A 114010-nucleotide genomic window follows, 5' to 3' on the forward strand; every position below is an offset into this window, starting at 1 on the left:
GGTGGAGCGGGTGATCAGGCGGGCAGCCGGACGACGGCGTCGACCAGTGCCCGGGTGGCGGGCGCGCGCGGGTCGGTGACCAGCGCGGCGGTGGGCCTGTCCTCGACGACCCGGCCCTCGTCCAGGACGACCGTGCGGGTGCACAGCCGGGAGACCACGGACAGGTCGTGGGAGACCAGCAGCAGGGCCAGTCCCGAGGTGGCGGAGAGCTCGGCGAGCAGGGCCACCACTTGCTCGCGCACGGCCAGGTCCAGACCGCTGACCGGCTCGTCGGCCAGCAGGACGTCGGGGGAGGGCGCGAGCGCGCGGGCCAGGGCCACCCGCTGCGCCTGCCCCCCGGACAGCTCACCGGGGCGACGCGCCAGGAGCGTGCGGCTGAGGCGGACGCGGTCGAGCGCGGTGGCCACGGCGTCCCGGTGGTCCCCCGGCACGGCGAGGTGGCGCAACGGCTCGGCGACGAGGGCGCCGACCGTCATCCGTGGGTCCAGGGTGCTGCCGGGGTCCTGCGGGACGTACTGCACCTGGCGGCGGTACCACCGCAGCGTGCGGACCGGGCCCGGCCGCACCGGCCGGCCGGCGCAGGTCACCGTCCCGGTGTCGGGCGCGTCCAGGGCCAGCAGGCAGCGCAGCAGGGTCGACTTGCCCGACCCCGAGCTGCCGACCAGCCCCAGCCGCTCACCGGGTTGCAGCGCCAGGTGCACGCCGCGCAGCGCCTCGGTCCGGGTCCTCCGCCGCCGGGTGCCGGGGTAGCTGCGCCAGAGGTCGTCGGCGCTCAGCACCGGCGAGGCCGTCGTCATGCGGCCGCCCGGGCGGCGCACACCAGTTCGCGCAGGTGGTCCGAGCTCGGCGCCGAGACCAGCTCGGTCGTCGGCCCCTGCTCGACGACGCGGCCGTGCTCCAGGACCACGACGCGGTCGCACAGCGCGGCGGCCACGGCGACGTCGTGGGTGATGAACAGCAGTGCCGTGGACCGGGTGTGCCGGCGCAGGACGTCGACCACCTGCGCCTGGGTGACCAGGTCGAGGGCGGTGGTGGGTTCGTCGGCCACCAGGAGGGATGCCTCCGACGCGAGCGCGATGGCGGTGCACACGCGCTGTCGTTGACCTCCGGAGAGCTCGCCGGCCACGCTGCCCAGCACCCGGTCGGGATCGTCCAGGCCCACGGACAGGAGCAGCTCCCGCGCCCGCGCCCGGGCAGCTGACCCGCGGAGCCCGGCCCGCCGGCGCAGCGGCATGGTCAGCTGCGTCCCGATGGGCACGAGCGGGTTGAGCGCCGACAGCGGGTCCTGGGCGACGGCGGCGACCCGGCCGGCGGCTCGGCGGCGCGCCGCCGGCACCCCGAGCACCTCCGTGCCGGCCACCCGCACCGACCCGGTGGCCGTGGCGGTCAGCGGGAGGCGGCCCACGACGGCGCCCGCGGTCATCGACTTGCCCGAGCCCGAGGCGCCGACCAGAGCGGTCCGGGACTCGGGCGGCACCGAGAAGGTGATCCCGTCGAGGAGGCGTGCGCCACCGACGTCGACCACCAGGTCGTGCACGTCGAGGGCGGCCGGGGACGGCCCGCCACTGGGATCGAGAACCGTTGCCAACAGCATAGGGTGAGACGGCCCTCACGCCGCAGGCGGACGGAGTGCATCAACTTTGAGAATCGTTCTCATCTAAAGGCACCATCGGCCGGTGCCTCGTCGTCATGCGCCTGTCCTCCGCCTCCTCCCTGCTTCCCTCGTCCTCGGGCTCGCCGCGGGTCTGGTCGGCTGCGGGTCCGACGCATCGAACCCTGGCACCGACGGGGTGCAGGTGGTGGCCTCCTTCTACCCCCTGCAGTGGATCAGCGAGCGGGTCGTCGGTGACCTCGGGTCGGTCTCCTCCCTGACCCCGGCCGGTGCCGAGCCGCACGACTACGAGCTGACCCCGCGCGACGTCGCGACCGTCGCCGACGCCGATGCCGTCGTGTACCTCTCCGACCTGCAGTCCTCGGTGGACGACGCGGTCGCCCAGCGCAGCGCCGAGGGGGTCTTCGACGCGGCCGGCTCCGCCGACCTCGACCTGCGCTACGAAGGGCACGAGCACGGCGAGGAGGAGCACGGCGAGGAGGAGCACGGCGAGGGCGTCGTCGACCCGCACTTCTGGCTGGACCCCCAGCGGGTGGCCGACGTCGCCGATGCGCTGGCCGCGTCGCTGGCCGAGGTCGACCCGGCCGGTGCCGACACCTTCGCCGCCAACGCGGCCTCGGTGCGCGACGACCTCGAGCAGCTGGACCAGGAGTTCCGGGACGGACTCGCCGAGTGCGCCAGTCGCGACCTGGTCACCGGGCACAGCGCGTTCGGCTACCTGGCCCGCGCCTACGACCTGACGCAGGTGGCCATCAACGGCCTGGCACCCGACGAGGAGCCCGGGCCGGGGGCGTTGACGAGCACCGCGGACTTCGTCCGCGACCACGGGGTGCGCACCATCTACTACGAGACCCTGGTCAGCCCGGCCGTGGCCGAGACCGTGGCCCGCGAGACGGGCGCGCAGACCCAGCTGCTGGACCCCGTCGAGGGTCTCACCGACGAGTCGGCCGGCGACGACTACTTGTCGGTCATGCGGGCCAACCTGGCGAGCCTGCGCTCCGGGCAGGGGTGCTCGTGAGCCGTCCGGACGCACCGCTGCTGGCCGTGCGCGGTGCCGCGGTCGGCCACGACGGGCGCGCCGTGCTCGGCGGGCTGGACCTCGAGGTGGGCCCCGGGGACGTGGTCGCCGTCCGCGGCGCGAACGGCACCGGGAAGTCCACGCTGGTGCGCACGGTCCTCGGGCTCGGCGGGCTCGTCCGGGGCCGGGTCGAGCTGTTCGGCACCCCGCTGGACCGGTTCCGCGACTGGCGCAGGGTCGGCTACGTGCCGCAGCGGACCGCGGTGACCGCCGGGATGCCCGTCACGGTGCGCGAGCTGGTCGCGACCGGCCGGCTCCCCCGGCTCCGACCGTGGCAGCGGTTCACCGAGGCCGACCGGTGCGGGGTGGACTGCGCGCTGGAGGGCGCCGGCCTGGCCGGGGACGGCCACCGCCAGCTCGCCGAGCTGTCGGGCGGCCAGCACCGCCGGGCGCTCGTGGCCCGGGCGCTGGCCGGTGACCCGGAGCTGCTGGTGCTCGACGAACCGACCGCCGGTGTCGACGCAGCGGCCCAGCAGGTCCTCGCCGCCACGCTCGCCGGGCTCTCGGCCACCGGCGTCGGGATCGTCGTCGTCCTCCACGAGGTCGGCCCGCTGGCCCCGGTGTTGACCCGCACGGTCTCCCTGGGGCACCCCACCCCGGTGCCGCTGAGCGGTGCGGTGGGCTGACCGTGCTGGGCTACGGGTTCATGCAGACCGCGCTGGTCGCGGCCGTCCTCGTGGGTCTGACCGCCCCCACCGTCGGCGTCCACCTGGTGCAGCGCCGGTTGTCGCTGATCGGGGACGGCGTCGGTCACGTCGCCCTGCTGGGGGTCGCCCTGGGTCTGGCGACCCGGACCGCGCCCGTGGCCGCGGCCCTCGTCACCGCCGTGACCGGGGCCGTGCTGCTGGAGGTGCTGCGGCACCGTCGCTCGGCCGCCGCCGACGTCGCGCTGTCGGTGCTGTTCTACGGCGGCATCGCCGGTGCGGTGGTCGTGGTCGCCAGGGCCCCGGCCGGCTCGGCGGTCAATCTCGACAGCTACCTGTTCGGTGCCCTCACCACCACGACCCGTGCCGACCTGGTCGCCTTCACCGTGCTCGCGGCCGTCGTGCTCACCGTGACCGTCGGGCTCGGGCGCCAGCTGTTCATGGCCGCGCTGGACGAGGACTTCGCCGTCGTCGCCGGGTTGCCGGTCCTGCGGCTGAACCTGCTGCTGGCGACGGTCACCGCCGGCACGGTCGTGCTGTCCATGCGGATCCTGGGCCTGCTGCTCATCAGCGGCCTGATGGTGCTGCCCGCGGCCTGTGCCCAGCAGCTGGCCCGCGGCTACCGCTCCAGCATGCTCACCGCGGTCGCCGTGGGCGTCGGCGTGGCGACCTCGGGGACGGTGGTGTCCTTCTACGCCGACACCCCGTCGGGCGGCACCATCGTGCTGCTCGCCGTCGCCGTCTTCGTCCTGGCCCGGCTGGCGCGCACCGTACGACGCGGCACCGCGCGGCTTGCCGACGCCGGGGCTCACGAGGACGCTGGGGCGCCGGCGGGTCCGCGCTCGGCGGGGCCGATCGGTCCTGCGATCAGTCGGTGGCGGGGTCCGGCGCGACCGTCGGCGGGATGACCTGGGGGCCGGCCTCGTCGGGGCGGGGACGGTCCTGCCGGTGCAGGCGGATCGCGACGAGGGCGACGTCGTCGTCGTGGTCGGTGTCCACCAGGCGCGCGACCAGGCCGTCGCACAGCTCGTCCAGCGGGAGGCCGGCCAGCTCGGTGACCGCCGCGCGCAGCTCGGCGAGGCCGCTGTCCAGGTCGCGGTCGCGCCGCTCGACCAGGCCGTCGGTGTAGAGCAGGACGGTGGTGCCGCGGTCGAGGGTGATCACCGACTCGGTGCGGGGCGTGTCGTGCTGCACGCCCAGCATCAGCTCGCCGTGCCACCCGCCGACGTCGGTGATGCTGCCGTCGGGGTGGATCACCAGCGGGGGCGGGTGCCCGGCGTTCGCCCAGCGCATGCGGGTGACCCCCCGGTCGAGCTCGTCGGGTGTCTGCTCGAACCGGGCGAGGGCGACGGTGGCGTAGGTGTGCAGCTGCAGCTGGGCCAGCGCGTGGTCCAACCGGGTGAGCAGGGTGGCCGGGCCGGTGTCGTCGATGGTGGCGATGCCGCGCAGCATGCTGCGCAGCTGCCCCATGGTCGCCGCCGCGGTGGTGTCGTGGCCGACGACGTCCCCGACGACCAGCGTCGTCGCCCCGCCGGGCTGCATGAAGGCGTCGTACCAGTCACCGCCCACCCGTGCCGCCTCGCTGGCGGGCAGGTAGCGGACCACGACCTGGGCGTGGTCGGGCTCGGGCGGGGGCGAGAGCATGCTGCGCTGCAGCTCCTCGGCCAGCCGGCGCTGCTGCTCGAACATGCGGGCGTTGTCCAGGGCCAGCCCGGCGCGGGCGGCGACCTCGGTGATGGTGACGCGGTCGGCGGGTGCGGCGGTGCGGTGGGCGTCCAGGGCCAGCACGAGGACGCCCAGCACCCGGTCCCGGCCCAGCAGCGGGACGGCGGTCAGCTCACCGGGGGCCAGCGACTCCAGCAGCGAGCGCGCGTCGCCCGAGCTGACGCCGTCCAGTGCCGCACCGCGCAGCTCGGGACCGCCGAGGGTGACCGGTTCGCCGGTGACCAGGGCGCGGGTGAGGGGGGAGGACGCGGGGGTCGACTGCAGGGTGGCCGCCAGCCACTGCTGCACCACGGGGGCCCGGCCGGCCTGCACGTGCTGCCCGCCGGCTGCCGTGGGCACACCGTCGGCGCCGACCAGCACCAGGGCGGCCCAGCTGGCCAGCCCGGGCACCACCAGCCGCGGCAGCTGCGCCACGGCGGCACGGGCGTCCACCATCCCGGCCAGCGCGTCCCCGACCTGGGCGAGCAGCGCGAGGCGTTCCTGCACCTGGCGGCGGGTGGTGACCTCGGTGAAGTACAGCCACAGGCCGTGCTCGGTGGGCACGGCGTTGACCTCGAACCAGGCGTTGAGCGGCTCGGGGTAGAAGGCCTCGACCACGGCCGCTTCCCCGGTGGCCACGGCCCGCCGGTAGGTGCGGCCGAACTCGTTGTCCAGGTTGGCGGGGAAGGCCTCCCAGTAGTCGCGCCCGACCAGCTCGTCGGCCGTGTAGCCGACCGCGCGGGCGCCGGCGGGGTTGAGGTAGCGCACGGTCCAGTCGGTGTCGAGCTCGATGAGGCCGACCGGCATGGACTCCAGCGTCGGCGAACCGGTGGTCGATCCGGACGGGTCGTCCCACCACCGAGGCACGCGCACCTGCTCCCTGCCGGGCCGGTCGCTCGGGCGAGGACCTGACGAGGCCACCATCCTCCGTCATGCCGAACCCGATGTCACGCAACCGCAGCCCGGGCCGGTGCACGGTGGGTCTGGTGGGCCTGTCCGCCTACTGGGCGGGGTGCTCGGGCTCCGGGACCCCCGGGGGCACGTGGGCCGGGCCCGCCTCGGCCGGCCGGGGACGGTCCTGCCGGTGCAGCCGGACGGCGACCAGCGCCACGTCGTCCTCGGGGTGGCCGGCGACCAGCCGCTCGACGATGCCGTCGCACAGTGCGTCGAGCGTGCTGCCGGTCAGGGCGGTCAGGGCGTCGGTGAGCCGGGCGAGGCCGTCGTCGAGGTCGGCCCGGCGGCGTTCGATGAGCCCGTCGGTGAACAGCAGCACGGTGGCGCCGCGCTCGAGCAGGGTCACCTGGTCGTGCCGGGCGGTGCTGGGGTCGACCCCCAGCAGCAGCTCACCCCGCCAGGGGGCGAGGACCTGGAAGCTGCCGTCGGCGTGCAGCACGACCGGGGGCGGGTGGCCGGCGTTCGCCCAGACCATCCGGGTGACGCCGCGCTCGACCTCGTCGGGGGTCTGCTCGAAGCGGGCGACGGCGGCGGTGGCCAGCGTGTCGACCTCGAGCACCTGCATGGAGTTGTCCAGGCCGCGGAGAACCTCGGCCGGGCCGGCGTCGGAGTAGGTGGCGATGCCGCGCAGCAGGCCGCGCAGCGCGCCCATGGCCGCGGCCGCCTCCGTGTCGTGGCCGACCACGTCGCCGATGACGATCATGGTGCAGCCGTTGGGCTGCAGGAAGGCGTCGTACCAGTCACCGCCGACCCGGGCCGCCTCGCCGGCGGGCAGGTAGCGGACGACGACCTCGGCGTGGTCGGGTTCGGGCGGTGCGGTGAGCAGGCTGCGCTGCAGGGCCTCGGCGAGCTGGGACCGGGCGCGCGTCAGCCGGTCGGTCTCGATCGCCGCGGCGACCCGGTCGGCCATGTCCTCGGTCACCGACTCCAGCTCGGCGTCCCGGGGCCGGTCCGCCGCGCTGAGCAGGGTCAACGCGCCCAGCACCCGCCCCTGGGCCCGCAACGGCAGGATGGTCGCGCGTACCGGGCCGAGGGCGTCGAGGTGCGCCCGAGCGTCGGGGTGCATCACCACGGCGGCGGTCTGCTCGGCGGTCAGGTGGCGCACCTGGCCGTCGCTGATGGTGCGGCCGAACGGGGTGGAGCCCGGCAGCTCGACCAGCCGGGTGGTGGCGTAGCCGGCCAGGTGCGCGCGGGCAGCCGGGTCGCCGTGCCAGTAGGAGTGGTCGCGGGCGCGCCCGTCGGGACCCAGCACGGTGACCACGCAGGCGTCGGCCACGGCGGGTGCCAGCAGCTGGGGCAGGGCGGTGAGCACGTCGGCGAGGTCGGCGTCTCCCGTGAGCAGGTCGGCGACGCGGGCCTGCACGGCCAGCCGCTCGGCCGCGGCCCGTGCCTGGTGGTCGCTGCGCGCGCGGTCGGTCACGTCGGTGAAGAACAGGCTGAGCCCCTCGGGCGTCGGCCAGCACAGCACGTCGTACCAGGCGTCCAGCGGGGCCGGGTAGTAGGCGTGGATCGTCTGCGGCTGCTGGGTGCGCACCGCCGCGCGGTAGGCCTGCTCGAACTCGTTGCCGACCGTGTCGGGGAATGCCTCCCAGATGGTGCGGCCGGCCAGCTGGTCGATCGACTGGCCCAGCAGCTTCTCGGCGGCGGGGTTGACGACGGTGAACCGCCACTGCTCGTCCAGGGACAGGAAGCCCGAGGGCATCGCCGACAGCAGCCGTCCGACGCGGGCCTCGCCGTCGTGCACGTCGGTGGTGTCGTAGGCGGCCCCGATGAACCGGGTGGCCCGACCCGAGGGGGCACCGACCACTCGGCCGCGGCCCTGCACCCAGCGGGTGGCACCGCCGGGCAGCACGATGCGGTACTCGGCGGCGAACTCGCCGCGCGTGTCGATGGCCGTGGTGATGGCCTGCGTGACCCGCTCGGCGTCGTCGGGGTGCAGCCGCCGGTAGAACGACGCCGTGGTGGGGGTGAAGTCCTCGGGGGTGTAGCCGAACATCGCCACCAGCGGCGGGTCCCAGAGCATGCCGTCGCCGGAGAGGTCCCAGTCGAAGGTGCCCACGGCGCTGGCGCTGATGGCCAGCTCCAGACGGGACCGGTGGGTGTCGGACGCCGATCGCTCCAGCCGCAGCTGCAGGTCGGTGCTGCACGCCGCCGCCAGCCCGGCCAGCAGGTCGAGGTCGCGCTCGCTCCACCGCCGCGGGGTGCGGTCGATCGCGCACAGCGACCCGAGCACCGCGCCGTGCCCGTCGACGAGGGGGTACCCGGCACAGGCCACCACGTCGAGGTCCGCGGCGGCGGCCGCCGCGACGAGCGCCGGGTGGTCGCGGACGTCGTCGAGCACCAGGGGGTCCCCCGACTCGACGACGTGCCGGCAGACCGAGTGCGTCAACGGGGTGCGGCGCGCGGTCTGCCAGGGTTCGGGGAGGCCGACCGCGCCGGGGAGCACCTGCCCGGTCGACGTCGGCATCGCGACGAGGGCGGCGGGCACGTCGAGGGCGACGCTCACCAACCGGGCGAAGCGGTCGAGGGACTCGTCCGGGACGCCGGGCACCACCACCGGGTCAGGCGGCGGCCCGCCCGCCGGACCTGCTGCCACCGGTATGCCCCCCTCGTCGAAGCGGATCCCGTCCCGGTTGCCCGCTGCACGACATGATCGCAAACGACACGTCCCGCGTCGACGACCCACCCGGGCCCGGCGTCCCGTCGCGCAGGAACCACGGGCCCGGGTGCGCGGCCGTCGCCGCGGCGCCGTCGCCAACGCCGCCGGCGACAGCTACCTCTACCTGCCCGACGGGCCGGCGGACCTGCGCTGGGACGACTTCGAGGCGCTCCCGGTCCGCCTGCCCCTGCACGAGGTCACCCGCTCGGCCGCCGAGCAGACCGGGATGCCCGCCGACGCACTGCGCGTCACCTCACCCCGCCCGCTCACGGACCGGCACGCCCGCACGTGGCTACGTGCCGCCCACCTCCTCCGCGACCAGCTCGGTGACCCAGGGCCTTCTCACCTCGGACCCCTGGTGCACCGCGAACTGGTCAACCTCACGGCAGCCACCATGCTCACGGTGTTCCCCAACACCGCCATGATTCGCGGGTACGTCGCCGGGCCCGGCGACACCCGCCCGGCCGCGGTCCGACGAGCCGTCGCCTACATCGACGACCACGTGTCCCTCCCGATCACCGTCACCGACATCGCCGACGCCGCTGGCACGACACCGCGCGCCCTGCGCGCGGCATTCCACCGGCACCTGGACACCACCCCCACCGCCCACCTGCGACGCGCCCGCCTGCACGCGGCCCGTCGAGACCTCGAAGCAGCCGGTGGCCCCGTCCGGCTCACCGTTGCCGAGGTCGCCGCCCGCTGGGGGTACCGCAACCCGGCCCGCTTCACCACCGACTACGCCGCCACCCACGGCGCCCCACCCGCGGACCGGTCGTGACTGCTGCTGAGCTGGTCGACGAGTCAGCGGCACCCGGTGTCACCGAGGAGGACGAGGTGGTCCGGCTCGGAAGCGGTGGGGTCGATGCCCAACAGGGCCAGGTGCGCCCCGTCGCGGTCCAGGTCCACGACGGGCGCGAGGTCCCGGGCAGCCGCTCGAGCCTCGGTGCGCCGGTTGCGAGCCGTCAACGCGGCCACCACCGTCGCCCGGGTCACCGTACGTCGCGGCACGACGGACCCCCTGCCGGGCGCTTGGTTGCGGGGCCCTGACCAGGGCACTCGGACGGTCCCCGGCGGCGCGGGTGCCGGCAGTCACCCCCGCGGTGGTCGAGCCGGTCCCGATCGAGCCCCATGAGCTGGTCGGTCACCGGTCAGCACGACCGGGTTCGGGAGGAATCGTGTCGGGGTCGATGGCGCGCCAGGCGTCGCGCACGGTGCGACCGCGCACGGCCAGGGTGGCCGTGGCCGCCACCGGCACGGCCATCAGCGCCAGGGGGACGTTGCCGGTGAGGCTGCCGAGCAGCACCAGCGTGCCGGAGACGATGGCGGTGCCGGCCGCCCACCGCCAGCGGTTGCGTGGGTGAGGGACCCCGCCGAGCCGGTGCGCGAAGGCGGGGTCGTCGGCGCTGAGCCGGGCGGCGAGCTCGGCGAGCTGGTCGTCGTCGGAGGCGGTCATCGGTGGGTCTCCTCGGGCTTGCCGGTGGACCGCCGGAGGGCCAGGCGACCGCCCTCCGCGCGGGAATCCACATCGACCCCCAGGGCCTCGAGCTGATCGCGGTCGCGGACGGTGTCGACCTGCCGGGGGAGCGTGTGCTCGGCGACGCGGGCCTGGTCGTGCCGGTCACCGCGGTGCAGTGCGGCGACGACGACGTCCCGGTTGAGGTTCATCGGTCGGGCTCCGGCTGGTGGCTCCGTTGGCGGGTGGAGGACGGCACGGGCACTCCTTCGGCACCACCCGGCGGGCCCGGATGGGCCCGCCGGGTGGGGTGGTCAGGCGGTGAGCATCCCGGCGTCGACCGGGAGCTGGATGCCGGTGATGAACCGGCCGGAGTCGGCGACGAGGTAGAGGACGGCCTCGCTGACGTCGGCCGGCTGCACCCAGGGGGTGGGCAGGACGTTGAGGCCGGCGAAGGCCTCGGTGACGTCGTCCTTGCCGGGGGAGTCCAGGTCGGGGCGGAAGTTCGCGTAGGTGGCCGGGTTCTGGATCATGTCGGTGTCGACGTTGGTGGGGTGCACGGAGTTGACCCGGATCCGGTCGGGGGCCAGCTCGAGGGCGAGCACCTTGACCAGGCCGACGAGGCCGTGCTTGGCCGCGGTGTAGTGCGCCAGGTTCGGCACCGCCTTGAGCCCGGCCGTGGAGCTGGTGACCACGATCGCGCCGCCGTCCTCGTTGGCCTGCAGGTGCGGGATGGTCGGTCGGATGGCCTTGAACTGGCCGGTGAGGTTGGTGTCGACCATGTCGTCCCACTGCTGGTCGGTCATGTCGGCGGCGAGGGAGAAGCTGAGGATGCCGGCGTTGGCGACCACGACGTCCAACCGGCCCAGCTGGGCGACGCCGTCGTCCACGGCCTGCGTCATGGCCGCGCCGTCGCGGATGTCGGCCTGGGTGGCGACGATGCGCCGGTCCAGGGCCTCGACCTGCCGGACGGTCTCGGCGAGGTCGTCGGGGGTGGCCAGGTCGTAGGGGACGGTGTCCACCGGGGCGCACTGGTCCACGGCGATGATGTCGGCGCCCTCCTGCGCCAGGCGCAGGGCGTGGCTGCGGCCCTGGCCGCGGGCGGCGCCGGTGATGAAGGCGGTCTTTCCGTCGAGCTTGCCCATGGTGGGTTCCTCTCGGTGGGGGACGGGTGGGGTCAGAGCAGCGCGCCGGCGTCGACCGGCAGCTGGGTGCCCGTGACGTGGCGGGCGGTGCCGCCGGCCAGCCAGAGGACGGCGGCGGTGACGTCGGCCGGGTCGATCCAGGCCACCGGCAACGCGTTGAGGCCGGTGAAGGGGGCGACGACGTCGGCGCGGGTGGGCTGGTCGGGGTCCAGGTCGGGTCGGAACAGGGCGTAGGTGGCCCGGTTGTGGATCATTGCGGTGTCGGTGGAGGTGGGGTGCACGGTGTTCACCCGGATGCCGTCGGCGGCGAGTTCCAGGGCGAGGGTCCTGGCCAGGCCGACCAGGCCGTGCTTGGCGGCGGTGTAGTGAGCCATGTGCTGCACGGCCTGCAGGCCCTCGGTGGAGCTGGTGATCACCACCGACCCGCCGCGGACCCGCAGGTGCGGGACCGCGGCGCGCACGGTGCGGAACGTGCCGGTCAGCACCGTGCCGACGACGGCGTCCCACTGCTGGTCGGTGAGGTCCTGCGCGCGGGCGTACCCGGTGACCCCGGCGTTGGCCACGACCACGTCGAGCCGGCCGAGCCGGGCCACGCCGTCGGCGACCGCAGCGGTCGTGGCCGGTCCGTCGCGCACGTCGACCTGGTGGGCAACGGCTCGCCGGCCGCGGGCCTCCACCTGCCGGACGGTCTCGACCAGGTCGGCGGGGCTGGCCAGGTCGTAGGGCACGCCGGCGAGCGGGGCGCACCGGTCGAGGAGGACGACGTCGGCGCCCTCCCGGGCCAGGGCCACCGCGTGGCTGCGGCCTTGGCCGCGAGCGGCCCCGGTCACCAGCGCGACTGTGCCCTCGAAGCCGCCTCCCGAGCCGCCTCCCGAGCCGCCCACCGGGTCAGCCCTCGGGGGAGGCCTGGGCCGGCGCCTGCCGGGTGGCCGGGTCGGCGGCCATGGCCAGCGCGGCCGGGGCGGGGTCCCCCGACCCGCGGGTGAAGCCGGCCGGGACGATGACGTCGTCGGGGACGAGGTCGTGGACCGAGGCGCGGCCCAGGCCGAGCAGGGCCTCGTCGATGCCGGCGCGCAGCACCTGCAGGACGTTGCGCACACCCTGCTCCCCGCCGGCGGCCATCCCCCAGAGATAGGCGCGGCCGACCATCACCGCCCGGGCGCCCAGCGCCACGGCCTTGACCGCGTCGGCGCCGCGCCGGATGCCGCCGTCGAACAGCACCTCGACCTGGTCGCCCACGGCCTCCACGACGGCGGGCAGGGAGCGGATGGACCCCGGTGTGCCGTCGAGGTTGTTGCCGCCGTGGTTGGACACCGAGATCGCCGCGGCCCCGACGTCGACGGCGCGGCGGGCGTCGTCCGGGCGGCTGATGCCCTTGATGACCACCGGCAGGTCGAGCTGGTCGACCAGCCAGGCCAGGTCCTCCCAGCTGGGTGGGGGCGTCTGCATCCACTCCCCGTAGGCGTCGAAGAACCCCGGTGCGGGCTGGCCGGGCTCGCCGATGTTGGGGACGCCGAGCTCGGGCAGCGTCCGGTGCCGCAGGTAGGTCGCCAGGTAGCGGGGCTTGCGGATGACCTCGGGGGCGAAGGACGCCATGGTCTTCAGGTCCAGCTGCTGCGGGATGGGTGGGCTGCCCCAATCCCGCCGGGAGGCGAAGGACCAGTCCAGGGTGAGGATGAACGCCTTCGCCCCGGCGGCCTTGCCGCGTTCGGCGCGGGCCAGGATGTCCTCGCGGGACCCCACCCAGTAGGTCTGCAGGAACGTCAGCGGGTTGGCCGCGGCCACCTCCTCCACCGGCTTGCTGCCGAAGGAGGACAGGCCCATGGCCGTCCCCTCGGCGGCCGCAGCCCGGGCCACGGCGACCTCGCCCTCGGGGTGGACCGCCTGCACCCCCACGGGGGAGATGAGCAGGGGCATGGAGATCTCGTGCCCCAGCACGGTGGTGGTCAGGTCGCGCTCGGCCGGCAGGTCGGCCACCCGGGGCCGCCACCCCAGCTCGTCGAAGGCGGCCACGTTGTCCGACAGGGTCAGCCCTCGCTCGGTGGCGGCCAGCAGGGCCAGGTAGACCGACCGGGGCAGGCGCTTCTTGGCCCGCCACTGCGCCTCGTTGATCGTCTCGAACCAGTTCGTGCTGCTCGCCATGACACTCCAGACGGCGTCGCGCTGGGCCACTGGTTGGACCCGCACCCCTTGCCTGCCCGCAGGCTCCCCGGGCCGACACGTGGTCCCAGGTCACGATCAGGTCACCGGCGCAGCACCCCGTGGCCGCCGGGGACGACCCCTGCCCGGCTCAGGGCAGCCAAAGCACGTGCACCACCCGGCCCTCGCGCTTGTCCACCTGCTTGGTCACCAGGCCGGCCTCGTGCAGCTCGGCCACGGCCCGGTGCAGGTCGTGCTCGCGTTCGCGCCACCGCAGGACATCGGGCTCGGTGGTGGTGGCCGGGCGGGGGTTGCACCGGGCCACCAGCTCGCTCACCGTCGTCGGGCGGCCGATGTCGACCACGGTGCGCAGGAGTCCGTGGGCGGTCGAGCTGACGACGGGCGGCGGGGCGGCGGGCTGCGTCGAGGGGGTCACGCCGACCCACCCTGGTGCCCCGGGACGCGTCATCGGAACCCTCGGTCACCGGAAGCTACCGGATCGTCACCAGGTCGTATCCGAACCGAGGCCTGCTGCAGCTTGACTTGCCGCGGCACCACCCGGACGACCACCACCCGCCGGTGGGCCCGGTATGGGTAGGCTAACCTTCGCGCCGTGACCACAGGTTCCCTGCGTCGCGGTGCGGCCGCCTCCGTCGGCCTCGCCGCCGCCCTCGCCCTCGTCTCCTGCTCCGCCGAGTCCTCCGGGACCGCCGACGACGCCGCCGGCGGGTCGTCGGCGGGCTGGACCTTCACCGACGACGTCGGCGAGACCATCACCCTCGACGAGGCGCCGGAGCGGGTGGCCAGCTACGCCGACTACGCCCTGGGGCTGCACAGCCTCGACGTCGACCCGGTGGCCGTCTTCGGTCGCGTGCCGGTCGCCGACGACGTGCGGTTCGCCGACTACGACCTCTCCGACGTCGCGGTGGTGGGCAACGGCTACGGCGAGGTCGACATCGAGGCGATGGCCGCCGCCGACCCCGACGTCATCGTCGTCGGCATCTACCCCTCCGACCGGGAGGGCACCGTCGACCTGGATGGTCCCCGGTACGGCCTGCAGGACACCGCCCAGCAGCAGCAGCTGGAGGCCATCGCCCCGCTGATCACCATCGAGGTGGGCGGCACGGGCCAGGGGGTCATCGACAGCCTCAACCGGCTCGCCGTGGCCCTCGGTGCCGACGAGTCCACCGTCGAGGAGGCGAAGGCGGAGTTCGACGCCGCCGCGGCCGAGCTGCAGGACGCCGCGGAGAGCTCCGGGGTCGAGGTCACCCAGATGTACGCCGACGCCAGCTCCGGCATCTACGTCGCCAAGCCCGACGACGAGCCCGAGATGGAGCTGTACCGGGGGTACGGCGTCGACTTCACCGACCTCAACCCCGACGACGGCAACTACTACTGGGACATCTACAGCTGGGAGAACGCTTCCCAGATGTCCACCGGGGACGTCCTGCTGCTCAACGTCGAGGGCTTCCAGGCCGCCGACCTCGCCGAGCAGCCCACCTTCGCCACCCACCCGGCCCTGGTCGCCGGCCAGGCCTACGAGTGGAACGGCGCGGCGATGGATTACCGGTCGCAGGCCGCGCACATGTCCGAGCTGGCCGAGATCCTGCGCAGTGCCCAGGACGTGAACCCGGCCTGAGGCCCGTGCCCGGGGTCGACGAGCAGGTGGTCGACCCCGGCACCCCGTCCTCGACCCCGGCCCCGTTGCCCGCGCCGACGGGGCTGCGCGCCCCCACGATGGAGCAGGTGGACGACCGTGGGCGCCGACCGGGCTGGCGCGGCAAGGTGGCGCGGACCTGGGCGCGGCACCCGCGCTGGGGGCTGACGGTGAAGGCGGCGCTGGCGGCGTCGCTGGCCTGGGGCGTGGCGCAGCTGGTCCCCGGGCCGGCGGGGGAGTACCCGTACTACGCGCCGCTGGGTGCGGTGATCGCGACCTCGACCACCCTGGCCGGGTCGGCCCGCGAGGGGCTGCAGACGGTGGGCGCGATCTCGCTGGGCGCAGTGGTCGCGCTCGCGGTCGACGCGGTGGGCTACCCGAACGCCGTCACGGTCGCCGTGGTGGTCGGCCTCGGGGTGCTGCTGGCTGGGTGGCACTGGTTGGGGACGGCGGCCACCTGGGTGCCGACCGCCGCCCTGTTCACCCTCATCATCGGCAACGCCGACCCGGTCGGCTACGTCGCCGGGTACGCCGGGCTGACCCTGCTCGGCGCCTGCATCGGGTTGGCGGTCACCGCGGTGTTCCCGCCGCTGCCGCTGGCGCCCGCGCAGGCCGAGCTGGACCGGTTGCGGGCCACCCTGGCCGACCAGCTCGGCGACCTGGTCGACGGCCTGCGCCAGGAGTCGCTGCCCGACGAGGGCGGCTGGCGCGCCCGCATGCGGGCCATCGACCCCGAGCTGGGTCGCATGCGGGACGCCGTGCGGCTGGCCGAGCAGGCCCGCCGCGGCAACCGCCGGGCCCGCCAGTACGCCCCCGACGTCGACCGGCAGTACGCCGAGGCCCGGGCCCTGGAGAGCGTCGCGTTCCTGGTGCAGGACGCCACCGAGCTGCTGCGCGAGCACGAGCGGGCCGACGCCGGCTGGGCCGACGTCGCCCTGGGCCCGGGCCTGCGCCCGGCCACGACCGCGGCGCTGGCCGCGGTCGCCGAGGTGGTGCGCACCCGGTCCGGGGAGGAGTCGGTGCGGCCGGCGGTCGACCGGATCGAGGAGCTGGCCGCCGGGATCCGGGCCGAACGGGCCCGCAGCGACCACGACCTGTTCGTGGCCGGCAGCCTGCTCACCACCCTGCGCCGGTCGCTGCGGGCGCTGACCGGGCGCGAGGTGCCCGCCGCGGAGGGGTGATCCCCGCGGCGGGTGCGCCCGAACCGGTCAGCGGGTGGCGTCGACCAGCTCGCGGTCCTCCTCGCGCGGGGCGTCCCGCTGCAGCGCGGCGCCCTCGACGTCGAGCACGGGGAGCCAGCCCAGCCAGCGGGGCAGCCACCAGGCGCGCTCGCCGAGCAGCGCCAGCGCTGCCGGCACCAGCACCATCCGGACGACGAAGGCGTCGAACAGCACGCCGATGGCCAGGGCGAAGCCGATCGACTTGATCGTCGCGTCGCCGGCGGGCACGAAGCCGGCGAACACGCTGAACATGATGAGCGCGGCGGCGAACACGACGGGGGCGGCCGAGCGGAACCCGCTGCGGATCGCGGCGACCGGTACCCGTCCGTGGGCGTGCGCCTCGTGCATCCGCGAGACCAGGAAGACCTGGTAGTCCATGGCCAGCCCGAAGAGGATGCCGATGACCAGGATCGGGGTGAGGCTGATGAGCGGGCCGGTGCTCTCCAGGTTGACCAGGTCGCCCAGCCACCCCCACTGGAACACCGCCACGGTGGCCCCGAGCGAGGCGCCGATGGTGAGCAGGAACCCCAGCACGCCGACCAGCGGCACGAGCAGCGAGCGGAACACCAGCACCAGCAGCACGAGCGCCAGCCCGACGACCAGCGCCAGGTAGACCGGCAGGGCGCTGTTCAACGACGCGGCGACGTCCACGCTCACCGCGGTCTGGCCGGTGACCGAGGCGGTGACCCCGCCCGAGTCGGCGAGCTGACCGCGCAGGTCCTCGACCAGCTGCTCGGTGGCCGCGCTGGTCGGGCCGGAGCCCGGGACCACGGTGAGCAGCGCGGCGTCCCCGTCGGCACTCGGGATCGGCGGGGTGACGGTGACGACGTCGTCCAGGCCCTCGATGCCGGCGGTGGCGGTGGCCGCCGCAGACGCGGCGTCGGCGCCCTCGAACAGCACGGTGATCGGGCCGTTGATGCCGGCGCCGAAGCCGTCGGCCAGCAGCTGCTGGGCCCGCTCCTGCGTGCTCATCGCCGGCGGGGCCTGGATCAGCGTGGTGCGCATCGAGGCGACCGGCACCGCGACGACCCCCAGGGCGACGACGGCGGCGAGCAGGGCGACCACGCGGTTCTTCGTGACCCCGGCGGCCCAGCGGCCGAAGAAGCCGGTGGAGGGTGCGGCGTCGTCGAGGTCGGCGACCGGCGGGAGGTCCCGCTGCTTCCTCGGCAGCGCCCGGCGCCCGAGGAACGACAGCACCGCCGGCACCAGCGTCAGCGCCACGAGGACGGCCACGACGATGGTCGCACCGGCCGCGACGCCCATCTGGGTCAGGAACGGGATGCCGGCGACGAAGAGGCCGACCAGCGCGATGACCACGGTGAGCCCGGCGGTCACCACCGCGGAGCCCGCCGTCCCCACTGCGGTGGCGATGGCGGTCGGCACGTCGGCGCCGCGTCGCAGCTCCTGCCGGTGCCGGTTGATGATGAACAACGCGTAGTCGATGCCCACGGCCAGACCCAGCATCGCGGCCAGGATCGACGTGGTCGACGAGAGCTCCAGGAAACCGGTCGCGATGGTGATGCCCAGGACGCCGATGCCCACGCCCACCGCGGCGGTCAGCAGGTTCATCCCGGCCACGACCAGCGACCCGTACGTGAGGGCGAGGACCAGGACGGCGACCACGACGCCGGCGACCTCGCCGATGCCGCCGACCTCGGGCGCGCTCTCCAGTGCCTGGCCGGCGACCTCGACGGTGAGCCCGGAGTCGCGGGCGTCGGCGACGGCGTCGCGCAGGGCGTCCTGCTCGGCCGGGGTCACCTCGCCGGGTGCGACGTCGTAGGTGACGGTGCTGTAGCCGGTGGTGAGGTCGGGGTTGACGGTGGGGGAGGACGCGTCGAGCGGGTTGCTGGCCGAGGCCACGCCGGGCAGGGCGCCCAGGTCGGTGACCAGCTGCTGCAGGGCCGCCGCCTGGGTCGGGTCGGTCAGGGTCGTGCCGTCGGGGGCGCGGACGACGACCTGCGCGCTCGCCCCGGAGTCGGTGGCGCCGAACTCCTCGGAGATGCGGTCGAGGGCGACGGTGGACTCCTGGCCCGGGATGGAGAACGACGTGGTCGTCTCCCCGGCCAGGGTCGCCGCGCCGACCCCGCCGACGACCAGGACGGCCAGCCAGGCGAGGACGACGGCCAGCCGTCGGCGGTGGGCGAGCGCGCCCAGCCGGGAGAGCAGGGTTGCCATGGGGTCAGGCCTCCATCTGGGGGGAGCGGGTGGGCTGCGCACCGGGGCGGCCCTGGCCCAGCGCGTCGAGGCAGGTGGCGACCACCAGGGGCCGCCAGGTCGTGGTGGTGCCGTGCTCGGTGGCGGTGAGCGAGAGGACGGCGAGCGCGCCGAGGGCACCGAGCACCCGGACGACGCGGGTCGGGTCGGCGGGCAGCTCGCCGGGGACGATGCCGAAGGCGCGCAGCGCGGCGTCCCCGGCGGTGGAGGTGCACTGGGGTGCCGGCTCCTCGGCGGCGGGCGAGAGCAGCAGGGTTACCAGGCCGGGGTGGGCGAAGGCGATGTCGACCAGGACCTCGACGGTGGCCCGGTCCCGCTCAGGGCCCTCGGGGGCGCGCAGGGCGACGGAGAGCACCTGCTCGGCGAGCCCGTCGGCCTGCACCGTGACCGCGGTGTGCAGCGCGTCCTTGCTCGGGAAGTGGTGGAGCAGGCCCGTCTTGGACAGGCCGACGGCGTCGGCGATCTCCTGCACCGACGTCTTGGCGAAGCCGCGGCGGGCGAAGAGGGCGGCGGCGCGGTCGAGGATGTCGGCGTCCGCGTGCTGGCGCACGGCTCGGGTCACGGGGACGACGGTATCCGGTCCACCGACCAATCTGGTCGGTGGACCGACCAGATTGGTCGGTGAGGTCGGTCACGCCACCATCGGTGGCCCGAGGTGGGGAGCCTGGCGGGTGGGCGCGCCACCGGTGGCAGGGTTCTGTGACCGCGGGCACAATCGGGTCGTGGACAGCTACGCCGTCGGCTATGCCCGACCAGACCGGTGGTCGCGTTCGCGGCCCGAGGACACCGTCTCCTCCTCCTGGCACGCCGTGGAGGCCCACCGGCCCCCGGCCGAGCTCGACGGGGAGGTGGAGCTGGCCGCGTGCGGCGCCATCGTGCAGGTCTGGGGCGGTCACCGCTGGGACCGCGTCGGCGCGCGGGACACCGCGTGCGCCGAGTGCAAGCAGCTGACCCGCCAGCAGCTCACCCGCGCCGGCTAGGAGAAGGCCCCCCTCGCCCCCCCGCGACGCCCGCCGGGGGTCCCTGCGAGGGGGCCCTCCCGGTCAGTCCTTGCGGGGCCGGCGGCCGGTGATGGCGCTCAGTCCGGTGACCTCGCGGCCGACGATGAGCGCCTGCACGTGGTCGGTGCCCTCGAAGGTGTAGATCGCCTCGATGTCGGCGTGGTGGCGGGCGATGTGGTGCTCCAGCAGGATGCCGTCGCCGCCGAACAGGTCACGGGCGTCGGCGATGATCGTGCGCGCCTTCTTGCAGCAGTTCATCTTCGCCAGCGACGCCATGGCGGCGGTCATCCGGCCCTGGTCGGCCAACGTCGAGAGCCGCCAGCACATCAGCTGCATGGTGGTGATCTCGGCGAGCATGCGGGCGAGCTTCTCCTGCACGAGCTGGTAGCCGGCGATGGGCTGCCCGAACTGCTCGCGCTGCAGCGTGTGCGCCAGCGCCAGCTCGTAGGCCGACTGCGCGACGCCCAGCGCCCGCCAGGCGACGGTGTACCGGGTGCGGTCGAGCACCTGGGAGACGTCCTTGAAGTTCCGGCACTCGGCCAGCTTGTTCTCCGCGGGCACCCGGCAGTTCTCCAGGGTGATCTCGGCCTGCCACACCGCGCGCAGCGCCGTCTTCCCGGTCATCACGGTGGCGGTGAAGCCCGGCGTCCCCTTCTCGACGACGTACCCGCCGACGTTGCCCTCCTCGTCGCGGGCCCAGATGAGCACCAGGTCGGCGATGGAGCCGTTGCCGATCCACTTCTTGGCCCCGTTGAGCACGAAGCCGTCGCCGTCGCGGGTGGCCGTCGTCCCCAGGGCGACGGCGTCCGAGCCGTGGTCGGGCTCGGTGAGCCCGAACGCGCCGACCTTCTCCATGCGCGCCATGGCCGGCAGCCAGCGCTCCTTCTGCTCCTCGCTGCCCAGCAGGTCGATCGACTGCATGGCCAGGAAGGAGTGGACGCCGTGGAAGGTGCCCATCGAGCCGTCGGCCCGGGCCCACTCGGCGGCCACCAGCCCTGCGGCCACGGCGCTCATGCCCGCCGCGCCGTGCCCCTTCACCGTGCCGCCGGCGATGCCCAGGTCGGCGAGCTTGGGCACCAGGTGCGCGGGGAACTCGGCCCGCTCCCAGTAGTCGTTGATGACCGGGGTGACCTCGGCGGCGCAGAAGGCGCGCACGCGGTCGCGGATCTCCAGGTCGGCCGGGTCGATGAGGTCGTCGACGGCGTAGAAGTCGGTGGCCGGGGCGAGGGTGTCGGCGTCGTTGCTCACGCCGTCGGACGGTAGGCCGGTGCACGGCCCTCTGCTCGCCGAGCTCAGCCGACGGGCTGGCGCAGGATCGTGCGCTGCTTCTCCGGTGCGGTGCGGCGGGGGTCGGACAGGTACACCTCGTGGTGCCGGCCGGTGGGGGAGAGCCCGGCGCCGGGCAGCACCTCGTGGTGCAGCTGCTGCAGCACCGGGCCCTCGCCGTCGAACGGTCCGACGTGCAGGATCTGCACGCACAGCCCCTCGGTGAGGGTCTCGAGCCGGACGTCGTCCAGCCGCTCGGGGGCCTTCGGCCGGGTGCGCTCGACGGCCGCCGCGACGTCGTCGGCGCCCAGCCAGTCCGGGACGAGCAGCAGCAGCGTCCAGTCCCACACGGCCTTGTCGCGGCGGCGGGTGAAGGCGTCCATGTCCTGCGCCCACCACAACCCTTCCAGCGGCGGGACGACGTAGTCGCGCCCGGCGGCCTTCGAGGCGAACGTGAGCGCGTAGGCCACCGGGTACAGCGCCTGGACGGCGACCGCGAACGCCTCGGTGTTCGGGTCGCCGTGGCCGTCGACGGCCAGGTAGCTGCGCCGGGGGACCGTGAGCGTGCGGAACTCCCCGCGGTGGGCGCGGTAGGCGTCGTCGTCCTTCAGGTCGACCTTGGCTGCGCTCACGCTCCCAGCAGACCACGGGCGTAGGCCGCCTGTCCCGCGTGCTGCAGGTCGTCGGTGACGACGCTGACCAGCCGGGTGCCGAGGGTGACCGGCGGGTCCCAGTTCGTGTCGACGACGCGGTCGAGGTCGGCGTCGGACAGCGTGGCCAGGTACTCCTTCGTGCGCGCGTGGACGGCGTGGTGGTAGCCGGTGAGCAGGTCTCGGTCGGCGCGCACTTTCGCGGCGTCCTCGGGCGCCATGCCGTAGCCGTGCTCGGCGTCGTCGAAGGGCAGGTCGAACCAGCGGGCCCAGCCGCCGGCGGTCCAGACCTGCTCGGAGCCGGCGACGTCGGCGACGTGGTCGTCCTGGATGCGGGTGAGGTGCCAGACCAGCCACGCGATCGAGTTGGCCCTGGGCGCGGGGGGCTCGGAGAGCTGGTAGGCGTCCAGGCCGTCGACGGCGGCGTCGACCACTCCGGCGATGTTGTCGAACGCGGCTGCGAGCAGTTCGTCGGTACGCATGCACCCCGCCCTACCCGAGCCGCGCCGGCGGTTACTCCTGCTCGGGGTCGCTCTGCTCCTCCAGGTCGGCGACCTGCTCGTCGGTGGCCTGCTCGAGGGCGATGTCGCGGGGCTGGGGCTCGTCGGGCTGCGGTGTCGTCATGTCGACACGGTGCCCTGCGTGCGCCGGTCGCGCCGTGCGAGGGTGCGCCATGCCCTTGTTCTCCTTCGAAGGCCGGTCGCCGCGGGTGCACCCCGACGCCTGGATCGCCCCCACCGCCACGCTCGTCGGCGACGTGGTCGTGGAGGCGCACGCCTCGGTCTGGTACGGCGCGGTGCTGCGGGCCGACTTCGGCTCGATCGTGGTGCGGGAGGGGGCGAACGTGCAGGACGGCTCGGTGCTGCACGGCGGCGACGACCCGGCCACCGAGGTGGGCCCGGGCGCGACCATCGGGCACCTCTGCGTCGTGCACGGGTGCGTGGTCGGTGCCGAGGCGCTCATCGGCAACGGCTCGACCGTGCTGGACGGCGCCCGGGTCGGCGCCCGGGCGCTGATCGGCGCGGGGTCGCTGGTCCCGCCCGGGATGGTCGTGCCCGACGAGGTGCTGGCGCTGGGCGCACCGGCGAAGGTGCGCGGGCCCCTGTCGGAGGGCGCGGCGCAGTGGGTGGACGGCAACCCGTCGATCTACCAGCAACTCGCTCGCCGGCACGCCGCCGGCGTCGAGCAGGTCGGCTGAGGCGTTTCCGCGGACACGCCGCACGGGTCTCGGCATGCTGGCTGCGCCTCCTCGGAGCGGACTGCGCAGCCAGCACGCCGGGATCAGCCGAGCCGGGCGGCGAGCGTGCCGGCCTCCTTCTTCAGGACCACGACGGCGAGCTCGTCCACCGCGCCCTCGGCCTTGCGGCCCACGAACGGGGCATCGACGTGCGAGCGGCCGCTGCTGGTGATGGTGGCGCCCCCGGTGATGCGCCGTTCGCCCTCGAGCCGCACGTCGCGGCCGAACAGGGTGGTGGTGACCAGCACGGTGCCGGTCGCGCCGTCGCCGTCCACGGTCCAGGTGCGGACGTCGGTGACCTCCACCCGGTCGCCGACGAACTTCGCGAACGCCTGCGGGATGCCCTGGGTCGCGACGCTGTAGCGCGCCCGGGTCGTCGTCCCGTCGACGACCACCTCGCGGACGTCGGCGCCGAGGTCGTGCAGGGCGGCGCGGACGAACGACTCGTCGGTCAGCGTGGCGACGACGGTCGCGGGGGAGGCGGGCACGGTGGTCTCGTGGCTGAACGGCACGACCTCATCGTCACCCGGCGGCGCGCATCCCGTCGGGCGGCCGGTGCCGGGTGGTGGGGCGGGTGGGGCTCGAACCCACGACCCAGGGATTATGAGTCCCATGCTCTGACCGGCTGAGCTACCGCCCCGCGGGGACGCGCCCCGTGCCCGCACAGCCTGCCATGGGCCGCGGCGGCGGGCCGGGACGGTCAGACGTCGTCGGTGGTGGGCGCGGTGCCCTTGGCGGGCACGTCCTCGGCCGGCACGTCGGCGTCCTCGGGGGCCTGGCCGCGGGTCTTGAGCAGACTCGCCACGGTCACCACGAGCAGGACACCGAGGATGACGACCAGCGACAGCCAGGTCGGGATCTCGGGGACGGCGGTGATGGGCTCGCCGTCGTTGAGGAAGGGCAGCGAGTTGTCGTGGACGGCCTCGAGGATGAGTTTGACGCCGATGAACCCGAGGATGACGGCCAGCCCGTAGGACAGGTACACCAGCCGCTTGAGCAGGCCGCCGAGCAGGAAGTACAGCTGCCGCAGCCCCATGAGGGCGAAGACGTTGGCGGTGAAGACGATGAACGCCTCCCGGGTCAGCCCGAAGATGGCCGGGATGGAGTCCAGCGCGAACAGCAGGTCCGTCGTCCCGAGGGCGAGGATGACCACGATCATCGGGGTGAAGAACTTCTTGCCGCCCTGCTGCACCCGCAGCTTGCTGCCGTGGAACTCCGAGGTCAGCGGGAGCACCTTGCGCAGCCGGCGGATGAGGGCGTTCTCCTCGTAGTCGTCGTCGTCCTCGCCGCGCACCAGGTTGATCGCGGTGTACACGAGGAAGGCGCCGAACAGGTAGAAGACCCAGGTGAAGCGCTCGATGAGCTCGGCGCCGGCGAGGATGAACACGCCGCGCAGCACCAGCGCGATGATGATGCCGATCATCAGGACTTCCTGCTGCAGCTTCCGCGGCACCTGGAAGCGGGCCATGATGATCACGAAGACGAACAGGTTGTCCACCGACAGCGAGTACTCGGTCAGCCACCCGGCGTAGAACTGCGTGGCGTAGTCGCCGTTGGTGACGGCCAGCAGCACCAGGCCGAAGAGCAGGGCCAGCGAGACGTAGAAGGTCACCCAGATGCTGGCCTCCCGCACCGAGGGCTCGTGCGGACGGCGCGCCACGATGGCCAGGTCGGCCAGCAACAGCACCGTCAGACCCACGAACGTGCTGATCTCGAACCAGACCGGGAGCTCCACGAGCGCGCACACTACGACCGTTGCGTGGTGCACCCCCGAGGCGCCCTGGCGTCGGCGCGCCGCGGTGCCGGAACTGGTCAGACCGTCGACCGGGCACCTACGCTCCGCCCGTGCCGGGCACTGAGCTGACCAAGGGCGCCAACACCCCGCTGCCCCCCGGGGCGACGAGCGTGCGCTGCACCGTCTCGTGGGGCCGGGCCGAGGTGGAGGTCGACGCCTCTGCGCTGCTGCTGGGGGAGGACGGCCGGGTCCGCAGCGACGCGGACATGGTCTTCTACAACCAGCCCACCTCCGTCGACGGCGCCGTCCGCCACCTGGGGGGCACGCGCACTGACGACGGCGGGCAGGAGGCCGTCGTGCTCGACCTGGAGTCGCTGCCCGACGACGTCACCACGGTCGCCGTCGCCGGCAGCGTGGCGGCCGGCACGTTCGGCGACGTCGAGGACCTCGTGCTCGTCGTGCTCGACCAGGACGGCGCTGCACTCGCCTCCTACCGGGTGGCCGGCGCCGAGGGCGAGACCGCCCTGGTGCTGGGGGAGGTCTACCGCCGTGCCGGGGCCTGGCGGGTGCGCGCGGTCGGGCAGGGCTGGTCCAGCGGGCTGGCCGGGCTGGCCACCGACCTCGGCGTCACCATCAGCGACGACGACACCGACGACCACATCGACGCCGATGCCGACACCGACGCCGACGACCCTGCCCCGGGCGTCGACCAGGACCCGGGCGTCCCCGACGCCCCGGAGGGTGCGGACGGCGGCGACCCCGACGACGAGGTCGCCGTGGTCGAGCTGGCCCCCGCCGAACCCGGTCCGGACGCCGTCGTCGTGGCTGAGCCTGCGCCCCGGACCGTGCCCGCCCCGGTGTCCCCGGGGGCCGCCGCCGGAGCCGCGGCCCCGACCCGTCGTCCGGCCGCGGGGCTGCGCACCCGAAAGCAGCCGGTGACCAGGTCCGCCCCGCCCGCCCTGAAGCTGGCCGGGGGAGAAGGGTGGACGGCGGCGCGGCTGTTCTCCATCTCCGGCGTGGGCAACGCCGCGGAGCAGGAGAAGCGGGCCACCTCCGCGTTGCTGGCCACGATGATGGCGGTCAAGCCGTTCGGCCGTGGGCTCACCGCCCGCTTCGGGGCCCCGGCCGGGTTGCTGGAGACCTACCTCGAGGTGCCCTTCCACCGGGGGGAGGCGGTGGTGGTGCCCGACGGCGTCCTGCGCGTGCAGCGCGGCGCCAAGCTGTGGACCGCCCTGCTGGAGACCAAGACCGGCACCGGCCAGCTGCGCACCGACCAGGTGGAGAACTACCTCGACGTCGCCAAGCGGGAGGGGTACGACGCCGTCGTCACCCTCTCCAACGAGATCGCCCCGGCGGTCGGTGAGCACCCCGTCGCGGTCGACAAGCGCAAGCTGGCCAAGGTCGCCCTGTTCCACCTCTCCTGGGCCGAGGTGGTGCACGAGGCGCAGATGGTGCTCACCCACCGCGGGGTGGCCGATGCCGGGCAGGCGTGGCTGCTGCACGAGTTCCTGCGCTACGTCCAGCACCCGCGGTCGGGGGCTGCCGGGTTCGACGACATGGGCGCCTCGTGGGTGCCGGTGCGCGAGGCGGTCGCGGCCGGGACCCTGCGACCGGGTGACCGCAAGGTGCCCGCCGCCGTCGACGCCTGGGTCCGGCTGGTCCGGCAGCTGTGCCTGCGGCTGACCGCCGAGCTCGGGGTGGAGGTCGCCCACGTGCTGCCCCGCCGGCTGGCCACCGACCCGGCCGCACGCACCCGCGCCGGGGTCGACACCCTGGCCGCCTCCGGCCGGCTGGAGGCCACGTTGCGGGTGCCCGGCGCGGTCGGCCCGCTCGAGGTGGTGGCCGACCTGCGCACCGGCCAGGTGCGCACGTCGACCCGGGTGCCCGCCCCGCAGGAGGGCACCAACCACCGCCGGGTCGGCTGGCTGGTGAAGCAGCTCGCCGCCGCGCCCGGTGACCTCCTCGTCGAGGCCGACTTCGGCGGCGAGGCCCCGCCGACCTGCGAGCAGCTGCAGCTCGTGCGCACCGACCCGGCGTGCCTGGCGCCGGCCGGGCGCGTGCCGCTCGGGTCCTTCCACCTCGCCCGCAGCGTGCCGATGGGCACGAAGCGCTCCGGGGTCCGGGGTGCCTTCATCCCCAGCGTGGTCGCGGCCGTGGAGGGTTTCTACGGCGACGTCGTCCAGCCCGTGCGGCCCTGGGTCGCCCGTGCCCCGCGGCTGCCCGACGACCCCGCGGACGCGACCGACGTCGACCAGGAACCTCCGGTGGCGGCCGCTCGTCCATGACAGCGGCGGCAGGGATGCCCCCCCAATCGAGTCTGCATAGGATCGATCACGACATCCCGATCGCCGACACCGGGCACGCACGGGCCCACCAGGCGCCCCACCCGGGGCCGAGGAACGGAGAACCCACGTGGCAGTGAGCCTGACCAAGGGCGGCAACGTCTCGCTGACGAAGGAGGCCCCCGGCCTGCGCGCCGTCACCGTCGGGCTGGGCTGGGACGCCCGCACGACCGACGGCAAGCCCTTCGACCTGGACGCCTCGGCCATCGGGTGCCGCCCCGACGGCAAGGTCGCCTCCGACGAGCACTTCGTGTTCTTCAACAACCTGCGCAGCCCCGACGGCGCCATCGAGCACACCGGCGACAACGTGACCGGTGAGGGCGCCGGGGACGACGAGCAGATCAAGGTCGACCTGGCCGGCGCACCCGCCGACCTCGACCGCGTCGTGTTCCCGGTCTCCATCTACGAGGCCGACACCCGGGGCCAGAGCTTCGGCCAGGTGCGCAACGCCTACATCCGGGTGGTCAACCAGGCCGACAACGCCGAGATCGCCCGCTACGACCTCTCCGAGGACGCCAGCACCGAGACCGCCATGGTCTTCGGCGAGCTGTACCGCAACGGGTCGGACTGGAAGTTCCGCGCCGTGGGCCAGGGCTACTCGACGGGGCTGGGCGGCATCGCCGCCGACTTCGGCGTCAACGTCTGACCGACCGAGCACCCGACCGACCAGCACCGATCAACCAGCAGCGACGAGGGGAACACGCGTGGGCGTCAGCTTGAGCAAGGGTGGGAACGTCTCCCTGACGAAGGAGGCGCCGGGGCTGACCGCGGCCCTGGTCGGGTTGGGGTGGGACGCCCGCACCACGTCGGGCAAGGGCTTCGACCTCGACGCCTCGGCGCTGCTGGTGGGGGCCGAGGGGCGGGTGCTGTCCGACGCGCACTTCGTGTTCTTCAACAACCTGACCTCACCCGACGGGTCGGTGACCCACACCGGCGACAACCTGACCGGCGAGGGCGACGGCGACGACGAGGCCCTCACCGTCGACCTCCCGGCGGTGCCCGCCGAGGCCACCAAGATCGTGTTCGCGGTGTCCATCTACGAGGCCGAGGAGCGGGCGCAGTCCTTCGGCCAGGTGCGCAACGCCTACATCCGGGTGGTCAACCAGGCCGACGGCGCGGAGATCGCCCGCTACGACCTCTCCGAGGACGCCAGCACCGAGACCGCGATGATCTTCGGCGAGATCTACCGGCACGGCGGCGACTGGAAGTTCCGGGCCGTGGGCCAGGGCTACACCTCGGGCCTGGGCGGCATCGCCCGCGACTTCGGCGTCGACGTCGGCTGACCGACGTGCCCATCGACTACACCAAGCGCCCCGCCGGCCCGCCCGCCGGTCCGCCGTCCGGCACCCCCTCCGGGGGCCAGCCCGGCCCCACCGGCAAGGTCGTGCTGACCAAGTCCGCCCCCACGGTCTCGCTCACCAAGAAGGCGTCGGCCGGCGGCGTGCTGCGGGTCAACCTCAACTGGACGGCGCGGCCGCCCGGTGAGCAGGGCGGGGGGTTCTTCCGGCGCCGCGAGCCCGACATCGACCTCGACCTGGGCTGCCTGTACGAGTTCACCGACGGCAGCCGCGGCGTCGTCCAGGCCCTGGGCAACGCCTTCCGCACCGGGCTGCCCGGTGCCCCGTCCCCGGCCATCTGGCTCGACGGCGACGACCGCTCGGGCGCGGTCGCCGGCGGGGAGAACCTGTACGTCGACCTGCAGTACGCCGCCCACATCCGGCGGGTGCTGGTCTTCGCCTACATCTACGACGGCGTCCCGAACTGGGCGGCCGCCCGGGCGCTGGTCACCCTGACCCCGCCCGACGGCCCGCAGATCGAGGTCCCCCTCGACGAGCCGCGGCCCGGCGCCCAGACCTGCGCCGTCGCCCTGCTGGCCCCCTCGGACGGGGACCTCTCGGTGCACCGCGAGGTCCGCTACGTCGACGGGGCCCAGCCCCAGCTCGACGCCGCCTACGGCTGGGGCATCCGCTGGAGCGCGGGCCGCAAGTAGCCGCGCCCCACCCCGACCACCACGAACGACTCGAGGAGCCCCACATGAGCGTGAACCTGAGCAAGGGCCAGAAGGTCTCGTTGGCCAAGCGCGACGGCGGTCAGCTGACCCGGGTCCGCATGGGCCTGGGCTGGGACGCCGTCAAGAAGAAGGGCTTCTTCGGCAGCCGCGAGCAGTCCATCGACCTCGACGCCTCGGTGCTGATGTTCGACGCGTCGGGCGCCCTGGTCGACCAGGTGTGGTTCCAGCAGCTGCGCAGCAAGGACGGCTCGGTGCAGCACACCGGCGACAACCGCACCGGCGCCGGCGACGGCGACGACGAGTCCGTCCGCATCGACCTCACCGCCCTCCCGGCGAACGTCGCCACGCTGGTCTGCACGGTCAACTCGTTCACCGGCCAGGACTTCTCGCAGATCGCCAACGCCTTCTGCCGGCTGATCGACGAGACCACCGAAACCGAGATCGCCCGGTACGAGCTCAGCGGCTCAGGGCGGCACAACGCCCAGATCATGGCCAAGGTGTCCCGCGACGGCGCAGGCTGGTCGATGACCGCACTGGGCGTGCCGGCCACCGGCCGCACCTTCCGCGACCTGCTCCCGGCCATCGCCGGCAGCCTGTAGCCCACCCCACCGACCCCGGAGGCCGTCCCCATGTCCGAGCTGGACCTCGGTTCCTCGTCCACGCCCACCGCGGGTGCCCAGCCCGCCCCGGCACAGGGTGCGCTGGTGCTGACGCCGCCGGCGCCGGTGGTCGTCGTCGCCCCCGAGCAGGCCGCCGGGGCCGTGACGCTGGAGGACGCCAAGCAGGTCGAGCTGCGCAGCAAGGCCACCGCGTTCGTCACCGACCTGGTCTCGCTGGACACCAAGTCGCCGGCGTTCGCGCAGAAGGTCGGCTCGATCACGAACATGGGCGACAAGGAGATGCGCGCCTCGGCGGCGGTCTCCAACCGCATGCTCGAGCGCCCGGCCGCGGCCATGGGCGCCAAGGGCAAGGAGGGCGACGCCCAGACCCGGGTCTCCAACACCCTCATCGACCTGCGGCACACCGTCACCGAGCTCGACCCCAAGCGCTCGGACCTCACCGGGGTCAAGAAGGTGCTGAAGTGGCTGCCCGGCGGGGACAAGATCGACCGCTACTTCGACAAGTACAAGTCGGCCCAGTCGCACCTGAACGCCATCATCAAGGCCCTCGAGTCCGGTCAGGACGAGCTGCGCAAGGACAACGCGGCGATCGAGACCGAGAAGGCCAACATGTGGACGACGATGGCCAAGCTGCGTGAGTACAACGAGCTGGCCACGGCCCTGGACGAGGCGCTCGAGGGCAAGGTGGCCGAGCTCGAGGCCGCCGGCCGCTCCGACGACGCGAACACGGTGCGCGCCGACGCGCTCTTCCCGGTGCGCCAGCGCCGGCAGGACATCATGACCCAGCTGGCCGTCGCGGTGCAGGGCTACATGGCCCTGGACCTCATCCGGCGCAACAACCTCGAGCTGATCCGGGGTGTCGACCGCGCGCAGACCACCACGGTCGCCGCCCTGCGCACCGCCGTCATCGTCTCCCAGGCGCTGAGCCGGCAGAAGCTGGTGCTCGACCAGATCAACGCGCTCAACACCGTCACCTCCGACCTCATCGAGTCGACCTCGGCGCAGCTGCGCATCCAGGGCGCCGAGATCAACCAGCAGGCCGCGTCGTCGACCATCGACGTCGCCAAGCTGCAGGCCGCGTTCGACAACGTGTTCGCCACCATGGACGCCGTCGACACGTTCCGGGCGCAGGCGGTGAGCTCGATGGCCGACACCGTGCAGGCCCTGGAGGGTCAGATCCAGCGGGCCCAGCCCTACCTGGCCCGGGTGCGCGCCAACGAGGTCACCGGCGGGTGACCGCCCCGGCGCGGCCGGCGGTGACCAGGGAGGGACGGCGTGGCCTGGTTCCGGCGTAGCGAGCCGGCCCCGGCCGACCGCGCACCGGTCGGCACCGCACCGGTCGAGCAGGAGGACACCCCGGCGGCCCTGGACGCCGACATCGCCCGGGCGGTGGCGCTGGTCAACGCCAGTGGCGGTGACCTCCCCGTCGCCGCGGTCGTCGCCGCCCGGCGGGTCACCGACCTGCTGTCGGAGATCGTGCGCACCGCCGAGCTGCGGCCCCTCGACGTGTACGCGGCCATCTCGGTGCGGGCGACGGCGACGGACTACCTGCCCACCACGGTGCGCACCTTCGCCTCGCTGGACCCCGAGCTGGTCGACGTCCCGCAGGCCTCGGGGCTCACCCCGACCCGCTCGCTGCTCGAGCAGCTCGAGTCGCTGGAGGGCGCGGCAGAGCAGGTCCTGGAGGCCACCCGCCGCCAGGACGTCGACGCCCTGATGACCCAGGGCAGCTTCCTGCGCACCAAGTTCTCCGGCTCCGACCTCGACCTGTGAACGGCACCGACCCCGACCCGGCTGGGAGGCCCGCACCGTGGCACGCATGACCCGCGGGGCCAACGTGGCCCTGACCCGGGAGATCCCCGGCCTGACCCGCCTGGTCGTGGGGGTGGCCTGGGACGCCGGCAGCGAGCGCGTCCTCGACGACAACCTCGTGCTGGCGCTGCTGCTGTGCGGCCCCGACCGCACCGTGCTCTCGGGTGAGCACGTGGTGTTCTTCAACCAGCTCACCTCGCCCGAGGAGTCGGTGGTCGCCCGCGACGACGCGCTGGGCGGCGACCAGGAGCAGGTGGAGGTCGACCTGGCCCGGGTGCCGCCCGAGGTGGCCCGGTTGGTCGCCGTCCTCTACGTCAACGAGGGCACCACGCAGCGCCGCACGCTCGGCCAGCTGCGCTCGGTGTCGGTGGTGGTGCGCGACGGGGTCGACCACCGCGAGCTGGTCCGCTCCGAGGACCTCGCACCGGTGCTGCAGGCCGAGACGGCCCTGGTGCTCGGCGAGGTGTACCGGCACGGCGGGGACTGGAAGTTCAAGGTGGTCGGCGAGGGCTACGCCACCGGTGTCTCGGGCGTCGCGGCCGACTTCGGTGTGCCGCTGTGAGGTCCGCACCGCTGGACGCGCCGCCCCGGCCCGACCTGGACTGGCTGCTGCACCGCACCCGGCGGACGCCGGCGAGCGCCGCCCCGACCCCGAGGGGCGGCGCAGCGGGGTCGTCCGCGCCGCTGGCCGACTTCCTCGCCGGCCGCACCACGCGCCGCCGCCCGGACGCCGCCCCGGCCGCGCCGACCCCGCCCCCGGCCCCGGCCGCGGCCCCCTCCCCGGCGGCGGTCGACGACCTGGACCTCTCCGGCGACGACCTCGACCTGTCCGCGCCGGCGGCCCCGCCGTCCTCGGGCGACCTCGACCTGTCCGCACCGACCTCGAGGCCGACCCCGCCGGCCGGCCCGCCGCCGTCGGGCGACCTCGACCTGTTCCCGGAACCGGCCGCCGCACCGGGCCCCGCGCAGCCGCAGCCGTCCGCCGGGTCCGACCTCGACCTGTTCCCGGAACCGGCCGCCGCACCGGGCCCCGCGCAGCCGCAGCCGCCGACCCCGGCCCAGCCACCGCGGCCGGCACCGGTCGTGCGCACCGTGCCCCGGGTCGCGCCGGGCGGGCGGGTGATCCTGACCCCGCGCGAGCCCGTCGTGGTCCTCGACCGGCTGCAGTCCGGCATCGGGGCGCTCACCGTGACCGCGGTGTGCTCACCCGCCGTCGGCGACCTCGTGCTGGGGGTCGTCTACCAGCTCGCTGACGGGTTCTCCGGCGTCGTCAGCCGCCCGCTCGGCATCCCCACCGCGCCGCCGCGGACCCGGCGCCCCGTGCTGGAAGCCGCCCGCGGGGAGTTCGAGCAGGTCGGCGTCGACCTGCGCCAGGTCCGGTCGCTGCGCCGGTTCGTCGTCTGGGCGACGTCGGCGTCGGAGAGCGAGCTCGCGTGGGGCGGCACCCTGCGGGTGGCCACCCACGGCGGGTCCCGGGTCGAGATCCCGCTCGACGTCGGTCGGCACGCCGGCCCGCTGGTCATCGCCTCGGTGCACGTGCTCGAGGGCGAGCTCGTCGTGCGCGCCGAGCTCGACCCGGTGCGCGGCGTGGCCCGCGACGTCGCCCGCGCCCACGGCTACGGCGCCATCACCTGGGCCGACGCCCGCACCCCGGTCCTGTGACGGCCCCGGCCGTCCGGCCCACCGCGCTGCGGCACTTCGCGCACGTGGCCGACGACGAGGTGCAGCGGCTGTTCCAGCACCCCCCGCAACCGGTCACGCGCGAGGACGACACCGACGTGGTCGCCCTCGCGCTCGGGGCCACCCTCTACCTGCCGGCGCACCGTCCGGCCCTGGCCGGCGACGTCGTGCGCCAGCGGGCGGCCGGCGTGGCCAGCGTGGTGCTGTGCCTGGAGGACGCCGTCCCCGACGACCAGCTGGCCGCGGCCGAGGCCAACCTGGTGCACCACCTGCGCACCCTCGCCGCCGGCACGCCGGACCTGCCGCTGGTCTTCGTGCGCGTCCGCCACCCCGACCAGGTCGGCCAGCTCGTGGAGGCGCTGGGGGAGGCCGCCGACGTCCTCACCGGGTTCGTGCTGCCCAAGTTCACCGGTCGCACCGGGCCGGCGTTCCTGGACGCCGTGCGGCGGTCCTCGGCCCGCCTGGGCCGCGTGCTGCGGGTCATGCCGGTCGTCGAGTCACCCGAGGTGGCCCACACCGAGACCCGGACCGCGGCGCTCACCGGGATCGCCGACCTGGTGGCGGCGCACCGGGACGAGGTGCTCGCCGTCCGCATCGGGGCCACCGACCTGTCGGCCGCCTTCGGGCTGCGCCGCCGCCGCGAGGTGACGGTCTACGACGTGCGGGTCGTCGCCGACGTCATCGCCGACGTGGTCAACGTGCTCGGCCGGGCCGACGGCACGGGATCGGTCATCACCGGGCCGGTGTGGGAGTACTTCCGCGGCAACCCCGACCGGGTGTTCAAGCCGCAGCTGCGGGAGACGCCGTTCCGGGTGCACGACGAGCGGCCGCTGCGGTCGGAGCTGATCGCGCACGACCTCGACGGGTTGATCCGGGAGGTGGTGCTCGACCAGGCCAACGGGCTGGCCGGCAAGACCGTCATCCACCCGTCCCACGTCCCCGCCGTGCACGCCCTGTCGGTGGTCACCCACGAGGAGCACGCCGACGCCCTCGACGTCCTCGGGGCCGGTGCCGGCGGCGGCGCCAGCGCCTCCTCCTACCGCAACAAGATGAACGAGTCCAAGCCGCACCGGGCCTGGGCGCAGCGCCTCCTGCAGCGCGCGCACGTGTTCGGCGTCGCCCGACCCACCACGTCGTTCGTCGACCTCCTCGGTGCGGTGACCCCCCGGTGACGACCCCGGTGACGCCCCCCGTGACGCCCCCGGTGAGCACGGCGCGGTGGACCGGTGACTGGGTGGCCGGCCGGCTCGACGTCCACCTGCGGACGACGGCGGCCGCCGGCGGACTGCTGGTGCGCGACCTGGTGGGGCTGGCCGTGCGGGTCAACCCGCGGCGGGTGCACCTGCTGGTGAGCACGGTCCTCGGCAAGCACGTGCCGGTCGACCCCGACGTCGTGCGCGCGGCCGGCGCGCTGCTGGGCCGGCTGGTGGCCGACCGGTTGACCGGGGTCGACTCCGGCGTCGCGGAGCCCGGCGGGGACCTGCTGGCCCGGGCGCTGCGGGACGGCGACGCCGGTGCGGCCGACCGCCTCGTCGAGCTGGCCGGCACCGCGCCGGCCCCGGTGCCGGACGTGCTCGTGCTCGGGTACGCCGAGACGGCCACCGGGCTGGGCCACCTGGTCGGCGACGCGCTGGGTGCCGACGTGCTGCACTCGACCCGCCGGCCGGTGGGCATCGCACCGGCCGGCGGGTTCGAGGAGTCGCACTCCCACGCCACCGGTCACCTGCTGCTGCCCGACGACCCGGCCCTGCTGGCGGGCGACCGACCGGTCGTGCTGGTCGACGACGAGCTGTCCACCGGTGCCACCGTCATGGACACCATCCGGGGTCTGCAGGAGGTCGCGCCCCGGCGCCGGTGGCTGGTGGCCGGCCTGGTCGACCTCCGCACCGACGACGCCCGGGCCGACCTGGCCCGCTTCGCCGCCGAGCAGGGCATCGAGGTCGACGTCGTGGTGCTGGCCACCGGCCGGGTCGAGCTGCCGCCCGACGTCCTGGCCCGCGGCGCCGCGCTGCTGGCCGCCCACCCGCATCCGGGGCCACCCGAACCGGGTCCGGCCACCGGCCCGGTCCGCGAGGTGGCCGCCGAGACCACCCCGGGCTTCCGCGACGGCGGCCGGCACGGGTTCACCGCTGCGCACCGGTCGGCCATGGATGCGGCGCTGCCGCGGCTGGCCGAGCAGGTGCACGACGCACTCGGGCCCGCACCGGGCCGGGTGGTGCTGCTGGGCACCGAGGAGCTGATGCACCTGCCGGTCCGGCTGGCCGCCGAGCTGAGCGGGCGCGGCGTCGACGTGCTGGTCTCCAGCACCACCCGCTCGCCCGTGCTGCCGGTCGAGGACCCCGGGTACGCGGTGCGCACCGCTCTGCGGTTCGCCAGCCACGACCGACCGGCCGACGGCCCGGGGCCGCGGTACGCCTACAACGTCGCCGCGCCGCCGGGCGGCCGCCCGTTCGACGCCGCGGTCCTCGTCGTCGACGACGCCAGCCGGGCCTGGGACGACGGCCCCACCGCGCTGCCCCGGGTGCTGGCCGGGGCGGTCGCCGGCCCGGTGGTGGTGCTCACGGTCCCCAGCCACCGGCCCACCCCCGACCCGCTGCGCGGTCCCGCGTTCGGCTCCTACGCCCCCGACGAGGTCGGCTGGCTGCTCACCGACCTCAGCGACGTGCCGCTGGAGGCACCGGTGGAGCACCGCGAGGCGGCGATCCAGTCGGGTCGGGCGCACTACAGCGAGTCGCTGCCGGTGGAGTACCAGCCGGGAGCGGCGTACCTGGAGCTGTTCGAGCAGGGCCTGGCCGCCTCGGCCCGGCGGCTGGCCGTCGCCGTCGGCGTCCTCACCGAGCTGGTGCTGGCCCGCCGGCCGGACCCGCCGGTGCTGGTGTCCCTGGCCCGGGCGGGTACCCCGATCGGCGTGCTCGTGCGGCGGTGGGCGGGCCGGCACGGGCTGGACCTCCCGCACCTGGCGGTGTCCATCGTGCGCGGGCGCGGCCTGGACCCCCGGGCCCTGGACCACCTGGCCGCCCACCACGACCCGGCCGACGTCGTGTTCGTCGACGGCTGGACCGGCAAGGGCGCCATCACCCGCGAGCTGCAGGCGGCGGTGCGGGCGGCGGAGGCGGCCCAGCCGCGCGGCTTCGTCCCCGACCTCGCCGTCGTCGCCGACCCCGGCGGCTGCACCGACCTCTTCGGCACGCGCGAGGACTTCCTGATCCCGTCGGCCTGCCTGAACTCGACGGTCTCCGGTCTCGTGTCGCGCACGGTGCTGCGGGCCGACCTGGTGCCGATCGGCGGCTACCACGGGGCGAAGTTCTACCGCGAGCTCGCCGACCAGGACGTCTCCGGCCGCTTCCTCGACACCGTCTCGGCCTGCTTCGACGACGTCGCCGACGAGGTGGCCGACGAGGTCGCGCGGCAGTCGGCCGCCCCGGTCGACCGGGCACCCACCTGGGCCGGGTGGCGGGCAGTCGAGGAGATCGGTCGGGAGGCAGGCATCGCCGACCTGAACCTGGTCAAGCCCGGCGTCGGCGAGACCACGCGGGTGCTGCTGCGCCGGGTCCCCTGGAAGGTGCTGGTGCGGCCCGACCGCGTCGCCGACCTGGGTCACGTGCTGCACCTGGCCGCGGACCGGGGCGTCCCGGTCGAGGAGCGGCCGGGCATGCCGTTCTCCTGCACCGGGCTCATCCGGCCGGGCCGGGGCGACGCGTGAGCGGCGTCCTGGTCGCCACCGACCTGGACCGCACGCTCATCTACTCCCTGGCCGCGGCGGGTGCGCCGCGGCCGGGGGAACGGCCCTGGGTGGTGGTCGAGCGGCTCGAGGGCCGGGCGGTCTCCCACGTCACCGAGCTGGCCGCCGCGCGGTACGCGGCGCTGGCCCGACGGCACTGCGTCGTCCCGGTCACCACCCGCACCCCGGCCCAGCTGGCCCGGGTGCAGCTGCCCGGACCGCCCGCGCGCTGGGCCGTGGCCGCCAACGGCGGAGTGGTGCTGGTCGACGGCGGACCCGACCCGAGCTGGACGGCGCGGGTGCGCGAGGCGCTGGGCGGGGTGGCCGGCCTCGAGGAGGCCGCAGCCGAGCTGGCCCGGGCCTGCACCGACGCCCCCGACGCCCGCCGCCACGAGGTGCCGGGCCTGTTCTGCTACGCCGTGGTGGACCGGCCGGCCCTCCCGGAGCACCGGCTCGCGCAGCTGCGGGCCTGGGCGTCCGGGGCCGGCTGGGGGGTGTCGCTGCAGGGCCGCAAGCTCTACGTGGTGCCCTCGTTGCTGACGAAGTCCGCGGCGGTCGCCGAGGTGGCCGGCCGGGCCGGCGCGGAGGTGGTGCTCGCCGCGGGGGACTCGCTGCTGGACACCGACCTGCTCGAGCGCGCCACCCTGGCGGTGCGCCCCGGGCACGGCGAGCTGGCCGACGCGGGCTGGACGCGGCCGCACGTCACCGCGCTCACCACCCGGGGCATCGCCGCGGGGGAGGAGATCCTGGCCTGGTTCGCCGACCGGGCCGCGGCCGGCGTCGCGGGTGCGCCCGGCACGGGGGTCGCGCCCGGGGCAGGATGACGGTCATGGACGCTGCCGCCCTGCGCGAGATGCAGGCCCCCATCAAGCAGAAGTACAAGGACGACCCGTCGGCGGCGCTGGCCCGGCTGCACGCCGAGGGCGACTTCCGCGACGAGGGCATCACCGCCACGGTCGAGACCTGGTCGGGCCCCCAGCGCGCCGGGTTCCACGAGACCACCGGCGGCGACGGCTCCGACGCCTGCTCCGGGGACATGCTGCTGCAGGCGCTGCTCGGCTGCTCCGGGGTGACGCTGCGCAGCGTGGCCACCGCGATGTCGCTCGACATCCGCAGCGCGAGGCTCACCGCCCGCGGCGACATGGACGCCCGCGGCACGCTCGGGGTCTCCCGCGACGTGCCGGTGGGGATGACCGGCATCGAGGTGGTCGCCGAGCTCGACACCGACGCCGACGACGCGCAGCTGGCGACGCTGGCCAAGCTGACCGAGCGGTACTGCGTGGTGGCCCAGACGCTCAAGGAGCCCCCGACCTTCACCGTCCGGCGCGCCTGACCCGCGGACGACGAACGCCCCGCACCTCGAGCCGAGGGCGGGGCGTTCGTCGTGGTGGGGCTAGTCGAGCGCGAGCTCGGCGCAGACCACGCACGCCGGCGTGCGGCGCTCGTCGGGCCAGACGGCCGCGCCCTCGACGCGGGCGACCTCGCGCCCGCACAGCGAGAAGACGACCTCGGTGGCGCCGGGTTCGCATGCGTGCCACGGACCGCTGGAGTCAACGATCGGCGTCCCGCTGACGCCGTTCCACAGCACCTGCACGGCTGCCTGGCCGCAGACGAAGGTCTCCTCGCTGAGGACGGAGTGCCGACCGCGGCGCTGTGTCGAAGTCACGCTCGGACCATGTCAGCTCGACACAGCGTCACCGAGCCGACAGACCGGACGCTGGGTAACGACACAATCACGGTGAGCTGTTCTGGCCCAGGGTCCCCTCCCGCCCCACCGACTGGACGAAGCGGCCGCGATCGTCCAGCGACATCTGCCTGTGGTGGTCGGGTCCGCCGATGAGGACATGGCGAGACCTGCCTCGGGCTGGTGCGGCTGTGGGGAACACGCTGCTCGTCCCACGAACCCCATCCGTCACTTCTGGCACACCTGCACCCGCGATTCGGACCCGCAGTAGCGCTGGGGCGTGGTAATCGGGCAGACTGTCCCGAGCACCCCGCACCACCCGTTCGAGCTACCGCACTGCCATCGCGAGTCAGGTCCGTTGGGGAAGACGAGACCCGTCTTGATCCGATGGAGGTGCACTGTGCAACGACGGTCTACGCAGGGTGTTGTCTTCGTGCACGCGTGCCCGAAGGCGCTCTGCCAGCACGTCGACTGGGCCCTCGAGCGGGTCATCGGCGCGCCGGTGAGCTTGTCCTGGGCTGAACAGCCCGCGCAGCACGGGGCCTACCGTGCCGAGGTCGCCTGGACCGGTGCCACCGGGACCGGTGCGAAGCTCGTCGCCGCACTCAAGGCGTGGCCGATGCTGCGCTTCGAGGTCACCGAGGAGCCCAGCCAGGGCAACGACGGCGAACGCATGGCGTACGTGCCCGGCCAGGGGGTCTTCCGCGCCCCCATGTCGGCCAACGGCGACCTCATGGTCACCGAGCAGCAGCTGCGCCACCTGGCGGCCACCGCGGGCTCGGGCGAGGCCTTCCGGCACGGGCTGGACGAGCTGCTCGGCGCCGCCTGGGACGACGACCTCGAGGTCTACCGCCACGCCGGCGACGGCGCTCCCATCAGCTGGCTGCACCAGGTCGTCTGACGACCTGAGCTGCAGCGCGTCTGCGACCACGCCGGCCCCCTGACCCCGGACCGACGCCACCGCAGGCCGAACGCATCGCGGCCCGGCACCCACGGATGGGTGCCGGGCCGCTGTGCTGCCCGCCGTCGCCGCCCGCCCGCCCGGCGCCGCCCCGCCCGGCACCGCCCCGCCCCGTCCAGGCAAGGGATCCCTTCCCGACCGATTGGGGTGGATTCGTGCAGGACGGGTTCCCTTGCCTGCGACGGGGTGGAGGTGGGGTAGCGGGGTTCAGAGGGGGATGTTGCCGTGGGCGCCGCGTCCGGCCGGGGCCGCCGCCAACGCCGCCACCAGGCGCTTCCTGGTCTGGCTGGGCTCCACGACGTCGTCGACCACGCCGATCTCGCGGGCCCGGCCGACGCCACCGGCGATCTTCTCGTGCTCCTCGGCGAGCTGGGCGTGCAGGGCCTCGCGCTCGCCCGGCTGCGCCGCGGCCAGCTTCTTGCGGTGCAGGATGCCGACGGCGGCCTTGGCGCCCATGACGGCGACCTCGGCGCCGGGCCAGGCGTACACCGCCGTGGCGCCGAGGGAGCGGGCGTTCATGGCGATGTAGGCACCGCCGTAGCTCTTGCGGGTCACCAGCGTCACCCGGGGCACGACGGCCTCGGCGAAGGCGTGCAGCAGCTTGGCGCCGCGGCGCACCACGCCGTCCCACTCCTGGCCGACGCCGGGCAGGTAGCCCGGGACGTCGACCAGCACCACCAGCGGGACGCCGAACGCGTCGCACATCCGCACGAAGCGCGCGGCCTTCTCCGCCGACGGCGAGTCCAGGCACCCACCCAGGCGCAGCGGGTTGTTCGCGACGACCCCCACGGTCCGCCCGGCGAGGCGGCCCAGGGCGGTGATCACGTTGGGGGCGTAGCGGCTCTGCAGCTCCAGCGGCGGACCGTCGAGCAGGCCGGTGATCATCGGCTTGACGTCGTAGGCGCGCTGCTTGGCCTCGGGCAGCAGGGCGGCGAGGTCGGTCTCGGCCTCGCCGTCGGTGCTGGCGAAGCTGCCCTGGGCGGCCAGCAGGTCGACCGCGGTGCGCGCGGTGTCCAGGGCGTCCTGCTCGGTCGCGGTCACCACGTGGACGACGCCCGAGCGGCGGCCGTGGGTGTCGGGGCCGCCGAGGGCCTCCATGTCGACCTGCTCGCCGGTGACCGACCGGACGACGTCGGGACCGGTGACGAACACCCGACCCAGCGGGCCCATGACCACCAGGTCGGTCAGGGCCGGCCCGTAGGCCGCACCGCCGGCGGCCGGGCCGAGGACGACGGAGATCTGCGGGACGCGGCCCGATGCACGGATCATCCCGGCGAACACCTCGCCCACCGCGTGCAGGGCGGTGACGCCCTCGGCCAGTCGGGCGCCGCCGGAGTGCCAGATGCCGATGACCGGCACGTGCTCGCGCAGGGCGACGTCGATGGCGTCGACGATGTGCCGGCAGCCGTCGACGCCCATGGCGCCGCCCATGATCGTGGCGTCGGTGCAGTAGGCGATGGCCGGCGACCCGTTGACCTGGCCGCGTGCCGCCATGGCGCCGGAGGTGTCCCGGGCGGCGAGGGGCTGCATGGTGCCGGGGTCGAAGAACCGGGCGAGGCGGTCCTCGGGGTCGCGCGGGTCGGGCTCGGCGAGGGTGGCGGCGGGGCTGACGGTGGTCATGCGGGGTCTCCTCGGCGGATCAGGCTGTGGTGAAGACCAGGGCCATGTTGTGCCCGCCGAAGCCGAACGAGTCGTTCAGCGCGGCGGAGAAGGTGGCCTTGCGCGGGGCCCCGCGCACGATGTCGAGCTTCTGCACGGCGGGGGAGTCGTCGAGCTGCTCGATGTTCTGCGTGCCCGGGACGACCTGGTCGCGCAGGGCGAGCAGGCAGAACACCGACTCCAGCGCGCCGGCGGCACCGAGCAGGTGCCCGGTCTGGCTCTTGGTGGCGGTCACTGCGGCGTGGTCGCCGACCGCGTCGAGCAGCGCCGCGGCCTCGGCGATGTCGCCGACCGGGGTGGAGGTGGCGTGCGCGTTGACGTGGCCGATGTCGCCGGGGGTGATGCCGGCGTCGCGCAGGGCGGCGCCGATGGCGCGCTGGGCGCCCTCGCCCTCGGGGTGCGGGGCGACCAGGTCGTAGCCGTCGGAGGTGCCGCCGGCGCCGGCGAGCTTGCCGTAGACCTTGGCGCCGCGGGCCTTGGCGGCGTCCTCGCGCTCGAGCACCAGGCAGGCGGCGCCCTCGGCGAGCACGAAGCCGTCGCGGCCGGCGTCGAAGGGGCGGGAGGCGTGCTCGGGGTCGTCGTTGCGGGTGCTCATGGCGCGCATCGAGGCGAAGCCGGCCATGGGCAGCGGGTGCACGCAGGCCTCGGCGCCGCCGACGAGCACGACGTCGGCGCGGTCCAGGCGCAGCATGTCCAGGCCCCAGCGGATGGCCTCGGCGCCGGAGGCGCAGGCGCTGACCGGGGCGTGCACGCCGCCGCGGGCGCCGATCGCCAGGCCCACCGCGGCGGCGGGGCCGTTGGGCATGAGCATGGGGATGGTGAAGGGGGAGACCCGCTTGGGCCCCTTCGCCTCCAGGACGTCGTCCTGGCCGAGGAGGGTCATGGCGCCGCCGATGCCGGTGCCGACGACCACCGCGATGCGCAGCGAGTCGTACCCGGCGTCACCGGCGCCGGAGTCGCGCCAGGCCTCCTCGGCGGCCACGACGGCCACCTGTTGGCTGCGGTCCAGCCGCCGGGCCCGCACGCGGTCGATCTGCTCGGCGGGGTCGGTGGTCAGCCGGGCCACCAGCTGGGCCGGGAACGGCTCGATCCACTCGTCGGTGATCCGGGTGACCCCGGACGTCCCGGCGAGCAGGGCGTCCCAGGTGGAGGCGACGTCGGACCCCAGCGGGGTGGTCGCGCCGAGCCCGGTGACGACGACGTCGGTGCTGTTGGTCTTCACGTCTTTCCTCCTGGAACTGGTGACTTGCTGGAACGGCCTCGTCGCAGGGCCCCGGGGAATGGGCGGAGCACATTCCCCGGGGGGCGACGAGGTCCTTCTGTTACTGGTTCTTCTCGATGAAGGAGATGGCGTCGCCGACGGTCTTGATGCCGCCCAGCTCGTCGTCGGGGATGGCGACGCCGAACTTGTCCTCGACGGCCGTGGCGATCTCGACCATCGAGAGCGAGTCGACGTCGAGGTCCTCGGTGAAGGACTTCTCGGGGGTGGCGTCGGCGGGGGCGACCCCGGCGACCTCCTCCAGGATCTCGGCGAGGCCGGACTGGATCTCGGCGGTGCTGGCCACGTGGGCCTCCTCTTCGTCGTGCGGGTCAGGGGGGTCGTGCAGGTCGTGCAGGGCCGGACGGCGGGGCCGCCCGGGGTTCAGGGGAGCCGGACGACCTGTCCGGCGAAGGTGAGCCCGGCGCCGTAGCCGAGCAGCAGGGCGAGGTCGCCGCTCTTGGCCTCGCCGCTCTCGAGCAGGGCCGACAGGGCCAGCGGGACCGAGGCCGAGGAGGTGTTGCCGGCCCGGGCGACGTCGCGGGCGATGACGGTGGACGACGGCAGCGCGAGCTTCTTGGCCATCAGCTCGATGATGCGGAGGTTGGCCTGGTGCGGGGCGAAGACGTCGACGTCGGCGGCGGTGACGCCGGCGCGGTCGATGGCCTCCTGCAGCGTGGCGGTGAGCTTGGTGGTGGCCCACCGGTACACGGCCTGCCCGGCCATGGTCAGGTTGCCGGCGTCGGGCTGGCCCTCGGCCGGGATGGCGATGGCGTCGCGCTGGTCGCCGTCCGAACCCCAGACCACGGGGCCGATGCCGGGCTCGTCGCTGGCGCCGATGACCATCGCGCCGGCACCGTCGGCGAAGATCACCGCGGTGGAGCGGTCGGTCATGTCGACGACGTCGGTGAGCTTCTCGACGCCGACGACCAGGGCGTTGCGGGCCGACCCGGCGCGGATGGCGTCGGAGGCGGCCGACAGGGCGTAGCAGAACCCGGCGCAGCCGGCGTTGACGTCGAAGCCGCCGGGGCGGGGGATGCCGAGGCGGTGGGCGACCTCGGGCCCGGCGCCGGGGATCTGGGTGGGCAGGCTGCAGCTGGCGACGACCACCAGGTCGACGTCCTCGGGCGAGAGCCCGCTGGCGGCCAGGGCCTTGCCGCCGGCGGCCACGGACATCTCGACGACGGTCTCGTCGGTGTCGGCCCAGCGGCGCTCGGCGATGCCGACGCGGGTGCGGATCCACTCGTCGTTGGTGTCCATGGTCTGCGCGAGCTCGTCGTTGGTGACCCGGCGGCGGGGCCGGTACTCGCCGATGCCGAGGATGCGCGCGCCGGGGGAGCCGGTGGGGAGCTGGATGGTGCTCATGCGTCAGACCTCCGGGTAGAGACGGGCGATCGGGTCACCGGCGTCGACGAGGTCGCCCTCGGCGACCAGCCACTCGGCGAGCAGCCCGGCGTAGCCGGCGGCGACCTCGACGGTCTCGCGGCGGCCGGCGACGGTGGCCAGCGTGGCGCCGGCCGGCAGCGAGGTGCCCTCGGCCACCGCGGCGGGGGAGATGGTGCCGCGCGCGGGGGAGACGACGACCCGCCAGTCGGGGGCGTGCTCGGCCTCGGCCCGGCCGCGTTCGGCGGCGATGAGCTCGGCGGCGCGGTCGAGGTCGGTCGGGCCGGTGATGGCCAGGACCTCGACGTCGTGCCGGCCCTTCCAGTCGCGCTTGGCCAGACCCGCCAACGCGCCGGCCGGGGGCAGCTCGATGACCGCGGTGACGCCGAGCTCGCGCAGGGTGTCCAGGCAGGCGTCGAAGCGCACCGGGTTGGTGACCTGGCTGACCAGCCGGTCGAGCACCGCGGCGCCGGTCTCCACGGCCGAGCCGTCCTTGTTGGACAGCAGCAGGCGGGAGGGCTGCGCGGGACGGATGCCGCCGACCAGGCCCTCGAGCTCGGTGCGGGCCGAGGCCATGAAGTCGGTGTGGAAGGCGCCGGCCACCGACAGCGGCATGACCCGGGCCTTCGCCGGCGGGGCGGCCTTCAGCGCGGCGAGGCCGTCGAGGGAACCGGCGGCCACGACCTGGCCGGCGCCGTTGACGTTGGCCGGGGTCAGGCCGTGGGACTCGATGGCGGCCAGCACCTCGGCGGGGTCGCCACCGAGGACGGCGGACATGCCGGTGGGGGTCTGGGCGCAGGCCCGGGCCATGGCCCGCCCCCGGACGGCGGTCAGCGCGATGGCCGCCTCGACCGACAGCACACCGGCCAGCGCCGCGGCGGTCAGCTCACCGACGCTGTGCCCGGCGATGACGACGTCGCGACCGGTCTGCGGGGTGTGCGCCACCGGCCCGGGCAGCCCGCCCAGCTCGCGGGCGACGAACAGGGACATGGCCACGACCAGCGGCTGGGTGACCGCGGTGTCCTTGATCGCCTCGGCGTCGCCGGTGGTGCCCAGGGTCAGCAGGTCGGCGTCGGCGACCGCGCCGGCCCAGCGGAAGAAGGACTCGGCGCCGGGGAGGGCCAGCCAGTCGGTGAGCATCCCGGGCTTCTGGGCCCCCTGGCCGGGGGCGAGGACGGCGAGCACGGGACAACCGTGCCAGTGATGGCCGGCCGGCGGGCGGTCGGCGGCCCACGAAGAACACCGGTGGTCTTGTGGAGGGTTCCTACAAACGTGGGGCAGGTGGTGCGCTGGACCACAGCTCACGCCCAGAGCGACCGCCCACCGTCGAGGGCGGACAACGCCAGGGCCACCCGCAGCGTCCACGCCCCGCGGGGGTCGGTGGCCGACAGCCCGGTCAGCTCGGTGGCGCGCTTCAACCGGTACCGGACGGTGTTGGGGTGCACGAACAACGCCCGGGCACTGGCCTCCAGGTTGCCGCCGCTGGCCAGCACCGCGTGCACGGTGTCCAGCACCCCACCGCCGGTGGCGTGCAGGGGGCCGGCGACCCGTTCGGCCAGGGCGGCACGGGCCAGCGGGTCGCCGTCCAGCGCGCGTTCGGCCAGCAGCTCGTCGGCCGGCACCGGGCGGGGGGCGCCGGGCCAGGCGACCGCGGCGCGCAGGCCGGCGAGCGCACCGGCGGCCGAGTCGGCGGCCAGGGCGAGGGAGTCGACGGCGGGGCCGCTGACCACCGGGCCGGGGCCGAACTCGCGGCTGACCCGCTCGGCGACCGGTCCCAGGTCGGCCACCCCGCCGAGCACCACCACGAGCTGGTCGGCGTGCACCCCGACCAGCACCTCGGCGCGCATCGAGCGCGCCGCCCGGCGCACCGCGGTGTGCAGGTCGTCGACGTCGGGGGCGGTGTGGCCGACCAGCACGAGCACCGGCGCGGTCGTCGCCCAGCCCAGCGCCGCGGCCCGGCCGGGCAGCTCGTCGGAGCGCTCACCGCGCACCAGGGCGTCGACGACGAGGGCCTCGAGGCGGGCGTCCCAGGCGCCCCGGTTCTCGGCGTAGCTGGCGTAGACGTGCGCGGTGGCGAAGGCCACCTCGCGGCTGTACTGCAGCACGGCCACGCGCAGGGCCTCGGCGTCGCCGGGCTCGGCGACATGGGTGACCCGGTCCTCCATGACCTCGACGGTCACCTTCACCAGGTCGACGGTCTGCTTGAGCGGGACGGCGCGCACCAGCTCGCGCGGGGCCGCCCCGAACACCTCGCCGCCGAGCCGGGGCGGCCGACCGGGGTGCCGGCACCACTCGACGAGCGAGGCGATGCCGGCCTGCGCCACCAGCATCACCCACGACCGCTGGTCGGCCGGCATCGAGCGGAACCAGGGGAGGGTGTCGTCCATGCGGGCGACCGCCTGGGTGGCCAGCGCCCCCGACGCCCGCTCCAGCCGGCGCAGGGTCGCCTCCGACGGTCGCGCTGCGCTCACCGCTGCAGGGTGTCATGGGGCAGGCTGTGCCAGGTGAGGACGGCGCAGCGGACCCACCCCGTGGGGGGCCGTCTCGCCGCCGCCGGGGTGTGCGCACTGGTCGTCGCCGTCCTGGGTGCGGGCGTGGTCGCCGGCTGGACGCCGCAGCTGCGCCTGGACGAGGCGGTCGCCCGCGCGCTGTACGCCGGCGACGACCGCTCGGCGGCGGTGTCGGTGCTGCTCGAGGTGCTGACCGCGCCGGGCTACACGCTGGCCCGGGTGGTGGTGTTCGCCCCGGTGGTGGTCTGGCTGGTGCGGGGTGGCCGGCGCGTCGACGCGGTCTGGGTGACCGTCGCGGTGGTCGGCGTGGGCCTGCTCACCTCGGGCCTCAAGGAGCTGGTGGGCCGGGTGCGGCCGGGCTTCACCGGCGGCGGCGCGGCCTACGACTCCCTGTCGTTCCCCAGCGGGCACGCCTCGGGCGTGGCCTGCCTCGTCACCACCGCGCTGGTGCTCGCATGGCCCGCGCTGGCGACGGCGGGCCGGCGGTGGTGGGCAGCCGCGGGGATCGCGCTGGTCGTCCTCGTCGGTTGCACGCGGCTGTGGTTGGGGGTGCACTACCTGTCCGACGTCGTGGCGGGGTGGGCGTTCGGGGTGGGGTGGACGCTGGTGCTGGCGGCGGTCGGGCAGGGGGTGCGGTGGACGAGGGCCTGATGTCGCGGCACCTGGTCGAGCCCGACGACGGGTCGGCCGGCCCGCTGCTGCGCATCGCCGAGGACCGGCTGCTCCCGGGCGCCGGCTACGGGTCCCACCACCACGCCGACGTCGACGTCGTCGCCGTCGTCCTCTCGGGCTCGCTGGTCCACGGGTGGGGGAGCCGGCCGACGCTGCGGGCCGGTGACGTGGGCGTGCTGCGCGCCGGCACGGGGATGGTGCACGACGAGGTGGCCGGCGCCGACGGCGCGCACGTGCTGCAGACCTACCTGCGGACGGCGACCCCGGCCCAGCAACCGGGCCACCGCGTGGTGCGCTGGACCGCGGGTGCCCGGCGCGGCTGGGTCGACCTGGGCCGCACCGACGCCCGGTTGTGGCTGGCCCGGGTGCCGACCGACGAGACCGTCGCCGTGCCCCCGGGGCTGCGGGTGGTGTCCAGCGGCGGGCGGGTGTGGGCCGGACCCGTGCCCGCGGTCGGGGAGGGGCGGGTCACCGGACCGGCGACGGTGTGCGTCTGGCAGCTGGACCGCACCCGACCGCTGTGGGCGGTGGAGTAGCTCGGCTGCTCGGTTGCTCGACTGCTCGGTGCGGACGGCGGGCCTCTGCTGGCGCCGGTCGTGAGCCCTGCTGAACACTGCGCCCATGGACCTGCTCGCTGCTGCCCGTGCCGACGCCGACCGGGTGGTGGACCTGCGCCGCCGGCTGCATCGCCGTCCCGAGGTGGGCCTGCACCTGCCCGAGACCCAGGCGACGGTGCTCGAGGCGCTCGCCGACCTGCCCGTCGAGGTGACCACGGGTCGGTCGACGTCCTCGGTGGTGGGTGTGCTGCGCGGCGCGCGGCCGGGGCCGACCTACCTGCTGCGCGGGGACATGGACGCCCTCCCGCTGCAGGAGGACACCGGCCTGCCCTTCGCCTCCGAGATCCCGGGTGCGATGCACGCCTGCGGGCACGACACCCACGTCGCGATGCTGCTCGGGGCGGCCCGGCTGCTGGCCGAGCGGCGCGAGCAGCTCGCCGGGCAGGTCGTGCTCATGCTGCAGCCGGGGGAGGAGGGCTTCCACGGGGCGCGGTCGATGCTGGAGGAGGGCCTGCTCGACGCCGTTCCCGGGGCGCCGGTGAGCGGGGCGTTCGCCCTGCACACCAGCGCCTCGTTCCCCACCGGGACGATCAACGTGCGGCCCGGGCCGCTGATGGCCGCCGCCGACCACTTCCGGGTCACCCTCCGCGGCGCCGGCGGCCACGCCTCGACCCCGCACGTGACCGCCGACCCGGTCCCGGTCGCCGCGGAGATCGTGCTGGCCCTGCAGGCGATGGTCACCCGCCGGGTCGACGTCTTCGACCCCGCCGTGGTCACGGTCGGCCACCTCAGCGCCGGGACGACGAACAACATCATCCCGGCCACCGCGTTCCTGGAGGGGACCATCCGCACCCTGTCCGCGCAGCGGCGTGCCGACGTCGTGGCCCGGGTGCAGCGCGTGGCCGAGCGGGTCGCCGACGCCCACGAGCTGGTCGCGGAGTTCGAGCGGGTGGAGGGCTACCCCGTCACCGTCAACGACCCGGTGGTCGCCGCGCAGGTCTCGTCGGCCGCCGCCTCGCTGCTGGGAGCCGACGCATCGGTGCCGATGGCCGACCCGCTCATGGGCGCCGAGGACTTCTCCTACGTGCTGGAGCGGGTGCCCGGCGCGATGGCGTTCCTGGGCGCCTGCCCGCCGCACCTGGTGCCGGAGGAGGCGCCCAGCAACCACTCGAACCTGGTGGTGTTCGACGAGGACGCCTTCCCGGCGGGCACCGCGCTGTACGCCCGCATGGCCCTCCTGGCCCTGGCGGGGTAGCTACCGGGGGCGGGCCCAGGCCGCCCGCCCGTGGCGTGGATCAGCTGGGTTCACCTGTGTCCGTCCTGGTTCAGCGACGCCGCTGAACCAGGACGGACAGTCGTGAGCCCCAGACCCTGCGCGGCCACCCGGGGCACGCGGCGCAGACCCCGGTTGCGCTGCTCGATCCGGTAAGCGGGACGGTCGGGAGCCGGGCGGTCCAGCAGCCGGCGCAACCGGGCGATCTTGTCGGCCAGGGGCGCGTGCAGGTCTGCGGGCTTCATCCGCACACCGACCAGGTCCAGATCGACCAGTTCGTCATGCCGGCACTTCTCCGCCCACACCGCCTCGGCGGCGGTGCGCCCGAACCACGGGTCGTCGACCTTCGTGCGCCCGTCGCACTCGCCGAACACGGCTGGCTCCTCCCACAGCATGTCCAGGACGCCGACCAAGCGGCGACCGACGAGGACGGCGGCCTGCAGGACGGGTTCGGGCACACCGGCGGACACGAAGGCCAACCGGGTCCTGGTCTCGTGCGGTGAGTGGGCACCGACCCGGGCGAGCCCGAAGGCCCGTGCCATGCGGCCAGCACCTGGCCAGTGCCGGTGCCGCAGAGCGGTGGCGACGAGGTCGGCCCGGCTCAGCCGACCGTCGGCCAGGACGTCGTCGACCGCCACCACGGTGTCGACCACGTCCCACTCCCGGGCGACGTCGGCCAGCGTGCGCGCGAGGGTGGTGACCGCGAGCCCGCCGACCACGGTGATGTCCTCGGGCGGCAGCGATGCCCGCCGCACCCGGTAACCCTTGCCGGTGCGGTGCTGCACCGGGTCGGTGAGCTCGACGTCGGTTCCGACGTCGGCCGGGAGCAACAAGCCGTGCAGGCGGGCTGCAGTGGCATGGCTGAGCACGGTGTCGTGCCGCTCGAGCCTGAGCACGACGGCCGCCGCTTCCAGGTGGTGCTGACGGCCGGCGTCCTGGTGCGCGGCCCACAGCTCGCCGCTGGTGTGCACGCCGTAGCGAACGGCGTGCCACGCCCCGGTCCTGAGCTGGGCGGCGACGGCATGGCGGTCGTAGCCCGCGGCTCGGGCGTGCGCGGTGGTGAACACGCCGCCGTTGCGGGCCATGACGAAGGTCAGTTGGGGGTCCACGGCACGACCATCGCCGACCGGTGCGACGGGCGGAATGCGCTCCGAGGATCTGTGGATGCACCCCGCGTCTGTGGATGCCCGGTACGGGGGAACGCCGAAGCCGTCCTGGCTCACCGGCGTCGGTGAGCCAGGACGGCTTCTGCTGAACCCAGCTGATCAGTGCCGCGACCGGGGCGGGTGGGTCAGGTGGCGGGCGTGTCCTGCTCCAGGTCGACCGGGGCCTTGCCGGGGTCGGTGATCTGGTACTTCTCCACCGCCTGCGCGACCACCGAGCGGTCGACCTGGCCCTTCTTGGCCAGCTCACCCAGCACGCGCACCACGATCGACTCGGCGTCCACCCGGAAGTGGCGGCGCAGCGCCGGGCGGGTGTCGGAGAGGCCGAACCCGTCGGTGCCGAGCGAGACCAGCCCCGGCACGTAGGGCGCCAGCAGGTCGGGCACCGCCCGCATCCAGTCCGACACCGCGACCAGCGGCCCCTCGGCGTCGGCCAGGGTGCGGGTCACGTAGGGCACCCGCGGCTCCTCGGCCGGGTGGTCGAGGTTCCACTCGTCGGCCGCGACCGCCTCGCGGCGCAGCTCGGTCCAGGAGGTCACCGACCAGATGTCGGCCGAGACGCCCCAGTCCGAGGCCAGCAGCTCCTGGGCGCGCAGGGCCCACGGCACGGCCACGCCCGACGCCAGGATCTGCGCCTTCTTCGCGTCGTCGATCCACGGACCCTGGTTGAGCCGGTAGATGCCGGCCAGCAGACCGGCGACGTCGAGGTCCTCGGGCTCGGCTGGCTGCTGGTAGGCCTCGTTGTAGACCGTCAGGTAGTAGAAGACGTCGGCACTGCGCTCACCGCCCAGCGGGGCGCCCGGGTCCTCGCCGTACATGCGGGCCAGGGCGTCCTTGACGATGTGCCCCAGCTCGTAGCTGAACGCCGGGTCGTAGGAGACCACCGCCGGGTTGGTCGCGGCCAGCAGGAGCGAGTGGCCGTCCTCGTGCTGCAGCCCCTCGCCGTTGAGCGTCGTCCGGCCGGCGGTGGCGCCGAGGGCGAAACCGCGGGTCATCTGGTCCGCGGCGGCCCAGAAGCCGTCACCGGTGCGCTGGAACCCGAACATCGAGTAGAAGATGTAGATCGGGATCATCGCCTCGCCGTGCGTCGAGTACGACGACCCGACGGCGGTGAACGACGCCGTGGAACCGGCCTCGTTGATGCCCTCGTGCAGGATCGTGCCGCTGGTCGACTCCTTGTACGCCAGCATCAGCTCGCGGTCGACCGCGGTGTAGGTCTGGCCGTGCGGGGAGTAGATCTTCGACGTCGGGAACAGCGAGTCCATGCCGAAGGTGCGGGCCTCGTCGGGGATCACCGGCACGAAGCGCGGGCCGAGCTCCTTGTCCTTGAGGAACTCCTTGAGCAGCCGGACGAACGCCATGGTGGTGGCGACCTCCTGCTTGCCCGAGCCGCGGCGCAGCACCTCGAAGGCCTTGTCCTCGGGGGCCTTGAGCGGCTTGGCCGCCACGTGCCGCCGGGGTACCGCCCCGCCGAGGGCCTTGCGGCGCTCGAGCATGTACTGCATCTCGTCGGAGTCGGGGTCGGGCTTGTAGTACGGCGGGAGGTACTTGTCCTCCAGCGCCGCGTCGGGGATGTCGAGGTAGAGCCGGTCGCGGAACGTGGCGAGGTCCTCGGCGGTCAGCTTCTTCATCTGGTGCGTGGAGTTGCGGCCCTCGAAGTGGCTGCCCAGCGTCCAGCCCTTGATGGTCTTGGCGAGGATGACCGTGGGCTGGCCCTTGTGCTCCATCGCGGCCTTGTAGGCGGCGTAGACCTTGCGGTAGTCGTGGCCACCGCGCTGCAGCGCCCAGACCTCGTCGTCGGTCATGCCCTCGACCAGCTTGCGGGTGCGGGGGTCGCGCCCGAAGAAGTGCTCGCGGACGAAGGCGCCGTCCTCGGCCTTGTAGGTCTGGTAGTCACCGTCGGGCGTGGTGTTCATCAGGTTGACCAGCGCACCGTCGCGGTCGGCGGCCAGCAGCTTGTCCCAGCCGCGGCCCCAGACGACCTTGATGACGTTCCAGCCGGCACCGCGGAAGAAGCTCTCCAGCTCCTGGATCACCTTGCCGTTGCCGCGCACCGGGCCGTCGAGGCGCTGCAGGTTGCAGTTGACGACGAAGGTGAGGTTGTCCAGCTCCTCGCGCGCGGCCAGGCCGATCGCGCCCAGCGACTCGGGCTCGTCCATCTCGCCGTCGCCGAGGAAGGCCCAGACGTGCTGGTCGGAGGTGTCCTTGATGCCGCGGTGGTGCAGGTAGCGGTTGAACCGGGCCTGGTAGATCGCGTTGATCGGGCCCAGGCCCATCGAGACGGTCGGGAACTCCCAGAACTCGGGCATCAGCCGCGGGTGCGGGTAGGAGGACAGCCCGCCGCCGGGGTGGGACACCTCCTGCCGGAAGCCGTCCATCTGCTGCTCGGTCAGCCGGCCCTCGAGGAACGCGCGGGCGTAGATGCCGGGGGAGGCGTGGCCCTGGAACCAGATCTGGTCGCCGCCGCCGGGGTGGTCCTTGCCGCGGAAGAAGTGGTTGAAGCCCACCTCGTACAGCGACGCCGACGAGGCGTAGGAGGAGATGTGGCCGCCGACGCCGACCCCGGGCCGCTGCGCGCGGTGCACCATGATCGCGGCGTTCCAGCGGATGTAGGCGCGGATGCGCCGCTCCACGTGCTCGTCGCCGGGGAACCACGGCTCGCGCTCGGGGGCGATGGTGTTGATGTAGTCGGTGCTGCGCAGGCCGGGGACGCCGACCTGCTGCTCACGGCTGCGCTCCAGCATGCGGAGCATCAGGTAGCGGGCGCGGCCCTTGCCGGCGTGGTCGACGACGGCGTCGAAGGACTCCAGCCACTCACCGGTCTCGTCGGGGTCGTTGTCGATCAACTGGCTCGGCAGGCCGTCGGTGATGACCGCGCGGGGGGTGCCGGGCTCGCGGGCGGGGTCTCCGTCCGACTGCTGCGTGGCGCTCATGGGGACATCGTCTCCTGCTACCCCGGCCCACGTCACGCCGCCTCTCCTCGCGGTCGCCGAGTTCGCCGCCCGGGACACGTTCCGGGCACGGATCGGGCCGGTCGGCTACCGGATCGGACGCGCGTCGGACACACTGGCGCACCGACGCCGGGCGAGTCGCGGTCTGCGGCGCGTCCGGGGTGACCACCACACCGACCAGATGGAGGACGAGCAGGGATGAGCGTCGACTCGGGCAGCGCCAGCATGGCGGCCCGACTGGGGATCAAGCCGGGCATGGTCGTGCAGGAGCTCGGCTGGGACGAGGACGCCGACGAGGACCTGCGCGACTCCGTCGTCGAGGTCTCCGGCGGTGAGATGGTCGACGAGGACTCCGACGAGGTCGCCGACGTCGTCCTGCTCTGGTGGCGCGAGGAGGACGGCGACCTGATCGACGCCCTCGTCGACTCCATCGCGGCCCTCGCCGACGACGGCGTGGTGTGGCTGCTGACGCCCAAGTCCGGGCGGCCCGGCCACGTCGAGCCGGGTGAGGTCACCGAGGCGGCGCCGACGGCGGGCCTGCAGCAGACCAGCAGCATCTCCGCGGCCAAGGAGTGGGCCGGCATCCGCCTGGTCACCCCGAAGGCGGCCCGCTCCAAGCGCTGAACGAGGATGCGGGCATGACTCTCTCCGTGGGTGACACCGCGCCCGACTTCACGCTGAACGACTCCGACCGGCAGCCCTTCACGCTGTCGGAGCACCGCGGTTCGCCGGTGCTGGTGGTCTTCTACCCGTTCGCCTTCTCCGGCATCTGCACCGGTGAGCTGTGCCAGCTGCGCGACGAGCTGGCCACCTACACCGATGCCGGGGTGCAGGTGGTGGCGGTCTCCACCGACCCCGCGCCGACGCTGAAGGCGTGGAAGGAGCAGCAGGGCTTCGGGTTCCCGCTGCTCAGTGACTTCTGGCCGCACGGCGAGGTGGCGAAGGCCTACGGGGCGTTCTTCGAGACCGCCGGCATGGCCAACCGCGGCACGTTCCTGGTCGACGCCGACGGGAAGATCGCCTTCGCCGAGGTCAACGGCCCCGGCGACGCCCGGGCGCAGACCGGCTGGAAGGACGCCGTCGCCGCGCTCGCCTCCTGAACCCGGGCTGCCCGACTACGGTGGGGCGGTTCCCGGGCGCGTAGCTCAGCGGTAGAGCTCTCGCCTTACAAGCGAGCGGTCGCAGGTTCGAACCCTGCCGCGCCCACCACTTGCTATGACTTTCCCGTTCAATCCGCCGGCGGCAGGGCGGGCACATCGGAGAAGATGGATGAGACGTCCTCGGCCATCTCAATCACAGTGCCCAGGGCCTGGTGCGTATTCTCAAGGACAGCCGCGGATTGCTCGGATCCTTGCTGGAGAAGGGTGAGCGCGAGCAGCAGCCCACCCCAGCGCTTGACCCACGCCTTTCTGCGCTGTCCTGGCATCGGCTGCGTGAAGACGGTGCGCGTGATCTTGCCTGCTGCTCGTTCTGATTCGCGTTGGATTGGGCCAACGCCAAACATGTCGGCGTTCTCGATCAGCCACTGGACGTGCTTGAGCTGAGTGATGATTTCTGCCCGTTGCGTCTCAGCCAGTTCGGGTGTGGCGTCGATCAGCTCGAAGATTCCATCCAGCTCGGCGACCAGGAGCTCCAGGCTCCCGGCCGGCGCGGGGGCACGGACTTCGAGTAGATCTGCCGTCGCCCCGAGCAAATCCATGGCGGTGTTATTGATCAAATTCCCGACAGGCGCGTCCCAATTGCCCTGATAGACGACAGCCCGGTACCACGCTGGGACGTACCGCATGCCTCGATCGCGTGCAGCGGATCCGCGTGGGAGGGCTTCGACGCCCTTGCACACCTCCTGAACCAGGTTCACAACTTCCTGGTGTCGAGCAACTCCGTCATAGGTGTCGAACCCCGCGCCGAGGGTCTTCTCCCATGCGTCGGAGATTGACAAATTTGATCGTGAACGGGCGTCCGATATGAGGCCATGAAGGTAATGCCCAGGGCTTTTTTCGTTGTGCATGTCCATCGGATCTCCCCATGTGAGCTCTGTCCTAGTAGATGATATGAGTCGTCAGGCATCCGCCTGTTGTTGCGACATCCGCCTCAGTGCTTCCCGGGAGCCTGGGCGCGCACCAGGCGGCGGGCGGCGTCGACCTCCCGGGCCACCGGGGCCAGCACCCCCTCGGCGTGGATCTCGGTGTCGTCGGGGAAGCGGTGCAGCCGCAGGTCGTCGCCCAGCTCGCGGATCGCCCGGCGCACGACGTGCACCTGTCCCGGTGGCGGGGCCGCCTCCCCGGCGCGCATCGCCACGACCGCGCCGGTGACGGTGTCCGCGGTCCGCTCGAGCTGGATGATCACCGGGTACCAGGCCGCCGCACGGGTGCTGATCGGGGGTGGCTCGGCCAGCCGGCGCTGCAGCTGGGTCTGCAGCTCGGTCAGCGCACGGAAGGTCATCCGCCGAGCGCGCCGCGCCTCCTCGGCGGTCCCGGTGAACGCCGCGTCGACGAACCGGTCGAGGGCGACGGCGGTCCCGCGCAGCGCGTCGTCCAGCGGGGCGCGCCAGGTGCCGGGCCACAGCAGGTAGCCGAGCACCAGCACTATGACGCACCCGATGAGGGTGTCGACCAGGCGCGGGCCCACCAGCTCCGACGGGCTGGGCGCGGCGAGGTCGAGCAGCATGATCACCAGCGGGGTCTGGAACACCGAGAACAGCCCGAAGTTGGCGTTGCGGGCCCAGGGCAGCGCGGCGGCGACCAGGGCCAGCGCGACCACCACCCACCCGCCGCGGGGGAGGACGGTCAGCAGCGCCGACCCCAGCAGGACGCCGAGCAGGGTGCCCGCGCCGCGCTGGACCGCCCGGGTGAACACCGACCCGAAGTCGGGCTTGAGCACCACCGCCACGGTCAGCAGAACCCAGTAGGGGCGCTCGATCGGCAGCTGCTGGCGGGCCAGCTCGGCGGCCACCATGCACAGCGTCAACCGGACGACGAAGGCGCGGGAGTCGGCGTTGCCCGTCGTCCGGTCCAGCAGGTCGCGCAGCCGCAGCCGCCAGGGCAGCGGGGCGCGCACCACCGCGGCCGAGGCGCGCTCCTCGGGGTCGCCGACCACGTCCCACACCAGCCGGACGGCGTGCCGCACCGCCCGCCGGGTCGGCGGGCCGTCCTCCAGCGCCGGGGGGCGCGGGTCCTCGAGCGGGCGGCGGGCGGTCACCGCGGTCCCCAGCGCCCGGACGGCGGCCACGTCGACCGGGTCGGCCGCCACCCCGGTGCGGGCCGTGGCCACCGCGGCCTCGACCAGGGGCGCCGCGGCGTTCAGCAGCCCGGCGAGCTCGGCCAGCTCGCGGCTGCGCCCCGACGAGGTGCTCCGGCTGTGGATGACCCGGTCGTACCCGGTGTTGAGCGCACCGGTGAGCGCGCGGCGGGCATCGTCGGCCCGGGGGGTGCCGGCCGCGGTGAGCAGGTCGGCCACCGCGTCGAGGGCGGCGGCGACCGCCCCCCGGTCGGGGTCGGCGTGCTCGGTGCGGGCCTGGACCAGCACCAGTGCGGCGGCCCAGAGGCCACCGGCCACGAAGAAGCCGATCTCGGTGGGCAGCGACAGCGTGGTCTGCAGGCCCGAGGACAGCGACGTGTAGATGAGCAGCTGCAGCGCGCCGAGGGACAGTGCGGAGTCGACCGAGCTCATCAGCGCGGCGGCCGCGGAGACCAGCGCGACCACCAGCACCGGGCGCCAGCCCGCACCCGTGGCTGCCTGCCCGGCCAGCAGGCCCACGGTCCCCAGCCCGCCGGCGGCCACCATCCGCCGCGCCCCGGTGCGCAGCGGACCGCCCTGGGGGGCCAGGGTGACCGCCAGCGCCCCGGTCGTGCCGAACACCCCGGCGCCGAGCGCGGCCGGGTCGTCCAGGCGCCCGAGCAGCCCGACCAGCGCGAGGGGGCCGGCGAGGGAGAGGGCGAAGCGGACGACATCGCGCCAGGGCACCGGCGGGCGACCCGTGCGCACCAGCTCCTCGAGCCAGGCCGGGGCGCGCAGCGTCCTGTCCACCACGCACAGCAGCTTCGCACCCGGGGTGTCGGTGGCCGGGCGCAGACTGGGCGGCGTGCCGAAGCCCGCCTCCCCCCTCCCCGGTCGCGGTGGCTGGTTCCGCCGCCTGGTCGGCTACTGCCTCCGGCACCGGGGTGACCTGGTCGGGGCCTTCGGCGCGGCCCTGGTGGGCTCGGTGATCGCCGCCGGCGTGCCGCTGGTGGTCAAGGCAGTCGTCGACGACGTGGTCGCCGGGGGGACCCGGTCGGTGGCGCCCTACGTCTGGCTGCTCGCCCTGGCCGGTCTCGTGCGGTTCGGGGCCGGCTTCACCCGCCGCTACCTGGCCGGGCGGCTGAGCCTTGACGTCCAGTACGACCTGCGCAACGACGTCGCCGAGGCGTTGTCCCGGCTAGACGGTCGGGGGCAGGACCGGCTGCAGACCGGGCAGGTGGTCAGCCGGTCGATCTCCGACATCACGCTGGTGCAGGGCCTGCTGGCGTTCCTGCCCAACCTGGCCGGCAACGCCCTGCTGTTCGTGGTCTCCCTCGCGGTGATGGCGTGGCTGTCCCCCCTGCTGACCCTGGTGGCCCTGGCCGTCGGGCCGGCGCTGTGGTGGTTGGCCCTGCGCTCGCGACGCGACCTGTTCCCGGCCAACTGGGCCGCCCAGCAGCAGGCGGGGGCGGTGGTCGGCGACGTGGAGGCAGCCGTCACCGGCGTCCGCGTGGTGAAGGGCTTCGGCCAGGAGGAGCGCGAGCTCGACCGGCTCGACGCCGGAGCCCGCCGGCTCTTCGGCGCCCGCATGCGGGTGGTGGCCTTCACCGCCCGCTACAACCCCCTGCTGCAGGCCGTGCCGGCCCTCGGGCAGGTGGGGGTGCTGGCCCTGGGTGGGTGGCTGGCCCTGCGGGGCGACATCACCCTGGGCACCTTCCTGGCGTTCGCCACCTACCTGGCCTCGCTGGTCGGGCCGGTGCGCATGCTCGCCGCGCTGCTGGTCATCGGCCAGCAGGCGCGGGCCGGCGTCGAGCGGGTGCTCGAGGTCGTCGACACCGAGCCCGGGCTGCGGTCGGGGTCGCGGCCGCTGCCGGAGGGGCCGCTCGAGGTCGAGCTCGACGACGTGGTCTTCGCCTTCGGTGACGGCCCGCCCGCGCTGTCGGGCGTCACGCTGCGCATCCGGCCCGGCGAGACGCTGGCCCTGGTCGGGCCGGCGGGGTCGGGCAAGTCGGCCGTCGTCGGCCTGCTGCCCCGCTTCTACGACGTGGCCGCCGGTGCGGTCCGGGTCGGCGGGGTCGACGTGCGCGAGCTGGACACCGACCAGCTGCGCGCCGCCCTGGGGCTCGTCCCGGAGGACAGCTTCCTGTTCTCCGACAGCGTGCGCGCCAACATCGCGTTCGCCCGTCCCGGGGCCACCGACGACGAGGTCCGCGCCGCCGCCCGCACGGCCCAGGCCGAGGGGTTCATCGCCGAGCTGCCCGACGGGTACGACACGGTCGTGGGGGAGCAGGGGCTCACGCTGTCGGGTGGTCAACGGCAACGGGTGGCCCTCGCCCGGGCCCTGCTCACCGACCCCCGGGTGCTGGTGCTCGACGACGCCACCTCGGCGGTCGACGCCACCGTCGAGGCCCGCATCCAGGAGGGGTTGCGCACCGGCGGGCGACCCGACCGCACCACCCTCGTGGTCGCCCACCGGGCCTCCACCCTGGCCCTGGCCGACCGGGTGGCGGTGCTGGACGCGGGACGGGTGGTCGACGTCGGCACCGCCGACGAGCTCGCCGGACGCAGCGCGCTGTTCCGGCTGCTGGTGTCCGGTCTCGACGACGCGGTGCCGCCCGGCGGGGCACGGGCCGGCGAGGTCCTGCCGCCGACGGTCCACCCGGGGCCGCCGGGCGCGGTGGACCCCGGTGCCTGGCCCGAGGTCGACCACGCAGCGGGGGGCGACCGCACGCTGCGGGGCGCAGCGAGCTCGATCGGCGGGCCGGGGTCGGCCATGGTCAACGCCGCGTCCACCCCCGCCCTGCGCCGGCTGGTGGCCGCGCTCCCGCCGACCGTCGACGAGCCCCGGGTACCGGCCGAGCGGGCCCGGTCGGCCGACCCCGGCTTCACCCTCGCCGGGCTGCTGCGCCCGTTCCGCTGGGTGCTGGCGCTGGCATTGCTGCTGACCGCGGCCGATGCCGCTGCGCAGATCGCCGTGCCGGCGCTGGTGCGGGCCGGCATCGACCGCGGGGTCTCGGCCGGCTCGGTGGGCGCGCTGCTGGCCATCAGCGGGCTCGCGCTGGCGGTGGTGGTGGCCGACTGGCTGGTCACGATCGGCTCCACCCGGCTCACCGGCAGCACCGGCGAGCGCCTGCTCTACACGCTGCGGGTCAAGACCTTCGCGCAGCTCCAGCGCCTGGGGCTCGACTACTACGAGCGCGAGCTCGGCGGCCGGATCATGACCCGGATGACCACCGACGTCGATGCGTTGTCGGCGTTCCTGCAGACCGGTCTCACCACGGCCGTGGTGAGCCTGCTGACCCTCGTCGGGGTGCTGGTCGCCCTGGTGCTGCTCGACGCGGAACTGGCGTTGGTGCTCGTCGCGTTCCTGCCCGTGCTGGCCGTGGCCACCTGGTGGTTCCGGCGGCGGTCGGTACCGGCCTACACGGAGGCCCGCGAGCGGGTCAGCGCCGTCAACGCGCGCCTGCAGGAGGACGTCGCCGGCGTGCGGGTGACCCAGGCGGCGGTGCGCACGGAGCACTCGCTGGCGGTGTTCCGGGAGCGCGCGGGGACCTACCGGGACGTGCGGCTGCGGGCCCAGCGCTACATCGCGACGTACTTCCCGTTCGTGGAGTTCCTCTCCGAGCTGGCGGTGGCCGCCGTGCTGGTGGTCGGGGCCGCCCGGCTCACGGCCGGCACCATCACCGCCGGGGTGCTCGTGGCGTTCCTGCTCTACGTGGGCACGTTCTTCGCGCCGGTGCAGTCGTTGTCCCAGGTGTTCGACAGCTACCAGCAGGCCGCCGTCGGCCTGCGCCGGCTGCGGGACCTGCTGCAGACGCCGACCTCCACCCCACCGGCGTCGCACCCCGAGCCGGTCGGGCGGTTGCGCGGCGAGGTGGTGCTCGACGACGTCACGTTCGCCTACCGCGGTGCCCCGGCCCCCGCGCTCCGTGGGGTGACGCTGCGCATCGCGCCCGGCGAGACGGTGGCTCTGGTGGGCGAGACCGGGGCCGGCAAGTCCACGGTGGTCAAGCTGGTCGCCCGCTTCTACGACCCGACCGGTGGCGCGGTGCGGGTCGACGGGCGCGACCTGCGCGACCTGGACCTCGCGGCCTACCGGGCGCGGCTGGGCGTGGTGCCCCAGGAGGCCCACCTGTTCGACGGCACCGTGCGCGACGCCATCGCCTACGGCCGGCCGGGTGCCACCGACCTGGAGGTGGAGACCGCCGCCCGGGCCGTGGGGGCGCACGACGTGGTCGCGGCACTGCCCGAGGGGTACCGCACGCGCGTCGGCGAACGCGGGCGGGCGTTGTCCGCCGGCCAGCGCCAGCTGCTGGCCCTGGCCCGGGCGGAACTGGTCGACCCCGACGTCCTCCTGCTCGACGAGGCGACCGCCTCGCTGGACCTGGCGTCGGAGGCGGCGGTCAACCGGGCCGCCGACGCGGTGGCCGGCCGGCGCACCACGGTGGTGGTCGCGCACCGGCTGACCACGGCCGCCCGGGCCGACCGGGTCGTCGTGCTCGACCACGGACGCGTCGTGCAGTCCGGTCCGCACGAGGAGCTGGTGCGCATGGAGGGTCCCTACGCCGTGCTGTGGGCCGCCTACGCCGCCGATGCGTTGGTGGACTGACCGGTGCGGACAGGTGAGGTCGGCCACGGTGCCGAGGACCGCCGGGGCCCGTCCGGGAGACCGCCGGCGCGCGAACACCGGGTGATGACGACGACCCGTGCCCTGGACACCCACCTCGCGGCCCGCGGCGGCGCGGGGGTGGGTGACGGCCCGGCGGGCGGACCGGCTCGACCCGACCTACAGTGCCGGACTGTGGCACTACCGGTGAACGAGGGCGAGTACGGCGACCCCCAGGGGAACGTCCGGGCCCTCCCGCGCCCCGGCGCACCCCTGTCGGAGGTCGTGGCCGCCCTGGAGGCCCGCTACGACCCGGCGCTGGCCGAGGAGTGGGACGCCGTCGGGCTGGTCTGCGGCGACCCCGCGGAGACCGTGCGGTCGGTGCTGTTCGCCGTCGACCCGACCGAGGCCGTGGTCGACGAGGCGGTCGAGCGCGGGGTCGACCTGGTCGTCACCCACCACTCGCTGCTGCTGACGCCGGTGCACGGCATCCCCGCCTCCGACCCGAAGGGTCGCCTCGTGCACCGGCTGGTGCGCGCGGGCACCGGCCTGTTCACCGCGCACACCAACGCCGACCGCGCCGCCGACCACGGCGTCAACGACGCACTGGCCGCCGTCCTGGGCGTGGGCAACACCGTGCCGCTGGAGTCCGTCGGTGCGCCGCACACCAACACCCTCGTCGTGTTCACCCCGGTCGAGGACACCGACCGGCTGGTCGACGCGCTGAGCGCGGCCGGCGCCGGCGTCATCGGCGACTACACCCGCTGCGCGTGGCAGACGGTGGGCACGGGCACCTTCATCCCCGGGGACGAGACCAACCCGGCGATCGGTGCCCGCGGCCGGCTCGAGCAGGTGCCCGAGACCCGGCTGGAGATGGTCGTGCCGCGCTCGGCGCAGGCCGAGGTGCTGCGGGCGCTGCACGAGTGGCACCCCTACGAGGACCCCGGCTACGCGGTGTTCGAGAACTCGCAGACGCCCAGCCGGGCCGGGCTCGGTCGCCTCGGCGAGCTGGCCCACCCCCTCACGCTGCGGGAGTTCGCCGAGCGGGCCGCCGCCGTGCTGCCGGCCACCGCTGCCGGTGTGCGGGTCGCCGGTGATCCCGACCGGCTCGTCCGCACGGTCGCCGTCTGCGGCGGCAGCGGCAGCTCCATGTACGACAAGGCCGCGGCGGCCGGCGCCGACGTCCTGCTGACCAGCGACGTCAAGCACCACCCGGCCGTCGACGCCATGGAGGTGGACGGGCCGGCCATCTGCGACGTGGCCCACTACGCCAGCGAGTGGCCGTGGCTGTCGGTGGCCGCCGACGTGCTGCACCGCGACCTGGGCGGGCGCGTCGAGGTCACCGTCTCGCGGCGGCGCACCGACCCGTGGTCCCTGCACGTGGCCCAGACCGACCGCGACTCGGCGGTCGGGGAGGGCCTGGCCCGCGGGTAGGTCCGCGCCGAGCCGGCGGACGGCCTGGGCCGAGCGTCGCCCCGACGTCGCAGCACGGTCGACCACGCTGCGCACCCGGCTGCGTGAGGCGTGGCACACTTCGCGCCGAGCGACCTCCACGCTCGGTGGGCGGGACGCCACCGGGACGGGTGCCGCCCACACCGTCCGTGCGGCAGTCGAGCGGCCGGTTCGACGCAGGGCGGCCCGGGGGCGGCCCTGGAGGGGAGCGCCCGTGGCCGACCAGGCACCACCGAGCAGCCGGCGGGCGGCCGACGTCGCGCCGCCCCGCAGTGACCGCAACCGGTGGAACTGGCTGCTGCTGCTGCCCATCGTGCTGCCGTTGCTGGTCCCGCTGTACAACCGGCGTGACCCCGAGCTGTTCGGGTGGCCGTTCTTCTACTGGGTACAGCTGCTCTTCGTCGCCGTGGGCGTGGTGACCACCACGCTGGTCCTGCGCGCCCACCAGCGCCGCAAGCAGGGCTGAGCCGTGGCGGGCGTCAACACCGTCGAGCTGGCGGTCTTCATCCTGTTCTTCGTCGTCGTGACCGCGCTGGGGTTCGGTGCGGCCCGGTGGCGGCGGGCCGAGAGCCTCATGCACCTGGACGAGTGGGGCCTCGGCGGGCGCAGCTTCGGCACCTGGATCACGTGGTTCCTCATCGGCGGCGACATCTACACCGCCTACACCTTCGTCGCCGTCCCGGCGCTGGTGTTCGGCGCCGGTGCCGCCGGGTTCTTCGCCGTCCCCTACACCGTGGTGGTCTACCCGCTGATCTTCCTGGTGGTGATCCGGCTGTGGTCGGTCAGCCACGTGCGCGGGTTCGTCACCCCCGCCGACTTCGTGCGCTCGCGCTTCGACAGCCCGACGATGGCCCTGCTCGTGGCCGTCACCGGCATCGTCGCCACGATGCCCTACATCGCCCTGCAGCTGGTCGGCATCGAGGCGGTGCTGAAGACCATGGGCGTCACCGGCGAGCTGCCGATCATCGTGGCGTTCCTGATCCTGGCCGTCTACACCTACAGCTCGGGCCTGCGGGCACCGGCGCTGATCGCGTTCGTGAAGGACACGTTGATCTACCTGACGATCATCGTCGCGGTCATCGTCATCCCGACCAAGCTGGGCGGGTGGGACGTCGTCTTCGGCGCCGCGGAGGAGAAGTTCGACCTCGCCGGCACCGGCGGGCTGCTGCTGCCGGGCACCGGGCAGCTGCAGTACGCGACCCTGGCGCTGGGGTCGGCGCTGGCGCTGTTCCTGTACCCGCACTCGATCACCGGGGCGTTGGCGGCGAAGAGCCGCGGGACGCTGCAGAAGAACATGAGCCTGCTGCCGGTCTACAGCCTGGCGCTCGGGTTCATCGCCCTGCTGGGCTACATGGCGATCGCCGCGGGCACCACCCCGGTGGACGGCGACGGCAACACCGTCGTGCCGGCCCTGTTCCAGCAGATGTTCCCCAGCTGGTTCGCCGGCGTCGCCTTCGCGGCCGTCGGCATCGGTGCCCTGGTCCCGGCGGCGATCATGAGCATCGCCGCGGCCAACCTGTTCACCCGCAACATCTACAAGGAGTACCTGAAGAAGGACGCCACGCCCGAGAACGAGGCGAAGGTCGCCAAGCTGGCCTCGCTCGTGGTCAAGGTCGGCGCGGTCGCCGCGATCATCTTCATCGACCCGCAGTTCTCCATCGACCTGCAGCTGATCGGCGGCGCGATCATCCTGCAGACCCTGCCCGCGGTCGGCATCGGGCTCTACACCCGCTGGCTGCACCGCGGCGCGCTGGTGGCGGGCTGGACGGCCGGCATGCTCACCGCGCTGTGGGCCCTCTACGAGATCCCGCGGCTGGGCCCGGGCGGTGTTGTCGTCCGCGAGCACTTCGGCGGGTCGGCGTTCTCCCTGTCCGAGCTCGGGTTCGACACCGCGACGACCATCTACGCCGGCTTCCTCGCGCTGCTGGTCAACCTCGTGGTGGTGGTCGTGGTCACCCTGGTGCTGCGGGCCATGCAGGTCGACGACGGCGTCGACGGCACGGCGCCGAACGACTACACCGCCGAGCGGGAGGACCCGTCGGTGCGCGACCTCCCCGACCCGCTGGCCTCGGCCCCGGGAGCCGACCCGCAGCGCGGGTAGGTTGAGCGGGTGCAGGCAGACCACTTCGACCAGCAGAAGCTGCTGGCCCTGGCCGCGGAGGACGTCGCGCTCGCGCAGCTCGCCCACCGCCGGCGGACCCTTCCCGAGAACGCCGCGGTCAGCGCGGCCGAGGAGGCGCAGCGGGAGTTCGCCGCCGACGTCGTCCGGGCCGAGACCGAGGTCCGCGACCTCGACCGCGAGCAGAAGCGCATCGAGGCCGACGTCGAGTCGGTGCGGGCGCGCTCGGCCCGTGACCAGCAGCGGCTGGACTCGGGGGCGGCCACGCCCAAGGAGATGACCAGCCTGCAGCAGGAGATGGCCTCCCTCGCCCGTCGCCAGGGCGACCTCGAGGACCAGGTGCTGGAGATCATGGAGCGGCGCGAGGCCGCGGACGCCACCCTCGCCACGGCGCAGGCCGGGCTGGCCGGCGCGCGGGCCGACCAGGCCGCGGCCGAGCAGGCCCGCGACGCCGCCCTGGCCGAGATCGCCGAGGGCGAGCAGGAGCACGGCGCCAAGCGGGCCGAGGTGGCCGGCACGGTCTCCTCACCCTTGCTGGCGGTCTACGAGCGGGTGGCGACGCAGACCGGCAGCACCGGCGCGGCCGCGCTGCACGCCCGCCGCTGCGAGGGCTGCCGCATCGAGCTGTACGGCACCGAGCTGGCCGCCGCCCGCAACGCCGACCCGCACACCGTGCTGCGGTGCGAGAACTGCAACCGCATCCTGGTGCGCACCGCCGAGTCGGGGCTGTGAGCCGGCGCCTCGTCGTGGAGGCCGACGGCGGGTCGCGGGGCAACCCGGGGCCGGCCGGCTACGGGGCACTGGTACGCGACGCCGAGACCGGTGCGGTGCTGGCCGAGCGTGCTGCGTCGGTGGGCCGGGCGACCAACAACGTCGCCGAGTACGGCGGGCTGGTGGCCGGTCTCGAGGCGGCACTCGCGATCGACCCCGAGGCGTCGGTCGAGGTGCGGATGGACTCCAAGCTCGTCGTCGAGCAGATGTCGGGCCGGTGGCAGATCAAGCACCCCGACATGCGCACGCTCGCCGACCAGGCGCGGGAGATCGCCCGGCAGCTGGGCCAGGTCCGCTACACCTGGATCCCGCGGGCGCAGAACTCCGCGGCCGACGCGCTAGCCAACTCGGCGATGGACGGCAGGCCGGTGCACCGCGACGCGGGCCCCGCCCCGGTCGAGGTCGAGGAACCGGCCGCCGAGCCGGCGCCCGTCGTCACCACGCGCACGCTGCTGCTGCGGCACGGGCGCACCGCGCACACCCCCGAGCGGCGGTTCAGCGGCAGCAGCGACCTCGACCTCTCCGACCTCGGCCGCGCCGACGCCGCCGCGGCCGCCCGGGCGATGGTCGGGCGGGGCATCGAGGTCATCGTCTCCTCCCCGCTCAAGCGGTGCCGGCAGACCGCGGGCGAGGTCGCCGAGGCGCTCGACCTGCCCATCGAGGTCGACCGCGACCTGCGCGAGCTCGACTTCGGCGCGTGGGAGGGCATGAGCGCCGCCGAGGCGATGGCTGCCAACCCGCTGGCGTTCCGCCGCTGGCGCACCTCCCTCGACGTCCGGCCACCGGGGGGCGAGTCGATCGCCGACGTCTCGACCCGGGTCGCGGCCGCCCGGGCCCGCATCCTGGAGCGGCACGCCGGCACGACCGTCCTGTTTGTCACCCACGTGACGCCGATCAAGCTGCTGCTGGCCGCCGGGCTGGGCGTCGGTGACGAGATCGTGCACCGCGTCTTCCTGGAGGCGGCCAGCCTCAGCGAGGTGTCGTGGGGGAGCGACGGCACCAGCAGCGTCCGCCTGGTGAACGACACCAGCCACCTCCGCTGACCCCATCCCCAGCCCCCAGCCCCCCCGCCCCCCGCCCCCAGCCGTTAGTTGATCATCGGCAGGTGGTGGTCGACGACGGCGTGGCGGGCAGCCACTCTCCGATGATCAACTTGCGGGGGCGATCATCATGCGGGCTCGATGGGCGCGATGGGCGGGGTGGGGCGCCAGCCGCGGCTGAGCAGGGCGCGCTCCACCCGGTCGACCACCGTGCGGGCGTTCAGGTGGCGGGCTGCGAACCGCAGCAGCAGGTAGCCGTCGGCGGCCATCAGCGAGTAGCGGTCGATGTCGGCCCCGAAACGATCGGCATCGGCGTGCTGCCGGCCCTCGTACTCCAGCAACAGCTTCCACCGCCGGTACCCGAGGTCGCTGTGGGCCACCACCCGGCCATGACGATCGAGGACGGGGACCTGCACCTCCGGGTCGGGGAGGTGGCTGTCGGTCAACCAGAACCGCACCAGGCTCTCGGGGCGGGACATGGCCGCAGCGGACAGGAGTGGTGCGCAGGCCCGGGCCCGGACGACGCCGCGTACGCGGCCGGCCCTGGCCAGCCGGCCCCGCAGGGACTCCGGCGTCGCGTGCCCGGCACGGAGCAGGGCGTCGCCCACCGCGACCAGCTCGGGCGGGGGCAGGACGGCCGCCAGGTCCAGGAAGGTCTGCGGCCCCGATGTCGCGCTGAGCCCGTCGACCTCGACGACGTCCGCCGGTTCCAGTGACCGGGCGTGCACCACCAGGTCGGACCGCTGGGGCAGCACTCGGCGCGGGGTGAGGGCGACGTGCGGCCGGGCGGGGAGGTCGAGGTGGGCGCCCAGCAGGTGAGCCGCCGTCCCGTGGCTGAACGCGGCGCCAGCCGGCAGGGCGGTGGCCAGCACCCGCAGCCGCTCACGCGGGTCGATCGCGTCGTCCAGGCGGACGACGAGGTCGTGGCTGATGCGCACGAACGGGCCGGTGCGCAGGTGGGCGCGGGTGAGCCCGGCCGCTCGGGCGTTGGCCAGGGTGTACGTGGGGGGCAGCGGGTCCATGCCGGGACCGTGGCCCGCGGCCAGCCCGGGTGGGGTGCTCCGGGGAGATCTGTGGACGCACGCCCGCGATGTGGACGGCGGCGGGCACGGCGTGGCCGGACGTGCTCTCCGCGCCAGCTCGTGTTGACCATCGTCAGGTGGTTGTGCGACACGCCGCCGACGGCAGCCACCTGACGATGATCAACAGGCGGGGGGGAGGAGGGGGGGGGAGGCCTACAGCCGGCCGGCGTCGATGATGCGGCTCAGGAACTGGCGCGTGCGGGCCTCCACGGGGTCGCCGAGCACCTGGTCCGGGGGACCGGACTCGAGCACCACGCCCTGGTCCAGGAAGCACACGGTGTCCGCGCCCTGCTTGGCGAAGCCCATCTCGTGGGTGGCCATCACGATGGTCATGCCCTGGGCGGCCACCTCGCGCACCAGCCGCAGCACCTCACCCACCAGCTCGGGGTCCAGCGCCGAGGTGATCTCGTCGAGCAGCAGCACCCGGGGCCGCACGGCCAGGGCCCGCGCGATGGCCACGCGCTGCTGCTGGCCACCGGAGAGCCGGTCGGGGTACTCGCCGGCCTTGTCGGCCAGCCCGATCCGCTTGAGCAGCCCCAGCGCCTCGTCCTTCGCGTCGGCGCGCGACCGGCCGTGCACGCGCACCGGGGCCAGGGTGACGTTGTCCAGCACGCTCAGGTGCGGGAAGAGGTTGTAGGCCTGGAACACCACGCCCAGCCGGCGGCGGACGGCATCGGCGTCCACCCGCGGGTCGGTGACGTCCTCGCCGTCGAGCAGCACCTGGCCGTCGTCGACCTGCTCGAGCAGCGAGGCGCAGCGCAGCAGCGTCGACTTGCCCGACCCGGAGCCGCCGATGAGCGTCACCACGCGGTGCTCGTCGACCGACAGGTCGACCCCGCGCAGGACGACGTTCTCCCCGAACGCCTTCACGACGCCCCGGACGTCGAGGACCCGACCACCAGGAACCGAGCTCACAGCGCGCTCCCGCTCTGCTGGCGTCGGCGCGCGCGGGCGCTGACGGCGTCGGCGATGCGGGCCGACGGGACGGCGAGCAGCACGAACAGCAACCCGGCGACGACGTAGGGGGTGAAGTTGAAGGTCTGCCCGACCTCGATCTGCGCGGCCCGCACGGCGTCGATCGCACCGAGCACCGAGATGAGGCCGACGTCCTTCTGCAGCGCGACGAAGTCGTTGAGCAGCGCCGGGGTCACGTTGCGCACGGCCTGGGGCAGCACGACGATCCGCATCATCTGCCGGTGGGTGAGCCCCAGCGAGCGGGCCGCGGCCCGCTGGGAGGGGTGCACCGACTCGATGCCGGCGCGGAAGACCTCGGCCACGTAGGCCGCGTAGGTCAGCACGATCGCCAGGGTGCCGAGCACGAAGGGCGAGGTCGGCACCCCCTGCAGGCGCAGCGCCGGCAGCCCGAAACCGACCAGGTACAGCGTGATGATCAGCGGCATGCCGCGGAACAGGTCGACGTAGCCGGTGGCCAACAGCCGCAGCGGGGCGAACGCCGGTCCGCGCAGGGTGCGCAGCACGGCCAGGCCCAGCCCGAGGACGACGACGCACAGGCCACCGATGAGGAGCACCTGCACGTTGAGCCACAGCCCGCGCAGGATGTCGGGGAAGGCGGCCCGGGCGTTGTCCAGGGAGAAGAACGTGGACTGCACCCGCGGCCAGCCCGGGGAGCGGGTGACCACGAGGTAGGCCACCACCGCGAAGGCGAGGGTGGACCCCAGCGCGACGAGGGTCGACCGGCGCGACCGGCGGGCCCGGAAGGCCCGCCGGTCGAGCTCGAGCGCGCTGGGTGCGGGCAGCGTCAGTTCAGGACCGGGGCGTCGGCCGCCTCGGACAGCCACTGCTCCTGCAGGTCGGCGAGGGTGCCGTCGGCCTCGAGGGCGTCGACGGCCTGGCTGACGCAGTCGGTGAGCGGGGAGTCCTTGGCCAGCAGCAGGCCGAACTGGTCACCGGCGTCGCCGGAGTCCTCGAGCTGGCCGACGATGACACCGTCGTCGAGCTCGGCGCCGGTGATGTAGAAGGCGGTCGGCAGGTCGACGACGATCGCGTCGACCTGGCCGTTCTGCAGCGCCAGCTTGGCGTCGTCGTTGGTGTTGAACACGACCGGGTCGCTGTCGGGGTCGATGACGTCGGTCAGCACGGTGAGGCTGGTCGTGGCGACCTGGGCGCCGATCCGCAGCCCCTGGAGGTCCTCGATCGAGGTGGCCCCGTCGGCGGCCGAGCCGGCGGTGGTGATCACGGCCTGGGTGGCGGTGTAGTACGGGGAGGAGAAGTCGACGGCCTGCCGGCGCTCGTCGTTGATCGTGAACTGGTTGATGTCGACGTCGAAGTCCTTGTCGCCGGGGGAGATGGCGGCGTTGAACTGCGCGACGGTCCACTCGACCTGGTCGCGGTCGTAGCCCAGCTGCTCGGCGACCGCGTAGGCCACCGCCGACTCGTAGCCCTCGCCGTTGGTGGGGTCGTCGTCGATGAACCACGGCTGGTAGGCCGGGGAGTCGGTGGCGACCGTGAACGTGCCGGGCGCGACGGTCTGCAGGTCCTCCGGGGTGCACGACCCACCGGACGAGCCCGAGGCACCCGCTTCGGAGGAGGACTCCTGGGGGGCGCAGGCGGTCACCGCGAGGGCGGCGGTGGCGAGCACGGCGAGGGCGAGGGGACGACGGCGCACGGGAGTCCTTGAGTTCTTGACCAGACGGGGACCCGGGAATCGTAAGGGCAGCCTGGTCACCCCCGGGTCACGATCACGAGGGACAATCGTCACCGTGACTGCCGCAGCCCCGCCGGTGACCGGTGACGAGCGCACGCTGACCCCCGCGCAGTACGAGGAGTGGGCCGCCGAGGTCCGCCGGCTGGCCGACGAGCGCGGCGCCGTGGTGCTCGCGCACAACTACCAGGTGCCCGAGATCCAGGACGTCGCCCACCACACCGGCGACTCCCTCTACCTGTCCCGGGTCGCGGCGCAGACCGACGCCCGCGAGATCGTCTTCTGCGGCGTCCACTTCATGGCCGAGACGGCGAAGATCCTGTCGCCGGAGAAGACGGTGCTGCTGCCCGATCTCGACGCCGGGTGCTCGCTGGCCGACTCGATCACCGCCGAGCAGCTGCGCGAGTGGAAGGCCGAGCACCCGGGCGCGGTGGTGGTCAGCTACGTCAACACCACCGCGGCGGTGAAGGCCGAGACCGACATCTGCTGCACGTCGTCCAACGCCGCCGACGTCATCCGGTCGATCCCCGCCGACCGCGAGGTCCTGTTCTGCCCCGACCAGTTCCTGGGCGCGCACGTCAAGCGGGCCACCGGCCGGGAGAACATCCGCATCTGGGCGGGCGAGTGCCACGTCCACGCGGGCATCTCGCCGTCCGACGTCCGGTCGCAGATCGCCGCGCACCCCGACGCCGAGATCCTGGTCCACCCCGAGTGCGGGTGCACCACCTCGGTGCTGGACCTGGTGAGCAACGGTGACCTGCCCGCCGACCGCACCCGGGTGCTCTCCACCGGGGGCATGGCCGAGGCCGCGGCCGCCACGAAGGCCGGTCAGGTGCTGGTGGCCACCGAGGTAGGAATCCTGCACCAGTTGCGGGCGCTGAACTCGGGCACCCAGTTCATCCCGATGAACGACCGGGCGGCCTGCCGCTACATGAAGATGATCACGCCGGCGAAGCTGCTGCGCACCCTGCAGACCGGCTCGGGCGCGATCGAGGTGCCGGCCGACGTCGCCGCCCGCGCCCGCAAGGCCGTCGAGGCCATGATCGCCATCGGCGAGCCCGGCCGCGGCGGCGAGTGACCGCTGCCCCCGCCGCGGGCGGTGCGGCTCCGGCTCCGTCGCGCCCGCCCGCCCCGCGCACCCGCCCGCCCCGCGCACCCGCCCGCCCGCCCGGGCATGGGAGCCCATGCACCCGGCGATGGGCCCCGAACGTGGGTGCATGGGCTCCCATGCTGGGCCGCAAGCGGGCCGCTGGGCCACAGGCGGGCAGCCGGGCAGCCGGGCAGCCGGGGCGGTCAGACCTGCAGGGCGGCCCAGAGCGCGGCCGTCGCCAGCACGACGGTCAGCGGCACCGTCGCCACGCCGACCAGGCTGAACCTCACCGCACTCGGTGACGGCTCGCCGGTCGCCGCGAACACCCGCCGCCAGAGCAGGTTGGCCAGCGACCCCACGTAGGTGAGGTTGGGGCCGACGTTGACCCCGATGAGCACCGCCAACAGCGTCGGGGTGCCCCCCACGGCGGCCGCGGCCGGCAGCAGTGCGAGGGTCGCGGGCAGGTTGTTGAGCAGGTTGGCCACCACCGCGGCGACGGCGGCCACCCCGAGCAGGGCGAGCAGCCCGTCGCCGGTCGGCAGCACCGCGCCCAGCAGGTCCTCCAGGCCGTTGACCTGCAGCCCCAGCACGACGACCGCCAGGCCGAGCACGAACAGCGCGAAGGGGAGGTTGGCCGCCACCAGCAGCTCGGCCGGCCGGGTGCGGCGGGTGACCAGCTGCCGGACGGCCAGCACGAGGACGCCGGCCAGTGCGGGCCAGGCGGGGGACACGTCGACCAGGGAGGCGACCCCGAACCCGGCCACGGTCGCGCCGACCACCGCCAGCGCGAGCACCGGGGTCGGGGGCACCTCGTGCACCGGTTCGCCCACCGGTACCCGCAGGTCCGCGCGGAACAGCCAGCGCAGCACCGCGTACTCGACCAGCACGGCCACCACCCACGGGGCGGCCATCAGCGCGGTGAAGTGCAGGAAGGTCAGGCCGGTGGCGGCGAAGGCGAGCAGGTTGGTCAGGTTGGAGACCGGCATCAGCAGCGAGGCCGAGTTGGACAGGTGCCCGGCGGCGTAGGCGTGCGGCCGGGCCGGCACCCGCATGCGCGCGGCCGTCGCGAGCACCACCGGGGTCAGCAGGACGACGGTGGCGTCCAGCGACAGCACGGCCGTGACGACGGCCGACAGCGCCACCACCCGCACCAGCAACCCCTGGGGGGACCGCCCGGCCCGGCGCGCGGTGACCGCGGCCGACCAGCCGAACAGTCCCTCGCGGTCCGCCAGGTCGCTGAGCAGCAGGATGACCACGAGGAAGCCGGCGGTGGGGGCGATCTCGCGCACGGTGTCCCACGCCTGGCCCCACCCGACGACGCCGACGGCGGCCAGCACCAGCGCCCCGGGGACGGCGACCACCGCGGCGGGCAGCCGGGGGGAGTCGACGACGGCGGCGACCAGCGCGGCGACCAGCCAGGCACCCGCCAGCGCCAGCGCCACGACGTCGACGGTCATGTGCGGGTGAAGAGGTACACCGCCACGGCGACGCCGAACACGACGATGAACACGCGCAGGGGCGTGCTGGGCACCCGGCCGGCGACCGTCGCGCCGAGGTAGCCGCCCAGCAGCGCGGCCGGTGCGCAGACCGCCACGAGCAGCCAGCTGACCGGGCCGAAGATGCCGAACACCACGACGGTGGTGCTGGCGGTGACCAGGGAGAGTGCGCTCTTGAGCGCGTTGGCCAGCTTGAGCCGGCCGAGGCCGAGCGCCAGGACGGCGGTGAGGATGACCCCCAGGGCGCCGCCGAAGTAGCCGCCGTACACGCAGGCCAGCAGCACCACGACGTAGAGCCAGAACGGGTCGCGGCGCTCGCCGTCGGTCTCGTTGGCCCGCAGGCGCCGGGCGATGAGGGGCTGGAGACCGATGAGCAGGCTGGCCAGCAGCACGAGCACCGGGACGATCGTGTCGAAGGCCGACGAGGGGGTGGTGAGCAGCAGGATGCTGCCCGCCGTCCCGCCGACGGCGGCGACCACGGCCATCGCGACCAGCCGGGTGCGCTGGCCGCGGTAGTAGGGCCGGAACCCCACCACGGAACCGAGGTAGCCGGGCCACTGGGCCACCGAGTTGGTGACGTTCGCCGCCACGGGCGGCAGCCCGAGCGCGACGAGGGTGGGGAAGAGGATGAGCGAGCCGCCGCCGGCGACGGAGTTGATCCCGCCGGCCAGCAGGGCCACCCCTGCGGCGACGAGGAGGTCGGGGGCGGACACGAGCGGCGAGCCTACGGTCCGGTGCCCGGCGGCAGCGCCGGAGAGCGTGCGGCACGCGGGGACGACCCGTCGGGCCGGGCTGTGCTGACCGGCACTTCCGCTGGTGGAGCGAGCAGCGAGCGCGGTTGGCAGGCGCAACGACCGGGCATGGTGGGCGCCATGCGCAAGTGGTGGCCGCTGGTCGCGGTCTGTGCCGGTACGTTCATGCTCCTGATCGACGTCACGATCGTGAACGTCGCCCTCCCCGACATCGCCTCCTCCCTGGGGACGTCGTTCGACCAGCTGCAGTGGGTCGTCGACGTCTACGCCCTGGGCCTGGCCGCGCTGGTGCTCGGCGCCGGGTCGCTGGCCGACCTCTACGGCCGGCGCCGGCTCTACCTCGGCGGTCTCACCCTCTTCGCGCTGAGCTCGCTGGCGTGCGGGCTGGCGCCGAACGCGGGGTTGCTCATCGTGGCCCGGGCGGTCCAGGGCATCGGCGCGGCGGCGATGTTCAGCACCACGATCGCGCTGCTGAACGCCATCTACCGCGGCCGCGACCGGGGCACCGCGTTCGGCATCTGGGGTGCGGTGGTCGGTGCCGCGGCGGCGGCCGGCCCGATCCTGGGTGGCGCGCTGACCGAGCTGTCGTGGCGGTGGATCTTCCTGGTCAACCTGCCCATCTCGCTGTTCGCGGTGCTGCTGACGATCAAGGTGGTCGAGGAGTCCAAGCAGTCGGGCGCACCGCACCCCGACGTCCCGGGCATCGCCGCGTTCACCCTCGGCGCCGGCGCGGTGGTCTACGGCCTGGTGGAGGCCGCCGCGAACGGGTGGTCCCCGGTCGGCTCGTGGGGCCCGATCGCGGCCGGGTTCGTCGTCCTCGCCGGCTGGGTGGTGCTCGAGCTGCACCGCGAGGCCCCGATGCTCGACCTGCGGCTGTTCCGCACCTCACGGTTCACCGGCATCATGCTGGGCTCCCTGCTGCTCAACCTCTCCGCGTTCGCCAACTCCCTGTACCTCTCGCTGTGGTTGCAGTCGATCCTGGGCCTGAGCCCGCTGCAGGCGGGCCTGGTGTTCATCCCGCTCTCGGCGGTCAGCTTCGTCACCGCCGCGATCGCGGGGCGGGCGTTCACCGACCGGTCGCCGCGCATCGTGCTGGCCGTCGGGTTGGCGCTCGTCGGTGCCGGGGTGCTGCTCATGGCCCGGGTCGACGCCGGTACGAGCTGGGGCGTGCTGGTGCCGGGCCTGGCCGTGCTGGGCCTGGGGGTCGGCATCTGCAACCCGGTGGTGACCTCGGCCGCGCTGGCCTCGGTGCCCCGCGAGCGCAGCGGGATGGCCTCGGGCGCGGTGAACACCGCACGCCAGCTCGGCTTCGCCGTAGGGGTCGCCGTCCTGGGCTCGGTCTTCGCCGTGGGCGCGACCCGGGTGCTCACCGACGGCGGCGTCGCGGACCCGGCGGGGACTGCGTCCGCGCTGTCCGGCGGGCAGGCCGAGCAGATCGTGGGGTCGGCGCCGGAGCAGTCCCGGGCCGGCCTGGCCGAGCTGCTGGGCGCCGCCTACGCCGACGGCCTGCGCGACGTGCTGCTCGTCGCCGGGGCCGCCGGGCTGCTGGGCGCCCTGCTGGTCGTGCTGCTGGTGCGCGGTCCGGTGCCGCAGCACGACGAACCGCAGCCAGGTGGCGCGGACGGCGGGGACCGGGACAGCGCCCACGAGGACGGCGGGGACCGGGACGGCACCGCGCACGGCCGGCACGAGGACGCCGCCGAGCACGCCGGCGGCCGGCACGAGGCGCCGCACGCCCCCGAGCACCTGCCCGAGGACGACGCCGAGCCCGTGCGCTGAGCGGCGAGCAACCACTCGGAGGGCCACACTCGGGCCGTGCCCGCACCGTTCCCCACCGACTGGTCCCGCGCGCTCGTGGTGGCCGCGCACCCCGACGACATCGAGTACGGGGTGGCCGCGGCCGTCGCCGTGTGGACCGCGGCCGGCAAGGAGGTGCACTACCTGCTCGCCACCCGCGGCGAGGCCGGCATCGCGGGGGTGCCGCCGGCCGAGGCCGGACCGCTGCGGGAGGAGGAGGAACGCCGGTCGGCCGCCGTCGTCGGCGTGACCGAGGTCGAGTTCCTTGACCACCGCGACGGCACGCTCGTCGAGGGTCCGGCGCTGCGCCGTGACCTGGCCGCCGCGATCCGCCGGCACCGGCCCGAGCTCGTGGTCACCCTGCACGGCGGCGACACGTGGACGACGCCCGAGGTCACCCCGGCGGCGTGGAACTCCGCCGACCACCGGGCGCTGTCGCGGTCGGTGCTCGACGCGGTGGCCGACGCCGGCAACGAGTGGATCTTCCCCGACCTGACCGAGGCGCCGTGGTCGGGCACGCAGTACGTGGCGGTGCAGACCATCGGTGAGCCGCCGCACACCGTCGACGTCACCGACGGGGTCGAGGCCGCCGTCGCGTCGCTGACCGAGCACCGGCGCTACCTCGAGGTGCTCGCCCCCGACGTCCCGGTCGCCGAGCAGGCGCGCAACCAGATCGACCAGGCGACGCTCACCGAGGACGGCGGCCGGCGCGTCGGCTTCCGCCTCTTCTGGGGCTGACGTGCCGACGACGCGACGTGCCCTGGTCATCGGTGCCTCCCGCACCCTCGGGCTGGGCCTGGTCGAGCAGTTCGCCGGGCGGGGGTGGCAGGTGACCGGCACCGTTCGGGGGGCCGGGCGCACTGAGCTGCACGAGCTGGCCGAGACCTCCGGCGGCCGCGTGGTGGTCGAGCAGGTGGACATGACGGTGCTAGCCGAGCTGGCCGCGCTGCGCGACCGGGTGGCCGGACCGCTGGACCTGCTGCTGGTCAACGCGGGGGTCACCGGGAACGACGTGCCGGTGGGCGAGGTCGACGCCGCCGAGTTCGCCCGGGTGCTGACCACCAACGCGTGGGGCCCCATGCAGGCCATCGAGGTGCTGGCGCCGCTGGTGGCCCCCACCGGGACGATCGCCGTCATGTCGTCGCGGCAGGGCAGCATCGGGCTGAACACCCGCGGCGGCCACGAGGTCTACCGGGCGTCGAAGTCGGCGCTCAACCAGCTGATGCGCAGCTACGCGACGCGCGCCGCCCCCGGCCACACCCTGCTCTGCCTGCACCCGGGGTGGGTGCAGACCGAGCTGGGCGGAGCCGGGGCGCCGCTGACCGTCGCGCACAGCGTCGCCGGGCTGGCCCGCACGATCGAGGCGCACACCGGGGAGCCCGGCCTGCAGTTCCGCGACCACCAGGACGACGTCGTCCCCTGGTGACCAGATTGGGCGGTAAGGTCTGCGGCACGACGGACGAGTCGGCTGGGCGGTCGCGTCGGCGGGGGAGACCCCGCCGCCGAGGAACGTCCGGGCTCCACAGGGCAGGGTGGTCGCCAACAGCGACCCGGGGTGACCCGCGGGACAGTGCCACAGAGAACAGACCGCCAGCGGTTCGCCGCTGGTAAGGGTGAAACGGTGGTGCAAGAGACCACCAGCGCACCGGGTGACCGGTGCGGCTCGGTAAACCCCACCCGGAGCAAGGTCAGGAAGGGCCCCTGGTTCGCCAGGGATCCGCGGAGGCGTTCGAGGGCTGCCCGCCCGAGTCTCCGGGTAGACCGCTCGAGCCTGCCGGCAACGACAGGCCTAGATGGATGACCGCCCATCGGGACCGCCGCGAGGCACCCGGGGACAGAACCCGGCGTACAGGCCGACTCGTCCGTCGTCCACCGCTTGCCCTGGACGTTCGCTGGGCGGTCCCCTTGCCGGTACTCAGGTGGTCTTCAGCGCCCAGCGCTGCGTCCACAGCAGCGCGGGTGCGATCCTCGCTGTGGGCCAGGTCGCCGTAGGTCTGGAGTGTCTCGGCGGCCGAGGCGCTGCGACCGGCGCCGACGCCGCCCACGCTGAGCGGCGGGACCCGCAAGGAGCTGTCGTGTCAGCTGCGGCCCGGGCTCGAGGTATCGGTCAACGGCTGTCTCTGGCGGGATCGCACCACAAGTCCACCCCGATTTCGTGACCCGGGCGACCGTGCACACCGGTTCTGTCGGTGGGAGGCTGTAGACCTCATTGCACGGCACTGCACGGCAACGAGCACCTTGGAGGAACCGATGTCCCCGGTCATCACGGTCAGCAGAGACGAGTTGGAGCGGCGCCGCCGCGAGCTGTTGGCTGGGCTGGGCTGCACTCTCGACGAGTTCGAGACGCTCGCTGCTACACGAACCCTCACTGGTCATGAGTTCGACGTTCGCGAAGAGCTGGACGAGATCGCCTTCCTGCTCGGTGAGTGAGCCGGCTTCCGAGCTCGAACAAGCATCTGCGCAGTTTGCAACGGAGGTTCAGTCGACGCTAGACGGCGTTCTCCCAGGTGGGCGGACGATGGTCTCGCGAAGCGTGGAGGGACAGCCAAGGTTCGTGGTGTCCGCCGAGGACAGGAAGGGGATCCCCCTTCTCGTCGGCGGGGTGGAGCTAGCGACCCTGCAGCTTTCGATCTATCTCTCGCTGGACCGCTCGGGGGTGCATCTCAAGACGGTCCGGTCGGACATCGTGATCAAGTCGGCGCTCGACAGGAATCCGCTCCTCCGCCTTGACTACCGGGCCGACATGAAGCGTGCACCGGCAGCGCATTGGCAGGTCACGGCGGAGCGGGGATCCTTCTCGCATCTGTTGACCAGGGCGAACGCAGTAGATGAGGACCGGGTAGGCAGTCCGCACAACCTCTCGTCGCTGCACATCCCGGTCGGCGGTGAACGATTCCGCCCGTGTCTCGAGGACGTCTTGCAATTCCTGGTTCAGGAGTGCGGTGTCGACCGTCGGGACGGCTGGCTCGCAGTCGTTCAGGAGGGTCGCGAGCGATGGCGTGAGCGCCAGGTTGCTGCCGTGGTTCGCGACGCTCAGGCGCAGGCTGCCGGCACGCTCAGATCGCTCGGATGGACTGTGACGGCCGGTCCCGATGTTGATGACGAGCGCTATGACAGGACCTTCACGTACTGGTGACGAGTCTCCCGTCGGCTACAGGGTGACCGGCGTGGGGTTGCTGCACGGGTATCTGACATCTGCTCTGTGGTGCCGGGCAGGGCCGTCTTGATGTTCAGTTCCGAGAGGGCCAGGATCCGCCGCTCTCCCTTTCTGGTCTACTGGTCATGACCGGTCGGACCAGGGAGGGCTCGTGCAGACCGTGCTCCGCGGCAGGCTCGTCTCCGGCGGCACCGTGGTCGAGGACGCCGTCCTGACCCTGGACGGCGACCGCATCGCCACGGTGACCACCGCCGCCGACCACCCCGACCCGCCGAGTCCCACCGACCACGTGCTCCTGCCGGGCCTGGTCGACGTGCACTGCCACGGCGGCGCGGGCGGCTCGTTCCCCGACAGCGACCTCGACGGCGTCCGGCGCGCGGCGGCGTTCCACCGCTCCCGCGGCACCACGACGCTGGTGGGCTCGCTCGTGTCCGCCCACCCACGCACGCTCCGGCAACGGCTGGCGATGCTGGCCCCGCTGGTCGGGGACGAGCTGGCCGGCGTCCACCTCGAAGGCCCCTACTTGTCGGCAGCCCGCTGCGGCGCGCAGGACCCGGCGGCCCTCCGCCCCGGCGACCCCGCCGAGCTGGCGCAGCTGCTGGCCACCGGCGCCGTCGTCTCGGTGACCCTCGCTCCGGAGACCGCGCACGCCGCCGAGCTGGTCGCCCTCTGCCGCGCGCACGGCGTGCTGCCCAGCGTCGGCCACACCGACGCCGACGCCGCCACCGCCCGCGCCCTGCTCGACGGCGCCGGCCCGATCAGCGCCACGCACCTGTTCAACGGCATGCCCCCGCTGCTGTCGCGCGCCCCCGGCCCGGTCGCCGCGTGCCTCGCCGCCGCGGCCCGCGGCGAGCTGGTCGTCGAGCTGGTCGCCGACGGCGTGCACCTCGACCCCGCGACGGTGGCGATGGTGTTCGACCTGGTGGATCCCGAGCAGGTCGCCCTCGTCTCCGACGCCATGGCCGCCGCCGGGCAGCCCGACGGCGCCTACCGGCTGGGCTCGCTCGACGTCACCGTGCGCGACGGCGTCGCCCGGCTCACCCACGACCCCGGCGCCATCGCCGGGGGCACCGCCACGCTGTCCGACGTCCTGCGCCGCACCGTGCGGGACGCCGGCGTCGACCTGGCCGCCGCGGTCACCGCGGCCACCGCCACCCCCGCCCGGCTGCTCGGCGTCGACGCCGAGGTCGGCCAGCTGACCCCGGGCCGGCGCGCCGACGTGCTGGTCACCGACCCCGACCTGGTGCCCCGAGCCGTCTACGCGGCCGGCGTCCGGGTGCACCGAGAGGAGAACTGACCGTGGAGGTCGTCGTCCTGCCCACCCCCGAGGACTGCGGACACGTGGTCGCCGACGTCGTCACCGCCGCCGTCGAGGCCGCGCCCGGGGGCGTGACCATCGGCCTGGCCACCGGGTCCTCGCCGCTGCTGGCCTACCGCACGCTCATCGCCCGGCACGAGGCCGGCCTGCGGTTCGACCACGTCACCGCTGTGCTGCTCGACGAGTACGTCGGTCTGCCGGCCGGGCACCCCGAGAGCTACCGGGAGGTCATCCGGCGCGAGCTCACCGACGCCGTCGGCATCGACCCCGCCCGCGTGCACGGCCCCGACGGCTCGGCGCCCGACCCGCTGCAGGCCGCCCGCGACTACGAGGCCCTGGTCACCAGCGTGCGGCCGGTCGCCGTCCAGGTGCTGGGCATCGGGGCCAACGGCCACGTCGGGTTCAACGAGCCCGGCTCGTCGCTGGCCAGCCGCACCCGGGTCAAGACGCTCACCGAGCAGACCCGGGCCGACAACGCCCGCTTCTTCGACGGCGACGTCGCCGCCGTCCCGCGGCACGTGCTCACCCAGGGCCTGGGCACCATCAGCGAGGCCGAGCACCTGGTGCTGGTCGCCACCGGCGCGGCCAAGGCCGCCGCGGTCGCCGGCGCCGCCGAGGGCCCGGTGACCACCTCGTGCCCGGGGTCGGTGCTGCAGCTGCACCCGCACGTCACCCTCGTCGTCGACGAGGCCGCCGCCTCGGGCCTGCAACGCGCCGCTTACGCCCGCTACGTGCTGACCCACAAGCTGGCCGAGCAGGGCTGGTGAGCGAGCCGGTCGTGCGCGGCCGGGGCACCCTGCACGCCCAGCTGCGCGCCCGGCTGGCCGAGCAGGCCGCCCGGCTGCCGGCCGGGGCGGCGCTGCCGGGGGAGCGGCAGCTGTGCGAGCTGCACGGGGTCAGCCGGGTGACCGTCCGCGAGGCGGTCGGCCAGCTCGTCGCCGACGGCGTGCTGGTGCGTGTGCCCGGGGCCGGCACCTTCGTCGCCGAGCGGCCGGCCCGCTCGCGGCTGCACCTGGCCTCCTTCGCCGAGGACATGCGCCGGCTGGGGCTGCGGCCTTCGACCGTCGTGCTGGAGGTCGCGCTGGCCGAGCCGCCGGCCACCACCCGCGAGGCCCTGGTGCTGGCACCGTGCGCGCAGGCCTGGCACGTGCGCCGGCTGCGGCTGGCCGACGGCGAACCCATGTCGGTCGACGACGGCTGGTACGCCGCCGACGTCGCCCCCGACCTCGGCGACCACGACCTCACCGGCTCGGTCTACACCCTGCTCGGCGACGTCTACGGCGCGGTGGTCGACCGGGCCGAGCAGTCGGTGCGGGCCACCGAGGCCGATCCGGGCACCGCGCAGCTGCTGGGCCTGGCACCCGGGCGGGCCGTGCTGGCCTTCGACCGGGTGGCCCGCAGCGGCGGCCGCCCGGTCGAGCACACCCGGTCGGTGTACCGGGGCGACCGCTACGAGGTGGCGATGAGCCTGGAGCTCGGCCGCGGCTGAGTCAGCGGGCCGGCACCGCCGTCCACCCGGCCAGCTCGGCGCCGCGGCCGGCCGACGTCATCGCCATCGCCGCAGCACCCAGGCACCCGGCCAGCGAGCCCAGCCGGGTCAGCGCCACCGGCGGTGGCTCCCGCCAGGTCAGCCCCGCGGCCAGGCCGGCCTGCACCGGCTCCAGCAGGTCCGCGGCCGCGGCGGCCAGCCCACCCCCCAGGACGACGACGGCCGGGTCCAGCAGCAGCGTCGCGGTCACCAGGGCGTCGGCCAGCGCGGCGGTCGCGTCGGCCCACACCTCGCGGGCCACCGGGTCGGTGTCCAGCCCGCCCACCACACCGGCGGCCGACCGGGCCCGGCCCGTGCGGGCCTCGTAGCGCCGAGCCACGCCCGCGCCGGAGGCGTAGACCTCCAGGCAGCCGCGCTGCCCGCACGGGCACATCTCGCCACCGGGGCGCACCGGGGCGTGGCCGATCTCCCCGGCCGCGCCGGTGCCCCCGGTCAGCGCCCGCCCGCCGCCGACCAGCGCCGCGGCGATGCCGGTGCCGATGGTCACCAGCAGGACGTCGTCGACCCCGCGCGCCGCGCCGAGCAGCTGCTCGGCCAGCCCCGCGGCCCGGACGTCGTGGCCGGTGGTCACCGGGACGGCCGAGCGCGCCTGCAGCGCCGCGCGCAGCGGCAGGTCCCGCCACCCCAGGTTCGAGGCGTAGCGCACCGTGCCGGTGGCCTCCTCGATGAGGCCGGGCGTGACCACACCGGCGCCGACGACGGCCAGCCCGTGCCCGGCGGCGACCGCGGCCAGCCGGTCGAGCTCGGCCGCCAACCCCGGCACCGGGTCGGCCGCGTGCGCGGTGGCCCGGTTCTCCTCGTGCACCACGGTGCCGTCGGCGGCGAGGACGAGGGCCTTGGTCGTGGTGCCGCCGACGTCCAGGCCCACGACCGCAGGGCTCGCGCTCACCCGGCCCGCCGCTCGCGCAGCGCCGCCACCACGGCCGACACCTGGGCGGGGTCGGTGATCGTGCGGGTGCCGTCGTCGTAGACCACCTCGGTGGCGCTGCGGTGGCCCGGCGAGCGCACAGTGCGCGCGGCCCGCAGGTGCACCGCGGGGACGCCGGTCGCGTCGACCAGGTCGGCCACGTGGTCGGCGCGCACCCCGCCGCCGGCCATCACCTCGATGCGCCCGGCGGCCTGCTCGACCAGCGCGCGCAGGCGCTCGGCCCCGGCCAGCGCCGTGGCGGCCCCGCCGGAGGTGAGCACGCGCGCGACCCCGGCCTCGACCAGCTCCTCGAGCGCGGCCGGCTGGTCGGCGAGGGTGTCGAAGGCGCGGTGGAAGGTCACCGGGGCGTCACCGGCGGCGGCCACCACGGCGTCCAGGGCCTTCCGGTCGACGCGGCCGCCCGGGTTCAGCGGACCCACGGTCACGCCGAGCACCGGCAGGATGCTGCGGGCGGCCGACACGTCGGCGCACACCACGGCGAGCTCGATCGGGGAGTGCACGAAGTCCCCGCCGCGCGGGCGCACCAGCACGGTCACCGCCAGCGCGGGGGCGCGGGCGCCGAGGGCGGCGAGCGTGCCGGCGCTGGGGGTCACCCCGCCCTCGGAGAGCGCGGCGCACAGCTCGACCCGGTCGGCGCCGGCGGACCCGGCGGCCAGCGCGCCCTCGACGTCCTCGACGCAGATCTCGACCGTGGTGGTCATGCGGCGGCCAGGGCGGCGCCGGGGCGCACCTCGCCGACCGGCACGCCGCCGCCGAGCACCGGGACGGTCTCGAGGTCGGCGACCGGCGAGGTGTCCAGGCCCAGGCCGCGCAGCACGGCCAGCGCGACGACGGTGGTCGCCCGCGGGCTGCCGTCGACCACCTTCATGGCCACGGCGCGGCCGTCGGCGGTGGCCACCCCGATGACGCCCTCGGCGCCGCCCTTGGCCACGACGCCGGGCAGGTCGGCCATCAGCCGGGTGTTGACGTGGCCGTGCCCGCCGACGAACTCCGGGTGGCTGCGCATGGCGGCGGCGACCTGCGCGGCCGGTCCCTCGGTGGCGGTCGCCAACCCCCGGAAGGCGGTGGCCAGGCCGCGCACCGTCGTCCCGAACAGGGCGGCACCGCAGCCGTCGACGGCGGTGTGACCGACGGGGGCGCCGGTCTCGCGGGCGACGACGTCGTGCACGCGGCGCTGGAGCGGGTGGTCGGGGTGCAGGTGGCTCCCGGCCGGCCAGCCGTTGACCGCGCAGGCCAGCAGCATGGCGGCGTGCTTGCCCGAGCAGTTCATGCGCACCCGCGAGGCGCCCTCGTCGGCGCGCAGCAGGCGCAGCCGGGTGGCCTCGTCCTCGGGTAAATCGGGCGGGCAGCGCAGCGCCGACTCGTCGAGCCCGGCCTGCGCGAGCACGGCCCGGACGACGTCGACGTGCCGGTCCTCGCCGGTGTGCGACCCGGCGGCGATCGCCAGCGCCGGGCCGGCGAGCGGGGCCCCGGCCTCGAGGCAGGCCAGCGCCTGCAGCGGCTTGGTGGTCGAGCGGGGGAGGACGACGGCGTCGGGGTCACCGAGCGCCAGGGCGACCGAGCCGTCGGCGCGCAGCGCGACCAGGCTGCCCAGGTGCCGGCTCTCGACCAGCCCGGAGCGGACGACGACGGCCAGCTCGGCCAGGGCGGGTGATTCAGGCACGGGGGGTCTCCACGGCGGGTGCGCCCGGCTGGGCCGGGGTGGTGGTGTCCACGGACGCGGCGGTGCGCGTCGTCCGGCGCCTGAGCCGGGACGCGAGCGCGGACAGCGACCCGTTGACCACCAGGTAGACGAGGGTGACGACCAGGAAGGTCTGGATGAGCAGCCGGTTGTAGGCGCTGAGCACCTGCGCGCGGTAGAGCAGCTCGGTGAAGGCGACGACGTAGCCCAGCGAGGTGTCCTTGAGCAGGCTCACCAGCTGCACCACCAGCGACGGGGTGACCGCGCGCAGGGCCTGGGGCAGCACGACCGCCCGCATCACCTGCAGGCGGCGCATGCCGAGGGAGTAGCCGGCCTCGGTCTGGCCGCGGGGCAGGCTCAGCACGCCGGCCCGCACGATCTCGGCGATCGCCGCGGAGTTGGCCACGGTGAGCGGGATGGCCAGCTTCCACAGCACCGGCAGGTTGATGCCGTAGGCGGGCAGCCCGAAGAGCATGAGGTAGATCAGCAGCAGCACCGGCAGGGTGCGGAACACCTCGATGAACCCGGTGCACAGCCAGCGCAACGGGGTGATCGGGCTCAACCGGCCCAGCGCCAGCAGGACGCCGAGCGCGCCCCCCAGGACGGCGACGACGGCGGCGGCCAGCAGCGTCCCGCGCAGGCCGACGAGCAGGTACTCCCAGATCGGCCAGGACAGGAACGGCGACCAGCGGTCGGCGTCCAGCTGCCCGCGGGAGGCGAACTGGCGCAGCATGAGCGCCAGTGCCCCGGCCAGCACGAGCACGCTGACCACCGAGGCGATGCGGATGCGCCGGCGGGTGCGCGGGCCGGGCTCGTCGTACAGGTAGGCGGTCTCGGGCGGCTTCATCGGCGGATCGCCACCTTCTTCTCGATGCGCCCGGCGCCGAGCCCGATGACCAGCGCGAGCGCCATGTAGACCAGGCCCGCCGCCCCGAAGATCGGGATGGGTTCGGCCTGGACCAGGTTGACCTTGTTCACGGCCGAGGTGAGCTCGACGACGCCGACCGTCGCGGTCAGCGCGGTGTTCATCAGCAGCGCGATGAGCACGTTGCCCAGCGGCTGCACGACCGCCCGGGCGGCCTGCGGGACGACGACCAGCCGCAGGGTCTGGGGGAGGGTGAAGCCCAGCGCGCGGGCGGCCTCGACCTGGCCCTTGGCCACGGTGTTGATCCCGCTGCGCAGGGCCTCGGCCACGTAGGCGGCCTCGTAGACGGTGAGCACGACGATCGCGGTGGTCACGAGCGGGGCGATGAGCCCGGCGTCGGGCAGGGCGAAGACGGCGAGCAGCAGCAGCGCCAGCAGGGGGACGTTGACCAGCACCTGCACGTACCCGAAGGCCGCCGCCCGGAGGACCGGGACCGGGCTGACCCGCGCCACCACCACGAGGGTGCCGAGCACGAGGGCGCCCACCGCGGAGGTGACGAGGACGAGCAGGGTGGTGCCCAGGCCCGCCAGGAGGGCGGGCCAGTTCTCGACGAGGGCGCTCAACGGGGCCTCCTGCCGGCGCTGCTGCGGATCAGGTCAGGAACCCGGGACGGAGCCGATGGTCGGCGGCTCGGGGGTGCTGCCGTCGCCGACGGTGCCCAGGGTGGCGTCGAAGATCGCGGCCCACGAGCCGTCGGCGTAGATCTGCTCCAGCCAGTCGTTCACGAACTGCTTGAAGTCCGGGTCGTTCGGGGGCAGGCCGATGCCGTAGGCCTCCTCGGTGAAGGGCTGCCCCACGACCTTGATGCCGGAGTTGGCCTGCGCGTCGGCGGCCAGCAGGGTGTAGTCCTGCACGTAGGCGTCACCGCGGCCCTGGGTGAGGGCCTGCACGCACTGCGGGTCGGTGGCGAAGCTGACCACCTCGGCGGTGGGCTGCTCCTCGGGCACCGCGGTCACGGCCGGGGTGTTGGCGCCCACGATGACGGTCTTGCCGCCCAGGTCGTCGATGCCGGAGATGTCGTCGGTGTCCGAGGGCACCGCCACGGCGAGGCCGGAGACGAAGTACGGGCCGGCGAACGAGATCTGCTGCGCCCGCTCCTCGGTGATCGTGTAGGTGTTGAAGACGACGTCGACGGTGCCGTTCTGCAGCAGCGCCTCGCGGGTCTCCGACGCCGGCGGGACGACCTCGATGTTGGGCTCGCCGATGATGTAGATGGCCAGCATCTTCGCCAGGTCGATGTCGAAGCCCTGGATGTCGTCGGGGTTGCTGGGGTCCTGCTGGCTCAGCAGCGGGGCGTCGAGCGCGGCGCCGACCCGCAGCACGCCGCGCTCCTTGATGGCGGCCATCGTCGAGTCCGACAGCAGGGCCGCGGCGTCGGCCACGGGGGCGTCGTCGTACACCGACTGCAGCGAGTCCTCGCCGCCGCCACCACCCGAGGGCGGGACGGCCGAGGAGTCGGAGTCCGAGCTGCCGCAGGCGCCCAACCCGAGGGAGGCGACCAGCGCGAGGGAGGCGGCGAGCGTGCTGCGTCGCCGGAGGGTGCGGCTCATTCCTTGCCTTTCGACGGACCCGCCGGAGCGGGGGAGGGCCGGGCCGCGGGCCGCGGGCCGGAGCTGGAGGGGCGCGCTCAGTGCGCGAGGACGGCGGACAGGAAGCTGCGGGTGCGGTCGCTGCCGCCGCCGGCGAAGAACTGCTCGGGCGGGGCCACCTCGACGACCGCCCCGGCGTCCATGAAGACGACGCGGTCGGCGGCCCGGCGGGCGAAGCCCATCTCGTGGGTGACCACCACCATCGTCATGCCCTCCTCGGCGAGCGAGGTCATGACGGCGAGCACCTCGGCGACCATCTCGGGGTCCAGGGCCGAGGTGGGCTCGTCGAAGAGCATCACCTTCGGCTGCATGGCCAGGGCCCGGGCGATGGCGGCGCGCTGCTGCTGGCCGCCGGAGAGCTGGGCGGGGAAGTGCCCGGCCTTGTCGGCGATCCCGACCCGCTCGAGCAGGGCCATGGCCTCGGTGCGGGCCTGCGCCTTGGCGACGCCGCGGACCATGACCGGGGCCAGGCAGACGTTGTCCAGCACCGTCTTGTGCGCGAACAGGTCGAAGGACTGGAAGACCATGCCGACGTCGGCGCGCAGCCGGGCCAGCGCCGCGCCCTCGGTGGGCACCGGGACGCCGTCGACGAGCACCTCGCCGCTGTCGACCGGCTCGAGCCGGTTGATCGTGCGGCAGAGCGTGGACTTGCCCGAGCCCGAGGGTCCGACGACCACGACGACCTCACCGGCAGCGACGTCCAGGTCGACGTCGCGCAGCACGTGCAGGGCACCGAAGTGCTTCTGCACGCCGCGCAGCCGGACCATCGGGGGCGCGGTGGGTGCGGGCACGGGTACTCCTCCTGGTGCGCTCGGTGTGACGGCGCGAACAGTAAGCACCCCAGGGTTGTCTACAGAAGAGGGTTTGATTAATCCAAAAAGGTTTTAACCCGGCCGTGACCGTGCTCTACTGCCCCGGTGTCCGCCACCACCCCCACCCGGCCCGGTTCCCCGGCCGCGCTGGTCGCGCTCGTCCGGTCGGGTCGGGCCTCCTCGCGTGCCGAGCTCGCCCGGTTGACCGGCGCCTCGCCGACCACCATCGCCGGCCGGGTCGAGGAGCTGCTCGGCTCCGGCGTCCTGACCGAGGTCGAGGGGCCCGTCGTGGGCACCGGCCGCCCACCGCGCCGGCTGACGGTACGGGCCGGGCTCGGGGTGGTCGGGGCCGTGGGACTGGGGGAGCAGCACGCCGACTGCGCCGTCCTGGACGCGACCGGCGCAGTCCTGGCCGAGCGCCCGGTGCCCGTGCGGGTCGCCGACGGACCCGACGCCGTCCTGGGGACCGTCGCCGCGGTGCTGGCCGAGCTGCGGGCCGACCAGGCCGGGGCCGGGCCGCTGCTCGGGCTCGGGCTGGGAGTGCCGGGCCCGGTGGCGTTCCCCGGCGGTGTGGTCACCTCGCCGGCCCGCATGCCCGGCTGGAACGGGGCCGACGTCGCCGCCCTGGCCCGGCCGCACCTGCCCGCCGGGGCGGTCGTCGTCGTCGACAACGACGCGAACCTCATGGCGCTGGGCGAGCACGCCACCGACCCCACGGCCCGCCACCTGGTGATGGTCAAGGCAGGCTCGGGCATCGGTTGCGGCATCGTGGTCGACGGCGCGCTGCAGCGCGGTGCCCGCGGCTTCGCCGGCGACATCAGCCACGTCACCGTGCCCGACGCCGAGCCGGTGCCCTGCTCGTGCGGGCGGGTCGGCTGCCTCGACGCGGTGGCCAGCGGGTCGGCGCTGGTGGCCCGCCTGCGGGAGGGGGGCGTGGCGGTGGCCGGGGTCGACGCCATGCTCGACCTTGCCCGCGACGCCCACCCCCGCACCACGGGCCTGCTGCGGGAGGCGGGCAGCCGCACCGGGACCGTGCTGGCCACCATCGTCAACCTGGTCAACCCCGACCGGCTGGTGCTCGGCGGCTGGCTCAGCCAGGCCGAGGCCTTCGTCGCCGGCGTGCGCTCGGCGGTCTACGCGCAGAGCCCGCCGCTGGTCACCGACGGCCTCGAGGTGCTGGTCAGCCGTGCCGGCCCGCGGGCCGGGCTCCTGGGCGCGGGCCACTCGGCGCTCGACGCCGTGCTGGCCGACCTGCCGCGGCTGACCGCCGTCTGCGGCGCATGACCGGTGGGGTCGCGGGGCAGACAGCCGCGGTGACCACCACACACGGCCGCGGCCGGACGACGACCCCCGTGGTCGTGCCCGGGCCGGACGGAGACCTGGCCGGCGAGCAGCTCACGGGACCCGTGCACGCCGTCCCGGCCGGGGCGGCCGACCTCGAGCTGACCACCTCGCTGTGCAACCACAGCGTGCGCGCCGAGGCCGGCGCGCCGTTCGACGCGGGCGACCCCGACGTCTGCCCCGACTGCGCGGGGCGTGCCCGCAGCTAGTCGTCCACCTGGCCCGCGTCGGGCCAGGCTCCCCGCGGTAGGTGCCGAAGGGTGTCAGCTGCGGGGGAGTCCGGCCGAGCAGTCGGTGACGATGGCGGCGAACGTGCGGGTGTCCACCTCGTCGTCCACGGTCACCCGCACGATGTCGGTCACCTGCTGCACCGAGGTGGCGCGGGCGGCGGCGACGCGGGCGGCGGCGACGAGGTGCAGCTGGCGGATACGTGCGGCCGGGTCGAGCTCGGCCGTGGCGGATCGGTTGTGGGCCATGCAGCCACGGTAGGCCGGGTGGCGCACGCCACGGCAGGGCCGCGGCAGGCCGATCCGCCGTCACATGTGACGAAACCGCACGGTCCGGGTCGGCGAACCACGCCGTGCCCCTCCGCGCCTGCTCGGCGCCGGGCGCGGGGCGTGCGACCCTGCCCGACGTGGGTGGGTGGGTGCTGGCAGCGGTCGTCGCACTGGCCGGCCTCGGCGTCGGCCGGGGTCTGAACGTGCTGGCCCAGCGCGTGGTCGCCCGCCGTCCCGACGCCGCCGACCTGCTGCCGGGCGCGCTGCTCACCCGGCCGGCCGCCGTCGCACCGCCGTGGGTGGAGCTGACCACGGCGGTTCTCCTCGCACTGCTCGCCGTCCGGTTCGGCGCCGTGCCGCTGCTGCCTGCCTGGCTGTGGCTCGCCGCGTGCGCCGTCGTGCTGGTGGTGATCGACCTGCAGCACCACCTGCTGCCCAACCGCGTGCTGCTGCCGGCCACCGTGGGCGGGCTGGTCCTGCTCGGCGCCGAGGCCCTCGGCACGGGGGAGTGGGGCGGGTTCGCGCGCGGCCTGCTGGCCGCCGGCGTGGTGTTCACCGCATTGCTGGCCCTGGCCTGGGTCAACCCGGCCGGTCTCGGCCTGGGCGACGTCAAGCTCGGGCTCCTGCTGGGCCTCTACCTCGGCCGGCTCGGCTGGGAGCCCGTGCTCGTCGGGGTGCTCCTGGGCTTCGTGCTGCAGGCCGTGCTCGCCCTGGCGCTGCTGGCGCTGCGCCGCGCCGGGCGCAGCACCCAGCTCGCCTTCGGCCCGGCGCTGCTCGCCGGCACCCTGCTGACCGGGGTCCTCGTCGCCGGCTGACTCGCCGCGAACGGAACGACCAGGGCCGAAACGGCAGGTCAGACGCACGTCACCCCCGAGGGGGAGATGTGCCGGTTCGGCTCCGGTAGCGGCTGCGGCCCTCCGATCACGGTCACGCAGCCGCACCAGGACCACCCTGGTCCGCCCCGGTGACGGCTTCCCGGAGGAGCACCACATGACCCACCTGTTCCAGACCCTCTTCGCCCTGTCGGTCACCGCGGGCGACCGGGTTGCCGCGCACGCCACGGAGCTCAAGGCGCGCGAGACCGGTGCTAGCGCCGTCGAGTACGCCCTGCTCGTGGGCGCCATCGCGATCGCGGTCGTCGGCGCCGTCGCCCTCTTCGGCCCGAAGCTCAACGAGCTGTTCACCAGCGTGAACCTCAACGGCAAGAGCTGAACGCAGACCTCTCCGGGTCCGGCCGGTGGGTGGTGCACGCACTGCCTGCCGGCCGGCCCGGCGGCTCGCGACCGCGCAGCCAGCCCTGGACGACAGCCCACGAAGCAGGAGGAGGAGACCCGTGCCCCGTCGCACCCGCTGCACCCGCCGCCCAGGTCGGCGCGGTGAGCGCGGCGCCGCCGCCGTCGAGTTCGCCCTCGTCGTGCCGCTCCTGCTCATCTTCCTGTTCAGCATCATCTCGGTGAGCCGCGCCTTCCAGGTGCAGTCCGCCCTGTCCGGGGCGGCCCGCGAAGCGGCCCGCGAGTTCGCGATCGGCAACGACGCGTCGACGGCGCGCCAACGCGCCCTCGACACCGCGTCTGCCTCGGCGGTCCCCCTCGCGAGCTCGAGCATCTCCATCTCGCCGACCTCGTGCCGGGGCGCGGCCTCGGGCAGCAACATCACGGTGACCATCCGGTACACCTTCCAGCCCTTCGGGTCCTTCGCCGGTGGCGTGGCCTTCCCGATCACCGGTCAGGCGGTGTTCCGGTGCGGCGCCTGACCGCGCGCCGCCTGTGGGTGCGCGGGCCCGCCGGCGAGCGCGGGGCCGTGGCCGTGGCCGTCGCCCTGCTCATCCCCCTGCTCTCCGCGGCCGCCGCCCTGGCCGTGGACACCACGGCGTCGTGGATGGCGCGCAACCAGGTCATCACCGGTGCCGACGCCGCTGCCCTCGCCGAGGCGATCGACTGCGCCGAGGGCGACTGCGGGTCGATGACCGAGATCCAGACGAAGATCTCCTACTACTTCATCGAGAACAACGCCGGGTCCAAGCTGGCGACGCTGCAGCCGGGCACCGGGTGGATCCAGTACGACACCGGCCAGCGCGCCACGCGCTCCCAGGGCACGTGGACGATCAGGCACCTCTTCGCCGCCGTCCTCGGGAGCCCGACGTCGACGTTGACCGTGGAGTCGATGGCGCGCTGGTCCGGTGCACCCTCGGCCACCGCGGACCTCCCGCTGGCCGTGTCGTGGTGCGCGTTCCGCAGCACGCTCACCCAAGGGGTGGGTCTTCCGTCGTCGTCGACCACCCTCAAGCTCGCCACCGACACCGCGGGGGCCTCCTGCACCGGGCCCGCGGGCGGACCGGTGCGCGGGACGACCGCGCTCACGGCGTCCAGCGGCGGGTGCACCACCGCGTCGGTCACCGGTCAGGTGCTGACCGTGCCGACCACCGCACCCGCGGCCTGCTCTGCGTCCTACCTCGCCGGCCTGGTCGGCCAGGACGTCTGGGTCCCGGTGTACGACCAGAGCTCGTCGACCGCGGTGCGCGTGTACGGCTACGCCGCCCTGCACGTGACCTCCGTCCGGGCCGGGTCGCCGGCGACGGTCACCGGCTACTGGGACTGGTCCGCGCACCAGATCAGCACCCCGGACGCCGTGCCCACCGCCCCGGACCTGGGGGCCCGCGCCGTCTTCCTGTGGGACCCCGACACCTGGCAGGGGCGTCGCTGCCCGTGCTGACCCCACCCGCCGTCCCCATCCCCACCCGTCGAAGGAGCACCGCCCCATGAACCGCCGTCTCGTGGCCGCCGTCGTGGCCGTCCTGGTCGCCGCCGGCGGCGTGTGGGTGGTGCTCGGGTACGCCCGTGGCGCCGACGCGCGCGCCCAGGCCGCCGAAACGCTGACCCCGGTGCTCGTGGTCACCGCGCAGGTGCCGGCCGGCACCCCCGCGGAGGATCTGTCCGCCTCGGTGACCACCGCGCAGGTGCCGGCCCGCCTCGTCGCCGACGGGGCGGTCACCGACCTGTCCGCGGTGAGCGGGCTGAGCACGACCGCCGAGCTGCTGCCCGGCGAGCTGCTGCAGACCGGCCGCTTCGGCGACCCGGACGCGACCCGCGCCGACGGCTCCCGTCCGGCGCCCGAGGGCACCGAGGAGATCAGCCTCACCCTCGAGCGGCAGCGCGCCGCCGGCGGCACGCTCGTGCCCGGCGACCTGGCCGGGGTGTTCGGCACCGCGTCGACAATCAACGACGGCCCCGACGTCGCCGTCGAGCTCGACGGCGTCCTCGTCACCCGCGTCTTCGCCCCCGCCGACCCGGACGGCGTCTGGACCGTGACGCTGGCGCTGAGCCCCACCGCGGCCGCGGCGGTCTCCGCCGCCCAGGCCGACGGCACCGTCTACCTGTCGCTGCAGGCGCCCGGCACCGCGACCGCGGAGCGCTTCTCCGGTGACGGCACCGCCCTCTCCGGCGGGTCGTCCGCCCCGTCCCCGTCCGACACCTCCGCCACCTCGGGAGCCACCTCGTGAGCACCGTCCTGACCGTCGGCGTCGGCGCCGACCTCGTCGCCCGCTTCGCCCACGCCTGCGACGGCGACGTCGTCTCACTCGGCGTCGAGGCGCTCGACGCCGACGGCGGCCTGTTCGCCCGCGTGGCCGAGGCCGGCTCCCCCGGCGTCACGGTGCTGGGGCCCGACGTGCCCGAGGAGCGGGCTCTCGCGCTGGCCACCCGCGCCGACGTGCTGGCCGCCCCCACCTGCATCGTGATGGCCACCAGCTCGACCGACCCGGACCTGTGGATGCGTGCCATGCACGCCGGGGTCCGTGACCTGCTGACCGCCGACGCCCACCAGGACCACGTCGACGGGGTGGTGGCCCGCGGAGCGGAGTGGGCCGAGGCCAGGCGCGAGGCGCTGCGGGAGACCAGCGGCGACCGGGGGCACCGGCTGGTGGTGGTCGGGTCGGCCAAGGGCGGTGTCGGCAAGACCACCGTGTCCACCAACCTGGCCGTCGGGCTGGCCCGCTCCGGGCAGGGTTCCACCGTCCTGGTGGACCTCGACGTGCAGTTCGGCGACGTGGCCAGCGCCCTTGCCCTGGCGCCCGAGTACACGCTGCCCGACACGGTGCACGGGGCAGCCTCGACGGACCCGCTCGTGCTCAAGAGCTTCCTGACCCGGCACGACAGCGGCCTGTACGTGGTCGCCGGCAGCGACTCGCCGGCGGCCGGTGACGCGGTCACCGCCGCCCAGGTGGCCCGGCTGCTGGACACCCTGGCCCAGGAGTTCCGCTTCGTCGTCGTCGACACCGCACCCGGTCTGTCCGACCACACGCTGACCGCTCTCGAACGGGCGACCGACCTGGTGCTCATGAGCAGCATGGACGTCCCCGGGGTCCGCGGGATGCGCAAGGAGCTGGACGTGCTGACCGAGCTCGACCTCGTCCCGCGCGGCCGGCACCTGCTGCTCAACGGGTCCGACAGCGCCGGGGGTCTGGCCCTCGCCGACATCGAGGACACCCTCGGCGCCCCGCTGGACCTGGTCCTGCCCCGCAGCACCGCCGTCCCGCTGTCGACCAACACCGGGGTGCCGTTGCTGGCCGGGGGCTCGCGGGACCAGGTGGCCCGCGGGCTGCAGGCCCTGGTCGACCGGTTCCTGCCCGAGCCGGCCCCCGCGCGCAAGGGTGTCCTGGGTCGCCTGCGGGTGGGTGCCCGGTGAAGCTCGTCGACCGGCTGGCCACCGCACGGGGGGAGGACGCCCTCGGCCCCGACCCGGTCCGCCTCGCCCGCACCGCCGACCACGGCGACGAGCCGGTCACGCTCGCCGCGCGGGTCTCCTCGGTGCCCGTCGAGGTCGACGTCGTCGGCCGGCACGCCCAACCGCAGGCGCCGGTCATCGTCGGGGACGGGCTCACCCAGCTGCGCGCCCGGGCCACCCAGGCGCTCTTCGACCGGCTGGGCACCAAGCTCTCCAGCTCCGAGGTGCCCGAGGAGCAGCTGCACCGGCTGGTCAACTCGGAGCTGCAGCGCGTGGTCGCCAACGACCCCACGCCGCTCTCGGACGCCGACCGCCGCCGGCTCATCACCGAGGTCACCGACGAGGTGCTCGGGTACGGCCCGCTGCAGCCGCACCTGGACAACCCCGACGTCACCGAGATCATGGTCAACGGCCCGGACTCCGTCTACGTCGAACGCCAGGGCCGCCTGGTGCGCACCGCCTCGACCTTCACCTCCGAGGAGCACCTGCGCCGCGTCATCGAGCGCATCGTGTCCCGGGTCGGACGACGCATCGACGAGTCCTCGCCGATGGTCGACGCACGGCTCGCCGACGGTTCGCGCGTCAACGCGATCATCCCGCCGCTGGCGTTCGGCGGGTCGTCGCTGACGATCCGCAAGTTCTCCCGCACCCCGCTGGGCATCGGTGACCTCATCTCCTACGGCACGTTGAGCCCGGAGATGGCCGAGCTGCTGCGGGCCTGCGTGGAGGCCCGGCTCAACGTCGTCGTGTCGGGCGGCACCGGCACCGGGAAGACGACGTTGCTCAACGTGCTGTCGTCCTTCATCCCCGAGTCCGAGCGCATCATCACCATCGAGGACGCCGTCGAGCTGCAGCTGCAGCAGGAGCACGTCGTCCGGCTCGAGTCCCGGCCGCGCAACATCGAGGGCAAGGGCGAGATCTCCATCCGCGACCTGGTGCGCAACTCCCTCCGCATGCGCCCCGACCGCATCGTGGTCGGGGAGGTCCGCGGCGGGGAGAGCCTGGACATGCTGCAGGCGATGAACACCGGGCACGACGGCTCGCTGTCGACCGTGCACGCGAACAACCCCCGCGACGCCATCGCCCGCCTGGAGACGCTGGTGCTCATGGCCGGCATGGACCTGCCCCTGCGGGCCATCCGCGAGCAGGTCACCTCGGCGGTGGACCTGGTCGTCCAGATCTCGCGTCTGCGCGACGGGACCCGGCGGATCACGCACGTGACAGAGGTGCAGGGCATGGAGGGCGAGACGGTCACGCTGCAGGACGCGTTCCTCTTCGACCACTCCGCCGGCGCCGACCTGAACGGGCGGCTGCTGGGCAAGGCCGTGCCCACCGGGGTGCGCCCCCGCTTCGTCGACCGCTTCGCCGAGCTGGGGGTCAGCGTGTCCCCCCGGGTGTTCGCCGCGCCCGCTGGCGGTGCGCGCCGACCCACCGCGAAGGTGCGGCCCTGATGGCCGGCCCGGTGTGGGCGGCGGCCGGCGCGGTGGCGCTGGGGCTGCTCGTCGTGGGTTGGCTGCTGGTCACCCGCCCGCCGCGGGTCGACGCCGCCCGGTTGCGCCCGACCGCCGCCGCGGCGTCCCGCCGCCGGGTCAGCACCGCCGACGAGACGGTCGCCCTCGCCCAGCGCGCGCTCGACCGCCTGGACCCCGCCGGACGCCTGGCCGGGGCCGTGGCGCTCGCGGGCGCGGGCATCGCGGCACCGGACCTCCTCGTGGTGGTCGCCGTGGGGTTGGTCATCGGCCTCCTGCTGGGCGGCCTGGTCGGCGGACCGGCGCTGGCGGTGCTGCTGGCCCTCCTCGCACCCGCCGCGGCGTGGGCGTGGCTGACGCTCAAGGTCCAGCGCCGCCGCCGGGCGTTCGCCGAGCAGCTCGACGACGCCCTCCAGCTGATGGCCAGCAGCCTGCGGGCCGGCCACAGCCTGCTGCGCGCCGTCGACGCCGTGTCCCGGGACACCCCGGCCCCCATGTGCGACGAGTTCGCCCGGGTGGTGAACGAGGTGCGGGTCGGCCGCGACGTGAACGACGCGCTCGCCGAGGTCGCCGACCGCACGGGCAGCGACGACTTCCGCTGGCTTGTGCAGGCCATCGGCGTGCACCGCGAGGTGGGCGGCAACCTGGCCGAGGTGCTCGACCGCGTGGGGGAGACCCTGCGCGACCGGGCCCAGCTGTTCCGCCAGGCCCGGGCGCTGTCGGCGGAGGGGCGCACCTCCGGCGTCGTCCTGCTCGCGATGCCCTTCGGCGTCGCGTTGATCATGTCGGTGACGGCCCCCGGCTACCTGGCCCCGCTGGTGCAGACCGGCACCGGCCTGCTGCTGCTCGTCGTCGCCGCCGTGCTCATGACCACCGGCGCGCTCTGGCTGCGCTCCATCGTGAAGGTGAGGTTCTGATGCCACCGCTGCTCCTCGCCGCGTCGCTGGCCCTCGTGCTGCCGCTGGCCTTCGGGGTCTACGCCCTCACGTCCACCTCCCGCCGCCCCCTGGCCATCGCGCACCGCAACCTGACCCGCGGCCTGGGCGTGAGCACACCGGTCAGCGGGTCCCTGGAGTCGCGGGGCAACGGCTGGCTGGCGGTCCTGCGCACCCTCACCCCCGAGCGCGAGGCCCGGCGCACCCGCCGGCTGCTGCTGGCCGCCGGCCACCCGGCGGGCTGGACGATGGCCCGGGTGCTGACGGCCAAGCCGGCCCTGGTCCTGGTCGTCGGGCTGGTGTGGCTGCTCGTGCTCGAGGCCCGACCGGGCCCGCTGGTGCTGGTGCTGGGCGCGGCCGCGACGGTCGGCGCGTACTGGCTGCCCGACGCCGTCCTCGACGGCCGGGCCAAGGAGCGGCAGGCCGTGCTGACCCGTGAGCTGCCCGACGTGCTGGACGAGATGACCATCGCCGTGGAGGCCGGGTTGGGCTTCGAGGCGGCGATGGCCTGGGTGGCCAACAACGGCACCGGCGCGCTGGCCGAGGAGTTCCGCCGGACGCTGGCCGACGTGAACGTCGGCCGGCCGCGCCGGGAGGCGTACGAGGCCCTGGTCGCCCGTACCCGGATCGACGACCTGCGCCGGTTCGTCGCCGCGGTGAACCAGGCCGACAGCTACGGCATCGCGGTGTCGGACGTGCTGCGCGTGCAGGCGGCGGAGATGCGCACCAAGCGGCGCCAGCGGGCCGAGGAGCGGGCCATGAAGGTGCCCGTCAAGGTGTCGTTCCCGCTGATGGTGTGCATCCTCCCGGCTCTGCTGATCGTCGTCCTGGGCCCGGTCTTCCTCGGCCTGGGCGAGGTCCTGGGCTGAGGTGCCCCGGCCGGGGCCGCGTCCTAGGGTCGGCGGCATGACCTCCAGCCAGGACCCCACCGCCGAGGCCCGCGCCAACGTGACCCCCGAGAACGTGGACACGCGCGCCGAGCTGCTCCCCGAGGAGCAGGCGGCCGGCGGCAGCGACGACGCCGACGCCCAGGCGGAGGCCATCCTGGCCGAGTCCGAGGAGCGCACGCTGCACCCCGACGCCGACGAGGGCGGGCACCGCTCCTCCGACGAGACGGTCTGAGCGTGCGGCACCGGCACCCCGTCCAGCTGCGGTGGTCCGACCCCGACCGCTACGGCCACGTGAACCACGCCCGAGCGCTCTCCCTGCTGGAGGACGCCCGGCTGGTGATGACCGGCGAGGGCGACGAACCGCCGGTCATCCTGGCCCGGCTGGAGGTTGACTACCGGCGCCAGCTGTTCTACCGGGCCGGTGAGCACGTCGACGTCGACAGCTGGGTCACCCGCCTGGGCACGAGCTCGGTGACGGTGCGCCAGCAGTTGCGCCAGGACGACCAGGTGGCGATCGACCTGGTCGCCGTCCTGGTGCACGTCGAGGACGACGCCCCGCGCCCGCTCACCGAGGCCGAGCGGGCCCGCTGGACGACGTTCTGCGAGCCCGCCGACGGGTAGCACCACCCCATGCCCAAGACGACCAAGAGCGGGAAGCCGATCGAGGACGAGCTGCCCAGCACCCTGCAGCGCTCCGACGACAAGGCCAAGGACACCTACGCGCAGGCCCACGACAGCGCGGTGGACACCTACGACGGCGACGAGCAGGCCGCCAACCGGGTGGCCTGGTCGGCGGTGAAGCACACCCACGAGAAGGTGGGGGACCACTGGGAGCCCAAGGAGGAGAACGGCCCCTCCGACGAGCAGTCGGCCCGCGGCGACCGCGACACCGACCTGGGCACCGCCGGCGGCGTCGACGAGAACGCCACCAAGGAGCACCTGTACTCCCGCGCCCAGGAGCTCGACGTCGAGGGCCGCTCGACGATGACCAAGGACGAGCTGGTCGAGGCGCTGGAGAAGGCCAACGACAAGGCCACCCGGGACGCCCGCGACTGATCCGCGCCGTCCGGGCACCATGTCCGGGTGGACCGGGACCGACGACGGCAGCAGTACGAGCAGGCCACCCAGTGGCCGATGATCGGGCTGGCGGTGCTCTTCGTGGTGGCCTACGCCTGGCGCGTGCTGGGGGTCGGCCTGCCCGGCTGGGTCGAGACCACCCTGGGCCTGGTGACGGTGGCCGTGTGGCCGGTGTTCCTGGCCGACTACCTCGTGCGCCTCGTGCTGGCCGAACGCCGGTGGCGGTTCGTGCGCACCAACTGGGTGGACGGCGTCGCCGTGCTGCTGCCCCTGCTGCGCCCGCTGCGGATCATCAGCCTCGTCCGCGTGGCGCGGGTGATCGACCGGCGGCTGGCCACCGACCTGCACGGCCGCGTGGCCGGCTACGTGACGGTGTCGGCCTCGCTCGTGGTCTTCATGGCCGCGCTCGCCGTCCTGGACGCCGAACGGGGTGCGCCCGACGCGAACATCACCGACTTCGGCGACGCCGTGTGGTGGGCCATCACCACGATCTCCACCGTCGGGTACGGCGACCGCTACCCGGTCACCGGCGAGGGCCGGGTGGTCGCGGTGCTGCTCATGCTGGCCGGGATCGCCCTGCTTGGGGTGGTCACCGCCGCCGTGGCGTCGTGGTTCGTCGACCGCGTCAGCGACGCCCGGGACGGGGAGTCCGACGACCTGCGGGCCGAGGTGCGCGAGCTGGCCGCCGAGGTCCGTGCCCTGCGCGCCGAGCTCCCCGGTCGCGACCTCACCCCGGGACGGTGATCAAACCGGTCTGCCGGCCGTCGAGGTAGTCGACCCCCTCGGCGGTCAGCGCGACGCCCTGCTCGAGGGCCATCCGCACCACCTGCCCGTCCCACTCGGGCACCGGCACCCGCACGCACAGCTCCAGCGCCCAGGTGGTGTCGGCGTGCAGCCGGGCCGAGCCGGCGCCGGGGACGCCGTCCTGGGCGTCCCACATGCCGATGGCCGGCCCGGCCCCGTGCCCGTGCACGCCGACCGGGTGGGAGTAGACGTCGCCGTCGATGCCCTCCGCCGCTGCCCCGGCGCGGGCCGCGGCCAGCACCTCGTCACCGGTGCGGCCGGGCTGCATCGCCGCGGTCACGAGGTCCTGCATCCGGTTGCCCACCGCGTGCGCGGCGACCAGGCCCGCCGGTGCCGCCGTCTCGCCGTCGGCCAGCACGTAGGCGTTGCGCTGGGTGTCGGTGGTCAGGCCCAGCGTGCGCAACCCGACGTCGCAGTGCAGCAGGTCCCCGCGCTGCACGACGGCGTCCTCGGTCGGGCCCGGCAGCCCCCGCCGCTGGACGTCGACGGTCGGCTGGAACCACGGGTCCACCCCGAGGTCGTGGAAGCGCTGCCGGACCCACCACGCCACGTCGGCGGCCGTGGTCGTCCCCGGGGTGATCACCGACCGCGAGAAGGCCTCGTCGACCGTGCGGTGCACCAGGGCGTTCATCCCGTGCAGGGCGGCGATCTCCTCCGGCAACCGGGTCTCCAACCAGCGCACGGCCAGCGCCTCGGCCGGCACCACCCGGTCGGCCCACGGACCCAGGGCGGCCAGCAGCTGCTCGTGGTCGGTGTGGGAGAGGCCGTCGGCGTGCGCGAAGGTCGCCGAGACGTCGATGCCGATGCGGGTGGGCCGGGCCCGGTCGACCGTGCGGCGGACGGCGGCCCACTGGGCGGCCTCGGGGGTGTGCGCGGGGTCGTCGTCGGCGGGGTGCCAGACCGACGCGAAGTCACCGACCGGGTAGCGGGCCACCGCCGCGGGCGCGACCCCGGTCGCGGTGCGGTGCAGCAGCAGCACGGTGCGCCGGCGGGCCGACAGCCACGTGGCCGGCAGCAGCGAGGGCAGCACCGGGTCCTCGTGGTACTCCCGACCGACCACCACCCACAGGTCGATGCCGGCCTCGTCCATGAACCCGGGCAGCAGCTCGGCCACTCGCCGCGACAGCCAGCCGTCGCGCACCGCGGCCTGCTCGCGGAGGGGGAGGGGCACCTGCTGCAGGGTCGCGGTCACGCCCCGATGAGACCAGACGGCGCTCAGCCGGCGCTGCGGCCGTCCTCGAGGCGGGCGCCACCACCCAGCCGGGGGCGGGGCAGCTGCGGCACGGCCAGCTCGACCCGGTCCCGCCCGGCCTGCTTGGCGGTGTACATCGCCGCGTCGGCGCGGTCGATGAGCCGCCAGACCGCGTCGTGCGGGTCCTCGCCCGGCACGGGGGTGGTGATGGCCGACCCCACGGAGGCGGTGACCCGGTGCCGGTCGTGCTCGGCCCGGCGGACGGCGGCGCGCAGCCGTTCGCCCAGCTGCCGGGCGTCGTGGTGGTCGTGCACCAGGCCCAGCACCACCATCTCCTCGCCGCCGGTGCGGGCCAGCACGTCGGTGGGGCGGACCTCGCGGGACAGCGAAGCGGCGACGGCCAGCAGCACCGCGTCCCCGGTGGCGTGGCCGTGGGCGTCGTTGAGCTGCTTGAACCGGTCGAGGTCGAGCAGGAAGGCCGCGACCGACAGGCCCTCCCGCTGCGCCTGCGCCCACAGCCGGCCCGCCTGGGCGGTCATGGACCGGCGGTTGGCCAGGCCGGTGAGCGGGTCGGTGGACGACAGCCGCTCCGTGGCCACCAGCAGCCGCTGCACCCGGCGGCGCAGCACGTAGACCCCGAAGGAGGCGACGTCGAGGACCACGGACTGCACCAGCACCTGGACGGCGAGCGGCACCGGGTCCGCGAAGCTGCCGTGCAGGGCGACCCAGCAGGCCACCGGGACGGCGAGCATGTGCGCGCCCAGCAGCCACCCGTCGAGGAACCAGGCGGCCGCGAACGCGGCGAACAGCATCATCAGCGGCGGGGCGTAGAGCATCGGCTCGGTGATCGACAGGGCGACGACGACGTAGACCACGTCACCGAGCAGCACCAGACCGGCGACCGCGGCCCGCCCCACCCGGCCGGTGGCCAGGAGGACCACGGCCAGGGCGGCCAGCAGGGCCATCGCCCCGGCGTAGACGCCGGTCGGGGTGCCCGGCCGCAGCACGCCGTCGACCCGCAGGTTGAGCGCGCCGAGCGCCGAGCCGACCAGCAGGAGGACCGCGATGACGCGCGCCGCGACCCGACCACCCATCACCCCGGAGCCGTCGCCGGGCCCCACCTCGGGGCGGCGGCGGTCGGCGGGCACGACGAGAGTGTGCCCCACCGCTCACGGCGCGCACTGCGCCTTGCCCGCCGGGGTGCCAGGCTGGCGCGGTCCGGGTGCGCACGCGTGCACCCCGCTGAACCGGGAGGACGTCGACATGAGCCAGGGACCGTGGTTCTTCTGCCTGCGGCACCACACGGTGGAGGGCCCCGACGGCTGCGCCGAGCGGCACCGGCTCGGGCCGTTCGCGACGCGGGAGGAGGCCGCCGCGGCGCTGGAGAAGGTGGCCGAGCGCAACGAGCAGGCCGACGCCGAGGACCGGGCCTGGGAGCGCGGCGAGCGGAGCTGACCTGGCACGATCGACCGGCGGGCCGACTCCGGGCTTGCCGACTCGAGGAGCGGACGTGGGCGAGGGCAACACGGCAGCGGGCGGGGGTCGCCCGGTGGGCGAGCTCGTGGTGGGCATCGTGGGCGGGACCGGCCCCCAGGGCCGGGGCCTGGCGGTGCGGTGGGCGGCGTCCGGCCAGCGGGTGCTGCTGGGGTCCCGCGAGGCCGACCGGGCCGTCGAGGTGGCCGAGCAGGTGGCCGCCCGCGCCGCGCAGGCGTCGGGCGGGGCCGAGGTCTCGGTGCGGGGCGGGTCCAACGACGACGTCGCCGGGGCCGCCGACGTCGTGGTGGTCGCCGTCCCCTTCGCCGGGCACGCCGAGCTGCTGACCGGTCTGGCCCCGGCGCTGGCCGGCAAGGTCGTCGTCGACTGCGTCGTCCCGATGGGCTGGGACGAGCTCGGCGCCTACGTCCTCGACGTCCCCGAGGGCAGCGTCACCCAGCAGGCGGCGGCCCTGCTGCCCGACAGCCACGTCGTCGGTGCCTTCCACCACCTCTCGGCGGTGTCGCTGGAGGACCTCTCCCACCCGACGCTCGAGGGCGACGTGATGGTCGTCGGCGACGACCGCGCCTCGATGGACCTGGTGCAGGCCCTGGCGGGCCAGCTGCCCGGGCTGCGCGGGGTCTACGCCGGCCGGTTGCGCAACGCCCGGCAGGTCGAGGCGCTCACGATCAACCTGGTGTCGGTCAACCGCCGGTACAAGACGCACGCCGGCGTGCGGGTCACCGGCGTCTGAGGGTCGGTCGCGGGGCTCAGAGCCGGATGCACACGCCCAGGCTGAGCAGGGTGCCGGCCGGGCAGCCACCGCCAGCGGTCGGGGCGACCGGTGCGGTGTCCGCGGTGGGGGCGGCACTGCCGGTGGGAGCCGTCCCGGCGACCGACGCGGTGCCGGCCACGGGCGCGGTGGAGCCGGTGGCGGCCGGTTCCGCGGTGGGCGCGGGCGCGCCGACCGGGGCCGTCGCGGCCGTGGGGGCCGTGGCCGCGACCGGGGCCTGCGCGGCGGTGGGAGCAGTCGGGGCGGCCTCGGCGGTGGGGGCCACCTCGGCGGTGACGGCGGCCGGGGCGGTCCCCGGGTCGCCGGGGGCGGCGTTGGCCGCCACCCCGCCGACGACGGCGGCCAGGAACACGACGCCCGAGGCGACGCCGATGAGTGCGGTGCGGTCGAACTTCACGAGGGTTCCTCTCCGGTGGGGGCCTGCCCGAGGAACTTCGGCAATCCGGACGATCCTGTTCAGTCGAGCAGGGCACGGATCGCCGGGCCGGTCAGAAGCTGTGCTCCGGGCCGGGGAACACCCCGCTGCGCACCTCCGCCGCGTACTCCTGGGCCGCCCGCAGCAGCTCCCCGCGCAGGTCGGCGTACTTCTTCACGAACTTCGGCACCCGGCCCCCGTTGAGGCCGGCCATGTCCGGCCACACCAGCACCTGGGCGTCGCAGTCGGGCCCGGCGCCGATGCCCACGGTGGGGACGGCGAGCTCGGCGGTGACCCGGGCGGCCACGTCGGCGGGGACCATCTCCAGGACGACGGCGAACGCGCCGGCGTCGGCGACGGCACGGGCGTCGGCCAGCACCTGGTCGGCGCCCTCGCCCCGGCCCTGCACCCGGAAACCGCCCAGGGCGTGCTCGGACTGCGGGGTGAACCCGACGTGCCCCATCACGGGGATGCCGTTCTCGCTGAGCAGCTTGACCTGCGGGGCCACCCGGGCGCCGCCTTCGAGCTTGACCGCCTGCGCCCCGCCTTCCTTCATCATCCGCACGGCGGTGGTGAAGGCCTGCTCGGGCGAGGCCTCGTAGGAGCCGAACGGCAGGTCGGCCACGACCAGCGCCCGCGACGTCGACCGGGTGACCGCCTTGGTGAACACCAGCAGGTCCTCCACCGTCACCGGCACGGTCGAGGAGTGCCCCAGCACCACGTTGCCGGCCGAGTCGCCGACCAGCAGCACCGGGATGCCGGCCTCCTCGAAGACCCGCGCGGAGTAGGTGTCGTAGGCGGTGAGCATCGACCACTTGTCGCCGGCCGCCTTGGCCGCCTGCAGGTGGTGGGTGCGCACCCGGGCGGTGGGCGAGCCCCCGCCGTAGAGGACGGACTCCGAGGCGTCCGGTGAGGGGGCGGGGGACGGGGACGACGACGGCGTGGTCACGGGGCCCATCCTGCACCCGCCACCGGGACCGCGGCCCCTGGCCGACGAGACCTGCCAGTCTCGGCACCGGAACGCTGTCGTTCCTGCACCTGGCAGGACGCCCCGATGGGTCGCTCGGGCTGCTTGTATCCCTCCACCGCCCCGCTGCGGTCGCCCGCCCGATGTCCCGAGGTCACCATGCCCGTCGTCCGTACCCGTCGTCGCGTCCCCCGCGTCGTGCTGCCCGTGGTGCTCGCCGTCGTCCTGGTGACCGGGCTGGCCGGCTGCCGGTCCGGGCTCGACACCGCCGCCACGGCGCCGGCGACCACCTCGGCGGCGCCGACGAGCCCGGCCGTGCCGGCAGCGGTCATCAGCATCGACCCCCCGCTGGGCTCGGTCGACGTGGACCCGGTCACCCCGCTGCGGGTGCTGGCCGGCCACGGCACCCTCACCTCGGTGGCGGTCACCGACGCCGGCGGCACACCGCTGGCCGGCGCGCTCGACCCCGCGGCCGGCACCTGGACCGCCAGCGAGGACCTCGGCTACGGCGACACCTACGCCGTCGCGGTGACCGCCACGGGCGCCGACGGCCGCACCACCACCGCGCGGGGCACGGTCGGCACCGTCAGCCCGCGCACGCTGACCATGCCGACGGTCTACCCGACCGCCGACACCGCGGTGGTCGGTGTCGGCCAGCCCATCTCGGTGACCTTCGACGAGGACGTCACCGACCGGGCCGCGGTCGAGCGGCGGCTCTCGGTGGTGACCACCCCGCACGTCGACGGCTCGTGGTCGTGGCTGTCCGACCGCACGGTGCACTACCGGCCCGCGGAGTTCTGGCCCGCACGCACCCACGTCGCCGTCGACGTCGACACCTACGGCGTCGACGTGGGGGACGGCATCCACGGCCAGGCCAGCAAGCACGTCGAGTTCGACATCGGGCCCAAGAAGGTGGGCGTCGTGGACGCCGGCGAGCTGACGCTGCGGCTCTACGTCGACGACCAGCTGGTGCAGACCATGCCCACGTCGCTGGGGAAGGCCTCCAGCCCCACCCCGAGCGGTACCTACGTCGTCATGCAGCAGTCGCGCCGCTACACGATGGACTCCTCCACCTACGGGGTGCCGATCGACGACCCGGCCGGGTACCGCACCGAGGTCGAGTACGCCTCGCGGTTGAGCAACTCGGGCATCTTCGTGCACGCCGCCCCGTGGTCGGTGGGGCAGCAGGGGCGCCGCAACGTCTCGCACGGCTGCCTGAACGTGTCGACGGCGGACGCGGGCTGGTTCTACTCGAACTTCGGCCGGGGCGACGTGGTCCAGGTGACCGGCGCCGGGCCGCTGCTGGCCGAGACCGACGGCTACGGCGACTGGAACGTGAGCTGGGACCAGTGGGTGGCCGGCTCGGCGCTGGCCCCCGCTGCGCGATGACCGACCCCGGGAGGGCAGGCTCCGGGGTGTCGTAACGAGACGTTCACGAGCGGAGGACAGGATGCCGACCATGGACCGCCAGCAGGAGTTCGTCCTGCGCACCCTGGAAGAGCGCGACATCCGGTTCGTCCGGCTCTGGTTCACCGACGTGTCGGGCTACCTCAAGGCCGTGGCCGTGGCGCCGGCCGAGATCGAGGCCGCGTTCGCCGAGGGCATCGGCTTCGACGGCTCGGCCATCGAGGGCTTCGCCCGGGTCTACGAGTCCGACATGCTCGCCAAGCCCGACCCGGGCACCTTCCAGGTGATGCCCTCGGCCAAGGGCGGGGCCAGCGAGACCGCCCGCATGTTCTGCGACATCACCCTGCCCGACGGCAGCCCCGCCTGGGCCGACCCGCGGCACGTGCTGCGCCGGGCGCTGGGCAAGGCCGCCGACATGGGGTTCACCTTCTACACCCACCCCGAGATCGAGTTCTTCCTGCTCAAGGACCTCCCCGACGACGGCACACCGCCGACCCCGGCCGACACCGGTGGCTACTTCGACCTCTCCACGCACAACGTGGCGCACGACTTCCGCCGCGAGGCCGTCTTCGCCCTGGAGGCGATGGGCATCTCGGTGGAGTTCAGCCACCACGAGGTCGCCCCGGGCCAGCAGGAGATCGACCTGCGCTACGCCGACGCCCTGTCCATGGCCGACAACATCATGACCCTGCGGCACGTGGTGCGGGAGGTCGCGCTGGCCCAGGGCGTGCACGCCACCTTCATGCCCAAGCCGTTCACCGACCTGGCCGGCTCGGCCATGCACACCCACCTGTCGCTGTTCGAGGGTGACCGCAACGCCTTCCACGACCCCGCCGACCCCATGCGCCTGTCGACGACCGGCAAGCAGTTCATCGCCGGGCTGCTCAAGCACGCCCGCGAGGTCACCGCGGTCACCAACCAGACGGTGAACTCCTACCGCCGCCTGCTCGCCGGCACCGAGGCCCCCACCGCCGCCACCTGGGGCAAGGCCAACCGCTCGGCGCTGGTGCGGCTGCCCTCCTACAAACCCTCCAAGGCCAACTCGGCCCGGGTCGAGGTGCGCTCGCCCGACAGCGCGTGCAACCCCTACCTCACCTTCGCCGTGCTGCTGGCCGCCGGGCTCAAGGGCATCGAGGAGGGCTACGAGCTGCCGCCGGAGGCCGAGGACGACGTCTGGTCGCTCACCGACACCGAGCGCCGCGCGGCCGGCTACGAGGACCTCCCGGTGAGCCTGGGCGAGGCGCTGACGGCGATGGAGGGCAGCGAGCTGGTGGCCGAGACCCTCGGCGAGCACGTCTTCCAGTTCTTCCTGCGCAACAAGTGGGAGGAGTTCAACTCCTACCGGCGCAACGTCACCCCCTTCGAGCTCCAGCGCTACCTGCCGGGCCTGTAGCGGTTCCATAAGCTCACGTCCGTGACTCGTCTGCTCGTCGTCGTCCCGTCCGACACCGATCCGCCGGCGCGGCTGGGCGAGTGGCTCGCGGCCGCCGGTCTCGAGCTCGACGAGCGGCACCTCGACGCCGGTGACGAGGTGCCCGCCGACCTCGCCGGGCACGACGGGCTGCTGGTGCTGGGCGGGCCGCAGTCCTCCCTCGACGAGGGCGCGACCGAGCTGGCCCCGGTGCGCGACCTGCTGGCGCAGGCGGCCGCCGACGACGTGCCGACCCTGGCGATCTGCCTGGGCGCCCAGCTGCTGGCGCAGGCCACCGGCGGCAGCACCCGGGTGCGCCCCGACGGGCCCGAGGTCGGCGCCACCCTGGTGGCCCGGCGCGACGCCGCCGAGTCCGACCCGGTGTTCGCGGGTCTGCCGCTCTCCCCCGACGTCATCGCCTGGCACCACGACGAGGTGGCGGCGCTGCCCGCCGGCGCGGTGGTGCTGGCCGCCAACCCGGTCTGCGACGTCCAGGCCTACCGGCTCGGCGCGCACGTGTACGGCCTGCAGTTCCACATCGAGACCACCCCGGAGATCGCCGCGTCCTGGGCCGCGCACGACCCGGTGGGCGTGGCCGCCAGCGGTCTGGACCTGGCCGAGGTCAGCGACCGGGCGGCGGCGGCCCACCCCGACATCGAGGCGACCTGGGCGCCGTTCGCGGAGCGGTTCGCCGCCCTCGTGCGCTCGCACGCACAGGCGTGACCGGGCCGGTCGAGGTCCCGCGCCCGGCGGTCGTGCGGCTGGTCCGGTTCGGCTTCGAGGACGGCGACAAGGCCGCGCGGCTGCTCTCCTCGCCCGAGCTCGGGCTGTGGGACCTCGCGCGCAACGAGCCGGCCGACCCCGAAGCCGCACCGGTGGTGTCGGCGCTGGCCCGGGCCGGGGACCCCGACCTGGCCCTGCTCACCCTCGCCCGGCTGGTCGAGGCCCTCGACCGCGAGGACCCCGCCGGTGAGCTGGCCGCCCAGCTGCTGGCCCGGCTTCGGGGCTCCGCCGGGCTGCGCGCGCGGTTGCTGGCCGTCCTGGGCGCCAGCGCCGGGCTCGACGACCACCTGGTGGCCCACCCCGAGGACTGGACGGTGCTCGACACCGACGACGGCCCGGCCCGGCCCACCCCGTTGTCGCTGGAGCAGCAGATGCTGCGGGCGGTCGGCGCCGACCCCGACGACCCGCCGTGGGGGGTCGGCCTGGGCACGCCCGCGCCGGACTCCGACGTCTCCCGCGTGCGCGACCTGCGCCGGGCCTACCTGCGGGCGGTCCTGGCGGTCGCCGGACGCGACCTGGGGGACGGCCTCACCGCCGACGAGGTGGCCGGCGAGCTCGCCGACCTGGCCGGTGCCGTGCTGGTCGCCGGCCTGGCCATCGCCGTGGCCGACCAGCCGCCGGGCACGACGCCGTGCCGCATCGCGGTGATCGGCCTGGGCAAGTGCGGGGGCCGCGAGCTCAACTACGTCAGCGACGTCGACGTCGTGTTCGTGGCCGAGCCCCTCGGCGGCGCCGACGGCGACGACGACGCCGCGGCCACCGCCACCGCGGCCAAGGTCTGCTCGACGCTCATGCGGGTCTGCCACGAGGCGGCCTGGGAGGTCGACGCCGCTCTGCGGCCCGAGGGCAAGGCCGGCCAGCTGGTGCGCACCCTGGCCGGGCACGTCGCCTACTACGAGCAGTGGGCCAGCACCTGGGAGTTCCAGGCGCTGCTCAAGATGCGCGGCGTGGCCGGCGACCCCGGGCTCTGCCACGAGTACGTCGATGCGCTCTGGCCCCTGGTCTGGAAGGCCGGCGACCGGCCCGGGTTCGTCGGCGAGGTGCAGGCCATGCGCCGCCGGGTCGAGTCGCTCATCCCGCCGGCGCAGGCCGGTCGTGAGCTCAAGCTGGGCCGCGGCGGCCTGCGCGACGTCGAGTTCAGCGTGCAGCTGCTGCAGCTGGTGCACGGGCGGGTCGACGCCTCCCTGCGCACCGGCGGCACGCTGCCGGGGCTGCTGGCGCTGTCGTCGGGCGGCTACGTGGGGCGCGAGGACGCCGCCACCCTCACCGCCTCCTACCGCTTCCTGCGCACCGTCGAGCACCGCCTGCAGCTGCTGCGGCTGCGCCGCACCCACCTGCTGCCCACCGACGAGGTGCAGCTGCGCTGGCTGGCCCGGTCGATGGGCTACCGGCCCGACCACCGCGGGGACGCCGTCGCCGTGCTGCGCGCCGAGCTCGCGCTGCACACCCGCGAGGTGCGCCGCATCCACGAGAAGCTGTTCTACCGGCCCCTGCTCACGGCGGTGGCCCGGGTGCCCGGTGAGCAGCTCGCGCTGGGGTCGGAGGCGGCCGGGGTCTGGTTGCGCGCCCTGGGCTTCGCCGACCCGGAGGGGGCGCTGCGGCACCTGGCCGCCCTCACCGGTGGGTTGTCCCGTTCGGCGTCGATGCAGCGCTACCTGCTGCCCGTCGTCCTGCAGACCCTCGCCGACTGCGCCGACCCCGACGCCGGGTTGCTGGCCTACCGGCGGGTCTCGGAGGCCCTGGGCGGCAACCAGTGGTACCTGCGGCTGCTGCGCGACGAGGGGCAGGTGGCCGAGCGGCTGGCCCGGCTCCTGGGGTCGTCGCAGTACGTCGCGGGCCTGCTCACCCGCACCCCCGAGGCGCTGCGGCTGCTGGCCCGCGACGAGGAGCTGAGCCCGCGACCGGCTGCTGCGCTCACCTCGGCGTGGCAGCAGTCGGTCGCCCGGGCCGCGGACGCCGCCGAGGGCGTCACCGTGCTGCGCGGCCTGCGGCGCACCGAGCTGCTGCGCATCGCGTGCGCCGACCTGCTGGGGCTGCTCGACGTCGTCGCCGTCGGCGCGGCGCTGCGCGACGTCGCCGTCGCCACCCTGCAGGCCGGGTTGAGCGCGGCCCGGCGCAGCTGGGCCGCCGAGGCCCGGGTGCCGGTGGAGGAGGTCCCGGTCGACCTCGCGGTCATCGGCATGGGCCGGCTGGGCGGGCGCGAGATGGGCTACGGGTCCGACGCCGACGTCCTGTTCGTGCACCGGGCCCGGCCCGGGCACGACGAGTCCGGGGCCGCCGGGGCAGCCAACCAGATCGCGCACACCCTGCGCCGACTGCTCTCCGAGCCCGCACCCGACCCGGCGTTCGAGGTCGACGCCAACCTGCGCCCGGAGGGCCGGCAGGGGTCGCTGTCGCGCAGCCTGTCGGCCTTCGCGGAGTACTACGAACGGTGGGTCTCGGTCTGGGAGGTGCAGGCGCTGCTGCGGGCCGAGCCGGTCGCCGGGGACGCCGAGCTCGGTCGGGAGTTCTGCGCGCTCGTCGACCCCCTCCGGTGGCCGGCGGCCGGACTGGACGACGCGCAGGTGGCCGAGATCCGGCGGATCAAGGCCCGGGTCGAGAGCGAACGGCTGCCCCGGGGGGCCGACCCCGCCACCCACACGAAGCTCGGCCGGGGCGGGCTGGCCGACGTCGAGTGGACGGTGCAGTTGCTGCAGCTGCAGCACGCCCACGACCACCCGGCCCTGCAGGTCACGGCGACCACCGAGGCGCTGGACGGGCTCGTGGCCGCCGGCCTGCTCGACCCCGACGACGCCGCGGCCCTGCGCGAGGCGTGGGAACGGGCCAGCCGTGCACGCAACGCGGTCTTCCTGGTGCGCGGCCGGCCCGGTGACCAGCTGCCCCGGCCGGGTCTCGAACTGGCGGGGGTGGCCCGGGCGAGCGGTTACCCGGCCGAGGCGGACCCGGGCGAGTTCGTCGACGACTACCGCCGCGCCACCCGGCACGCCCGTTCGGTGGTCGAACGCGTCTTCTACGGCCGCGACGCCGACCGGGGTTGAGCGCCGGGCGGCCCGGGCAGGGACGACCGGTGCCCGACGACCGCGAGCCCGCCACCATCACCCCCTACCGCGACGGCCCCCTGGTCGTGCGCGGCGACTTCCGCCTCGTCGACGCCGACGGCGTGGAGTTCGACCCCGGCCGGGACGTCGTCGCGCTGTGCCGGTGCGGCAAGTCCGGCCTCAAGCCCTTCTGCGACGGGAGCCACAAGCGCGCGGGGTTCTCGGCGCCGAGCGCGCCGCGGTCGGCGCGGCCCAGCAGCCGGCTGGCCGCCCTCGAGGAGGAGGAGCGGCCGGCCGGCTGACGGGTCAGGCCGGGACGGGGGTGCGGGCGCGCAGCGCCGACCGCCCGGCGGTCCACTCCTGCAGGACGTGGGCCCCGGCGCGCGCCTCCAGCTCGAGCGCCACGGCCGCGCCGAACAGCACGGCGGGGTGCAGCGCGGGCTCGTCGGCCACGAGTGACCCGCACATGTCGACCGAGGCCACCTGCTCGTGCACGGCGTCGGCCTCCACGTGCTCGTCGTAGAAGAGCGTCGCGTCCTCGCCCTTGCCCAGGCGGCGCAGCCCCGAGGCGTAGCGGCGGCTGGGTGCGGTCGAGGTCATCTCGATCAGCGCGAGGTGACCGACGACCGCGCCGCGGTGCCGGCGGTGCAGACCCAGGAAGCTCATGGCGTTCAGCGTGGCCAGGACCTCGGCCGGCGCGGTGTCGACGTGCGCACCGTGGGTGTCGTCGAGGTCGAAGGCACGCATGAGGCGGGCGAACAGCGCCGAGTGCATGCGCACGGGGGAGCCGCCGCCGTACTCGTCGGCCTGGATCTCCACCAGCGCGGCCTTGGCCCGACCCGCGATGCGCGGGATGGCCCAGGTGTGCGGATCGGCCTCCTTCAGGTGGTAGACCGACCGGAGGGTGAGGAACTCGGCCCACTGGGTCTCGTCGGCGCGCTTGGCGAGGTGCTCGGAGAGCGAGGGGCCGTCGTCGGCGGCGACCATCGCGGCCAGCTGCCGGTCCACCGGCTCGCCGTCGACGGCCCAGGAGCGCACCCACGGGTCGGCCGCCTCGCGCAGGGCGGTCTCGAAGGCCTGCTCCAGGACGGCCCGCAGGCCCAGCAGCTGCGGGTCCCACTCCCAGCGGTCGTCGACCTCGGGGAACCCGCGGTAGTGCAGCTCGTAGCAGGTGTAGAGCGCCAGCTGGAGGTCGTCGTCGGCCAGCGGCACGGGGGTCGCGGCGGTCTGGTCGGCCAGCGCGAGGGTGCTGGGTCGCAAGGCGCCCGCGACGAGGTCGGTCAGGAGGGCGTCGGTCAGCGGGCCACGCGGTTCGGGGAGGGGCACCGTCGTCCCATGCCCGCGGGCGAGGGGTCCAGAACCTCAGGGGCCGGTGCGGACGGGTCCGGCGGGCAGATCCGGTTCAGCAGGCAGCTCGGGAGGGGGTTCAGGAGGCGAGGCGGAGGGCGCGGCGCTCCGACCGGGCCCACACGCCGAACCGCTCGTCCACCAGCGCCTCGGTCAGGCAGTCGCCCTGGAGCCGGCAACGACCCGCGCACCCGCAGCCCTCGACGTCGTCGAGCTCGGGGCGGTGGGCGTGGGCAGTGGTGCGGGTCATCGGTAGCTCCTCGTGTTCGTGCTGGCACTCGAAGTTACATCGAGGGGATTTGTCGATTCGTCGGCAAACGGTGACCAAGCCGTACCGACATGCGGTCAGCTCCCGCCACCAGCGTGGACGCGTCGCCGTGGCGCCGTCCACGCGTCGTCCCGGGCGTCGTCGGAGCGCCGCCCCACGGGGCCGCGGGACGACGACGGCCCCCGACCTCGGTGGAGGTCGGGGGCCGTCGGGTGCCGGTGGCTCAGATGTCGTAGTACATCGCGAACTCGTGCGGGTGCGGGCGCAGACGGATCGGGGTGATCTCGTTGTCGCGCTTGTACTCGATCCAGGTCTCGATCAGGTCGGGGGTGAACACGCCACCGTCGAGCAGGTAGTCGTGGTCGACCTCGAGCCGGTCGAGGACGGCGTCCAGCGACGCGGGCACCTTGTCGATGCCCAGGGCCTCCTCGGGGGGCAGCTCGTAGAGGTCCTTGTCGACCGGCGCCGGGGGCTCGATCTTGTTCTTGATGCCGTCGAGGCCGGCCATCATCATCGCGGAGAACGCGAGGTAGGGGTTGGCCGACGGGTCGGGCACGCGGAACTCGATGCGCTTGGCCTTCGGGTTGTCGCCCGAGATCGGGATGCGGCAGCAGGCCGAGCGGTTGCGCGCGGAGTACACGAGGTTGATCGGGGCCTCGAAGCCGGGCACCAGGCGGTGGTAGCTGTTCACCGTGGGGTTGGTGAAGGCCAGCAGCGACGGGGCGTGCTTGAGCAGACCACCGATGTAGTGGCGGGCCATGTCCGACAGACCGGCGTAGCCGGTCTCGGCGGCGAAGAGCGGCTGGCCGTCCTTCCACAGCGACTGGTGGCAGTGCATGCCCGACCCGTTGTCGCCGAACAGCGGCTTGGGCATGAAGGTGGCGGTCTTGCCGTGCGCCCAGGCGGTGTTCTTGATGATGTACTTGAACAGCATGAGGCTGTCGGCCGAGCGCAGCAGGGTGTCGAACTTGTAGTTGATCTCGGCCTGGCCGCCGGTGCCCACCTCGTGGTGGCCACGCTCGAGCTCCAGCCCCGCGTTGGCGAGGTTGCTCATCATGGCCGCGCGCAGGTCGCTGTAGTGGTCGTAGGGCTCGACCGGGAAGTAGCCGCCCTTCAGGCGGGTCTTGTAGCCCAGGTTCGGGCCGACGCCGTTCTCGCCGGTCAGCGAGCCGGAGTTCCAGGCACCCTCGACCGAGTCGATGTGGTAGTAGCCCTCGTTCACGCCGGTGTCGTGGCGGACCGAGTCGAAGATGTAGAACTCGGCCTCGGGGCCGAAGTAGGCGGTGTCGGCGATGCCGGAGCTGGCCAGGTAGGCCTCGGCCTTCTTCGCCACGTTGCGCGGGTCGCGCGAGTAGGCCTCGCGGGTGATCGGGTCGTGGATGAAGAAGTTGACGTTCAGCGTCTTGTAGGTGCGGAACGGGTCCACGAAGGCGCTGTTGGCGTCGGGCAGCAGGAGCATGTCCGACTCGTTGATGGCCTGGAAGCCGCGGATCGAGGACCCGTCGAAGCCGAGCCCGTCGGAGAAGGTGTCCTCGCCGAAGGTCTCCGCCGGGATGGTGAAGTGCTGCATGACGCCGGGGAGGTCGCAGAACCGGACGTCGACGAACTTGACGTCGTTGTCCTTGATGTACTTCGTGACCTCGTCGGGAGAGTTGAACATCGATCCTCCGGGAGTGGGCGGGCGGCCGACAGGCACGCTAGGAGCGGGCGGTTGCCCCCCGGTGTCCCGCATGTTTCCGTGCGGTAACACCGGCCCCGGCGTGTCGTCACTACCCTGACGGCATGGTCAGGGACGGGTCCTCACCCTCTCAGGGGCGCGCGCGGGGGGCGGCACTGGGGCTGCCGGCCGACGGGCCGGGGTCCATCGCGCCGTTCGGCACCCGGGCGGTCGCCTTCGTCGTGGACGCCGTGCTGTCCGCCGTCGTCGCGGCCGCCGTGGTGCAGGGCATCCCGCAGAACTGGAGCCTGCTCTCGTTCGGCCTCATCACCGTGGCGTCGCTGGTGCTGGTCGGCCGGACGCCCGGCCAGGCACTGCTCAAGCTGCAGCTGGCCCACCCGCGCCAGGGCGAGCGGGTGGCCCTGTGGCGGGCCGTGGTCCGCACCGGGCTGTTGATGCTGCTGGTGCCGGCCCTGGTGGTGGACGGCGACGGGCGCGGGCTGCACGACCGGCTGACCTCCACCGCCGTCATCCGGTCGGTCTGACCCCACGCGCGTGGTGACCCACCCGCCGCGGTGGGGCGGGTAGGTCGGCGGTCAGCGGCGCGCCGCAGCCACGGCCTCGGCCAGCCGCCGGACGCCGGAGTCGACGTCGCCCACCTGCACGGCGGAGTAGGCCAGCCGGAAGGAGTTCTCGCCGCCCTCCAGGAGGAAGTCGGTGCCCGGCACGATGGCCACGCCGCGGTCGGCGGCCTCGGCCACGATGCGGGCGACGTCGTGGCCCTCGTCCGCTGGCAGCGACACCCACAGGAAGTAGCCGCCCTCCGGCCGCCGGAACGACGCCTGCGGCAGGTGCTC

At 74.5% G+C, this 114010-nt stretch carries 116 protein-coding genes, 2 tRNA genes and 1 other RNA gene (1 of these 119 cut by a window edge); 67 read left to right on the forward strand and 52 right to left on the reverse strand.

What is annotated here, in order from left to right; all coding sequences use genetic code 11:
- Positions 1 to 14 precede the first annotated feature (14 nt).
- Both TEK04_RS08735 and TEK04_RS08740 read right to left on the reverse strand, forming a co-directional pair.
- Entirely contained in the window at positions 15 to 797 is a 783-nt protein-coding gene (locus TEK04_RS08735) for an ABC transporter ATP-binding protein (protein WP_336403944.1), read from the reverse strand.
- Positions 794 to 1588 carry an ATP-binding cassette domain-containing protein gene (locus tag TEK04_RS08740; protein ID WP_336403945.1) on the reverse strand — a complete coding sequence of 265 codons (795 nt, stop codon included), beginning with the start codon at positions 1586 to 1588 and terminating at the stop codon, positions 794 to 796. The genes TEK04_RS08735 and TEK04_RS08740 overlap by 4 nt, the downstream gene beginning before the upstream one ends.
- Before the next feature lie 211 nt (positions 1589 to 1799).
- On the opposite strand from TEK04_RS08740, the gene TEK04_RS08745 reads away from it, so the two are divergent.
- Genes TEK04_RS08745 through TEK04_RS08755 form a run of 3 tightly spaced genes read left to right on the forward strand, consistent with a single transcriptional unit; the run spans position 1800 to position 4242 of the window.
- Positions 1800 to 2630, forward strand: a complete 831-nt coding sequence (locus tag TEK04_RS08745) for a metal ABC transporter solute-binding protein, Zn/Mn family (protein WP_336403946.1) — start codon at positions 1800 to 1802, stop codon at positions 2628 to 2630.
- Entirely contained in the window at positions 2627 to 3316 is a 690-nt protein-coding gene (locus TEK04_RS08750) for a metal ABC transporter ATP-binding protein (RefSeq protein ID WP_336403947.1), read from the forward strand. Before TEK04_RS08745 ends, TEK04_RS08750 begins: the two co-directional genes overlap by 4 nt.
- A gap of 2 nt (positions 3317 to 3318) precedes the next feature.
- On the forward strand, positions 3319 to 4242 hold the full coding sequence (locus TEK04_RS08755) for a metal ABC transporter permease (RefSeq protein WP_336403948.1): 924 nt from the start codon (positions 3319 to 3321) through the stop codon (positions 4240 to 4242).
- Here TEK04_RS08755 and TEK04_RS08760 read toward each other — a convergent pair.
- Positions 4202 to 5845: a SpoIIE family protein phosphatase gene (locus TEK04_RS08760; protein ID WP_336403949.1), complete on the reverse strand. Its 1644-nt coding sequence runs from the start codon at positions 5843 to 5845 to the stop codon at positions 4202 to 4204. The two genes, TEK04_RS08755 and TEK04_RS08760, sit on opposite strands and share 41 nt — an antisense overlap.
- Positions 5846 to 6038: 193 nt before the next feature.
- Complete coding sequence (locus tag TEK04_RS08765; protein WP_336403951.1) at positions 6039 to 8588, reverse strand: SpoIIE family protein phosphatase; 2550 nt, start codon at positions 8586 to 8588, stop codon at positions 6039 to 6041.
- Between the two features lie 130 nt (positions 8589 to 8718).
- Between TEK04_RS08765 and TEK04_RS08770 the strand changes: the two genes are divergently transcribed.
- On the forward strand, positions 8719 to 9429 hold the full coding sequence (locus TEK04_RS08770) for a helix-turn-helix domain-containing protein (RefSeq protein WP_336403952.1): 711 nt from the start codon (positions 8719 to 8721) through the stop codon (positions 9427 to 9429).
- A gap of 23 nt (positions 9430 to 9452) precedes the next feature.
- On the opposite strand, the gene TEK04_RS08775 is transcribed toward TEK04_RS08770, so the two are convergent.
- From TEK04_RS08775 to TEK04_RS08805, 7 genes are all read right to left on the reverse strand, one after another.
- Positions 9453 to 9617 carry a hypothetical protein gene (locus TEK04_RS08775; protein ID WP_336403953.1) on the reverse strand — a complete coding sequence of 55 codons (165 nt, stop codon included), beginning with the start codon at positions 9615 to 9617 and terminating at the stop codon, positions 9453 to 9455.
- Positions 9618 to 9792: 175 nt separating this feature from the next.
- On the reverse strand, positions 9793 to 10104 hold the full coding sequence (locus TEK04_RS08780; protein WP_336403954.1) for a DUF3040 domain-containing protein: 312 nt from the start codon (positions 10102 to 10104) through the stop codon (positions 9793 to 9795).
- Positions 10101 to 10316, reverse strand: a complete 216-nt coding sequence (locus TEK04_RS08785; RefSeq protein ID WP_336403955.1) for a hypothetical protein — start codon at positions 10314 to 10316, stop codon at positions 10101 to 10103. The genes TEK04_RS08780 and TEK04_RS08785 overlap by 4 nt, the downstream gene beginning before the upstream one ends.
- A 102-nt stretch (positions 10317 to 10418) precedes the next feature.
- On the reverse strand, positions 10419 to 11249 hold the full coding sequence (locus TEK04_RS08790; RefSeq protein ID WP_336403956.1) for a mycofactocin-coupled SDR family oxidoreductase: 831 nt from the start codon (positions 11247 to 11249) through the stop codon (positions 10419 to 10421).
- 32 nt (positions 11250 to 11281) lie between these two features.
- The gene (locus TEK04_RS08795) at positions 11282 to 12133 is read right to left on the reverse strand and encodes a mycofactocin-coupled SDR family oxidoreductase (protein WP_336403957.1); all 852 of its coding nucleotides are present in this window, start codon (positions 12131 to 12133) and stop codon (positions 11282 to 11284) included.
- Between the two features lie 4 nt (positions 12134 to 12137).
- Complete coding sequence (gene mftD, locus TEK04_RS08800; RefSeq protein WP_336403958.1) at positions 12138 to 13391, reverse strand: pre-mycofactocin synthase MftD; 1254 nt, start codon at positions 13389 to 13391, stop codon at positions 12138 to 12140.
- Positions 13392 to 13539: 148 nt separating this feature from the next.
- Complete coding sequence (locus TEK04_RS08805) at positions 13540 to 13824, reverse strand: hypothetical protein (protein ID WP_336403959.1); 285 nt, start codon at positions 13822 to 13824, stop codon at positions 13540 to 13542.
- 177 nt (positions 13825 to 14001) lie between these two features.
- On the opposite strand from TEK04_RS08805, the gene TEK04_RS08810 reads away from it, so the two are divergent.
- Entirely contained in the window at positions 14002 to 15027 is a 1026-nt protein-coding gene (locus TEK04_RS08810; RefSeq protein ID WP_336403960.1) for an ABC transporter substrate-binding protein, read from the forward strand.
- Between the two features lie 5 nt (positions 15028 to 15032).
- Complete coding sequence (locus TEK04_RS08815) at positions 15033 to 16226, forward strand: FUSC family protein (RefSeq protein ID WP_336403961.1); 1194 nt, start codon at positions 15033 to 15035, stop codon at positions 16224 to 16226.
- 27 nt (positions 16227 to 16253) lie between these two features.
- Here the strand turns inward: TEK04_RS08815 and TEK04_RS08820 are convergent, their stop codons facing one another.
- Together TEK04_RS08820 and TEK04_RS08825 are read right to left on the reverse strand one after the other, a co-directional pair.
- Positions 16254 to 18440 (reverse strand): MMPL family transporter, encoded by a 2187-nt coding sequence (locus TEK04_RS08820; RefSeq protein WP_336403962.1) that lies wholly within the window; start codon positions 18438 to 18440, stop codon positions 16254 to 16256.
- Positions 18441 to 18444: 4 nt separating this feature from the next.
- Complete coding sequence (locus tag TEK04_RS08825; RefSeq protein WP_336403963.1) at positions 18445 to 19041, reverse strand: TetR/AcrR family transcriptional regulator; 597 nt, start codon at positions 19039 to 19041, stop codon at positions 18445 to 18447.
- Positions 19042 to 19201: 160 nt separating this feature from the next.
- Between TEK04_RS08825 and TEK04_RS08830 the strand changes: the two genes are divergently transcribed.
- A complete protein-coding gene (locus TEK04_RS08830; RefSeq protein WP_336403964.1) occupies positions 19202 to 19459 on the forward strand; it encodes a hypothetical protein in 258 nt (85 codons plus the stop codon).
- Positions 19460 to 19522: 63 nt separating this feature from the next.
- Here TEK04_RS08830 and TEK04_RS08835 read toward each other — a convergent pair whose 3' ends face one another.
- From TEK04_RS08835 to TEK04_RS08845, 3 genes are read right to left on the reverse strand one after another with little or no spacing between them, the layout of a single operon-like run.
- Entirely contained in the window at positions 19523 to 20728 is a 1206-nt protein-coding gene (locus tag TEK04_RS08835; RefSeq protein WP_336403965.1) for an acyl-CoA dehydrogenase family protein, read from the reverse strand.
- A 44-nt stretch (positions 20729 to 20772) separates the two neighbouring features.
- Complete coding sequence (locus tag TEK04_RS08840; protein WP_336403966.1) at positions 20773 to 21378, reverse strand: GyrI-like domain-containing protein; 606 nt, start codon at positions 21376 to 21378, stop codon at positions 20773 to 20775.
- Entirely contained in the window at positions 21375 to 21878 is a 504-nt protein-coding gene (locus tag TEK04_RS08845) for a mycothiol transferase (protein ID WP_336403967.1), read from the reverse strand. Before TEK04_RS08845 ends, TEK04_RS08840 begins: the two co-directional genes overlap by 4 nt.
- A 191-nt stretch (positions 21879 to 22069) precedes the next feature.
- Between TEK04_RS08845 and TEK04_RS08850 the strand changes: the two genes are divergently transcribed.
- Entirely contained in the window at positions 22070 to 22594 is a 525-nt protein-coding gene (locus TEK04_RS08850; RefSeq protein ID WP_336403968.1) for a gamma carbonic anhydrase family protein, read from the forward strand.
- Positions 22595 to 22677: 83 nt separating this feature from the next.
- Here the strand turns inward: TEK04_RS08850 and TEK04_RS08855 are convergent, their stop codons facing one another.
- From TEK04_RS08855 to TEK04_RS08865, 3 genes are all read right to left on the reverse strand, one after another.
- Positions 22678 to 23145 (reverse strand): DUF2505 domain-containing protein, encoded by a 468-nt coding sequence (locus tag TEK04_RS08855; protein ID WP_336403969.1) that lies wholly within the window; start codon positions 23143 to 23145, stop codon positions 22678 to 22680.
- Positions 23146 to 23196: 51 nt separating this feature from the next.
- Positions 23197 to 23273, reverse strand: a tRNA-Ile gene (locus TEK04_RS08860).
- Positions 23274 to 23333: 60 nt separating this feature from the next.
- Positions 23334 to 24368 (reverse strand): TerC family protein, encoded by a 1035-nt coding sequence (locus tag TEK04_RS08865; protein WP_336403970.1) that lies wholly within the window; start codon positions 24366 to 24368, stop codon positions 23334 to 23336.
- 110 nt (positions 24369 to 24478) lie between these two features.
- Here TEK04_RS08865 and TEK04_RS08870 point away from each other — a divergent pair, with 110 nt between their 5' ends.
- The 13 genes from TEK04_RS08870 to TEK04_RS08930 all read left to right on the forward strand — a co-directional run bounded on the left by TEK04_RS08870 (position 24479) and on the right by TEK04_RS08930 (position 37887).
- Positions 24479 to 26653 carry a TerD family protein gene (locus tag TEK04_RS08870; RefSeq protein WP_336403971.1) on the forward strand — a complete coding sequence of 725 codons (2175 nt, stop codon included), beginning with the start codon at positions 24479 to 24481 and terminating at the stop codon, positions 26651 to 26653.
- A 127-nt stretch (positions 26654 to 26780) separates the two neighbouring features.
- Positions 26781 to 27356, forward strand: coding sequence for a TerD family protein (locus tag TEK04_RS08875; RefSeq protein ID WP_336403972.1), 576 nt, complete (start codon positions 26781 to 26783; stop codon positions 27354 to 27356).
- 58 nt (positions 27357 to 27414) lie between these two features.
- The gene (locus tag TEK04_RS08880) at positions 27415 to 27993 is read left to right on the forward strand and encodes a TerD family protein (RefSeq protein WP_336403973.1); all 579 of its coding nucleotides are present in this window, start codon (positions 27415 to 27417) and stop codon (positions 27991 to 27993) included.
- A gap of 5 nt (positions 27994 to 27998) precedes the next feature.
- A complete protein-coding gene (locus tag TEK04_RS08885) occupies positions 27999 to 28700 on the forward strand; it encodes a TerD family protein (protein ID WP_336403974.1) in 702 nt (233 codons plus the stop codon).
- Positions 28701 to 28744: 44 nt separating this feature from the next.
- A complete protein-coding gene (locus TEK04_RS08890; protein ID WP_336403975.1) occupies positions 28745 to 29320 on the forward strand; it encodes a TerD family protein in 576 nt (191 codons plus the stop codon).
- A 30-nt stretch (positions 29321 to 29350) separates the two neighbouring features.
- Complete coding sequence (locus TEK04_RS08895) at positions 29351 to 30577, forward strand: toxic anion resistance protein (protein ID WP_336403976.1); 1227 nt, start codon at positions 29351 to 29353, stop codon at positions 30575 to 30577.
- Between the two features lie 39 nt (positions 30578 to 30616).
- Positions 30617 to 31114 (forward strand): hypothetical protein, encoded by a 498-nt coding sequence (locus TEK04_RS08900; protein ID WP_336403977.1) that lies wholly within the window; start codon positions 30617 to 30619, stop codon positions 31112 to 31114.
- A gap of 46 nt (positions 31115 to 31160) precedes the next feature.
- A complete protein-coding gene (locus TEK04_RS08905; protein ID WP_336403978.1) occupies positions 31161 to 31715 on the forward strand; it encodes a TerD family protein in 555 nt (184 codons plus the stop codon).
- Positions 31712 to 32815 carry a hypothetical protein gene (locus TEK04_RS08910; protein WP_336403979.1) on the forward strand — a complete coding sequence of 368 codons (1104 nt, stop codon included), beginning with the start codon at positions 31712 to 31714 and terminating at the stop codon, positions 32813 to 32815. The genes TEK04_RS08905 and TEK04_RS08910 overlap by 4 nt, the downstream gene beginning before the upstream one ends.
- Positions 32812 to 34005, forward strand: a complete 1194-nt coding sequence (locus tag TEK04_RS08915) for an HpcH/HpaI aldolase/citrate lyase family protein (protein WP_336403980.1) — start codon at positions 32812 to 32814, stop codon at positions 34003 to 34005. Before TEK04_RS08910 ends, TEK04_RS08915 begins: the two co-directional genes overlap by 4 nt.
- Positions 34006 to 34013: 8 nt before the next feature.
- Entirely contained in the window at positions 34014 to 36536 is a 2523-nt protein-coding gene (locus tag TEK04_RS08920) for a phosphoribosyltransferase (RefSeq protein ID WP_336403981.1), read from the forward strand.
- Positions 36533 to 37378: an HAD family hydrolase gene (locus TEK04_RS08925; protein ID WP_336403982.1), complete on the forward strand. Its 846-nt coding sequence runs from the start codon at positions 36533 to 36535 to the stop codon at positions 37376 to 37378. Before TEK04_RS08920 ends, TEK04_RS08925 begins: the two co-directional genes overlap by 4 nt.
- 5 nt (positions 37379 to 37383) lie before the next feature.
- Positions 37384 to 37887: an OsmC family protein gene (locus TEK04_RS08930; protein WP_336403983.1), complete on the forward strand. Its 504-nt coding sequence runs from the start codon at positions 37384 to 37386 to the stop codon at positions 37885 to 37887.
- Between the two features lie 60 nt (positions 37888 to 37947).
- Here TEK04_RS08930 and TEK04_RS08935 read toward each other — a convergent pair whose 3' ends face one another.
- Positions 37948 to 38220, reverse strand: coding sequence for a hypothetical protein (locus tag TEK04_RS08935; protein ID WP_336403984.1), 273 nt, complete (start codon positions 38218 to 38220; stop codon positions 37948 to 37950).
- Between the two features lie 451 nt (positions 38221 to 38671).
- Here TEK04_RS08935 and TEK04_RS08940 point away from each other — a divergent pair, with 451 nt between their 5' ends.
- Positions 38672 to 39139, forward strand: coding sequence for a DUF3145 domain-containing protein (locus TEK04_RS08940; protein WP_336403985.1), 468 nt, complete (start codon positions 38672 to 38674; stop codon positions 39137 to 39139).
- 267 nt (positions 39140 to 39406) lie between these two features.
- On the opposite strand, the gene TEK04_RS08945 is transcribed toward TEK04_RS08940, so the two are convergent.
- From TEK04_RS08945 to TEK04_RS08970, 6 genes are all read right to left on the reverse strand, one after another.
- Positions 39407 to 40819 (reverse strand): acyl-CoA carboxylase subunit beta, encoded by a 1413-nt coding sequence (locus tag TEK04_RS08945; RefSeq protein ID WP_336403986.1) that lies wholly within the window; start codon positions 40817 to 40819, stop codon positions 39407 to 39409.
- A gap of 19 nt (positions 40820 to 40838) precedes the next feature.
- The gene (locus tag TEK04_RS08950) at positions 40839 to 42080 is read right to left on the reverse strand and encodes a beta-ketoacyl-[acyl-carrier-protein] synthase family protein (RefSeq protein WP_336403987.1); all 1242 of its coding nucleotides are present in this window, start codon (positions 42078 to 42080) and stop codon (positions 40839 to 40841) included.
- A 100-nt stretch (positions 42081 to 42180) separates the two neighbouring features.
- Entirely contained in the window at positions 42181 to 42423 is a 243-nt protein-coding gene (locus tag TEK04_RS08955) for an acyl carrier protein (RefSeq protein WP_091063849.1), read from the reverse strand.
- 77 nt (positions 42424 to 42500) lie between these two features.
- Complete coding sequence (locus TEK04_RS08960) at positions 42501 to 43481, reverse strand: beta-ketoacyl-ACP synthase III (protein ID WP_336403988.1); 981 nt, start codon at positions 43479 to 43481, stop codon at positions 42501 to 42503.
- 3 nt (positions 43482 to 43484) lie between these two features.
- The gene (locus tag TEK04_RS08965) at positions 43485 to 44684 is read right to left on the reverse strand and encodes an acyltransferase domain-containing protein (protein ID WP_336403989.1); all 1200 of its coding nucleotides are present in this window, start codon (positions 44682 to 44684) and stop codon (positions 43485 to 43487) included.
- A gap of 116 nt (positions 44685 to 44800) precedes the next feature.
- A complete protein-coding gene (locus TEK04_RS08970; RefSeq protein ID WP_336403990.1) occupies positions 44801 to 45970 on the reverse strand; it encodes a PucR family transcriptional regulator in 1170 nt (389 codons plus the stop codon).
- Positions 45971 to 46003: 33 nt separating this feature from the next.
- On the opposite strand from TEK04_RS08970, the gene TEK04_RS08975 reads away from it, so the two are divergent.
- From TEK04_RS08975 to TEK04_RS08985, 3 genes are all read left to right on the forward strand, one after another.
- Complete coding sequence (locus tag TEK04_RS08975) at positions 46004 to 46660, forward strand: phosphatase PAP2 family protein (RefSeq protein ID WP_336403991.1); 657 nt, start codon at positions 46004 to 46006, stop codon at positions 46658 to 46660.
- Positions 46645 to 47217 (forward strand): pirin family protein, encoded by a 573-nt coding sequence (locus tag TEK04_RS08980; protein WP_336403992.1) that lies wholly within the window; start codon positions 46645 to 46647, stop codon positions 47215 to 47217. The genes TEK04_RS08975 and TEK04_RS08980 overlap by 16 nt, the downstream gene beginning before the upstream one ends.
- 85 nt (positions 47218 to 47302) lie before the next feature.
- Complete coding sequence (locus TEK04_RS08985; RefSeq protein WP_336403993.1) at positions 47303 to 48493, forward strand: M20 metallopeptidase family protein; 1191 nt, start codon at positions 47303 to 47305, stop codon at positions 48491 to 48493.
- Positions 48494 to 48543: 50 nt separating this feature from the next.
- Here TEK04_RS08985 and TEK04_RS08990 read toward each other — a convergent pair whose 3' ends face one another.
- Complete coding sequence (locus TEK04_RS08990; RefSeq protein ID WP_336403994.1) at positions 48544 to 49620, reverse strand: hypothetical protein; 1077 nt, start codon at positions 49618 to 49620, stop codon at positions 48544 to 48546.
- A 182-nt stretch (positions 49621 to 49802) separates the two neighbouring features.
- Positions 49803 to 52607 carry a pyruvate dehydrogenase (acetyl-transferring), homodimeric type gene (gene aceE / locus TEK04_RS08995; protein ID WP_336403995.1) on the reverse strand — a complete coding sequence of 935 codons (2805 nt, stop codon included), beginning with the start codon at positions 52605 to 52607 and terminating at the stop codon, positions 49803 to 49805.
- Between the two features lie 216 nt (positions 52608 to 52823).
- Here aceE and TEK04_RS09000 point away from each other — a divergent pair, with 216 nt between their 5' ends.
- From TEK04_RS09000 to TEK04_RS09010, 3 genes are all read left to right on the forward strand, one after another.
- A complete protein-coding gene (locus TEK04_RS09000; protein WP_336403996.1) occupies positions 52824 to 53249 on the forward strand; it encodes a DUF3052 domain-containing protein in 426 nt (141 codons plus the stop codon).
- 14 nt (positions 53250 to 53263) lie between these two features.
- Positions 53264 to 53725, forward strand: coding sequence for a peroxiredoxin (locus TEK04_RS09005; protein WP_336403997.1), 462 nt, complete (start codon positions 53264 to 53266; stop codon positions 53723 to 53725).
- 34 nt (positions 53726 to 53759) lie between these two features.
- A tRNA-Val gene (locus TEK04_RS09010) sits at positions 53760 to 53834 on the forward strand.
- A 19-nt stretch (positions 53835 to 53853) separates the two neighbouring features.
- On the opposite strand, the gene TEK04_RS09015 is transcribed toward TEK04_RS09010, so the two are convergent.
- Both TEK04_RS09015 and TEK04_RS09020 read right to left on the reverse strand, forming a co-directional pair.
- Positions 53854 to 54639 (reverse strand): hypothetical protein, encoded by a 786-nt coding sequence (locus TEK04_RS09015; RefSeq protein WP_336403998.1) that lies wholly within the window; start codon positions 54637 to 54639, stop codon positions 53854 to 53856.
- Positions 54640 to 54716: 77 nt separating this feature from the next.
- A complete protein-coding gene (locus TEK04_RS09020) occupies positions 54717 to 56654 on the reverse strand; it encodes an FUSC family protein (protein WP_336403999.1) in 1938 nt (645 codons plus the stop codon).
- 52 nt (positions 56655 to 56706) lie between these two features.
- Here TEK04_RS09020 and TEK04_RS09025 point away from each other — a divergent pair, with 52 nt between their 5' ends.
- The 6 genes from TEK04_RS09025 (at position 56707) to TEK04_RS09050 (ending at position 65832) form a co-directional block, all read left to right on the forward strand.
- Complete coding sequence (locus tag TEK04_RS09025) at positions 56707 to 60450, forward strand: ABC transporter ATP-binding protein (protein ID WP_336404000.1); 3744 nt, start codon at positions 56707 to 56709, stop codon at positions 60448 to 60450.
- A 192-nt stretch (positions 60451 to 60642) separates the two neighbouring features.
- Positions 60643 to 61881: a Nif3-like dinuclear metal center hexameric protein gene (locus TEK04_RS09030; protein ID WP_336404001.1), complete on the forward strand. Its 1239-nt coding sequence runs from the start codon at positions 60643 to 60645 to the stop codon at positions 61879 to 61881.
- A 232-nt stretch (positions 61882 to 62113) separates the two neighbouring features.
- Positions 62114 to 62365 (forward strand): DUF3311 domain-containing protein, encoded by a 252-nt coding sequence (locus TEK04_RS09035; RefSeq protein WP_336404002.1) that lies wholly within the window; start codon positions 62114 to 62116, stop codon positions 62363 to 62365.
- Between the two features lie 3 nt (positions 62366 to 62368).
- Positions 62369 to 64000 carry a monocarboxylate uptake permease MctP gene (gene mctP, locus TEK04_RS09040; protein ID WP_336404003.1) on the forward strand — a complete coding sequence of 544 codons (1632 nt, stop codon included), beginning with the start codon at positions 62369 to 62371 and terminating at the stop codon, positions 63998 to 64000.
- A gap of 9 nt (positions 64001 to 64009) precedes the next feature.
- On the forward strand, positions 64010 to 64750 hold the full coding sequence (locus TEK04_RS09045; RefSeq protein ID WP_336404004.1) for a zinc ribbon domain-containing protein: 741 nt from the start codon (positions 64010 to 64012) through the stop codon (positions 64748 to 64750).
- A complete protein-coding gene (locus tag TEK04_RS09050) occupies positions 64747 to 65832 on the forward strand; it encodes a bifunctional RNase H/acid phosphatase (RefSeq protein ID WP_336404005.1) in 1086 nt (361 codons plus the stop codon). Before TEK04_RS09045 ends, TEK04_RS09050 begins: the two co-directional genes overlap by 4 nt.
- A gap of 125 nt (positions 65833 to 65957) precedes the next feature.
- Here the strand turns inward: TEK04_RS09050 and TEK04_RS09055 are convergent, their stop codons facing one another.
- The 4 genes from TEK04_RS09055 to TEK04_RS09070 form a co-directional block, all read right to left on the reverse strand.
- Positions 65958 to 66851 (reverse strand): type IV toxin-antitoxin system AbiEi family antitoxin, encoded by an 894-nt coding sequence (locus TEK04_RS09055; RefSeq protein ID WP_336404006.1) that lies wholly within the window; start codon positions 66849 to 66851, stop codon positions 65958 to 65960.
- 213 nt (positions 66852 to 67064) lie between these two features.
- Positions 67065 to 67826, reverse strand: a complete 762-nt coding sequence (locus tag TEK04_RS09060) for an amino acid ABC transporter ATP-binding protein (RefSeq protein WP_336404007.1) — start codon at positions 67824 to 67826, stop codon at positions 67065 to 67067.
- The gene (locus TEK04_RS09065) at positions 67823 to 68710 is read right to left on the reverse strand and encodes an amino acid ABC transporter permease (protein ID WP_336404008.1); all 888 of its coding nucleotides are present in this window, start codon (positions 68708 to 68710) and stop codon (positions 67823 to 67825) included. The genes TEK04_RS09060 and TEK04_RS09065 overlap by 4 nt, the downstream gene beginning before the upstream one ends.
- Complete coding sequence (locus TEK04_RS09070; RefSeq protein WP_336404009.1) at positions 68671 to 69537, reverse strand: ABC transporter substrate-binding protein; 867 nt, start codon at positions 69535 to 69537, stop codon at positions 68671 to 68673. The genes TEK04_RS09065 and TEK04_RS09070 overlap by 40 nt, the downstream gene beginning before the upstream one ends.
- Before the next feature lie 94 nt (positions 69538 to 69631).
- Between TEK04_RS09070 and nadA the strand changes: the two genes are divergently transcribed.
- Positions 69632 to 70651, forward strand: a complete 1020-nt coding sequence (nadA, locus tag TEK04_RS09075; RefSeq protein ID WP_336404010.1) for a quinolinate synthase NadA — start codon at positions 69632 to 69634, stop codon at positions 70649 to 70651.
- A 215-nt stretch (positions 70652 to 70866) separates the two neighbouring features.
- Here nadA and TEK04_RS09080 read toward each other — a convergent pair whose 3' ends face one another.
- Both TEK04_RS09080 and TEK04_RS09085 read right to left on the reverse strand, forming a co-directional pair.
- Positions 70867 to 72120, reverse strand: coding sequence for an SLC13 family permease (locus TEK04_RS09080; RefSeq protein WP_336404011.1), 1254 nt, complete (start codon positions 72118 to 72120; stop codon positions 70867 to 70869).
- The gene (locus TEK04_RS09085) at positions 72117 to 72872 is read right to left on the reverse strand and encodes a sulfite exporter TauE/SafE family protein (protein ID WP_336404012.1); all 756 of its coding nucleotides are present in this window, start codon (positions 72870 to 72872) and stop codon (positions 72117 to 72119) included. Before TEK04_RS09085 ends, TEK04_RS09080 begins: the two co-directional genes overlap by 4 nt.
- 159 nt (positions 72873 to 73031) lie before the next feature.
- On the opposite strand from TEK04_RS09085, the gene TEK04_RS09090 reads away from it, so the two are divergent.
- The 9 genes from TEK04_RS09090 to TEK04_RS09130 all read left to right on the forward strand — a co-directional run bounded on the left by TEK04_RS09090 (position 73032) and on the right by TEK04_RS09130 (position 80672).
- A complete protein-coding gene (locus TEK04_RS09090; RefSeq protein WP_336404013.1) occupies positions 73032 to 74690 on the forward strand; it encodes an MFS transporter in 1659 nt (552 codons plus the stop codon).
- A gap of 36 nt (positions 74691 to 74726) precedes the next feature.
- A complete protein-coding gene (locus TEK04_RS09095; RefSeq protein WP_336404014.1) occupies positions 74727 to 75446 on the forward strand; it encodes a PIG-L deacetylase family protein in 720 nt (239 codons plus the stop codon).
- Position 75447: 1 nt separating this feature from the next.
- Positions 75448 to 76134: an SDR family NAD(P)-dependent oxidoreductase gene (locus TEK04_RS09100; protein WP_336404015.1), complete on the forward strand. Its 687-nt coding sequence runs from the start codon at positions 75448 to 75450 to the stop codon at positions 76132 to 76134.
- 34 nt (positions 76135 to 76168) lie between these two features.
- Positions 76169 to 76573: RNase P RNA component class A (rnpB, locus tag TEK04_RS09105), an RNA gene on the forward strand.
- Positions 76574 to 76958: 385 nt separating this feature from the next.
- The gene (locus tag TEK04_RS09110) at positions 76959 to 77138 is read left to right on the forward strand and encodes a hypothetical protein (protein WP_336404016.1); all 180 of its coding nucleotides are present in this window, start codon (positions 76959 to 76961) and stop codon (positions 77136 to 77138) included.
- A gap of 127 nt (positions 77139 to 77265) precedes the next feature.
- Positions 77266 to 77844 (forward strand): hypothetical protein, encoded by a 579-nt coding sequence (locus TEK04_RS09115; RefSeq protein ID WP_336404017.1) that lies wholly within the window; start codon positions 77266 to 77268, stop codon positions 77842 to 77844.
- Between the two features lie 172 nt (positions 77845 to 78016).
- Positions 78017 to 79162 carry an N-acetylglucosamine-6-phosphate deacetylase gene (locus TEK04_RS09120; RefSeq protein WP_336404018.1) on the forward strand — a complete coding sequence of 382 codons (1146 nt, stop codon included), beginning with the start codon at positions 78017 to 78019 and terminating at the stop codon, positions 79160 to 79162.
- Between the two features lie 2 nt (positions 79163 to 79164).
- Complete coding sequence (gene nagB / locus TEK04_RS09125) at positions 79165 to 79950, forward strand: glucosamine-6-phosphate deaminase (protein ID WP_336404019.1); 786 nt, start codon at positions 79165 to 79167, stop codon at positions 79948 to 79950.
- Positions 79947 to 80672, forward strand: a complete 726-nt coding sequence (locus TEK04_RS09130; protein WP_336404020.1) for a GntR family transcriptional regulator — start codon at positions 79947 to 79949, stop codon at positions 80670 to 80672. The genes nagB and TEK04_RS09130 overlap by 4 nt, the downstream gene beginning before the upstream one ends.
- 1 nt (position 80673) lies before the next feature.
- On the opposite strand, the gene TEK04_RS09135 is transcribed toward TEK04_RS09130, so the two are convergent.
- The 7 genes from TEK04_RS09135 to TEK04_RS09165 form a co-directional block, all read right to left on the reverse strand.
- A complete protein-coding gene (locus TEK04_RS09135) occupies positions 80674 to 81621 on the reverse strand; it encodes an ROK family protein (protein WP_336404021.1) in 948 nt (315 codons plus the stop codon).
- Positions 81618 to 82361: a copper homeostasis protein CutC gene (locus TEK04_RS09140; protein WP_336404022.1), complete on the reverse strand. Its 744-nt coding sequence runs from the start codon at positions 82359 to 82361 to the stop codon at positions 81618 to 81620. Before TEK04_RS09140 ends, TEK04_RS09135 begins: the two co-directional genes overlap by 4 nt.
- Complete coding sequence (locus tag TEK04_RS09145; RefSeq protein ID WP_336404023.1) at positions 82358 to 83323, reverse strand: asparaginase; 966 nt, start codon at positions 83321 to 83323, stop codon at positions 82358 to 82360. The genes TEK04_RS09140 and TEK04_RS09145 overlap by 4 nt, the downstream gene beginning before the upstream one ends.
- Positions 83316 to 84188, reverse strand: a complete 873-nt coding sequence (locus TEK04_RS09150; RefSeq protein ID WP_336404024.1) for an amino acid ABC transporter permease — start codon at positions 84186 to 84188, stop codon at positions 83316 to 83318. The genes TEK04_RS09145 and TEK04_RS09150 overlap by 8 nt, the downstream gene beginning before the upstream one ends.
- Positions 84185 to 84829: an amino acid ABC transporter permease gene (locus TEK04_RS09155; protein ID WP_336404025.1), complete on the reverse strand. Its 645-nt coding sequence runs from the start codon at positions 84827 to 84829 to the stop codon at positions 84185 to 84187. Before TEK04_RS09155 ends, TEK04_RS09150 begins: the two co-directional genes overlap by 4 nt.
- A 33-nt stretch (positions 84830 to 84862) precedes the next feature.
- Positions 84863 to 85816 (reverse strand): glutamate ABC transporter substrate-binding protein, encoded by a 954-nt coding sequence (locus TEK04_RS09160; RefSeq protein ID WP_336404026.1) that lies wholly within the window; start codon positions 85814 to 85816, stop codon positions 84863 to 84865.
- 77 nt (positions 85817 to 85893) lie between these two features.
- Positions 85894 to 86646, reverse strand: a complete 753-nt coding sequence (locus TEK04_RS09165) for an amino acid ABC transporter ATP-binding protein (protein WP_432277326.1) — start codon at positions 86644 to 86646, stop codon at positions 85894 to 85896.
- A 126-nt stretch (positions 86647 to 86772) separates the two neighbouring features.
- Here TEK04_RS09165 and TEK04_RS09170 point away from each other — a divergent pair, with 126 nt between their 5' ends.
- Both TEK04_RS09170 and TEK04_RS09175 read left to right on the forward strand, forming a co-directional pair.
- Positions 86773 to 87951 (forward strand): ROK family protein, encoded by a 1179-nt coding sequence (locus TEK04_RS09170; RefSeq protein ID WP_336404027.1) that lies wholly within the window; start codon positions 86773 to 86775, stop codon positions 87949 to 87951.
- Positions 87952 to 87980: 29 nt separating this feature from the next.
- A complete protein-coding gene (locus TEK04_RS09175; RefSeq protein ID WP_336404028.1) occupies positions 87981 to 88217 on the forward strand; it encodes a hypothetical protein in 237 nt (78 codons plus the stop codon).
- A 54-nt stretch (positions 88218 to 88271) separates the two neighbouring features.
- Here TEK04_RS09175 and TEK04_RS09180 read toward each other — a convergent pair whose 3' ends face one another.
- Positions 88272 to 88484, reverse strand: a complete 213-nt coding sequence (locus TEK04_RS09180; RefSeq protein WP_336404029.1) for a hypothetical protein — start codon at positions 88482 to 88484, stop codon at positions 88272 to 88274.
- Positions 88485 to 88654: 170 nt separating this feature from the next.
- Between TEK04_RS09180 and TEK04_RS09185 the strand changes: the two genes are divergently transcribed.
- The 13 genes from TEK04_RS09185 (at position 88655) to TEK04_RS09245 (ending at position 98342) form a co-directional block, all read left to right on the forward strand.
- Entirely contained in the window at positions 88655 to 89320 is a 666-nt protein-coding gene (locus tag TEK04_RS09185; RefSeq protein ID WP_336404030.1) for a prepilin peptidase, read from the forward strand.
- Between the two features lie 175 nt (positions 89321 to 89495).
- Complete coding sequence (locus TEK04_RS09190) at positions 89496 to 89717, forward strand: Flp family type IVb pilin (RefSeq protein WP_336404031.1); 222 nt, start codon at positions 89496 to 89498, stop codon at positions 89715 to 89717.
- Between the two features lie 121 nt (positions 89718 to 89838).
- A complete protein-coding gene (locus TEK04_RS09195; protein WP_336404033.1) occupies positions 89839 to 90258 on the forward strand; it encodes a TadE family protein in 420 nt (139 codons plus the stop codon).
- A complete protein-coding gene (locus TEK04_RS09200) occupies positions 90246 to 91217 on the forward strand; it encodes a hypothetical protein (RefSeq protein ID WP_336404034.1) in 972 nt (323 codons plus the stop codon). Before TEK04_RS09195 ends, TEK04_RS09200 begins: the two co-directional genes overlap by 13 nt.
- Before the next feature lie 46 nt (positions 91218 to 91263).
- Positions 91264 to 92004: a CpaB family protein gene (locus TEK04_RS09205; protein ID WP_336404035.1), complete on the forward strand. Its 741-nt coding sequence runs from the start codon at positions 91264 to 91266 to the stop codon at positions 92002 to 92004.
- A complete protein-coding gene (locus TEK04_RS09210) occupies positions 92001 to 93188 on the forward strand; it encodes a CpaE/TadZ family protein (RefSeq protein WP_336404036.1) in 1188 nt (395 codons plus the stop codon). Before TEK04_RS09205 ends, TEK04_RS09210 begins: the two co-directional genes overlap by 4 nt.
- Entirely contained in the window at positions 93185 to 94678 is a 1494-nt protein-coding gene (locus TEK04_RS09215; protein ID WP_336404037.1) for a TadA family conjugal transfer-associated ATPase, read from the forward strand. Before TEK04_RS09210 ends, TEK04_RS09215 begins: the two co-directional genes overlap by 4 nt.
- The gene (locus TEK04_RS09220; RefSeq protein ID WP_336404038.1) at positions 94678 to 95613 is read left to right on the forward strand and encodes a type II secretion system F family protein; all 936 of its coding nucleotides are present in this window, start codon (positions 94678 to 94680) and stop codon (positions 95611 to 95613) included. The genes TEK04_RS09215 and TEK04_RS09220 overlap by 1 nt, the downstream gene beginning before the upstream one ends.
- Complete coding sequence (locus TEK04_RS09225) at positions 95613 to 96500, forward strand: type II secretion system F family protein (RefSeq protein WP_336404039.1); 888 nt, start codon at positions 95613 to 95615, stop codon at positions 96498 to 96500. Before TEK04_RS09220 ends, TEK04_RS09225 begins: the two co-directional genes overlap by 1 nt.
- A gap of 37 nt (positions 96501 to 96537) precedes the next feature.
- Entirely contained in the window at positions 96538 to 96753 is a 216-nt protein-coding gene (locus TEK04_RS09230; RefSeq protein ID WP_336404040.1) for a hypothetical protein, read from the forward strand.
- A gap of 2 nt (positions 96754 to 96755) precedes the next feature.
- Positions 96756 to 97142: an acyl-CoA thioesterase gene (locus TEK04_RS09235; protein WP_336404041.1), complete on the forward strand. Its 387-nt coding sequence runs from the start codon at positions 96756 to 96758 to the stop codon at positions 97140 to 97142.
- Between the two features lie 9 nt (positions 97143 to 97151).
- Positions 97152 to 97577, forward strand: coding sequence for a ChaB family protein (locus tag TEK04_RS09240; protein ID WP_336404042.1), 426 nt, complete (start codon positions 97152 to 97154; stop codon positions 97575 to 97577).
- A gap of 27 nt (positions 97578 to 97604) precedes the next feature.
- Complete coding sequence (locus tag TEK04_RS09245; RefSeq protein WP_336404043.1) at positions 97605 to 98342, forward strand: potassium channel family protein; 738 nt, start codon at positions 97605 to 97607, stop codon at positions 98340 to 98342.
- On the opposite strand, the gene TEK04_RS09250 is transcribed toward TEK04_RS09245, so the two are convergent.
- On the reverse strand, positions 98326 to 99594 hold the full coding sequence (locus TEK04_RS09250) for a M24 family metallopeptidase (protein WP_336404044.1): 1269 nt from the start codon (positions 99592 to 99594) through the stop codon (positions 98326 to 98328). The two genes, TEK04_RS09245 and TEK04_RS09250, sit on opposite strands and share 17 nt — an antisense overlap.
- A gap of 23 nt (positions 99595 to 99617) precedes the next feature.
- The gene (locus tag TEK04_RS09255; RefSeq protein ID WP_336404045.1) at positions 99618 to 100742 is read right to left on the reverse strand and encodes a GGDEF domain-containing protein; all 1125 of its coding nucleotides are present in this window, start codon (positions 100740 to 100742) and stop codon (positions 99618 to 99620) included.
- 115 nt (positions 100743 to 100857) lie between these two features.
- Here TEK04_RS09255 and TEK04_RS09260 point away from each other — a divergent pair, with 115 nt between their 5' ends.
- Positions 100858 to 101049 carry a hypothetical protein gene (locus tag TEK04_RS09260; RefSeq protein WP_336404046.1) on the forward strand — a complete coding sequence of 64 codons (192 nt, stop codon included), beginning with the start codon at positions 100858 to 100860 and terminating at the stop codon, positions 101047 to 101049.
- 55 nt (positions 101050 to 101104) lie between these two features.
- Positions 101105 to 101821, forward strand: coding sequence for an NADPH-dependent F420 reductase (gene npdG, locus TEK04_RS09265; RefSeq protein ID WP_336404047.1), 717 nt, complete (start codon positions 101105 to 101107; stop codon positions 101819 to 101821).
- Positions 101822 to 101837: 16 nt separating this feature from the next.
- On the opposite strand, the gene TEK04_RS09270 is transcribed toward npdG, so the two are convergent.
- Positions 101838 to 102257: a hypothetical protein gene (locus TEK04_RS09270; protein WP_336404048.1), complete on the reverse strand. Its 420-nt coding sequence runs from the start codon at positions 102255 to 102257 to the stop codon at positions 101838 to 101840.
- Between the two features lie 91 nt (positions 102258 to 102348).
- On the reverse strand, positions 102349 to 103224 hold the full coding sequence (panB, locus tag TEK04_RS09275; protein WP_336404049.1) for a 3-methyl-2-oxobutanoate hydroxymethyltransferase: 876 nt from the start codon (positions 103222 to 103224) through the stop codon (positions 102349 to 102351).
- Positions 103225 to 103401: 177 nt separating this feature from the next.
- On the opposite strand from panB, the gene TEK04_RS09280 reads away from it, so the two are divergent.
- The 5 genes from TEK04_RS09280 (at position 103402) to TEK04_RS09300 (ending at position 110183) form a co-directional block, all read left to right on the forward strand.
- Positions 103402 to 104631, forward strand: coding sequence for a L,D-transpeptidase (locus tag TEK04_RS09280; RefSeq protein WP_336404050.1), 1230 nt, complete (start codon positions 103402 to 103404; stop codon positions 104629 to 104631).
- 70 nt (positions 104632 to 104701) lie between these two features.
- Positions 104702 to 106042 carry a glutamine synthetase family protein gene (locus TEK04_RS09285; RefSeq protein ID WP_336404051.1) on the forward strand — a complete coding sequence of 447 codons (1341 nt, stop codon included), beginning with the start codon at positions 104702 to 104704 and terminating at the stop codon, positions 106040 to 106042.
- Between the two features lie 21 nt (positions 106043 to 106063).
- Complete coding sequence (locus TEK04_RS09290; RefSeq protein WP_336404052.1) at positions 106064 to 106783, forward strand: type 1 glutamine amidotransferase; 720 nt, start codon at positions 106064 to 106066, stop codon at positions 106781 to 106783.
- Entirely contained in the window at positions 106780 to 109881 is a 3102-nt protein-coding gene (locus TEK04_RS09295) for a bifunctional [glutamine synthetase] adenylyltransferase/[glutamine synthetase]-adenylyl-L-tyrosine phosphorylase (RefSeq protein ID WP_336404053.1), read from the forward strand. The genes TEK04_RS09290 and TEK04_RS09295 overlap by 4 nt, the downstream gene beginning before the upstream one ends.
- A 29-nt stretch (positions 109882 to 109910) precedes the next feature.
- Positions 109911 to 110183: a CDGSH iron-sulfur domain-containing protein gene (locus TEK04_RS09300; protein ID WP_336404054.1), complete on the forward strand. Its 273-nt coding sequence runs from the start codon at positions 109911 to 109913 to the stop codon at positions 110181 to 110183.
- A gap of 4 nt (positions 110184 to 110187) precedes the next feature.
- Here TEK04_RS09300 and TEK04_RS09305 read toward each other — a convergent pair whose 3' ends face one another.
- The 3 genes from TEK04_RS09305 to glnA all read right to left on the reverse strand — a co-directional run bounded on the left by TEK04_RS09305 (position 110188) and on the right by glnA (position 113156).
- The gene (locus TEK04_RS09305) at positions 110188 to 111207 is read right to left on the reverse strand and encodes an iron-containing redox enzyme family protein (protein ID WP_336404055.1); all 1020 of its coding nucleotides are present in this window, start codon (positions 111205 to 111207) and stop codon (positions 110188 to 110190) included.
- A gap of 100 nt (positions 111208 to 111307) precedes the next feature.
- Positions 111308 to 111478 carry a hypothetical protein gene (locus TEK04_RS09310; protein WP_336404056.1) on the reverse strand — a complete coding sequence of 57 codons (171 nt, stop codon included), beginning with the start codon at positions 111476 to 111478 and terminating at the stop codon, positions 111308 to 111310.
- Between the two features lie 241 nt (positions 111479 to 111719).
- The gene (gene glnA / locus TEK04_RS09315) at positions 111720 to 113156 is read right to left on the reverse strand and encodes a type I glutamate--ammonia ligase (RefSeq protein WP_336404057.1); all 1437 of its coding nucleotides are present in this window, start codon (positions 113154 to 113156) and stop codon (positions 111720 to 111722) included.
- 122 nt (positions 113157 to 113278) lie between these two features.
- On the opposite strand from glnA, the gene TEK04_RS09320 reads away from it, so the two are divergent.
- Positions 113279 to 113698: an RDD family protein gene (locus tag TEK04_RS09320; RefSeq protein ID WP_336404058.1), complete on the forward strand. Its 420-nt coding sequence runs from the start codon at positions 113279 to 113281 to the stop codon at positions 113696 to 113698.
- Positions 113699 to 113749: 51 nt separating this feature from the next.
- On the opposite strand, the gene TEK04_RS09325 is transcribed toward TEK04_RS09320, so the two are convergent.
- Positions 113750 to 114010, reverse strand: the final stretch of a protein-coding gene (locus tag TEK04_RS09325) for an aminotransferase-like domain-containing protein (RefSeq protein ID WP_336404059.1). Its footprint extends 867 nt past the window's final position; only the last 261 of its 1128 coding nucleotides appear in the window; its start codon lies beyond the right edge, outside the window; it ends in the stop codon at positions 113750 to 113752.

Source organism: Klenkia sesuvii, from assembly GCF_037083825.1.
Lineage (GTDB): Bacteria > Actinomycetota > Actinomycetes > Mycobacteriales > Geodermatophilaceae > Klenkia > Klenkia sesuvii.

Coding starts and splice junctions, on each gene's coding strand:
- TEK04_RS08735 (WP_336403944.1), bottom strand. CDS start 797: ATGACGACGGCCTCGCCGGTGCTGAGCGCCGACGACCTCTGGCGCAGC.
- TEK04_RS08760 (WP_336403949.1), bottom strand. CDS start 5,845: ATGCCGGTCGGCCTCATCGAGCTCGACACCGACTGGACCGTGCGCTAC.
- TEK04_RS08780 (WP_336403954.1), bottom strand. CDS start 10,104: ATGACCGCCTCCGACGACGACCAGCTCGCCGAGCTCGCCGCCCGGCTC.
- TEK04_RS08785 (WP_336403955.1), bottom strand. CDS start 10,316: ATGAACCTCAACCGGGACGTCGTCGTCGCCGCACTGCACCGCGGTGAC.
- TEK04_RS08790 (WP_336403956.1), bottom strand. CDS start 11,249: ATGGGCAAGCTCGACGGAAAGACCGCCTTCATCACCGGCGCCGCCCGC.
- mftD (WP_336403958.1), bottom strand. CDS start 13,391: ATGGCGAGCAGCACGAACTGGTTCGAGACGATCAACGAGGCGCAGTGG.
- TEK04_RS08820 (WP_336403962.1), bottom strand. CDS start 18,440: ATGGCAACCCTGCTCTCCCGGCTGGGCGCGCTCGCCCACCGCCGACGG.
- TEK04_RS08845 (WP_336403967.1), bottom strand. CDS start 21,878: ATGCGTACCGACGAACTGCTCGCAGCCGCGTTCGACAACATCGCCGGA.
- TEK04_RS08850 (WP_336403968.1), top strand. CDS start 22,070: ATGCCCTTGTTCTCCTTCGAAGGCCGGTCGCCGCGGGTGCACCCCGAC.
- TEK04_RS08890 (WP_336403975.1), top strand. CDS start 28,745: ATGAGCGTGAACCTGAGCAAGGGCCAGAAGGTCTCGTTGGCCAAGCGC.
- TEK04_RS08895 (WP_336403976.1), top strand. CDS start 29,351: ATGTCCGAGCTGGACCTCGGTTCCTCGTCCACGCCCACCGCGGGTGCC.
- TEK04_RS08905 (WP_336403978.1), top strand. CDS start 31,161: ATGACCCGCGGGGCCAACGTGGCCCTGACCCGGGAGATCCCCGGCCTG.
- TEK04_RS08930 (WP_336403983.1), top strand. CDS start 37,384: ATGGACGCTGCCGCCCTGCGCGAGATGCAGGCCCCCATCAAGCAGAAG.
- TEK04_RS08945 (WP_336403986.1), bottom strand. CDS start 40,819: ATGACCACCGTCAGCCCCGCCGCCACCCTCGCCGAGCCCGACCCGCGC.
- TEK04_RS08960 (WP_336403988.1), bottom strand. CDS start 43,481: ATGAGCACCATCCAGCTCCCCACCGGCTCCCCCGGCGCGCGCATCCTC.
- TEK04_RS08985 (WP_336403993.1), top strand. CDS start 47,303: ATGGACCTGCTCGCTGCTGCCCGTGCCGACGCCGACCGGGTGGTGGAC.
- aceE (WP_336403995.1), bottom strand. CDS start 52,607: ATGAGCGCCACGCAGCAGTCGGACGGAGACCCCGCCCGCGAGCCCGGC.
- TEK04_RS09000 (WP_336403996.1), top strand. CDS start 52,824: ATGAGCGTCGACTCGGGCAGCGCCAGCATGGCGGCCCGACTGGGGATC.
- TEK04_RS09005 (WP_336403997.1), top strand. CDS start 53,264: ATGACTCTCTCCGTGGGTGACACCGCGCCCGACTTCACGCTGAACGAC.
- TEK04_RS09015 (WP_336403998.1), bottom strand. CDS start 54,639: ATGGACATGCACAACGAAAAAAGCCCTGGGCATTACCTTCATGGCCTC.
- TEK04_RS09055 (WP_336404006.1), bottom strand. CDS start 66,851: ATGGACCCGCTGCCCCCCACGTACACCCTGGCCAACGCCCGAGCGGCC.
- TEK04_RS09080 (WP_336404011.1), bottom strand. CDS start 72,120: ATGACCGTCGACGTCGTGGCGCTGGCGCTGGCGGGTGCCTGGCTGGTC.
- TEK04_RS09090 (WP_336404013.1), top strand. CDS start 73,032: ATGCGCAAGTGGTGGCCGCTGGTCGCGGTCTGTGCCGGTACGTTCATG.
- TEK04_RS09110 (WP_336404016.1), top strand. CDS start 76,959: ATGTCCCCGGTCATCACGGTCAGCAGAGACGAGTTGGAGCGGCGCCGC.
- TEK04_RS09140 (WP_336404022.1), bottom strand. CDS start 82,361: ATGACCACCACGGTCGAGATCTGCGTCGAGGACGTCGAGGGCGCGCTG.
- TEK04_RS09150 (WP_336404024.1), bottom strand. CDS start 84,188: ATGAAGCCGCCCGAGACCGCCTACCTGTACGACGAGCCCGGCCCGCGC.
- TEK04_RS09160 (WP_336404026.1), bottom strand. CDS start 85,816: ATGAGCCGCACCCTCCGGCGACGCAGCACGCTCGCCGCCTCCCTCGCG.
- TEK04_RS09180 (WP_336404029.1), bottom strand. CDS start 88,484: ATGGCCCACAACCGATCCGCCACGGCCGAGCTCGACCCGGCCGCACGT.
- TEK04_RS09190 (WP_336404031.1), top strand. CDS start 89,496: ATGACCCACCTGTTCCAGACCCTCTTCGCCCTGTCGGTCACCGCGGGC.
- TEK04_RS09205 (WP_336404035.1), top strand. CDS start 91,264: ATGAACCGCCGTCTCGTGGCCGCCGTCGTGGCCGTCCTGGTCGCCGCC.
- TEK04_RS09220 (WP_336404038.1), top strand. CDS start 94,678: ATGGCCGGCCCGGTGTGGGCGGCGGCCGGCGCGGTGGCGCTGGGGCTG.
- TEK04_RS09225 (WP_336404039.1), top strand. CDS start 95,613: ATGCCACCGCTGCTCCTCGCCGCGTCGCTGGCCCTCGTGCTGCCGCTG.
- TEK04_RS09230 (WP_336404040.1), top strand. CDS start 96,538: ATGACCTCCAGCCAGGACCCCACCGCCGAGGCCCGCGCCAACGTGACC.
- TEK04_RS09240 (WP_336404042.1), top strand. CDS start 97,152: ATGCCCAAGACGACCAAGAGCGGGAAGCCGATCGAGGACGAGCTGCCC.
- TEK04_RS09260 (WP_336404046.1), top strand. CDS start 100,858: ATGAGCCAGGGACCGTGGTTCTTCTGCCTGCGGCACCACACGGTGGAG.
- TEK04_RS09280 (WP_336404050.1), top strand. CDS start 103,402: ATGCCCGTCGTCCGTACCCGTCGTCGCGTCCCCCGCGTCGTGCTGCCC.
- TEK04_RS09285 (WP_336404051.1), top strand. CDS start 104,702: ATGGACCGCCAGCAGGAGTTCGTCCTGCGCACCCTGGAAGAGCGCGAC.
- TEK04_RS09310 (WP_336404056.1), bottom strand. CDS start 111,478: ATGACCCGCACCACTGCCCACGCCCACCGCCCCGAGCTCGACGACGTC.
- glnA (WP_336404057.1), bottom strand. CDS start 113,156: ATGTTCAACTCTCCCGACGAGGTCACGAAGTACATCAAGGACAACGAC.
- TEK04_RS09320 (WP_336404058.1), top strand. CDS start 113,279: ATGGTCAGGGACGGGTCCTCACCCTCTCAGGGGCGCGCGCGGGGGGCG.